At 68.2% G+C, this 110046-nt stretch carries 107 protein-coding genes, 1 other RNA gene and 2 riboswitches (2 of these 110 running past the window's edge); of the genes, 48 read left to right on the top strand and 60 right to left on the bottom strand.

What is annotated here, in order from left to right:
* The 4 genes in view from ACMGEZ_RS07175 to ACMGEZ_RS07160 are tightly spaced (at most 51 nt apart) and all read right to left on the bottom strand, a layout consistent with a single transcriptional unit that may run on beyond the window.
* Window positions 1-486: the start of a glycosyltransferase family 4 protein gene (locus tag ACMGEZ_RS07175; protein WP_436821571.1), read on the bottom strand. 621 nt of this gene lie to the left of the window's left edge; 486 of the gene's 1107 nt are visible here — the first part of the coding sequence; its start codon is at window positions 484-486; its stop codon lies beyond the left edge, outside the window.
* A gap of 51 nt (window positions 487-537) precedes the next feature.
* A complete protein-coding gene (locus ACMGEZ_RS07170; RefSeq protein ID WP_436821570.1) occupies window positions 538-1581 on the bottom strand; it encodes a cytochrome d ubiquinol oxidase subunit II in 1044 nt (347 codons plus the stop codon).
* Window position 1582: 1 nt separating this feature from the next.
* Window positions 1583-2974, bottom strand: a complete 1392-nt coding sequence (locus ACMGEZ_RS07165) for a cytochrome ubiquinol oxidase subunit I (RefSeq protein ID WP_436821569.1) — start codon at window positions 2972-2974, stop codon at window positions 1583-1585.
* 3 nt (window positions 2975-2977) lie between these two features.
* Window positions 2978-3598 (bottom strand): GbsR/MarR family transcriptional regulator, encoded by a 621-nt coding sequence (locus ACMGEZ_RS07160; RefSeq protein ID WP_436821568.1) that lies wholly within the window; start codon window positions 3596-3598, stop codon window positions 2978-2980.
* Between the two features lie 208 nt (window positions 3599-3806).
* On the opposite strand from ACMGEZ_RS07160, the gene ACMGEZ_RS07155 reads away from it, so the two are divergent.
* The 6 genes from ACMGEZ_RS07155 to ACMGEZ_RS07130 all read left to right on the top strand — a co-directional run bounded on the left by ACMGEZ_RS07155 (window position 3807) and on the right by ACMGEZ_RS07130 (window position 10049).
* Window positions 3807-5102, top strand: a complete 1296-nt coding sequence (locus ACMGEZ_RS07155) for an RNA polymerase sigma factor (protein ID WP_436821567.1) — start codon at window positions 3807-3809, stop codon at window positions 5100-5102.
* Window positions 5103-5199: 97 nt separating this feature from the next.
* Window positions 5200-5562 (top strand): YciI family protein, encoded by a 363-nt coding sequence (locus tag ACMGEZ_RS07150; protein ID WP_436821566.1) that lies wholly within the window; start codon window positions 5200-5202, stop codon window positions 5560-5562.
* Complete coding sequence (locus tag ACMGEZ_RS07145) at window positions 5559-5939, top strand: YciI family protein (protein WP_436821565.1); 381 nt, start codon at window positions 5559-5561, stop codon at window positions 5937-5939. Before ACMGEZ_RS07150 ends, ACMGEZ_RS07145 begins: the two co-directional genes overlap by 4 nt.
* A complete protein-coding gene (locus ACMGEZ_RS07140) occupies window positions 5936-7507 on the top strand; it encodes an MFS transporter (RefSeq protein WP_436821564.1) in 1572 nt (523 codons plus the stop codon). Before ACMGEZ_RS07145 ends, ACMGEZ_RS07140 begins: the two co-directional genes overlap by 4 nt.
* 185 nt (window positions 7508-7692) lie before the next feature.
* Entirely contained in the window at window positions 7693-8817 is a 1125-nt protein-coding gene (gene aroC / locus ACMGEZ_RS07135) for a chorismate synthase (protein WP_436821563.1), read from the top strand.
* Complete coding sequence (locus tag ACMGEZ_RS07130; protein WP_436821562.1) at window positions 8817-10049, top strand: MFS transporter; 1233 nt, start codon at window positions 8817-8819, stop codon at window positions 10047-10049. The genes aroC and ACMGEZ_RS07130 overlap by 1 nt, the downstream gene beginning before the upstream one ends.
* Window positions 10050-10149: 100 nt before the next feature.
* Here ACMGEZ_RS07130 and ACMGEZ_RS07125 read toward each other — a convergent pair whose 3' ends face one another.
* Together ACMGEZ_RS07125 and ACMGEZ_RS07120 are read right to left on the bottom strand one after the other, a co-directional pair.
* On the bottom strand, window positions 10150-10566 hold the full coding sequence (locus ACMGEZ_RS07125) for an Hsp20/alpha crystallin family protein (protein ID WP_436821561.1): 417 nt from the start codon (window positions 10564-10566) through the stop codon (window positions 10150-10152).
* A 15-nt stretch (window positions 10567-10581) separates the two neighbouring features.
* Window positions 10582-11034: an Hsp20/alpha crystallin family protein gene (locus ACMGEZ_RS07120; protein ID WP_436821560.1), complete on the bottom strand. Its 453-nt coding sequence runs from the start codon at window positions 11032-11034 to the stop codon at window positions 10582-10584.
* A 234-nt stretch (window positions 11035-11268) separates the two neighbouring features.
* Here ACMGEZ_RS07120 and ACMGEZ_RS07115 point away from each other — a divergent pair, with 234 nt between their 5' ends.
* Window positions 11269-11754, top strand: coding sequence for an Hsp20/alpha crystallin family protein (locus ACMGEZ_RS07115; protein WP_436821559.1), 486 nt, complete (start codon window positions 11269-11271; stop codon window positions 11752-11754).
* Between the two features lie 16 nt (window positions 11755-11770).
* On the opposite strand, the gene ACMGEZ_RS07110 is transcribed toward ACMGEZ_RS07115, so the two are convergent.
* From ACMGEZ_RS07110 to ACMGEZ_RS07075, 8 genes are all read right to left on the bottom strand, one after another.
* A complete protein-coding gene (locus ACMGEZ_RS07110; RefSeq protein WP_436821558.1) occupies window positions 11771-12697 on the bottom strand; it encodes a carbohydrate kinase family protein in 927 nt (308 codons plus the stop codon).
* Between the two features lie 35 nt (window positions 12698-12732).
* The gene (locus tag ACMGEZ_RS07105) at window positions 12733-13674 is read right to left on the bottom strand and encodes an ABC transporter substrate-binding protein (RefSeq protein ID WP_436821557.1); all 942 of its coding nucleotides are present in this window, start codon (window positions 13672-13674) and stop codon (window positions 12733-12735) included.
* Between the two features lie 63 nt (window positions 13675-13737).
* On the bottom strand, window positions 13738-14691 hold the full coding sequence (locus tag ACMGEZ_RS07100; RefSeq protein WP_436821776.1) for an ABC transporter permease subunit: 954 nt from the start codon (window positions 14689-14691) through the stop codon (window positions 13738-13740).
* Between the two features lie 87 nt (window positions 14692-14778).
* Window positions 14779-16326: a sugar ABC transporter ATP-binding protein gene (locus tag ACMGEZ_RS07095; protein WP_436821556.1), complete on the bottom strand. Its 1548-nt coding sequence runs from the start codon at window positions 16324-16326 to the stop codon at window positions 14779-14781.
* Complete coding sequence (locus ACMGEZ_RS07090; protein ID WP_436821555.1) at window positions 16319-17563, bottom strand: ROK family protein; 1245 nt, start codon at window positions 17561-17563, stop codon at window positions 16319-16321. Before ACMGEZ_RS07090 ends, ACMGEZ_RS07095 begins: the two co-directional genes overlap by 8 nt.
* Window positions 17564-17964: 401 nt before the next feature.
* Window positions 17965-18834, bottom strand: a complete 870-nt coding sequence (locus ACMGEZ_RS07085) for a class I SAM-dependent methyltransferase (RefSeq protein WP_436821554.1) — start codon at window positions 18832-18834, stop codon at window positions 17965-17967.
* A complete protein-coding gene (locus tag ACMGEZ_RS07080) occupies window positions 18831-20270 on the bottom strand; it encodes an FAD-binding oxidoreductase (RefSeq protein WP_436821553.1) in 1440 nt (479 codons plus the stop codon). The genes ACMGEZ_RS07085 and ACMGEZ_RS07080 overlap by 4 nt, the downstream gene beginning before the upstream one ends.
* Window positions 20271-20398: 128 nt before the next feature.
* Window positions 20399-21193: an IclR family transcriptional regulator domain-containing protein gene (locus ACMGEZ_RS07075; RefSeq protein ID WP_436821552.1), complete on the bottom strand. Its 795-nt coding sequence runs from the start codon at window positions 21191-21193 to the stop codon at window positions 20399-20401.
* A 162-nt stretch (window positions 21194-21355) separates the two neighbouring features.
* Here ACMGEZ_RS07075 and ACMGEZ_RS07070 point away from each other — a divergent pair, with 162 nt between their 5' ends.
* The 13 genes from ACMGEZ_RS07070 (at window position 21356) to ACMGEZ_RS07010 (ending at window position 35259) form a co-directional block, all read left to right on the top strand.
* Complete coding sequence (locus ACMGEZ_RS07070) at window positions 21356-22279, top strand: shikimate dehydrogenase family protein (protein WP_436821551.1); 924 nt, start codon at window positions 21356-21358, stop codon at window positions 22277-22279.
* 17 nt (window positions 22280-22296) lie between these two features.
* A complete protein-coding gene (locus ACMGEZ_RS07065) occupies window positions 22297-23151 on the top strand; it encodes a sugar phosphate isomerase/epimerase family protein (protein ID WP_436821550.1) in 855 nt (284 codons plus the stop codon).
* Window positions 23152-23188: 37 nt separating this feature from the next.
* A complete protein-coding gene (locus ACMGEZ_RS07060) occupies window positions 23189-23791 on the top strand; it encodes a TRAP transporter small permease (RefSeq protein WP_436821549.1) in 603 nt (200 codons plus the stop codon).
* A gap of 1 nt (window position 23792) precedes the next feature.
* The gene (locus ACMGEZ_RS07055) at window positions 23793-25073 is read left to right on the top strand and encodes a TRAP transporter large permease subunit (protein ID WP_436821548.1); all 1281 of its coding nucleotides are present in this window, start codon (window positions 23793-23795) and stop codon (window positions 25071-25073) included.
* A gap of 61 nt (window positions 25074-25134) precedes the next feature.
* A complete protein-coding gene (locus tag ACMGEZ_RS07050) occupies window positions 25135-26139 on the top strand; it encodes a TRAP transporter substrate-binding protein (RefSeq protein ID WP_436821547.1) in 1005 nt (334 codons plus the stop codon).
* 47 nt (window positions 26140-26186) lie between these two features.
* Entirely contained in the window at window positions 26187-27023 is an 837-nt protein-coding gene (locus ACMGEZ_RS07045) for a shikimate dehydrogenase family protein (protein ID WP_436821546.1), read from the top strand.
* A gap of 29 nt (window positions 27024-27052) precedes the next feature.
* Window positions 27053-28264 (top strand): 3-carboxy-cis,cis-muconate cycloisomerase, encoded by a 1212-nt coding sequence (gene pcaB / locus ACMGEZ_RS07040; RefSeq protein WP_436821545.1) that lies wholly within the window; start codon window positions 27053-27055, stop codon window positions 28262-28264.
* Window positions 28261-28695 (top strand): carboxymuconolactone decarboxylase family protein, encoded by a 435-nt coding sequence (locus ACMGEZ_RS07035; RefSeq protein ID WP_436821544.1) that lies wholly within the window; start codon window positions 28261-28263, stop codon window positions 28693-28695. The genes pcaB and ACMGEZ_RS07035 overlap by 4 nt, the downstream gene beginning before the upstream one ends.
* Window positions 28692-29456: an alpha/beta fold hydrolase gene (locus ACMGEZ_RS07030; RefSeq protein WP_436821543.1), complete on the top strand. Its 765-nt coding sequence runs from the start codon at window positions 28692-28694 to the stop codon at window positions 29454-29456. The genes ACMGEZ_RS07035 and ACMGEZ_RS07030 overlap by 4 nt, the downstream gene beginning before the upstream one ends.
* A 103-nt stretch (window positions 29457-29559) precedes the next feature.
* Window positions 29560-30036: a type III secretion system chaperone gene (locus ACMGEZ_RS07025; protein WP_436821542.1), complete on the top strand. Its 477-nt coding sequence runs from the start codon at window positions 29560-29562 to the stop codon at window positions 30034-30036.
* 391 nt (window positions 30037-30427) lie between these two features.
* On the top strand, window positions 30428-33910 hold the full coding sequence (locus tag ACMGEZ_RS07020; RefSeq protein ID WP_436821541.1) for a hypothetical protein: 3483 nt from the start codon (window positions 30428-30430) through the stop codon (window positions 33908-33910).
* 87 nt (window positions 33911-33997) lie between these two features.
* Window positions 33998-34672, top strand: a complete 675-nt coding sequence (locus tag ACMGEZ_RS07015) for a DsbA family oxidoreductase (protein WP_436821540.1) — start codon at window positions 33998-34000, stop codon at window positions 34670-34672.
* Window positions 34673-34713: 41 nt separating this feature from the next.
* Window positions 34714-35259 (top strand): DUF4124 domain-containing protein, encoded by a 546-nt coding sequence (locus tag ACMGEZ_RS07010; protein WP_436821539.1) that lies wholly within the window; start codon window positions 34714-34716, stop codon window positions 35257-35259.
* 21 nt (window positions 35260-35280) lie between these two features.
* On the opposite strand, the gene ACMGEZ_RS07005 is transcribed toward ACMGEZ_RS07010, so the two are convergent.
* Window positions 35281-36144, bottom strand: coding sequence for a LysR family transcriptional regulator (locus ACMGEZ_RS07005; protein ID WP_436821538.1), 864 nt, complete (start codon window positions 36142-36144; stop codon window positions 35281-35283).
* Between the two features lie 83 nt (window positions 36145-36227).
* Between ACMGEZ_RS07005 and ACMGEZ_RS07000 the strand changes: the two genes are divergently transcribed.
* From ACMGEZ_RS07000 to ACMGEZ_RS06980, 5 genes are all read left to right on the top strand, one after another.
* On the top strand, window positions 36228-37400 hold the full coding sequence (locus ACMGEZ_RS07000) for a YbfB/YjiJ family MFS transporter (RefSeq protein ID WP_436821537.1): 1173 nt from the start codon (window positions 36228-36230) through the stop codon (window positions 37398-37400).
* Between the two features lie 37 nt (window positions 37401-37437).
* Window positions 37438-38031, top strand: a complete 594-nt coding sequence (locus ACMGEZ_RS06995; RefSeq protein WP_436821536.1) for a carboxymuconolactone decarboxylase family protein — start codon at window positions 37438-37440, stop codon at window positions 38029-38031.
* Between the two features lie 130 nt (window positions 38032-38161).
* Window positions 38162-39889 (top strand): ABC transporter permease, encoded by a 1728-nt coding sequence (locus ACMGEZ_RS06990; RefSeq protein WP_436821535.1) that lies wholly within the window; start codon window positions 38162-38164, stop codon window positions 39887-39889.
* Between the two features lie 20 nt (window positions 39890-39909).
* Window positions 39910-41211, top strand: a complete 1302-nt coding sequence (locus ACMGEZ_RS06985; RefSeq protein WP_436821534.1) for an ABC transporter ATP-binding protein — start codon at window positions 39910-39912, stop codon at window positions 41209-41211.
* Window positions 41212-41367: 156 nt separating this feature from the next.
* Window positions 41368-42255: a DUF3014 domain-containing protein gene (locus ACMGEZ_RS06980; RefSeq protein WP_436821533.1), complete on the top strand. Its 888-nt coding sequence runs from the start codon at window positions 41368-41370 to the stop codon at window positions 42253-42255.
* Here ACMGEZ_RS06980 and ACMGEZ_RS06975 read toward each other — a convergent pair whose 3' ends face one another.
* From ACMGEZ_RS06975 to ACMGEZ_RS06890, 18 genes are all read right to left on the bottom strand, one after another.
* A complete protein-coding gene (locus ACMGEZ_RS06975; protein WP_436821532.1) occupies window positions 42256-43566 on the bottom strand; it encodes an RNA polymerase sigma factor in 1311 nt (436 codons plus the stop codon).
* A 16-nt stretch (window positions 43567-43582) separates the two neighbouring features.
* Entirely contained in the window at window positions 43583-44026 is a 444-nt protein-coding gene (locus ACMGEZ_RS06970) for an SET domain-containing protein-lysine N-methyltransferase (protein ID WP_436821531.1), read from the bottom strand.
* A gap of 13 nt (window positions 44027-44039) precedes the next feature.
* Window positions 44040-44714, bottom strand: a complete 675-nt coding sequence (locus tag ACMGEZ_RS06965; RefSeq protein WP_436821530.1) for a YciI family protein — start codon at window positions 44712-44714, stop codon at window positions 44040-44042.
* A gap of 51 nt (window positions 44715-44765) precedes the next feature.
* A complete protein-coding gene (locus tag ACMGEZ_RS06960; protein ID WP_436821529.1) occupies window positions 44766-45182 on the bottom strand; it encodes a DoxX family protein in 417 nt (138 codons plus the stop codon).
* A gap of 10 nt (window positions 45183-45192) precedes the next feature.
* Complete coding sequence (locus ACMGEZ_RS06955) at window positions 45193-45633, bottom strand: YciI family protein (RefSeq protein ID WP_436821528.1); 441 nt, start codon at window positions 45631-45633, stop codon at window positions 45193-45195.
* 30 nt (window positions 45634-45663) lie between these two features.
* A complete protein-coding gene (locus ACMGEZ_RS06950) occupies window positions 45664-46089 on the bottom strand; it encodes a YciI family protein (protein WP_436821527.1) in 426 nt (141 codons plus the stop codon).
* 150 nt (window positions 46090-46239) lie between these two features.
* On the bottom strand, window positions 46240-47118 hold the full coding sequence (locus tag ACMGEZ_RS06945; protein WP_436821526.1) for an NAD(P)H-hydrate dehydratase: 879 nt from the start codon (window positions 47116-47118) through the stop codon (window positions 46240-46242).
* Complete coding sequence (locus ACMGEZ_RS06940) at window positions 47118-47885, bottom strand: histidine phosphatase family protein (protein ID WP_436821525.1); 768 nt, start codon at window positions 47883-47885, stop codon at window positions 47118-47120. Before ACMGEZ_RS06940 ends, ACMGEZ_RS06945 begins: the two co-directional genes overlap by 1 nt.
* Window positions 47886-47965: 80 nt before the next feature.
* A complete protein-coding gene (gene gcvP / locus ACMGEZ_RS06935) occupies window positions 47966-50869 on the bottom strand; it encodes an aminomethyl-transferring glycine dehydrogenase (protein ID WP_436821524.1) in 2904 nt (967 codons plus the stop codon).
* A 49-nt stretch (window positions 50870-50918) separates the two neighbouring features.
* A complete protein-coding gene (gene gcvH / locus ACMGEZ_RS06930; protein WP_436821523.1) occupies window positions 50919-51290 on the bottom strand; it encodes a glycine cleavage system protein GcvH in 372 nt (123 codons plus the stop codon).
* 62 nt (window positions 51291-51352) lie between these two features.
* Entirely contained in the window at window positions 51353-52525 is a 1173-nt protein-coding gene (gene gcvT, locus ACMGEZ_RS06925; RefSeq protein WP_436821522.1) for a glycine cleavage system aminomethyltransferase GcvT, read from the bottom strand.
* Between the two features lie 36 nt (window positions 52526-52561).
* Window positions 52562-52660, bottom strand: a riboswitch (glycine riboswitch).
* Window positions 52661-52672: 12 nt separating this feature from the next.
* A riboswitch (glycine riboswitch) is annotated at window positions 52673-52775 on the bottom strand.
* A gap of 26 nt (window positions 52776-52801) precedes the next feature.
* Complete coding sequence (locus ACMGEZ_RS06920; protein WP_436821521.1) at window positions 52802-53689, bottom strand: hypothetical protein; 888 nt, start codon at window positions 53687-53689, stop codon at window positions 52802-52804.
* 204 nt (window positions 53690-53893) lie between these two features.
* Complete coding sequence (locus ACMGEZ_RS06915) at window positions 53894-54409, bottom strand: hypothetical protein (RefSeq protein WP_436821520.1); 516 nt, start codon at window positions 54407-54409, stop codon at window positions 53894-53896.
* Between the two features lie 95 nt (window positions 54410-54504).
* Complete coding sequence (locus ACMGEZ_RS06910; protein WP_436821519.1) at window positions 54505-55782, bottom strand: TRAP transporter large permease; 1278 nt, start codon at window positions 55780-55782, stop codon at window positions 54505-54507.
* 79 nt (window positions 55783-55861) lie between these two features.
* Window positions 55862-56356, bottom strand: coding sequence for a TRAP transporter small permease (locus ACMGEZ_RS06905; RefSeq protein ID WP_436821518.1), 495 nt, complete (start codon window positions 56354-56356; stop codon window positions 55862-55864).
* A gap of 86 nt (window positions 56357-56442) precedes the next feature.
* Window positions 56443-57414 carry a TRAP transporter substrate-binding protein gene (locus tag ACMGEZ_RS06900; RefSeq protein ID WP_436821517.1) on the bottom strand — a complete coding sequence of 324 codons (972 nt, stop codon included), beginning with the start codon at window positions 57412-57414 and terminating at the stop codon, window positions 56443-56445.
* A gap of 52 nt (window positions 57415-57466) precedes the next feature.
* Window positions 57467-58483, bottom strand: coding sequence for a D-erythronate dehydrogenase (denD, locus tag ACMGEZ_RS06895; RefSeq protein WP_436821516.1), 1017 nt, complete (start codon window positions 58481-58483; stop codon window positions 57467-57469).
* 471 nt (window positions 58484-58954) lie between these two features.
* Entirely contained in the window at window positions 58955-60649 is a 1695-nt protein-coding gene (locus tag ACMGEZ_RS06890) for an electron transfer flavoprotein-ubiquinone oxidoreductase (RefSeq protein WP_436821515.1), read from the bottom strand.
* Between the two features lie 121 nt (window positions 60650-60770).
* Between ACMGEZ_RS06890 and ACMGEZ_RS06885 the strand changes: the two genes are divergently transcribed.
* The 3 genes from ACMGEZ_RS06885 to ACMGEZ_RS06875 all read left to right on the top strand — a co-directional run bounded on the left by ACMGEZ_RS06885 (window position 60771) and on the right by ACMGEZ_RS06875 (window position 63127).
* The gene (locus ACMGEZ_RS06885) at window positions 60771-61553 is read left to right on the top strand and encodes an SDR family oxidoreductase (RefSeq protein WP_436821514.1); all 783 of its coding nucleotides are present in this window, start codon (window positions 60771-60773) and stop codon (window positions 61551-61553) included.
* A 186-nt stretch (window positions 61554-61739) separates the two neighbouring features.
* Window positions 61740-62711, top strand: a complete 972-nt coding sequence (locus ACMGEZ_RS06880) for a DMT family transporter (protein WP_436821513.1) — start codon at window positions 61740-61742, stop codon at window positions 62709-62711.
* Window positions 62708-63127, top strand: a complete 420-nt coding sequence (locus ACMGEZ_RS06875) for an acyl-CoA thioesterase (RefSeq protein ID WP_436821512.1) — start codon at window positions 62708-62710, stop codon at window positions 63125-63127. The genes ACMGEZ_RS06880 and ACMGEZ_RS06875 overlap by 4 nt, the downstream gene beginning before the upstream one ends.
* Window positions 63128-63140: 13 nt before the next feature.
* On the opposite strand, the gene ACMGEZ_RS06870 is transcribed toward ACMGEZ_RS06875, so the two are convergent.
* Complete coding sequence (locus ACMGEZ_RS06870) at window positions 63141-64508, bottom strand: sensor histidine kinase (RefSeq protein WP_436821511.1); 1368 nt, start codon at window positions 64506-64508, stop codon at window positions 63141-63143.
* Window positions 64505-65182, bottom strand: coding sequence for a response regulator (locus ACMGEZ_RS06865; protein ID WP_436821510.1), 678 nt, complete (start codon window positions 65180-65182; stop codon window positions 64505-64507). Before ACMGEZ_RS06865 ends, ACMGEZ_RS06870 begins: the two co-directional genes overlap by 4 nt.
* A gap of 249 nt (window positions 65183-65431) precedes the next feature.
* Here ACMGEZ_RS06865 and ACMGEZ_RS06860 point away from each other — a divergent pair, with 249 nt between their 5' ends.
* Both ACMGEZ_RS06860 and ACMGEZ_RS06855 read left to right on the top strand, forming a co-directional pair.
* Window positions 65432-66145: a phosphatase PAP2 family protein gene (locus ACMGEZ_RS06860; RefSeq protein ID WP_436821509.1), complete on the top strand. Its 714-nt coding sequence runs from the start codon at window positions 65432-65434 to the stop codon at window positions 66143-66145.
* A 46-nt stretch (window positions 66146-66191) separates the two neighbouring features.
* Window positions 66192-68000, top strand: a complete 1809-nt coding sequence (locus ACMGEZ_RS06855; protein ID WP_436821508.1) for a phosphoethanolamine transferase — start codon at window positions 66192-66194, stop codon at window positions 67998-68000.
* 575 nt (window positions 68001-68575) lie between these two features.
* On the opposite strand, the gene ACMGEZ_RS06850 is transcribed toward ACMGEZ_RS06855, so the two are convergent.
* Window positions 68576-69157, bottom strand: a complete 582-nt coding sequence (locus tag ACMGEZ_RS06850; protein ID WP_436821507.1) for a peroxidase-related enzyme — start codon at window positions 69155-69157, stop codon at window positions 68576-68578.
* 234 nt (window positions 69158-69391) lie between these two features.
* Here ACMGEZ_RS06850 and ACMGEZ_RS06845 point away from each other — a divergent pair, with 234 nt between their 5' ends.
* Window positions 69392-70279, top strand: coding sequence for a phosphate/phosphite/phosphonate ABC transporter substrate-binding protein (locus ACMGEZ_RS06845; RefSeq protein WP_436821506.1), 888 nt, complete (start codon window positions 69392-69394; stop codon window positions 70277-70279).
* Here ACMGEZ_RS06845 and eutC read toward each other — a convergent pair.
* Together eutC and ACMGEZ_RS06835 are read right to left on the bottom strand one after the other, a co-directional pair.
* Window positions 70276-71067, bottom strand: coding sequence for an ethanolamine ammonia-lyase subunit EutC (eutC, locus tag ACMGEZ_RS06840; protein ID WP_436821505.1), 792 nt, complete (start codon window positions 71065-71067; stop codon window positions 70276-70278). The genes ACMGEZ_RS06845 and eutC overlap by 4 nt on opposite strands.
* Window positions 71064-72455 carry an ethanolamine ammonia-lyase subunit EutB gene (locus ACMGEZ_RS06835; RefSeq protein WP_436821504.1) on the bottom strand — a complete coding sequence of 464 codons (1392 nt, stop codon included), beginning with the start codon at window positions 72453-72455 and terminating at the stop codon, window positions 71064-71066. Before ACMGEZ_RS06835 ends, eutC begins: the two co-directional genes overlap by 4 nt.
* 75 nt (window positions 72456-72530) lie before the next feature.
* On the opposite strand from ACMGEZ_RS06835, the gene ACMGEZ_RS06830 reads away from it, so the two are divergent.
* Window positions 72531-72950 carry an FKBP-type peptidyl-prolyl cis-trans isomerase gene (locus ACMGEZ_RS06830; protein WP_436821503.1) on the top strand — a complete coding sequence of 140 codons (420 nt, stop codon included), beginning with the start codon at window positions 72531-72533 and terminating at the stop codon, window positions 72948-72950.
* A 52-nt stretch (window positions 72951-73002) separates the two neighbouring features.
* Here the strand turns inward: ACMGEZ_RS06830 and ACMGEZ_RS06825 are convergent, their stop codons facing one another.
* On the bottom strand, window positions 73003-74601 hold the full coding sequence (locus ACMGEZ_RS06825) for an OpgD/OpgG family glucan biosynthesis protein (RefSeq protein WP_436821502.1): 1599 nt from the start codon (window positions 74599-74601) through the stop codon (window positions 73003-73005).
* A 172-nt stretch (window positions 74602-74773) separates the two neighbouring features.
* Between ACMGEZ_RS06825 and ada the strand changes: the two genes are divergently transcribed.
* Genes ada through alkB form a run of 3 tightly spaced genes read left to right on the top strand, consistent with a single transcriptional unit; the run spans window position 74774 to window position 77200 of the window.
* Window positions 74774-75859, top strand: coding sequence for a bifunctional DNA-binding transcriptional regulator/O6-methylguanine-DNA methyltransferase Ada (gene ada, locus ACMGEZ_RS06820; RefSeq protein WP_436821501.1), 1086 nt, complete (start codon window positions 74774-74776; stop codon window positions 75857-75859).
* Window positions 75856-76539, top strand: coding sequence for a 2OG-Fe(II) oxygenase (locus ACMGEZ_RS06815; RefSeq protein ID WP_436821500.1), 684 nt, complete (start codon window positions 75856-75858; stop codon window positions 76537-76539). The genes ada and ACMGEZ_RS06815 overlap by 4 nt, the downstream gene beginning before the upstream one ends.
* A 4-nt stretch (window positions 76540-76543) precedes the next feature.
* Window positions 76544-77200 (top strand): DNA oxidative demethylase AlkB, encoded by a 657-nt coding sequence (alkB, locus tag ACMGEZ_RS06810; RefSeq protein ID WP_436821499.1) that lies wholly within the window; start codon window positions 76544-76546, stop codon window positions 77198-77200.
* A gap of 5 nt (window positions 77201-77205) precedes the next feature.
* On the opposite strand, the gene ACMGEZ_RS06805 is transcribed toward alkB, so the two are convergent.
* Both ACMGEZ_RS06805 and ACMGEZ_RS06800 read right to left on the bottom strand, forming a co-directional pair.
* On the bottom strand, window positions 77206-77736 hold the full coding sequence (locus ACMGEZ_RS06805; protein ID WP_436821498.1) for a 4-hydroxylaminobenzoate lyase: 531 nt from the start codon (window positions 77734-77736) through the stop codon (window positions 77206-77208).
* A gap of 20 nt (window positions 77737-77756) precedes the next feature.
* Complete coding sequence (locus ACMGEZ_RS06800) at window positions 77757-78749, bottom strand: tripartite tricarboxylate transporter substrate-binding protein (RefSeq protein WP_436821497.1); 993 nt, start codon at window positions 78747-78749, stop codon at window positions 77757-77759.
* Between the two features lie 99 nt (window positions 78750-78848).
* On the opposite strand from ACMGEZ_RS06800, the gene ACMGEZ_RS06795 reads away from it, so the two are divergent.
* Together ACMGEZ_RS06795 and ACMGEZ_RS06790 are read left to right on the top strand one after the other, a co-directional pair.
* Entirely contained in the window at window positions 78849-79844 is a 996-nt protein-coding gene (locus ACMGEZ_RS06795) for a LysR family transcriptional regulator (RefSeq protein WP_436821496.1), read from the top strand.
* Between the two features lie 55 nt (window positions 79845-79899).
* The gene (locus tag ACMGEZ_RS06790) at window positions 79900-80631 is read left to right on the top strand and encodes a nitroreductase (protein WP_436821495.1); all 732 of its coding nucleotides are present in this window, start codon (window positions 79900-79902) and stop codon (window positions 80629-80631) included.
* Here ACMGEZ_RS06790 and ACMGEZ_RS06785 read toward each other — a convergent pair.
* From ACMGEZ_RS06785 to ACMGEZ_RS06765, 5 genes are all read right to left on the bottom strand, one after another.
* Window positions 80628-80987: a type II toxin-antitoxin system RelE/ParE family toxin gene (locus ACMGEZ_RS06785; RefSeq protein ID WP_436821494.1), complete on the bottom strand. Its 360-nt coding sequence runs from the start codon at window positions 80985-80987 to the stop codon at window positions 80628-80630. The genes ACMGEZ_RS06790 and ACMGEZ_RS06785 overlap by 4 nt on opposite strands.
* Complete coding sequence (locus tag ACMGEZ_RS06780; protein ID WP_436821493.1) at window positions 80987-81262, bottom strand: type II toxin-antitoxin system Phd/YefM family antitoxin; 276 nt, start codon at window positions 81260-81262, stop codon at window positions 80987-80989. Before ACMGEZ_RS06780 ends, ACMGEZ_RS06785 begins: the two co-directional genes overlap by 1 nt.
* Complete coding sequence (locus ACMGEZ_RS06775; protein WP_436821492.1) at window positions 81177-82973, bottom strand: alpha/beta fold hydrolase; 1797 nt, start codon at window positions 82971-82973, stop codon at window positions 81177-81179. Before ACMGEZ_RS06775 ends, ACMGEZ_RS06780 begins: the two co-directional genes overlap by 86 nt.
* 101 nt (window positions 82974-83074) lie before the next feature.
* Window positions 83075-83384, bottom strand: a transfer-messenger RNA (tmRNA) gene (ssrA, locus tag ACMGEZ_RS06770).
* Between the two features lie 69 nt (window positions 83385-83453).
* A complete protein-coding gene (locus ACMGEZ_RS06765) occupies window positions 83454-84053 on the bottom strand; it encodes a LuxR C-terminal-related transcriptional regulator (protein WP_436821491.1) in 600 nt (199 codons plus the stop codon).
* Window positions 84054-84127: 74 nt separating this feature from the next.
* Between ACMGEZ_RS06765 and ACMGEZ_RS06760 the strand changes: the two genes are divergently transcribed.
* From ACMGEZ_RS06760 to ACMGEZ_RS06745, 4 genes are all read left to right on the top strand, one after another.
* Complete coding sequence (locus ACMGEZ_RS06760; protein WP_436821490.1) at window positions 84128-84934, top strand: CoA transferase subunit A; 807 nt, start codon at window positions 84128-84130, stop codon at window positions 84932-84934.
* Between the two features lies 1 nt (window position 84935).
* Entirely contained in the window at window positions 84936-85574 is a 639-nt protein-coding gene (locus tag ACMGEZ_RS06755; protein ID WP_436821489.1) for a 3-oxoacid CoA-transferase subunit B, read from the top strand.
* A 336-nt stretch (window positions 85575-85910) separates the two neighbouring features.
* Window positions 85911-86480, top strand: a complete 570-nt coding sequence (locus ACMGEZ_RS06750; RefSeq protein WP_436821488.1) for a DUF4142 domain-containing protein — start codon at window positions 85911-85913, stop codon at window positions 86478-86480.
* A 36-nt stretch (window positions 86481-86516) separates the two neighbouring features.
* Window positions 86517-88304 (top strand): ABC transporter ATP-binding protein, encoded by a 1788-nt coding sequence (locus ACMGEZ_RS06745; RefSeq protein WP_436821487.1) that lies wholly within the window; start codon window positions 86517-86519, stop codon window positions 88302-88304.
* Here ACMGEZ_RS06745 and ACMGEZ_RS06740 read toward each other — a convergent pair.
* Window positions 88289-89452 (bottom strand): glycosyltransferase, encoded by a 1164-nt coding sequence (locus tag ACMGEZ_RS06740; protein WP_436821486.1) that lies wholly within the window; start codon window positions 89450-89452, stop codon window positions 88289-88291. The genes ACMGEZ_RS06745 and ACMGEZ_RS06740 overlap by 16 nt on opposite strands.
* A complete protein-coding gene (locus ACMGEZ_RS06735; RefSeq protein WP_436821485.1) occupies window positions 89449-90681 on the bottom strand; it encodes a hypothetical protein in 1233 nt (410 codons plus the stop codon). The genes ACMGEZ_RS06740 and ACMGEZ_RS06735 overlap by 4 nt, the downstream gene beginning before the upstream one ends.
* Window positions 90682-90775: 94 nt before the next feature.
* On the opposite strand from ACMGEZ_RS06735, the gene ctaD reads away from it, so the two are divergent.
* The gene (gene ctaD, locus ACMGEZ_RS06730; protein WP_436821484.1) at window positions 90776-92413 is read left to right on the top strand and encodes a cytochrome c oxidase subunit I; all 1638 of its coding nucleotides are present in this window, start codon (window positions 90776-90778) and stop codon (window positions 92411-92413) included.
* A 72-nt stretch (window positions 92414-92485) separates the two neighbouring features.
* Here ctaD and ACMGEZ_RS06725 read toward each other — a convergent pair whose 3' ends face one another.
* The 7 genes from ACMGEZ_RS06725 to ACMGEZ_RS06695 all read right to left on the bottom strand — a co-directional run bounded on the left by ACMGEZ_RS06725 (window position 92486) and on the right by ACMGEZ_RS06695 (window position 98068).
* Window positions 92486-92710, bottom strand: a complete 225-nt coding sequence (locus ACMGEZ_RS06725) for a hypothetical protein (protein ID WP_436821483.1) — start codon at window positions 92708-92710, stop codon at window positions 92486-92488.
* A gap of 7 nt (window positions 92711-92717) precedes the next feature.
* A complete protein-coding gene (locus ACMGEZ_RS06720; protein WP_436821482.1) occupies window positions 92718-93470 on the bottom strand; it encodes a ferritin-like domain-containing protein in 753 nt (250 codons plus the stop codon).
* A 55-nt stretch (window positions 93471-93525) separates the two neighbouring features.
* Window positions 93526-94734 (bottom strand): hypothetical protein, encoded by a 1209-nt coding sequence (locus ACMGEZ_RS06715; protein ID WP_436821481.1) that lies wholly within the window; start codon window positions 94732-94734, stop codon window positions 93526-93528.
* Window positions 94735-94841: 107 nt separating this feature from the next.
* The gene (gene glf / locus ACMGEZ_RS06710; RefSeq protein ID WP_436821480.1) at window positions 94842-96005 is read right to left on the bottom strand and encodes a UDP-galactopyranose mutase; all 1164 of its coding nucleotides are present in this window, start codon (window positions 96003-96005) and stop codon (window positions 94842-94844) included.
* Between the two features lie 147 nt (window positions 96006-96152).
* Window positions 96153-96395, bottom strand: coding sequence for a hypothetical protein (locus ACMGEZ_RS06705; protein WP_436821479.1), 243 nt, complete (start codon window positions 96393-96395; stop codon window positions 96153-96155).
* A 157-nt stretch (window positions 96396-96552) separates the two neighbouring features.
* Entirely contained in the window at window positions 96553-96897 is a 345-nt protein-coding gene (locus ACMGEZ_RS06700; protein WP_436821478.1) for a hypothetical protein, read from the bottom strand.
* A gap of 274 nt (window positions 96898-97171) precedes the next feature.
* Window positions 97172-98068, bottom strand: a complete 897-nt coding sequence (locus ACMGEZ_RS06695; protein ID WP_436821477.1) for a LysR family transcriptional regulator — start codon at window positions 98066-98068, stop codon at window positions 97172-97174.
* Window positions 98069-98168: 100 nt separating this feature from the next.
* Between ACMGEZ_RS06695 and ACMGEZ_RS06690 the strand changes: the two genes are divergently transcribed.
* The 6 genes from ACMGEZ_RS06690 (at window position 98169) to ACMGEZ_RS06665 (ending at window position 105810) form a co-directional block, all read left to right on the top strand.
* Entirely contained in the window at window positions 98169-99689 is a 1521-nt protein-coding gene (locus ACMGEZ_RS06690; protein WP_436821476.1) for a CoA-acylating methylmalonate-semialdehyde dehydrogenase, read from the top strand.
* Window positions 99690-99699: 10 nt separating this feature from the next.
* The gene (locus tag ACMGEZ_RS06685; RefSeq protein WP_436821475.1) at window positions 99700-100854 is read left to right on the top strand and encodes an acyl-CoA dehydrogenase family protein; all 1155 of its coding nucleotides are present in this window, start codon (window positions 99700-99702) and stop codon (window positions 100852-100854) included.
* Between the two features lie 41 nt (window positions 100855-100895).
* A complete protein-coding gene (locus ACMGEZ_RS06680) occupies window positions 100896-102011 on the top strand; it encodes an enoyl-CoA hydratase/isomerase family protein (RefSeq protein ID WP_436821474.1) in 1116 nt (371 codons plus the stop codon).
* A gap of 49 nt (window positions 102012-102060) precedes the next feature.
* Window positions 102061-102957, top strand: a complete 897-nt coding sequence (gene mmsB, locus ACMGEZ_RS06675) for a 3-hydroxyisobutyrate dehydrogenase (protein WP_436821473.1) — start codon at window positions 102061-102063, stop codon at window positions 102955-102957.
* Window positions 102958-103182: 225 nt separating this feature from the next.
* The gene (locus ACMGEZ_RS06670) at window positions 103183-105048 is read left to right on the top strand and encodes an AAA family ATPase (protein WP_436821472.1); all 1866 of its coding nucleotides are present in this window, start codon (window positions 103183-103185) and stop codon (window positions 105046-105048) included.
* A gap of 114 nt (window positions 105049-105162) precedes the next feature.
* Complete coding sequence (locus ACMGEZ_RS06665; protein ID WP_436821471.1) at window positions 105163-105810, top strand: TetR/AcrR family transcriptional regulator; 648 nt, start codon at window positions 105163-105165, stop codon at window positions 105808-105810.
* Window positions 105811-105813: 3 nt separating this feature from the next.
* Here ACMGEZ_RS06665 and ACMGEZ_RS06660 read toward each other — a convergent pair whose 3' ends face one another.
* The 5 genes in view from ACMGEZ_RS06660 to ACMGEZ_RS06640 are tightly spaced (at most 28 nt apart) and all read right to left on the bottom strand, a layout consistent with a single transcriptional unit that may run on beyond the window.
* Window positions 105814-106563 carry a hypothetical protein gene (locus ACMGEZ_RS06660; RefSeq protein ID WP_436821470.1) on the bottom strand — a complete coding sequence of 250 codons (750 nt, stop codon included), beginning with the start codon at window positions 106561-106563 and terminating at the stop codon, window positions 105814-105816.
* Between the two features lies 1 nt (window position 106564).
* Window positions 106565-106888: a chaperone modulator CbpM gene (locus tag ACMGEZ_RS06655; protein WP_436821469.1), complete on the bottom strand. Its 324-nt coding sequence runs from the start codon at window positions 106886-106888 to the stop codon at window positions 106565-106567.
* A gap of 4 nt (window positions 106889-106892) precedes the next feature.
* On the bottom strand, window positions 106893-107864 hold the full coding sequence (locus ACMGEZ_RS06650; protein WP_436821468.1) for a DnaJ C-terminal domain-containing protein: 972 nt from the start codon (window positions 107862-107864) through the stop codon (window positions 106893-106895).
* Window positions 107865-107892: 28 nt separating this feature from the next.
* Window positions 107893-108507, bottom strand: a complete 615-nt coding sequence (locus tag ACMGEZ_RS06645; RefSeq protein WP_436821467.1) for a histidine phosphatase family protein — start codon at window positions 108505-108507, stop codon at window positions 107893-107895.
* Window positions 108508-108515: 8 nt separating this feature from the next.
* Window positions 108516-110046: the 3' portion of an acylase gene (locus ACMGEZ_RS06640; RefSeq protein WP_436821466.1), read on the bottom strand. It continues 848 nt past the right edge of the window; only the last 1531 of its 2379 coding nucleotides appear in the window; the start codon falls outside the window, past its right edge — the gene reads right to left on this strand; the stop codon is at window positions 108516-108518.

The raw sequence follows: 110046 nt of genomic DNA, 5'->3' as shown, positions 1-110046 counted from the left end.
CTCGACCCGGTCCGAGAACTGGCTGAAGTACGCGGTGTCCGATTCGCTGGTTGCCAGGATCTTGCGGTAGTGCCGCAGCAGCGAGCGCATCAGCAGGCGCTCGTGCAGCCACTTGATCGATCGGTGCCGCGTCGTGTGGCGGAAGCCGCCGTGCGTGCTCAGCACGGCGGGGATGTGCCGGCATTGCAGCAGCACGTTGCCGGTGAGCATCATCAATTGCGGGTCGTGCACGTGCAGCAGGTCATAGCCGGCGGCGAGGCGGCCGAAGTCGCGCGCATAGCCGGCGAGCCGGTTGCCGGCCACGGGCACGCGGTACACCTTCAGGCCGTCGACTTCGTCCACGGAGGGCTCGGCGACCTTGGCCGAGACATGGGCCACGTCGACCTGCACGCCAGGGCCGGATGTGCGCACGGCCAGTTCGCGAACCACGGACTCGATGCCTCCGACCTGCGGAAAGTAGGTCGGCGTGATGGAAAGAACTTTCAATGTCGCTCCCGGATGCTGCTTCGGCCGATCGTAGCAGCGGGCCGCGGCGCATCAGGGGCCCGACGCGGCCGAGCCGGGCGCGGCCGTCGCGCCATAGCTCAGCGCCTGCGCGCGGCCCCAGAACACGCGGTACATGAAGATCGTGTAGACGATGATGGCCGGCAGGGTGATTGCGACGCCGATCCCGATCACCACCAGTGCTTCGGTGGAGCTCGCGGCCTCCCACACGGTCAGGCGGTCCAGCACCACGTAGGGATAGATGCTGTAGGCCAGCCCGAGGAAAGCCATCAGGAAGATCAGCACCGTGCCGGCGAACACCACCCATCCGTAGCCGCCAGCGACCACCCTGGGCTTGGAGATGACCTGGAAGATCGCGAAGAAGGCCGCGCCGCAGGCCAGCGGGATCGGCAGCAGCCCCAGCAGTTCCGGCAGGCTGAACCACTTGTCGAAGACGGTCGGGCTGACGATGGGCGTCGCGACGGAGATGCCGACCAGGGCGAGGCCCATCGGCCACAGCACGCCGCGGGCCCACCGCACTGCCTTCTGCTTCAACTCGTCGCCCGTCTTCATGATGAGCCAGCCGGCGCCCAGCATGGCGTAGGCGGTCGGCAGCGTCAGCGCAATGCCCAGGCTGAAGGCCAGCGACAGCCAGCTGTGGCTGAACCCCGTCAGATAACTGCCGAGCATCCAGCCCTGCGCCATCGCGGCCAGCAGCGAGCCGATGGAAAACGCGTTGTTCCAGGCCCGCTTGTGTTCGTCGCGCGCCTTCACGCGGAAGTCGAAGGACACGCCCCGCAGCGTGAGGCCCACCAGCATCAGCGTGACGGGCAGGTAGAGCGCACTCAGGACCACGCCGTGCGCGAGCGGAAAGCAGATCAGCAGCACGCCGATGCCGAGCACCAGCCAGGTCTCGTTCGCGTCCCAGAAGGGGCCGATGCTCGAGACCATCACGTCCTTCTCGTCATCGCTCGCGAAGGGCAGCAGGATGCCCACGCCCAGGTCGTAGCCGTCGAGCACGACGTAGATCATGAGCGCCAGGCCCATCACCGCCATGAAGACGAGGGGCAGCACGGTGGCCCAGTTCAGCGCGTTCATGTCAGCCTTTCAGCGCGGCGGAGCCGGCTCGGGTGGTCACGGGCAGCGGCTTTTCGGGCGCCGGCGTCTCGGGGTGTTCAGCCATGTACTTGAGCACCGCCACATACGAGAGGAGCAGGACCAGGTAGAGCAGCAGCCAGGCAACGAGGGTGCTTCCCACCAGGGCCGGCGGATGCGCGGCCACCACGTCGGCGGTGCGTAGCAGGCCGTAGACGATGAAGGGCTGGCGGCCGATCTCCGTCACGTACCAGCCGGCCAGCGTCGCGACCCAGCCGGAGAAGGTCATGCCTGCCAGCGTCCACAGCAGCAGGCGCGGCTCCGGCGCCTCGGCGCCGTCTCGCCTGCGGCGCAGCAGCTTCCATGCGGCCCACCAGGAAACGACGAGCATCAGCACGCCCATGCCCACCATCACGCGGAAGCTCCAGAACACCGGCGCCACGGGCGGATGGGCGTTCGGAAACTCGTTGAGGCCCTTGATCTCGGCGTCGATGTCGTGCGCGAGGATCAGGCTGGCGAGCTTGGGCACCTGCACGGCGTAGTCGGTACGGCCTTCCTTCTCGTTGGGCCAGCCGAACAGCGTGAGCGGCGCGCTCTTTTCGGTGTGCCACACGCCCTCGATCGCGGCGATCTTCGCGGGCTGGTGCTGCAGCGTGTTCAGGCCGTGCAGGTCGCCCATGAAGATCTGCAGCGGAATCGCGATTGCAGCCAGGCCGACGCTGGCGCGCAGTGCCTTGCGCGTGCCCGCGTTCGGGGTACCGCGCAGCAATTGCCAGGCACTCAGGCCGGCGATCAGGAAGGACACCGTGAGCGTCGAAGCCAACAGCTTGTGCCCAAGGCGGTAAGGGAAAGAGGGGCTGAAGATCACGTCCCACCAGCTCAGCACGTGGAAGCGGCCGTCGATGATCTCGTAGCCGCTGGGGGTCTGCATCCACGAGTTGAGCGCGAGGATCCAGAAGGCAGACAGCGTGGTGCCGCCCGCCACCATCAAGCTGGCCACGAGGTGGACTCGCTCCGACACCCGGTCACGGCCGAACAGCATGATGCCGAGGAAGGTGGCCTCCAGGAAGAAGGCGGTGAGCACCTCGTAGCCCAGCAGCGGCCCGGCGATGTTGCCGGCCTTTTCCATGTAGCCCGGCCAGTTGGTGCCGAACTGGAAGCTCATCGTGATGCCGGAAACCACCCCGAGCGCGAAGCTCAGCGCGAAGACCTTGGTCCAGAAGTAGTAGGCCGCCTCCCATTGCGCCGCCGCGGGCGTGCCCTTCGCGGCAATGGTCCGTAGCCTGAAGAACACCAGCACCCAGCCGAGCGCGATGTTGATCGTGGGAAACAGGATGTGGAAGCTGATGTTGGCAGCGAACTGGATGCGAGACAGGAGCAGGGTGTCGAATTCCATGGTTCAGTCCTTCTTGCTCGGGAGCTTCGCCACCTTCGCGGCCTTCGGGGGGGCCGGCGCCGGGCGTGCCGTCCTGCCCGTGAGGCGATCCTTGAACTCGAGCACCTTGGTCACCGTTGCGCCCATCCCCATCAGCTGCATCGCGGTTTCGGGCGCGAGCTTCTGGACATCGTCGAACCAGGTCATGAGCCGATCGATCAGCTCGTGCATCTGCCGCATGCGCGCCTGCGCATGGCGCTCGGCGTCGCTCGACGGCGTCTCGAGCAGCGCGCTGCGCAGCATCGAGAGCGTCGGCTCGATCTCGCGCCGGCGGCGCTCCTCGGCCAGCACGCGGAAGATCTCCCACACGTCCTGCGGCGCCTCGAAGTACTCGCGGCGGTCGCCGGGCAGGTGCCGCAGGCGCACCAGGCGCCACGCTTGCAGTTCTTTCAGCCCCATGCTGACGTTCGAGCGCGAGAACTCGAGCAGCTCGGCGATTTCGTCGGCGTTGAGCGCGCGCTCGGAAATGAAGATCAGCGCATAGATCTGTCCCACCGTGCGGTTGATGCCCCAGCGGCTGCCCATCTCGCCGAAGTGGGCGACGAAGCGCTGATTGAGGGCAGGGAGGTGGGTGCTGTCGGCCATGGCGTGATTCTCGCGCCAAATTGCTGTAATTTCAAGAATTACTGAAAATTCAAACAGATATCCGGTGGCTTTCGATGAGCGCCCTCATGTCCCCGGCTTCCACCAGCGTCACCTGGTCCTCGTACATGAAGCGGGCCCGCCCCTTGACCATGATCGCCGCTTGACAAGGCGCCGCCGCGCTTCGAAATTCAGCCGCATGGTTCACCTGATGACTGCGCCGCCCGCGCCCGACGCGGGCCGGCTCGCCGCGCGCGAGGCGGCGGAAGCGGTCTACCGCAGCGAGTCGCGCCGCATCTTCGCCACGCTGGTGCGGCTGCTGGGCGACTTCGACCTGGCGGAGGAGGCGCTGCATGACGCGTTCCGCGCCGCCCTCGAGCAATGGCCGGTGCAAGGCATACCGTCCAACCCGCGCGCGTGGCTGGTCTCGGCCGGGCGCTTCAAGGCCATCGACGGCATCCGCCGCCGCGCGCGTTTCGAAGGCTGGGACGAGAACGCCGGCGCAGTCGACGCCGCTGCCGACCCTGCCCCGGCCTGGGACGAACGCGACGCCGATGCCGAAGCCCTGGAGGACGACCGCCTGCGCCTGATCTTCACCTGCTGTCATCCGGCGCTGGCACCCGATGCGGAGGCGGCGCTAACGTTGCGCGAGGTCTGCGGCCTCGCGACCGAGCAGATCGCCGCTGCCTTCCTGGTGCCCGCGCCCACCATCGCGCAGCGCATCGTGCGGGCCAAGAGCAGGATCCGCGAGGCGCGCATTCCCTACCAGGTGCCGCCCGTGCGCGAGCTGCCCGAGCGGCTCGACGTGGTGCTGCGCGTGGTCTACCTGGTGTTCAACGAGGGTTATGCCGCTTCGTCGGGCGAGGCGCTCACGCGGCCCGACCTCTCGGCGGAGGCGATTCGCCTGGGCCGCCTGCTGGTCGAGCTGCTGCCCGAGCCCGAGGCGATCGGCCTGCTGGCGCTGATGCTGCTGCACGAGTCGCGCCGCGCGGCGCGCAGCTCGGCCGCGGGCGAGATGGTGCTGCTGGAGGACCAAGACCGCAGCCGCTGGGACGCCGTGCTGATCGCCGAGGGCAGCGCGCTCGTGACGCAGGCCCTGTCCTCGCGGCGCTTCGGCCCCTACACCCTGCAGGCCGCCATCGCGGCGGTGCACGCGGAGGCGGCCGACGCCGCGGCCACCGACTGGGCGCAGATCGCAGGCCTGTACGACGTGCTGCTGCGCGCCGAGCCGTCGCCGGTGGTCGCGCTCAACCGGGCCGTCGCCATCGCGATGCGCGACGGCCCGGCGGCCGGCCTCGCGCTGATCGACGACATCCTTGCGAGCGGCGAGCTAGCGGACTACCACCTGGCCCATGCGGCCCGGGCCGACCTTTGCCGGCGCCTCGGCCGCACGGCCGAGGCGCGCGAAGCCTACGAGCGCGCACTGGCGCAGGCGCGGCAGGCGCCCGAGCGCCAGTTCCTCGAACGGCGGCTGGCGGCGTTGCCTGCGGCGGGCGATGCATCTTGAAACAAGTCGGCCGCTGCAAAGCCGGCTTGCGTGTCGAAAACGGGCCCGGCCGTTCGACCAGAGGCATCCCCTCAACCTTTCTTTCCAGGAGATGCGCATGAAATACCTTTGCCTCGTCTACTTCGATCCCGCGCTGCTGACTTCGATGTCGGCGAGCGAACGGGCCCGGCTGGACAACGATTCGATGGACTACGACGAGGAGCTCGCGGCGCGCGGCCAGCTGGTCGTGGCCGAGGCGCTGCAGCCGCCGAAGACCGCCAAGGTGGTGCAGACGCGGGCAGGCAAGCTCTCGCAGACCGACGGCCCCTTCATCGAGACGAAGGAGCAGCTCGGCGGCTTCATCCTGATCGACGTGCCAGACCTCAATGCCGCGATCCAGGTCGCGGCCCGCATTCCGTTGGCCAGGCACGGCAGCATCGAGGTGCGGCCCATCGCCAAGGTCGAGAGGAGCGCGCCATGAGATACCTCTGCATGATCTTCGCGACTGACGCGCAGATGGGCACGATCCCGCCCGCCGAGATGGCCGCCTTCGTCAACGAGCACCTGGACTATGACGACCGCCTGCGCGCCGGCGGCCATCTGGTCGCGTCCGAGGGCCTGGAGGCCGCGAGCACGGCCGCCGTCGTGCGCGTGCGCAACGGCCGGCTGTCGGTCACCGACGGTCCCTTCATCGAGACCAACGAGCAGCTCGGCGGCTTCTACCTGGTCGAGGCCGCGAGCGAGGAGGAGGCCGTGCGCCTGGCCGCGGGCATTCCCTCCGCGCGCGTCGGGAGCATCGAGCTGCGGCCGGTGTTCGAGCTCGCTCGCCCGGCGCAAGAAGGGCAAGGGCAACCATGACCGCGGTGCAACCCACTGCGCACAAGGCCGGCGCGCGCGAATGGATCGGCCTTGCCGTGATCGCGCTGCCCTGCATGCTCTACGCGATGGACCTCACGGTGCTCAACCTCGCGGTGCCGCACCTGAGCGCCGCGCTGCGGCCGAGCAGCGCGCAGATGCTGTGGATCGTCGACATCTACGGCTTCATGCTGGCAGGCTCGCTCATCACCATGGGCACGCTGGGCGACCGCATCGGGCGACGCCGGCTGCTGCTGATCGGCGCCGCCTTCTTCGGGCTGGCCTCGGTGCTGGCGGCCTTCTCCACCAGCGCGCCGATGCTGATCGCCACCCGCGCGCTGCTCGGCGTGGCGGGCGCGACGCTGGCGCCTTCGACGCTCTCGCTGATCCGCAACATGTTCCTCGATGCGCAGGAGCGCACCGTGGCCATCGGCGTCTGGATCGCGAGCTTCTCGATCGGCGGCACCATCGGGCCGTTGGTCGGCGGCGCGCTGCTCGAGCATTTCTGGTGGGGCTCGGTGTTCCTGGTCGGCGTGCCGGTGATGGCGCTGCTGCTGCTGATCGGGCCATGGCTGCTGCCCGAGTACCGCGACCCCGAGGCGGGGCGGCTCGATGTCCTCAGCGCGGCGCAATCGCTGCTGGCGGTGCTGGCCGTCATCTACGGCCTCAAGCGCTTCGCGGAGCACGGTCCCGGCTGGCTGCCGCTGGCGGCGGTCGTGGTGGGCGTGGCGATCGGGTGGGCCTTCTTCCGGCGCCAGGGCCGGCTCGCGGACCCGCTGATCGACCTGGCGCTGTTCCGTGCGCCCGCCTTCAGCGCGGCGCTCACCATCAACACGCTGGCTTTCTTCATCGCGTTCGGCAGCTTTCTCTTCGTGGTGCAGTACATGCAGCTGGTGCTGGGCCTCTCGCCACTGCAGGCCGGGCTGTGGAGCGTGCCTTCGGGCATGGCCTTTGCGGTGGGCTCGACGCTGGCGCCGCGAATCGTGCGCCGCGTGCGGCCGGGTTTCGTGGTGGCCGGCGGGCTGCTCATCGCGGCCGTGGGCTTTGCCTTGCTGGCGCAGGTCGGGCGGGCAGATGGCTTGCTGCTGCTGGTGGCCGCCTACACGATCCTCTCGCTCGGCCTGTCCTTCGCCTTCACGCTGGCGGTCGACATGATGGTGGGCACGGCCCCGCCCGAGCGCGCCGGCGCGGCCTCGGCCATCCAGGAGACCAGCTCGGAGTTCGGTGGTGCCCTGGGCATCGCGATGCTGGGCAGCCTGATCGTGGCCGTCTACCGGCGTGCGATGACGGACAGCGCGCTGGAGGGCGTTCCGCCAGCCGTGGCCGAGGCGGCCCGCACCAGCCTTGGCGTCGCGGCGGATGCGGCCGCGGCGCTGCCGGGGCCGGCCGGCGCGGCCCTGCTCGAGGCCTCGCGCGCGGCGTTCGCGGAAGCCTTCGTGCTCACGGCCTCCATCAGCGCCGCGGTAGCGTTGGGCGCGGCCCTGCTCGCCGTCTTCATGCTGCGCCACGTGGGTGGTCCGCCGCAGGCCGCGCCCGCAACGCGGCCTCGCCCTTGCGCCCGCGAGGTCTGAGAAGCTGTGAATAAATCCGCCACGCCCGCTCATCCCGCCCAGGCGGCCTCACTCTGCGTTGCAAATGCTCGCCGTAGCGCGAGCTACGGCTGCACTTTGCGCCTTGATTGAAGCCGCCTGGGCGGGCTGCTCGGGCGCGCCGGATTCATCCACAGCTTCTGAGCTTGCGCGGATAATCCCCGCCCATGAGCGGCAACACCTTCGGCACCCTTTTCGCGGTCACCAACTTCGGCGAATCCCATGGCCCCGCGATCGGCTGCGTCATCGACGGCTGCCCGCCCGGCCTGGCACTCACCGAGGCCGACATCCAGGGAGACCTCGACCGCCGACGCCCCGGCACCAGCCGCCACGTGACGCAGCGCAACGAGCCCGACATCGTGCAGATCCTCTCCGGCGTCTACGAGGGCAAGACCACCGGCACGCCGATCGCACTGCTGATCCGCAACACCGACCAGCGCAGCAAGGACTACGGCCAGATCGCGCAGCAGTTCCGCCCCGGCCACGCCGACTTCACCTACTGGAAGAAATACGGCATTCGCGATCCGCGCGGCGGCGGCCGTTCCTCGGCGCGGCTGACGGCGCCGATGGTGGCGGCCGGCGCTGTCGCCCGGAAGTGGCTGTTCGAGAAGTACGGCACCGTGTTCCGCGGCTGCATGGCCCAGATCGGCGAGATCGAGATCCCCTTCGAGAGCTGGGACCATGTGCCGAACAACCCCTTCTTCGCGCCGGTGGCCGATGTCTCCCGGCTCGAGGGCTACATGGACGCGCTGCGCAAGGCGGGCGACTCCTGCGGCGCCCGCATCCGCGTGACGGCCTCCAAGGTGCCGGTGGGCCTGGGCGAGCCGCTGTTCGACAAGATGGACGCCGACATTGCCTGGGCCATGATGGGCATCAACGCCGTCAAGGGCGTCGAGATCGGCGCCGGCTTCGCCAGCGTCACGCAGCGTGGCACCACGCACGGCGACTCGATCCGGCCGGACGGCTTCGAGAGCAACAACGCCGGCGGCGTGCTCGGCGGCATCAGCACCGGACAGGACCTGGACGTGAGCATCGCGATCAAGCCCACCAGCTCGATCATCAGCCCGCGCCGGTCCGTCGACATCCACAACCAGCCGGTCGAGGTGGTCACCAAGGGCCGGCACGACCCCTGCGTGGGCATCCGTGCCACCCCCATCGCCGAGGCGATGCTGGCGCTGGTCGTGATGGAGCATGCGCTGCGCAACCGCGCCCAGTGCGGCGACGTGATCGGGGCGCCCGATCCGGGCCAGTCCAACGCTGAAGGAACGTCGCCGCAGGCGTCCTTCCTCTAGTGGCCGGGCCGGAGTCTCCTGCCGCCGGCCGCGGCCATCTGCTGGCGTTCGCCGGCCTGTCGGCAAGCTACTTCGCCCACATCGGCTTCTTCAACCCCTACTTGCCGCTCTGGCTGCAGAGCCTGGGGCTGCCGATCTTCACCATCAGCCTGCTGACATCGGTGCAGTCGATCACGCGCGTCTTCGCGCCCTATGCCTGGGGCGCGTTGAGCGATCACACGGGCCAGCGCGTGCTGCTGTTGCGCATCAGCGCGGCGGTCGCGCTCTTCGCCTCGCTGGGGCTGTGGTGGAACGGCGGCGCCTGGTGGCTGGGCCTGGTGCTGCTGGTGACCTTCATCCACACCAGCTCGATGATGTCGCTCACCGAGGCGGCCATGGCCCACCTGGTGGCGGGTGATTGGGGCCGCTACGGCCGCATCCGGCTGTGGGGCTCGGCCGGTTTCCTGGTCACCGTCTTCATCGCGGGCGAGTGGTTCGAGCGTTTCGGCATGAGCCATTTCCCGGCCTGGGCCGGCGGCACGCTGGCCATCGTCCTGATCGCGACCCTGCGCCTGCCCGATACGCGCGAGGCGCCGCTTGCCCACGCGGCGCAGAAGGAGCCGGTCGGGCCGGTGCTGCGCATCCCGGCGGTGCGCTGGTTCTTCGCCTCGCTGTTCTTCCACGTGATGGCGCATTTCGCGGTCTACGGCTTCCTGTCCCTCTACCTGGATTCGCTGGGCTACGGCAAGGCGGTGATCGGTTTGCTGTGGGCGCTGTCGGTGGGCGCCGAGGTGGCCTGGTTCTTCCTGCAGGGCCGGCTGCTCGGGCGCTTCGCGATGCCGCGCTGGCTGCTGATCTGCGGCGTGGCTGCGGTGCTTCGAATGGGGATCACGGCCGGCTGCGGGCCGTGGGTCTGGGCGCTGGCGGCGGCGCAACTGCTGCATGCGCTGTCCTTCGCCGCGCACCACACGACCTGCATCGCGATGGTGTCGCGCCATTTTCCCGGCCGGCTGCGCGGGCGCGGGCAGGCGCTCTTCACGGTGATCGGCTATGGCTTCGGCGGCGTGCTGGGCGTGCTGGCCGGCGGCGCGATCGCGCAGCACTTCGGCTATGTGGCGATGTTCGGCGTGGCGACCGCGCTGGCGGTGGTGGGCAGCGTGTGCGCGTGGCGAATGCAGCGGCTGGAAGCCGTTGCGTCACGGCCCCGGCCGGCAGAAGGCACGCCCGCGGGCGCCAAGCCGCCGTCCGCCTGAGCGGATCAGGTCTTCACGACCTGCGTGGTTCCGGGCGCTCACGCTTGCAGCGCCGGCAGGGCGCTTGGTTCCATGCCGCTGCCGGCGGACAAGTCGCAGGTCAGGCTGCGTTCACCGTGATGCGGCGCGGCTTCGCGTGCTCCGCCTTCGGGATCCTCAGCTTCAGCACGCCATTGGAAAGCTCAGCCGAGACCTTCTCGGCATCGAGCTCCTTGCTGAGCGTGAAGCTGCGGCGGAAACGGCCAACGCCGACCTCGGTATGGCTCGACTGCAGTCCCTCGGGCAGGGACAGACCCAGCTCAGCCTCGATGCTGAGCGTGCCGCTGTCCACGTGCAGAGTGAGCGTCTCCTTGGTCACACCGGGAAGATCGGCGTACAGCGTGAGGCTGTCCACATCCTCGATGACATCCACGGGCGGCATCAAGGCCTGCGCCTCGCGGCGCGCGACCTCCTGCTGCTGCTGCTTTTCGGCGACGGCGGTGGAAGTGGCGCCGTCCTGTTTACGAACGTCGTTCATCTTCAACTCCTTTCTTCAGCTGACCGTGATGCGGCGCGGTTGCGCAGAAGCATGACGCGGGATCGTGATCTGCACGATGCCGTCGCGGTACTGGGCCTTGACGCCATCGGGGTCCACCTCGTCGGGCAGCGTGAGAACGCGCGTGAACTGGCCCGCGAAACGCTCGTTGATATGGACGACCGGTTGCTTGCCGTTCGTGCCTTCCCCTTCCTCCGGCAGCGGCGATTTGCGCTCACCCGAGATGGTCAGCACGCCGCGATCGACATTGATCTCGAGCGTGGCTGGATCCAGACCCGGGGCAAAGGCGTAGACCTCCACTGCCTGCGGCGTGCCGCCGACGTTGAGCGCGGGGAAGCCGCTGCGGCCGAAGCCGCGGATGGTCGGAGAAAGATCGAATGCCTGCTGCATTTCGCGCTGCAGGCGATCCAGCTCGGCGAACAGGTCGCGCGGGAACAGCGATCCGTACATGCGAAACCTCCTTTCAAGCTCGATTCGACAACCTGCGTCGGGAGTGGTTTTCCCGGCGCTTCCGGGGCCTTAGTTGGGAGTGCCTCGAAAAAAGTTCAAGAGGCTCAAGAGGCGTTCGAGAGGTGTTCACGGGGGGGAGAAGTGCGCGTCTCCACCCTGGAATTCGGCCCTTGAAAGCGGCAGACCCAACCACATGTCGGCATCGAAATGGCATTGTCGGAAAGGAGGCAACACATGGAAGTCCTGAAGGATCTGGGAAGCGCTTTCCAGAGGGGTTGGCAGGATCTTGCGGAAGGCTGGCGCGACATCGTGCAACGTGGAAGCTCGGCGCTGACGCGCTTCTTTCCACGCAAGGACGCGCAGCCGACGCAGGCGCTGTCGTTCCCGCGGTGGGGCATGCTCGCCGGCGAAGTCGTGGACCGCGGCAACTCCGTGGTGGTGCAGGTGGAGCTGCCGGGCGTCGAGCGCGACGACTGCCAGGTGACCGTGCAGGACGGCTATCTGCGCATTCGCGGCGAGAGGCGGTCGGAGCGTGAACACCTGGGCGCGAGCTACTACCTGATGGAGCGTGCCTATGGCAGCTTCGAGCGCGCCGTCCGCCTGCCGCCGGAGGTGGACGAGGGCTCTGCCGACGCGCGGCTGCGTGACGGCGTGCTGAGGGTCGAGTTCAAGAAGAAGAAGGGCGCCGCCTTGCAGCGGCGCCGCATCGAAGTCCGCTAGGGCGCTTGCACGCGCTTCAGCGCAGCTCGTTTCGCCTCGGCAGGTCCGCGCCGCGGCGCGAGCAGGTGAGGGCAGCGGCCCGGGTTGCAAAGCCGAGCGCGTTCTGCAGCGCCGCGACATCGAGCCGCGCCAGTGCCTGCGGGCCCAGTGCGTCCTGCTCGTCGAGCCAGGCCAGCAGCGCTGCCTGAAACGTGTCGCCCGCGCCCACGGTGTCGACCACCACGACGGGCGGCGAGGGCGCATCGGCCCGCGCTTCCCGCGTCCAGGCACTGGCGCCGTGGGGGCCGCGCGTGACGATCACCAGCGCCGCGCCCAGTTCCAGCCAGCGCGCGGCGACCTGGTCGGGACTTTCTTCCGGATAGAGCAGGGCGAGGTCCTCGTCGCTGGTCTTCATCAGGTGCGCGAGCGGCGCCATGAAGCCGACCACGTCGCGCCAGTGCGCAAGATCGGGCTCGACGTTGAGGCGCACGTTCAGGTCGTAGGCGATCAGCCGCCGTTCACGCTCGCGCGCCGCCAAGGCCCGCAAGGCGCTGCCCACCGGCTCCACGGCAAGGGCATAGGAGCCGAAGTGCAGCACACGCGTGGCTGCCGGCAGCGGGGGCAGCGTCTCGTGCGTGATCTGCCGGTCGGCCGCGTCCTTGCCGTGGAAGGCATAGCGCGGCACGCCGTGCGCATCCACGCTGACCACGCTGAGCGTGCTGGGCGCGTCGCCGCGCAGCACCAGCGAGGTGTCGACGCCTTCGGCACGCAAGGACGCCAGCAGGCGCTCGCCCGAGGCGTCGGTGGACAGCCCGGTGAGAAAGGCCACCGGGCGCTCGAGCCGGGCGAGCCCCTGCGCCACGTTGAGCGGCGAGCCCCCGACGCGGGCGTCGAGCGTCAATCCGGTGGAGGTCCATTCGCCCATGTAGACATCCATCAAGGCCTCGCCGCAGACCACGAACATGCCGTCTCCCTGTCTTTGCCGTGAATCGGGTTCGATCAGCGGGGCGACTGCCAGCCCTTGTAGTCCTTGACGTTGGCGCGCGTGATCAGCGTCGAGGGCAGCAGCGTCATCGGTTCGGCCGGCTTCTTGCCGTTCATGATGTCGTGGCCGATCTCCACCGCCTTCTGCGCGATCATGTACGGATCCTGGCTGGCCGAGGCCTGTACCTGCGTGTCGCTCTTCAGCGCGGTCTCGATGTCGGGGGCGCCGTCGACCGAGGCGATCACGATGTTCTTGCGGTTGAGCTGCCTGGCGGCCAGGTCGGCCCCGATGGCCTGCGGGTCGTTGATGGCGAACACCGCGTCGACCTTCGGGAAGCGCGTCAGGTGGTTCTGCATCACGTTGAGACCGCCTTCGCGCGAGCCCTTGGCGTCCTGGTCGTCCGAGAGCACCTTGATGTCCGGGTTCTTCTTGAGCACCGTCTTGCAGCCGTTGACCCGGTCGATCACCGCCGACACCTGCGGCCCGTTCTGGATGATCACGTTGCCCTTGCCGCCCAGCTTCTCGGCGATGTATTGGCAGGCGATCTCGCCGGCCTGCACATTGTTGGTCTGCACGGTCGCGTCGGCGCCGTTGGCTGCCACGTCCACGCCCACCACCACGATGCCGGCCTTCTTGGCCTTCTGCAGCGCGGGCTCGATGGCCTTGGCGTCGACCGCATTGACCAGGATCATGTCGACGCCCGAGGCGATGAAGCCATCGATCTGCGAGAACTGCTTGTTGAGGTCGTAGTCGGCCGACAGCGCGTTGACCTTGGCGCCCGGGCTGTACTGCTTGACCTTGGCCTCGGCACCCTTGGCGAGCGCGACAAAGAAGGGATTGCCCATCGAGCCCAGCGTGATGCCGACGCTCTTGATCTGCTTTTGCTGCTGCGCCTGCACGGCAGGGGCGGCGAGTGCCGTGGCGATCACGGCGAGGGCGAACAGGGATTTGCGCATGGAAGAGTCTCCGTTGGTAGTGGTGGTAGTGGTGGTAGTGGTGATGGGTAAGGCGGAAGGGGTTCAGGTCCTTGCGGAATCCTTGCGGCGGTAGCGATCCAGTGCGACCGCGCCGATGATCACCAGGCCCTTGACGATGTACTGCCAGATGTCCGAGACACCCATCAGGATCAGCCCGTTGGTGAGCACCGCGATGATCAGCGCGCCGATCAGCGTGCCGAGGATGGAGCCGGTGCCGCCCACGAAGCTGGTGCCGCCCAGGATGACCGCGGCGATGGCGTCCAGCTCGTAGGAGGCGCCGAGCTGCAGCCCGTTGGCCGCGTACAGCCGCGCCGATGCCATGACACCGCCCAGCCCGGACAGCAGCCCGGAGGCGCAGTAGACGAAGAGCAGCACCGCCCAGACCTTGATTCCCGCCAGGCGCGCGGCCTCCGGGTTGCCGCCGACCGAATAGATGTTCAGCCCGAGCACCGTGCGGCGCAGGATGAACCACGACAGCGCCACGACGGCGAACGCGATGATCACCAGCCAGGGAATGCCCAGCACCTCGCCGTTGCCGATGAATGCGAAAGGCAGCTGCGGGTTGAACACGGTGGTGTCGTTGCCGAGCAGCCGGGCGACGCCCCGCACCGCAGTCAGCGAGCCCAGCGTCACGATGAAGGGCGGGAGCTTCAGGAAGGCGATCAGCACGCCGTTGATCAGGCCGAACAGCAGCCCGCAGCCCAGCCCGGCCGCAATCCCCAGCATGCCCAACCCGGGGATGTTGGACACCAGCATCGCCGCCACCGCCGAGACGGCGAGGATCGAGCCGACCGACAGGTCGATGCCGGCCGTGAGGATCACGAAGGTCATGCCGGCCGCCAGCACGATGTTGATCGAGGCCTGCTGCGTCATGATCGACAGGTTCTGCAGGCTGAAGAAATTCTCGCTCGCGACGCTGAAGCCGACGCACAGCAGCACCAGCACGGGCAGCATGCCGAGGGCGCGCATGATCTCCTTGCCGCTGGCGCCGCGCATTGCGCCTGGCAGGGCAGGGTTGTGGGGCGTTGCCGGGATGGTGGCGGTTTGCTTGGTCATGGGGTGTCTCCTGGATGCGCCGCTGCCTCAGTGCAGCGCCGGTGCGTGGATGGCGGCTGCGCCGGTGGCGAGCGCGACGATGTTTTCCTGCGTGATGGCGGGGCCGCTCGCGCCGCCCACTTCGCCGACCAGGTGGCCTTCGCGCATCACGATGACGCGGTCGCAGATGCCCACCACCTCGGCCAGCTCGCTCGAGATCACCAGCACCGCGACGCCGCGCCGCGCGAGCTCGTCGATCAGCCGGTAGATCTCGCTCTTGGCGCCGATGTCGACGCCGCGCGTCGGCTCGTCGAGGATCAGCACCTTGGGTGCCAGCTCGAGCAGGCGGGCCAGCAGCACCTTCTGCTGGTTGCCGCCCGACAGCGATCCGACATTGACCCGCGGCGATGCCACGCGGATCGACAGCTGCGAGATTGCATCGCGCGCGCGTTGCGCCGCGCGCTTGCCGTCCATCACGCCGCCCGGCCTCGCATCGCGCGGACACACCATCACATTGATGTTGTCGCGCACCGAGAGGTCGAGGAACAGGCCCTGTCCCTTGCGGTCCTCGGTCAGGTAGAGGATGCCCGCGTGGATGGCGTCGGCCGGCCGGGCGATGTCGAGCACCGCGCCGCTGCCGTTCAGCGACACCTCGCCGCCGGTGCGCGGATCGGCGCCGAAGATGAGCCGTGCCAGCTCGGTACGGCCCGCTCCGACCAGGCCGGCGAGGCCCAGCACCTCGCCCGCATGCAGCTCGAAGCTGCAGCCGTGCACGCGCCGGCGGTCGCGAAGGTCGCGCACGGTGAGCGCCTTCTCGCCGCCGTGGCGGCCGTGGTGCTCCTTGCGGTAGAAGCCCGAGAGGTCGCGGCCCACCATCATCTTGACCAGCCGCTCGCGCGAGAGCTCGGCGCGGCCGAGCGTGCCCACGTAGCTGCCGTCGCGCAGCACCGTGACCTCGTCGGCCAGCTCGTCGATCTCGTCCATGCGGTGGCTGATGTAGAGGATCGCCAGGCCCTCGTCGCGCAGGCGCCGGATCAGCGCGAACAGCCGGTCGGTCTCGTGGGTGGACAGCGGCGTGGTCGGCTCGTCCATGACCAGGATGCGGCAGTCGAAATGCACTGCGCGCGCGATCTCCACCAGCTGGCGCTGCGCGATCGACAGCTCCGCCACGCGCACCGAGGGACCGAAGTCGGCGCCCAGGCGTTGCAGCGTCGCCTCGCAGGCCGCGTGCATGGCCGGCCGGTCGACCAGGCCTGCGCGGCGCAGCGGCCGGCCCATGTAGATGTTCTCGGCGGCGGTGAGGTTGGCAGCGAGGGTGAGCTCCTGGTAGATCACGGAGACGCCCAGGTGCTTGGCTGCCAGCGGCCCGTCGATGTGCACCGGCTTGCCGTCGATCAGGATCTCGGCGCCCGGGTCGGGCATGTAGGCGCCCGAAAGCACCTTCATCAGCGTCGATTTGCCGGCGCCGTTTTCGCCCATCAGCGCATGCACGCGGCCGGCGCTGGCGCGCAGCTGCACGTCCTGCAGCGCCTTGACGCCGGGAAAGGTCTTGGAGATCTTGCGCAGCTCGAGCAGCGCAGGCGTGGCGTCATGCATTCGCAGGCTCCTGGTGGCGGGGGTGGGAATGGCCGCGCAGCACGTCGGCGCGCGGCGAGAAGTTGAAGAACATCGGCAGGCTGGCCGCGCCGATGGCGCCCGCATCGGCGCGGAAGCTGCCGCGCAGGATGCGCGGGGTCTGGCGCGCCTCCGGCGCGATGGCGCGCAGCCCCGCATCGAGGCCGTGCATCAGCCGGTCGATCAGGCCGCTGTCGATGTCGCAGTCGATCACCACCACCGGCAGGTCCAGCACCGCCAGCGATGCGCGCGTGGAGGGCACCAGCGCATCGATGCAGTCCTCCAGCCATTCGTCTACCTCGGCTTTGCCGGCGGCGACACAGGCCTCGAGCCCGGCGTGGTCGTGCACCGCAGTGCCGTGGTGGCGCAGGTGGCGCGTGAGCGAATTCAGCGAGGCGCGCGACAGCAGGATGTCCCAGGGGCGCCGCGGAGCCGGGGCGGATGCCAGGCGGCTGGGCGGTACCGGCATCAGGCCCAGGTCGGCCGCGTTGCCGCTGGCGCCGCGCAGGCTTTCGCCGCCGAGCACCGCGCCTGCGCCCAGGGCCGCGCCGATGAAGATGTAGAGGAAGTCGTTCTCTTCGCGCCCGATGCCGAAGAACAGCTCTGCGATGGCAGCGGCGTTGCCGTCGTTCTCCTTGAAGACCGGCTGGTCGAGCGCCTGCGCGAGCATCTCGCCGAAGTCCACCTCGTCCCAGATGCGAAAGTCGGCCTCCAGGTCGAGTTCGCGCAGCCAGGCGCCGAGGTTGTAGGGCTGGGCCAGGCCGATGCCCATGAGCCGGCCGCGCTGCGCGCGATCGAGCGTGTCGATCATCCGCTGCGCATCCTCGCTCACCAGCGCGAGCGCCTTGTCGGGGTGGGGCAGCAGCAGATCGTGCGCCGCGCGCGCCAGGATTCGGCCGCCGAGGTCGATCATCACCGTCTCGATGCTCGTGCGGTCCAGCCGCACGCCGATGCCGTAGGCGCCTGCGGGATTGACCCGGTACAGGCCCGCCGGCTGGCCGCGCTGGCCTTCCTGGCGGCGGCCTGCGGGCTCGATGAGACGCGATTCCTCCAGCGACTGCACGATGCTGCCCACGGCCGTGTTGGTGAGTTGGGCCCAGCGCGCAAGATCGGCCTTGGACGCCTCGCCGGCACGGCGCAGCCGCTGCAGGAGGCTGCGCTCGTTGTAGAGCCGCAGGTTGACCGAGTTCGTGCCCCGACCGGGCCCAGCTGTGGTCACGGATGAGTCTCCTTGCCCGCCATGGCGAACATTAATTAATTCAAGTTGAATAAATAGTAGAAGCACTCGCAGGCGCGGCCATCCCGGGTTAACCCCAGAAAATGCAAGAAAGTATGTGTTCAAGCCCGCTGCGGATCTCTTTAGAGATCGGGCAGGCATCACCGTATCGATCAGCGCTCCAGCCGGCGGACTAAGGACAACCCCGGTTTCGCGCGAAAGTCGCACGAGCCTGATCGATGATCGATCGGACTCGCAGTTGGTCTCGTTGTTGGCAGGCCCACCGCACACCTACAGTCGCCGGCCATTCAACGGAGACCTCCATGAGCAAATCCCAGGCGCACGAGCTGCGTCTGAGGAAACCGGGGATCTCGGGTCCGGACGTCCTTGGCCCAGGCAGGACGTCAGGCCCGCATCTTTTCGCAAAGAACAAGGTCTTCGCCGGCCAGCAGCGAGTGAAGCGTGCCGGCTTCGGCCGCAAGTTCCTGCGCCGGTGCGACCTCGATCGGTGCGAGCGCGAAGCGCTGCAGGAAGTCGCCCATTCGCTGCGGGTCGATGGACCAGGTGAAGGGTTCGCGGCGCCACGCCAGCCAGCGCTCCACCCAGGCGCTGCGCGGGAGAAAACCCGCACTGCCGTCGGGCCACTTCGACATGAAGCTGAACACCATGCGGGCGGGCGCGCGCAGCGTCGCGATGGCCTGGAACAGCCGGTCGATGGCTTGGGGTGCGAGATACATCAGCACGCCCTCGGCAATGACCAAGGTCGGCCGGCCGTCGTCGAAGAGTTCGGTCGGCAGCGGATCGGCCGAGAGATCGACGGCGACCAAGCGCATGTTGGGCGCAAGCTCGCCGCCCAGCGCGCTGTGCTTGGCGCGCTGCGTGGCGGGATGGTCGATCTCCATCCACTCGATGTGCGGGAATTCCGATGCCAGGCGCAGGGCCAGCGTGTCGAAGCCGGCACCGATGACCGCGACGCGTTGGAAGCCGTCGCTGATGGACTGGCGGCATCGGCGCTCGATCCAGCGCTTGCGGTGCCAGTAGTGGGCCATGATGCCGGGCAAGACCCCGCGCTCGAGGATGCGCCAAAGCACGCGCGTGGGCGCGAAGGACGCGCTCTTCGCAAGCATCCGATCGGCAAGGCTGCCGGACAGGAAGCGCTCGCACAACGCCCGCGCGCCCGGCGCAACCAGCGTGGCCGTCCGCGGGTCGCTCGCGAGCAGGATCGTGCTGGCCGCGATCAGCTTGGCCGTGCTGCTGGCTTGGTCGGACCTCACGCCGGTGCACCTTCGCATGCGAGCGCGTCGGGGAAGGCGCGCGCGAACGCATCGCGATAGTGCGTGTACCAGGTGCTGACGAACAGCTCGTCCGGGTCGTGCTCGAGCTTCTTCGCAAGCCACGCGCCGAACTGCGGATAGCACCGACGCACCTGCGCGGCGGATGCGTGGCGGTGGTAGGTGAGGAAGAAGCTGCCTCCGAGTTCGATGGACGCGTCGATCAGTGCGCGAAAGGTGTTCGCCGTGCGGTCGAGTCCTGCCGCGTCGTGCGGCGTTCTCAGGTTGAAGACGATGCAGGCGAAGTCGTCTTTCGCCCACGGCAGGTACGAGGTGGTGTCGCGCAGGATGGACCGGATGGTGCCGTAGATCACTTCGGTTCCGAACACGCGAAGCACGTCGCGCGCTCGCTGCATGAACGCCAGCAAACGATCGCGCGGCACGTAGTGCTCGCCGATGACCAGCGTCTCTTTCGAGGCGCCTCCACCGGCCTGGCTGCTTGCGAGAAAGTCGGCATAGCTCGGGATGTAGGTGCTGAGCTGCATGGTGTCCGACCCATAGAGCTTGCCGTGGGTGTCGAGGTAGTGCCTGGCGTATTGGGCAAAGGCCGCCTTCTTGTCGTGGTGCGCGAGCTCGAGCAGCTGCAGCCAGGTATCGGGTGCGAGGTCGGCGGCCGCATTCTCGCGAACGCCGGCGGCCTCCGCCGGCTTGTAGCAGGCGAGGACGCCGCGGCGCAGGAAGTGGTCGTCCTGCGCGTCGATGGCGAACTGGAAATCACCGTACACGCAGCCCTCGTCGGCGCGGCGAAAGACGGCGTTCACCGCGTCGTCCAGGTCGAGCACGTCGACCACGCGCCTGACAAGCAGACGCGGGCACAGGCGCAAGGTTGCCGCATAGACGATGCCGAAGAGGCCGTAGCCGCCGATCGCCAGCGAGAACAGTTCGGGGTTGTGGCTGCGGCTGCAGAACACCACGTCGCCGCGCGCATCGACCAGCGTGAGATCCTCGATGTCATGGCCCAGGGGCTGCATTGCGAGGCCGCGTCCATGCGCATTCGCCGCAATGGAGCCGCCCAGTGTGACGTCGTCGACGCCGGTCTGCTTTTGCCGGATGCCCCAGCGCGCCTGGCTGCCGGCGTCCATGGCGTGTGTCGCCTCGATGATGCGTGGCCACATCGCGCCGGCTTCGATCTGCAGCAGGCCGAGCAAGGGGTCGGTCTTCAGCACCTTGTCCAGGCCCCGCATGTCGATGTGGACGGAGTCGGCGGCAAACTGCTGGCCCCCCATGGCGTGCCGGCCACCGGCGACCGAAATGCGCCGCCCGGCGACGGCTGCACGCCTGACCGTGGCCTGCAATTCGAACAGTGTCCGGGGTTGGCACACCTGCGCCACCGTGGTGGCGTTCAACCGGGAATGGACGTCATCGAGAACTTGCTTCATTGCTGCCGCGCGCAGGCGGTGGGTGGTGGAGAGGTGCGCATCATGGCCAGCTCATCCGCGCCGGCTTCGATCGTCGTCGTGAAGGTCGCCGAATACGCGCTGCCGCGTACCGGATGCCGATACTCCGCTCAGATCAGGTTGCGCATCGCCTGCGCCGTTTCGCGCAGCACCGGAAGCACGCGGGCGACCGCGTCCTCGCTGCTTTCGTGGCCCATCGGCATCGTGATGTTGAGCGCGCCCACCAGCTCGCCGTGCCGGTCGCGCAGCGGCACCGCGATGCCGCGCGAGTTGAGGTCCAGCTGCTGTTCCGAGAGCGCCCAGCCTTGTGCACGGATGCGTGCCAGTTCCAGCTTCATGCGCTCCTTGCTCGAGATGGTGTGCGAGGTGAAGACGGTGAGCTCGTGCGTGGCCAGCCACAGGCTGCGCTCCTCGTCGCTGCGCATCGCCAGCATCAGCATGCCCGACGCGGTGACCTGCGCGGGCACCCGTGCGCCGAGCACATACCCGGTGCTCATGCTGCGGTTGGGGCCGTTGCGCGCGATGTAGACCACCTCGTCGCCGTCCATCACGCTGAGGTAGGCGATCTCGTGCGTGCCGGCCGCCACGCGCTGCAGGAAGGGCTGCACGATGCGCGGCAGCCGCGCCGATTCGAGGTAGGACTGGCCCAGGCGCAGCACCCGCGGCGTCAGCCAGAAAAGCTTGCCGTCTCCGGCCACGTAGCCCATGTGCTGCAACGTGAGCAGGTAGCGCCGCGCGGCCGTGCGCGTCATGCCGGTGCGCTGGCCGGCCTCGCTCGCAGTCATCCGCGGATGGGCGTCGTCGAAGGCCTCGATGATCGAAACGCCGCGCTCCAGGCCCGCGATCCAGTCGCGCTTGTCGAGTCCGGCAGGGGGAGGGGAGGCGTCGATGGCGTCGGTGGTCATTGAGGACAAACCCTGGAACCGTTCGATAAACGATCGCACGCGGGCGATGATCGCGCTATTCTGCGGCCTTCCTCTTGGGTCGCGCAAGCCGGGCGCCCTACATTAGCGGCGCTCCCCGGCAATTTGCGCGATATGCGAACAACACCGAGCGAGACCAAAGCCATGTTCCCCTTCATCGCAGGCAGCACCGACCTCTACCTGATCCCCGGCGATCCGGTGACCAACGTGCGCCTGCCGCGCATGTTCAACGCGGTCTTCGAGCGCTTCGGCATCGACGCGGTGATGGCGCCGGTGCATGTGGCGACGCGCGACTTCGCCGTCTTCGTGAAGGCCGCCTTCCTTGCGAAGAACGTGCGCGGCATGGTGATCGCACCGCCGCACAAGCCGCTGGCTGTGGACCTGCTCGACGGTGCGGGCCTTTTCGGCCGGGTGGCCGGCTCGGTCAACGTGGTCAAGCGCATCGCCAACGGCGAGCTCGAAGGCGACCTGTTCGACGGCGAAGGCCTGCTGGGTGCGCTGGACCGCTGCAACATCCCGTTCCGCGGCAAGCGCGTGCTCATCTTGGGCGCCGGCGTCAGCGCAGCGGCCATCGGCGTGGCGCTGGCGGAGGGCGGCACGGTCGATGGCGCCGAGTACATCGCCTTCCACGACATCTCGGCCGGCAAGGCGGCCGGCGTGGCCGCCAAGCTCGATGCCTTCTTCGACGCCACGACGGTCGCGGTCGACAGCAGCGACCCGGCCGGCTACGACCTCGTCATCAACGCCACGCCCCTGGGTCTGAAGGAGGGCGACGCCCTGCCGGTCGACGTGGCGCGCATGGACGCGCACGCGGCCCTGTTCGACATCCTGCTGCGCAACCAGCCGACCCCGCTGGTGCGCGCGGCCCGTGCGCGCGGTCTCAACGCCCAGCCCGGCTTCGAGATGCTGATCCAGCAGATGCCTTATTACCTCGACTTCTTCGGCCACGCGGCCGCGGCGCAGGGCGTGCGCGAGGACGCGCGCTTCCTGCGCGAGCTGATCTACCCCCAGGCGATGGCGGCAGAGATCGACTCGCCCCTGCGCTATCACTCCGACAGCGTGGCCTGAGCACCGCTGCCTGCACCATGGCCATCTCTATCGACCGCTTCGGCTTCAACACCGTCACGATGGGCGGCGACCTGGGCCACAAGCTGGAATGCATGAAGGCCGCGGGCTTCGCGGGTGTCGAGCTGTGGGCGCGCGACCTGATCGCCCATCCTGCCGGCGTCGAGAAGGCGGCCGAGCTGGTGAAGGCCAGCGGCCTCAAGGTCACCGACTTTCAGCCGCTTCGCGATTTCGAATGCGCGCCCGACGCCATGCGTCCGCACCGGCTCGAGATGGCGCGCGAGCAGCTGCGCCAGATGGCGCTGGTCGGCACCGACCTGCTGCTGGTGTGTTCCACCACCTCGCCGCTGGCGATCGACGACCCCGAGCGCGCGGCCGAGGACCTGCGCACGCTGGCCACGCTCGCCACGCCGCTGGGCATCCGCATCTGCTACGAGGCGCTGTCGTGGGGCCGGCATGTGAACCGCTGGCACCAGGCCTGGGACATCGTGCGGCGCTGCAACCGCCAGAACGTGGGCCTGAACCTCGACAGCTTCCACATGTCGGTGCACGGCGACGACACTCCCGAGACGCTGGCGCAGCTGGCCGAGGTGCCGGTGGAGAAGATCTTCCTGGTGCAGCTGGCCGACTACTTCTTCGAGTACAGCGACCGGCAGGCCGACATCATCGAACTGGCGCGCCACCAGCGCCTGTTCCCGGGCGAAGGCCTGCACGACGTGCGCGACCTGGTGCAACTGCTCGAGCAGAAGGGCTACCGCGGCCACTACACCTTCGAGGTGTTCAACGACGACTACGTGAACTCCGACCCGATGGTGGTCGGGCGGCGCGGCATGAAGAGCGCGCGCTGGATCAGCGAATCCGTCATCGGCGCGTAGCAGGCAAGACAAGCAACAAGTGACAAGGAGACAGGCAATGACAAGAATCTTCAATGGGTACTGCCGCGGGCTGGAGGCGCTGATGGCGCTGATGCTCGCCATCATGGTCGTGATGGTGTTCGGCAACGTCGTGCTGCGCTACGGCTTCAACTCGGGCATCACCGTGTCGGAGGAAGTGTCGCGCTGGCTCTTCGTCTGGATGACCTTCCTCGGCGCCATCGTCGCGGTGCGTGAGCACGGCCACCTCGGCACCGACATGCTGGTCGCCAAGCTGCCGACCTGGGGCAAGAAGCTGTGCCTGGTCGTGGGGCACCTGCTGATGCTGTTCGCCTCCTGGCTGCTGCTCACCGGCAGCTGGCAGCAGACGCTGATCAACTGGGACGTGAGCGCGCCCACGACGGGCGCCTCGGTCGCCATCTTCTACGTCGTCGGCGTGGTGTTCGGGGTGTCGGCGATCGTGTTCCTGCTGTACGACCTGTGGCGCGCGCTCAGCGGCAAGCTCAGCGACGCCGAGCTCGTGATGGTGCACGAGTCGGAAGAGCAGGCCGACATCGACAGGATCAACGCCGAGCTGGCGCGCCGCGATGCCGAAGAAGCCGCGCAGCGCCGCACCGGCAAGCCCACGAACGGCGGACGCTGACATGACGATCGCCATCTTCCTCGGTGCCCTGCTGGGTGCCATGGCCATCGGCGTGCCGATCGCCTATTCGCTGCTGCTGTGCGGCGTCGCGCTGATGTGGCACCTGGACCTGTTCGATGCGCAGATCCTCGCGCAGAACGTGATCAACGGCGCCGACAGCTTCCCGCTGCTGGCCGTGCCCTTCTTCATGCTGGCCGGCGAGGCCATGAACCAGGGCGGCCTGTCGCGGCGCATCGTGAACCTGGCGCTGGCGGTGGTGGGCCACGTGCGCGGCGGGCTCGGCTACGTGGCGATCGTGGCGGCCTGCATCCTGTCGGCGCTTTCGGGCTCCGCGGTGGCCGATGCGGCGGCACTCTCGGCGTTGCTCATCCCGATGATGGTGGCGGCGGGGCACGACAAGGCGCGCTCCGGCGGCCTGATCGCGGCCTCCGGCGTGATCGGCCCGATCATCCCGCCCTCGATCGGCTTCGTGATCTTCGGCGTGGCGGCCAACGTGTCGATCTCCAAGCTCTTCCTCGCCGGCATCTTCCCGGGCCTCCTGATCGGCGCGTCGCTCTGGTTCACCTGGTGGTGGCTGGTGCGCAAGGAAACGATCCAGCCGCCGCCGCGCAAGTCCAGGGGCGAGGTGCTCAAGGCGCTGCGCGACTCCTTTTGGGCGCTGCTGCTGCCTTTCATCATCCTGGTCGGGCTGCGCTTCGGCATCTTCACGCCGACCGAGGCGGCCGTTGTCGCGGCGGTGTACGCGATCTTCGTTGCCACCGTGATCTACCGCGAGCTCAAGCCCTCGCAGTTCTACGCCATGTTCGTGTCTGCCGCGAAGACCAGCGCGATCGTGATGTTCCTGGTCGCCGCCGCGATGGTCTCGGCCTGGCTCATCACCGTGGCCGACCTGCCCAGCAAGCTGGTCGCGCTGCTGCAGCCGCTGATCGCCAGCCCGATGCTGCTGATGTTCGTCATCATGCTGCTGGTGATCGCGGTAGGAACCGCGATGGACATGACGCCCACCATCCTGATCCTCACGCCCGTGCTGATGCCGGTCATCAAGGCCGCGGGCATCGACCCGGTCTATTTCGGCGTGCTGTTCATCATCAACAACTCGATCGGCCTCATCACGCCGCCCGTGGGCACGGTGCTCAACGTGGTGGCCGGGGTCGGGCGCATGAAGATGGACGAAGTCACCCGCGGCGTGCTGCCTTTCGCCATTGCCGAGTTCGCCATGATGTTCCTCATGGTGCTGTTCCCCCAGCTCGTCATCTGGCCGGCGCGCCTGCTGGCCGGCTGAGCTTCGCCTTTTTGCCATCCCGATCCAACACCATCCCCATTCAACCCAAGGAGACTCCGCCATGAAGAACATCTTTCGAACCACCTTGATCGCCGTGGCCGCCGCCGTCGCCATGGGCGGCGCGGCCGCCCAGGTGAAGGAGCGCACGCTCAAGTTCGCCTTCCAGAACCAGACCGGCCATCCCCAGGCCCAAGGCGCGCAGAAGTTCGCCGATCTCGTGGCGGAGAAGTCGGGCAAGAAGATCTCGGTCAAGCTGTTCCCCGGCGGCACGCTGGGCGGCGACCTGCAGACCGTGTCGGCGCTGCAGGGCGGCACGGTCGAGATCACGGTGCTCAATGCCGGCATCCTGAGCGCGCAGGTGAAGGAGTTCGCGGCCTACGATCTGCCGTTCCTGTTCAACAGCGCCCAGGAGGCCGATGCCGTGACCGACGGCCCCTTCGGCAAGAAGCTGCTCGCCAAGCTCGACGAGAAGAACCTGCACGGCCTGGGCTACTGGGACCTGGGCTTTCGCAACCTGACCAACAGCAAGCGCCCGATCGCCAAGGCCGAGGACATCGCCGGGCTCAAGATCCGCGTGATCCAGTCCCCGATTTACATCGACCTGTTCAACACCCTGGGCGCCAATGCGACGCCGATGCCCTTCCCCGAGTTGTATTCGGCGCTCGACCAGAAGGCGGTCGACGGCCAGGAGAACCCCAACACGGTCATCGCCTCCTCGAAGTTCGCCGAGGTGCAGAAGCACATCACGCAGACGCGCCACATCTACAACCCGCAGGCGCTGATCATCGGCAAGAAGGCCTGGGACGGGATGAGCGCCGAGGAGAAGAAGATCATCGAGGACGCCGCCGCCGAAGCCACGAAGTTCCAGCGCGAGGTATCGCGCGCCGCGGCCGATACGGCGCTCGACACGCTCAAGAAGGGCGGCATGACGGTGACCGAGTTGCCGCCGGCCGAGTTGGCCAAGCTGCGCGACAAGGTCAAGCCCGTGATCGACAAGTACTCGGCTTCGGTGGGCGAGGCGACCGTGAAGGAACTGATGGCCGAAGTGGCCAAGGTCCGCAAGTAGGCCGCGAGGCGTCTCGGCGCCGCAAGAAGAGCGCCGCAGGAAACACGATGACCATCTCCGGCAAGACCACCCTCATCGCGCACCTCGGCTTTCCGACCGAGAGCTTCAAGGCGCCGATGATCTACAACCCCTGGTTCGAGGCGAGCGGCATCGATGCGCTCGTCGTGCCCATGGGCGTGAAGGCAGAGGACTACGAGGCCTTCTTCCCCTTGCTGTTCCGCATGAGCAACATCCGCGGCGCGCTGGTGACCATGCCGCACAAGGTCACGACCATGGCGCTGGTCGATGCGCTCACGCCGGCGGCGAAAATCGCAGGCGCCTGCAACGCGGTGCGCAAGGACGCGGATGGCCGGCTGGTCGGCGACCAGTTCGACGGTGCCGGCTTCGTGCGCGGCGTGCAGCGCAAGGGCTGCAGGCTGGAAGGCGCGCGTGTGCTGGTCTCGGGCAGCGGCGGCGTGGGCTCGGCCATTGCGGCCTCGCTGGCGGCTGCCGGCGTGGCCGAGCTCTCGCTCTTCGACACGCGGGCCGAGTCGGCCGTGGCGCTCGGCGAGCGGCTGAAGGCGCATTACCCCGCGCTGCGCGTGGCCACCGGCTCCAGGGACCCGGCCGGGCACGACCTGGTGGTCAATGCCACCCCGCTGGGCATGAAGGCGGACGATCCGCTACCCTTCGACGTCGACCGCATCGCGCCTTCGACCTTCGTCGGCGAGGTCGTGATGAAATCCGAGTACACCCCGCTCCTGCGTGCCGCCCGCGACAAGGGCTGCGCGGTGCAGGTCGGCACCGACATGCTGTTCGAAATGATCCCGGCCTATCTCGAGTTCTTCGGCTACGGCACCGCCACGCCCGATGAGCTGCGGGCGACGGCGCGCGTGGCCTATTGAAATGAAGCGCACACCCAGGCTTGCCCACCATGAGCATTTTTGAGGGCTTCCTCTCCACTTCCGAAACCCTGGCCGCCTTCAGCGACCACGCCTTCGTCGCGGCCATGCTGCGCTTCGAGGCCGCCCTGGCGCATGCACAGGCGGCCGAGGGCCTGATTCCCGATTCGGCCGCGCGCTCCATCGTCGGCAGCTGCAAGGTGGAGCTCTTCGACGTTGCCAAGATCGTGCGCGAGAGCGGGCGCGCCGGCAGCGTGGCGATTCCGCTGGTCAAGAGCCTCAAGGAGTCGGTCGGCCTCTTCAATGCCGAGGCCGTGCCCTTCGTGCATTTCGGCAGCACCAGCCAGGACGTGATCGACAGCGCGATGGCCCTGGTCACGCGCGAGGCCGTGGCGCTGGTCGAAGCCGACCTGCGCAAGGCCGCCCAGGCCCTGCTGACGCACGCGAAGCAGCACGCCGCCACGCCGATCCTCGCGCGCACCCTGATGCAGCCGGCCTCGGTGACCAGCTTCGGCCTCAAGTGCGCGGGCTGGGCCGCTCCGCTGGTGCGCAGCCGGGCGCGGCTGGCCGAGGCGGCGCGACGGGCGCTGAATGTCCAGCTCGGCGGCGCCGTGGGAACGCTCGCGCAGATGAAAGGGCAGGGGCCGGCGGTGCGCAGCCGCATGGCGCAGGAACTGGGCCTGGGCGATCCCGGCCACGCCTGGCACACGCAGCGCGACGAATGGGTGGCGCTCGGCTGCGAGCTGGGCCTGATGGTCGGCAGCCTCGGCAAGATCGCCAAGGACATCGCCCTCATGGGCCAGTACGAGGTCGGTGAAGTGGCCGAGCCCAGCGAACCCGGCCGGGGCGGTTCCTCCGCCATGCCGCACAAGCGCAATCCCGTGGCCTCGATGGTGGCGTTGGCGGCCGCGCAGCGAGCACCGCAGCGCGTGGCCGCGCTGCTGGCCTCCATGCCGCAGGAGCACGAGCGCGCATTGGGCGCCTGGCAGGCCGAGCTGGGCGAGTGGCCGCAACTGCTGATGTGCGCCCACGGCAGCGTGCGCGCGCTCGCCGGCGCCTTGCCCGGCCTGCAGATCGATGCGCAGCGCATGCGTGGCAACATCGAGCGGCTGCGCGCCGAGCTGCCGAGCGAGGCCGCGGACGAATGGTTCGACCCGGCCCTGGCCGGCGCGGCCTCCACCATCGCGCTGGCGCAGGTCCAGGCCCTGCAGGACCAGCTCAACGAACGGAACACGCAACGATGACCGCATCCTCCCCGCCTTCCGGCGACTACGAAGCCGGCCTCCTGAACCGCCGCCGCATCCTCGGCGATGCGTGGGTCGACAAGTCCCTGGCCAACCGCAACGCCTTCAACAGCGAGTTCCAGGAACTGATCACGCGCCACGCGTGGAACGACATCTGGGGCCGCCCGGCCCTGGGCGACAAGACGCGCCGCTTCATGGTGCTGTCGATGATGCTGGGCATCCATGCCTACGACGAGTTCGCGATGCACATGCGCGCGGCGCTCGACGGTCCGCCCGAGTCGCGGTTGACGCCCGAGGAGATCAAGGAGGTGATCATGATGGCCGCCATCTACTGCGGCGTGCCGGTGGCCAACCATGCCTTCGGCATCGCCACTGCGATCCTTCGGGAGAAGGGGCTGCTCGAAGAAGGCAGGAAGGAAGACAACGCATGACTCGGTTGAACGTGCTGCGCGAGGGCGAGGGGCCCATCGTCGTGTTGAGCCACGCCCTCGGCTGCGACCTGCACATGTGGGACGGCGTGGCCGAGGTGCTGGCGCGGGCCCACACGGTGCTGCGCTACGACCATCGCAACCACGGCGGCTCGGAGGTGGTGCCGGGTCCGCTCACGATGCAGGCGCTGGCCGACGACGCGGCCGCGCTGATCGGGCGCGAGGCCGGTGGAGAGCCGGTGCATTTCGTCGGCTTGTCGATGGGCGGCATGACGGCCCAGGCGCTGGCGCCCACGCACCCGCAGCTGCTGCGCAGCGTGGTGATCGCGAATTCATCGGCGTACTACCCCGACCGCACACCCTGGCGCACGCGCGTCGAGACGGTGCAGGCACAGGGCGTCGCGGCCATCGCGCCGGGCGCCGTGTCGCGCTGGCTCACGCCCGCCTATGCAGCCACGCCCGAGGGCGCGGAAGCTGCGCGCCGGCTGCACGCCACCCTGGTCGCCACCGACGCGGCCGGCTATATCGCCAGCTGCGAGGCGGTGGCTGCCATCGACTTCCGCGAGACCAACCGCAACATCCGCACGCCTTCGCTGGTGATTGCAGGCGATCGGGACGAGGCCACGCCCCCGTCGATGTCCGAGGCCATCGCGGGGGCGATCCCCGGCGCGAAGCTGGCCCGCATCGATGCCGCGCACCTCAGCGCGGTCGAGCGGCCGGTGGCGTTTGCCCAACTGCTCATCGACTTCTGGCGCAGCCTCTGACAGGCTGACGGCACCCATGGAACGCTAGAGCTTCTCGCGTTACTCAGGCAGCAGTACCCCAGCGCGAAGGGGTGCAAACCGTTTCACTGCCGGAGTCACGCTTGTGAGTTTTCATTTCGATCCCCAGTACATCAGCCAGCGCCTCGGCGAGGTCGGGCCAGAGACCGAGAACCTCTCGGTCATCGTCCAGGATGACGACGCCACCTGGACGCTCGCCTTCGAGAACGAAGTCACCGTCCTCGTACTCGTCGAATGGGCCGACGAGCCCGCGCGCCTGGTCCTGAGCGCCGACATCGGCACACCGCCGGAGGGCCGCGCGGCCCAGGTTCACAGGGCCGCGCTCTCCTACAACACGCTGTGGCGCGACACCGGTGGCGCACGCATCGGCATGGGTGGCGAGGAGGGGGATCTGCTCCTTGTGCGCGAGCTGGACCCGGAGAGCGTGCAGGGCGGCGAACTCGCGCGCGTCCTCGAACAATTTGCCGCGGTCGCGCAATGGTGGGAAGGCTACGTCACCAGCGAAGAGATCGCCATTCCAGCGTCAGCCCCTGCCATGGCGCAGATGGCAGCTCGAATCTAAGGAGAAGAACGATGGGCAGCAAGGTTGGCAACAACAATTCGGGGCAGAGCGTTGAAAGCTTGGCGCATGCTTTTCAGGGGGTTCTGGATTCCCCTCAACTAAAGGGAAGTTATCTCGTCGGAAAAAAACTAAAGACAAGTGCGAAATCGACGGAGTCGCGCGTAGCGATGTCACGTACCTGTCCCAGAAAAATAAAAAACCTGGTCCAGCGCACGCGGCGTATCGCCTCAGTGGGCGCAGAAGGGCTCAATACGAGGAGGCCAGCCGCTACCTGCTTGACCTGGTTAGGCAGGCTCGGGATAGACGGTACGGTCTCAATCTCGATCAAATATCGGCGGCACAAAGTATTAGGCTTGCGCTGCTGCAAAGCAGATCGAAGGGTTACATAAAAATGGATGTAATCCGGGGTAATCTCGAAATAGTTCTCAAGGGCTTAGAAGCAAATGCTCTAAAATCCGCGGAAGCGGTGATGAAGGACCTCGGCGGTGTTGATGGCTCCATATCGCATTTCCTGGATGATGTCGAAGCGAAAGGGTCACGCCCTAACAGCCAAGTGGCTCGCAGGAATATCGGTTCGCAAGGGGGCAAGAACGTCGAACTGTTGAGAAAAATCAAAATTATCAACAAACAGGCAAGTAATCTTGATCGCGAATTGCCAGATCTCAGCCAGTTGAAACTGAAACGGCGGTCTTTCACTGCTCCTGCGAGTTCCACGGCTGAAGAGGTGACCCGCAAGGATCTTCTGGACAAGCTCTCTACTTGGCCGGGCCCTGATCTTCGGCGGAAACTGGGGTCTTTGTTTGACTATGCCATGCCGGAAGACGGCAGCGAAGATTTCAAGCGGGCGAGCAAAGAGGTGCTCTTGGCATTGGCCGAACAGGAATCCATCCTCAATTTGATCAGCAATGAACTTCTCGATACGATTGAAAGCGAAAAGGATCGAAGAAAATTGCAGTCGCTGCGCAATTCGGCTGAAGAACTTCTCTCTGCGTTTCGTGTGCCTGATTCGCCGTTCACAAGGCTGAGAAATCTGGCTTTGGCGGGATATCACTGGCCCGCGGACACGGCTTCGGTTGCTCGCAATCTGAATCAGTTTCTTGCCAAGATTCCAACCGGTCTTCCCCCGCAGCTGCCTGTCAATGTGCAGCCGGGCGCTGGCAATGGACCGCCTGCAGGTGCCAATGTGCAGCTGCCCCTCGGCAAGGGACAGCCTGTTCCCGCCAGTGTGCAGGTGCCTGCAGCTGTCAACGCGCAGCAATCGGTCATTGCAGGGCCTTCGACAGTCCGCGCGCTACCGTCCACTCCGGTCAAAGCGCCGCCGGTTTCCGGCAACGGGCAGGCAGTTCCAGGCGGTATGCCGGCTGCCGGCAGCAGCGCGTCGCCGCTTAGTGGCGCGGTGTCACCCGGCAATCCGGGACATGCAATGAACTTGTCGCCAGTTCCCGGAAGCGTGCAGCAGCCTTCGAACCTGGCACAACCCGCCACCAGCGGGGTACAGCCAGGTCTTGCCAACCTCCCGCCGATCCCTAACGGCCCGCCGCCGCCTTTGCCGGTTGGTACGCAGCCAGATCTGCCCAATCTCCCGCCGGTCCTTAACGTCCCGCCGCCGCCTTTGCACTTAAACGTTAGTGCAGCAGGTAGCGCAGTTGTACCTGCCGAACTGCCGCCTCCAAACAACCTGGGGCAAGCTTCACAGCCTGCAAATCTAGTGCCTGCCGGTGGGCAGCCCCAGCCAAATGCCAGCAACGTGATGCCGCCCAGTGGCCTGCCGGCCGCTGATCCGAGTGCGTCGCTTCAGGCCAATATTCCAGCGATGCCCGACGGCCTCTCGCTAGCGTCGCCGGGTGGCCAGCTGCCGGCGGCAGTTCCGCCTCCGGGCGGATGGCCCGAGAATGTGTCGCCGCCCCCTGACGACACGCCGCCGCCGCCAAGCAACGTTGGGCAGGCGTCACCGCCTGCGAACAATGTTGTGGCCGCTGGCGCGCAGCCCCAGTCGTCGTCCAGCAACGTGACGCTGGCGAGTGGTCTGCAGCCGAACGCTCCGAGTTTGACGCATGCGACGCCCGCAATTTCCGGCGCTTTCGTGAAGAAGCGCGTGGGCGAATATTCGGGCAAGTCTCCACTCATTGCGTCCAACACACTGCCGAAGGCGAAGGTTGTCGATGGAGATTTGAGCGTGCCGCCTCCCGACTACATGCCGGCACCTCCCGAGGCCAGTGAGCCCGCGAACCCCCCGCAGGAGGCATCTGGCCAGTTGAACTCCTTGGAAAAATCCGCGGCGGCGATGCTTTCGGCTGCTCTCGACATGACGCCACCTCCCGAGGAGCCGCCGCCGCCGCTTCCTAGCAATTTGTCACCGCCGGTGCTTAACGGAGTGATGGTTCCGCTCAAGGATGTCCCGCTTGGCGGCGTCGGCAAAGCTGAGGCGGGGGAGGCGTCTCAATCGGACGCGCGGGTGAGAGCCGCAGTGGCTAGGACTCTCGGCGTTCCCGACGTGCCGCAAGCCCCTGGTGACATCGCCCGGTTTCCAACCACCGCGGCGAAGCTGCTCGCAGACTTGGCATCGAGTGATCACCTGACGGCCAGCAAGAATGACGACGGGACGGGACACAGAGTCGTCACCAAGAAAGGCAAGGTTCTTTTCCTCAAGGCCAGTTCCACGCAAGAGGAGGTGGGATTGCGCTCGCTAGTGAACGGGCTCCTTGGTCGAAGGGACGCCCAAACCAAAAAGGCGCTCGCAGCATTGCTGGATGATGCCGAGCTTCGCGGCCTGACCTCGAACGAGGATGGGAACCCTGGTCATGCAGGCCCCATGATCAAGCATGCGCTCGAACTCGGAAAGAATGGAGTCAAGTTCGATAATTTCGTCCGAAAAAACGTGGAAACGATCTTGGCTGAGGATGTAAAAAGGCAGTTGGATGTCGCAGAGCGTCAGGATCGCATCTCAAGACTTTTCCTTCAATCCAAAGAGCCTCAAATAAAGAGTCCCGAAGCAGCTATAGACGAATTTTGTGCATCCAACGGATCGGATTTTGAGAAGGACAACAAAGCGCTTTTCTTAAAAGAGCTGGGCGGTAGAGTCGGTGTTAGCAAACCGTCTGCGCACACAATCGACGAGTCTTCTTTGTCTTCCGTGGATCAGTGGAATTACGAGCTAATAAAATCAGTGGATTATTTCACGGGCTTGACACAACAGGTAAAAAAGATGACGACTGCGCGCGAACACTTGAAGGAGGGCGATGATTTTTACATTTTGCCCCCTTCCTTTGCTGGCGAAACCCGATCCTTTTTAGAAAATAATATGCCTGGTGACGTTGGGATATTTACGCAGAACGTGCTGGTCGAGAGTACTGTTGTTTTTGCGCAAGGACTTATCTCGCAATCCATAATGTTGATGAATGTTGTTTATAAGAATGATTTAGTGGAATTCAAGGGCGGGATGGCGGAAATTAAGTGGATCTGTGAGAAAGCGTTCCGGCAGCTCGAAGCATTGTCGCGGTTATTTACAAATCAACAGTATCTGGCGCAAGTTCCGATTGAAGCGCTCGACTTATTGACCCGGTATGGCAAGGCCATGCAAGAAATAGCCTTGGGAGTGCTGGACCCCAAGGGACCCTACATCGCTTTCTACCGAATGGCGGAGGCCGCTGGAATTTCGCCAGAGACTGCCATGGACTATTTCCGTAAAGCTTTGCGCCTGACCGAAGACGAAGAGCCGTCCGACGGCGTGCAGGCTGGCGAGAGCAAGCCGCCGTCCAAGCCACTACCGCCGATACCAACCGGTGTGCCGTTGGATCAGAAGCTCGGGCCACCGCCGCTGCCGACTTCCGTCGCAAGTGGCTCGCAGCTATCGAATGCGGCCCAGACTCCGTAGTTCTTAGGGTCATGATGGTCGCGGCTCCTGCATCGGCCGCGACCACCCTCATGATGGCGGCTTTTCGCAAACCACCATTCCCACCCCATGCCCTCCCATCTCCGCATCGACTTCGTCTCCGACATCGCCTGCCCCTGGTGCGCCGTCGGCCTCGGCGCTCTCGAAGCCGCGCTGAAACGCGTGGCCCCAGAGATCACGGCCGAGCTCCACTTCCAGCCGTTCGAACTCAACCCCCACATGCCGCCCGAAGGCCAGGACGCCTACGAGCACCTGCACGAGAAATACGGCAGCACGCGCGAGCAGCAGGCCCAGATCCGCGAGACGATCCGCGCCCGCGGCGCCGCGGTGGGCTTCGAGTTCCGCAAGGAAGGGCGCTCGCGGGTCTACAACACCTTCGATGCGCACCGCCTGCTGCACTGGGCCGCACTCGAGGATGCGGGCAAGCAGGTCGCGCTCAAGAAGGCGCTGCTCAAGGCCTGCCACACCGACGGCGAAAACCCCTCCGATCCGGAGGTGCTGGTGCGCCTGGCCGGCGAGGCGGGGCTTGATCCGCAGCGCGCACGCGCCATCCTCGGCAGCGACGAATTCGCCGCGGAAACGCGCGAGCGCGAGCGCCTCTACACCGATGCCGGGATCCACTCGGTGCCGGCCATCATCATCGACAACAAGCACCTGATCTCGGGCGGCCAGCCGGTCGAAGTGTTCGAACGCGCCCTGCGCCAGATCGCCGGCGCCGCGCCTGCCACCACGGCCCTGGCCTGAAACGGCCGCGCTTCGGTGCCCTGGCGCACAATGCATGCGCCATGCACCGCTTTCTCATCCTCTGGATCCTGGGCATGCTTGCGCCGCTGTGCGGTGCCGAGGTGATTCGTTGCGCGGACGCCGCCGGCAACGTGAGCTACACCGACGGCGCCTGCCCAGCGGGCGCCAAGCCGGTGGGCCGCGTCGCCGTCCCTGAACCGATGTCCCGGGACCGCGCCGAGCGCAGCGCCGATGCCCGGCCGGCCAGCCCGCCGCCGCGGGCGCCGGCCGAACCCGCCGCAACCGCGCCGCAGGTGCCGGCGGGGCCGGCCATCATCGATCCTCGCGCCGGCGCCGATCGGCCCGCAGACCCGCGCCGCAGCGATCGCGGCGACGACTACTCGGTGATCGATGACGGCTACGCCTACCCGGGTGCCTATCGCCAGCCACGGCCGCGCGACATGCGGCCGCGCCTGCGCAATTGCGACGCGGCAGGCTGCCAGGACACCCAAGGCAATCACTACAACCGCGCCGGCCAGCTCGACCGCTACCAGAGCCTCGACGGCAAGACCTGCCGGCCGGTGGGCACGACGACGATCTGCCGCTGAGCCCCTCGGCCCGGCATTCGTTCAGCCTTTGCCCAGCATCTCGATCAGTCGCGCGAGCGCCACCGAGGGCGTGCCGCGCCACACCAGGTGCGTGCGGTTCGCGCGCAGGCGCTCGGGCAGCGCATGCTGGCGCACGTCCGCCGTGGCGCGCAGCGCCTTGAGCACCGACAGCGGCACGATCGCGAAGCCCGTGCCCGCCGCCACGCAGGCGATCATGGCCTGGTAGGACGAGAACTCCAGAGAACGCGAGGGCAGCACGCCGCCCTTGCCCAGCCACTGCTCCAGCACCCGACGGTACGAGCAGCCCTGCGCGAAGGCGATCAGCGTGGCGCCCGCCAGGTCGGCGGGGCGCGTGACCGAGGCCACGCTGCGCCCGGTGATCAGCACCAGCTCTTCCTCGAACACCGCCATGGTCTCGAAGCCGCTCGCGGAAAAGGGTTGCGACACGAAGGCGGCCTCCACGTCGAAGGCCTCCAGGCGCTTCAGCAGCGCATCGGTCGTGCCGCTGACCAGTTCGACCACCACGCCCGGATAGAGCTTGTGGAAGCGCGAGAGCACCGGCGGCAACCGGCTGCCGGCGGTGCTCTCGAGCGAGCCCAGCCTGAAGGTGCCGACCGGCACTTCGCTGCGCAACTCGCCCTCGGCTTCCTCGGCCAGGCGCAGCAGCCGGTCGGCATAGGGCAGCAGCTTGCGCCCGGCCGGCGCCAGCGCCAGCGAGCGGCCCTGGCGCAGGAAGAGCTTCTGGCCCAGCCGTTCCTCCAGCTGCCGGATGCGGGTGGTGACGTTCGACTGCACGCGGTTGAGCTTGCCCGCGGCGCGGATCACGCCGCCTTCGCTCACGACGGTGCGGAAGATCTCCAGGGAGTCGAGGTCGATTGTTCTCATGGCTTCATCGTTCTCGAAAGAAGAATGGTTGTTCTCGATAATTCATTTGTGGAACATCCGGATTCTGCGTCCAATGGAGTGCCATGTCGAATCCCTCCATCACCATGCCGCGGCCTTCCTTCGCGGCGATCTGCCTGGCCGGCCTGATCGCGCTGGCGATTGCGATGGGCATCGGCCGCTTCGCCTTCACGCCCATGCTGCCGCTCATGATCCGGGCCGGCAGCGCAGACGTGGCGGCGGGCGGCTGGCTGGCGGCCGCCAACTACGCGGGCTATCTGCTGGGCGCGCTCACGACGGCGCGCCTTCCGCTCACGCCCCAGCGCGTCGCGCTGCTGGCCCTCGCGCTGATCGTGGCCTCCACCGCTGCCATGGGGTGGACGGGCTCGCTACCGGGCTGGCTGTTCCTGCGCTTCGCGGCCGGCGTGGCCAGCGCCTGGGCGCTGGTGAGCACCAGTGTCTGGTGCCTGGGCTGGCTGTCGCGTTTCGAGCGGCCCGCGGGGCCGGGCCTGCTCTATGCGGGCGTGGGTACGGGCATCGCGCTGGCCGGTCTTTACTGCTGGCGCGCCGGCGCGGCGGATGTCGGGCCCGACGCGCTGTGGCTGCAGCTCGGTGTGCTCGCGCTCGCGGGCCTGGCCGCGGTGGCGCTGCTGATGCCGCGCGGCATGCCCTCGGCGGCCGCGGCGGCGCCCGCCACGGCCGGGCCGGCCACGGCGGGCGGCGTGTCCTGGGGCCTGGTGATCTGCTATGGCCTGCTCGGCTTCGGCTACATCCTGCCTGCCACCTTCCTGCCGGTACTGGCGCGAGCGGTGGTCGACGACCCGGCCGTCTTCGGCGCCGCCTGGCCGGTGTTCGGCGCCGCGGCCGCGGTCTCCACGCTCGTCGCGAGCCTGGCGCTGTCGAAGCTGTCGCGGCGCCACGTGCTGGCCGGCAGCCATGCGCTGATGGCCTTGGGCTGCCTGCTGCCGGTGCTGCACCTGTCGGCGCTCACCGTGCTGCTGGCGGCGCTGCTGGTGGGCGGCACCTTCATGGTCGCGACCATGGCCGGCATGCAGGAGGCGAGGGCGCGCAGCCTCGGCAACCCCACGCGCGCGCTGGGCCGCATGACCGCGGCCTTCGCGATCGGCCAGATGGTGGGGCCGGTGCTGTCGTCCCTGCTCAGCGGCAGCGCGCAGGGCTTCGGCGGTCTCTTCATCGCCCTGGCAATCGGCGCGTTGGCCCTGGCCGGCAGCGCCTGGTGGCTGGCGCGTGCCGCATGATCCGCACACCATCTCTCTTCGCTGAAAGGAAGCAACGATGTTCGAACAAGGCCACACCCATCCCTGGGCCGAGCGCCTGCCGATGCCGCCTGCCGACACCCTGTCCGAGGCCCAGCGCAAGGCCGCCCAGACGCTGATCGACGGCCCGCGCAAGGGCGTCTTCGGCCCATTCATCCCCCTGCTGCAGAGCCCGGTGCTGATGGAGCGCATCGGCAACCTGGGCGAGTACCTGCGTTTCGACAGCCAGCTCGATGCGCGCGTGCGCGAGCTGGTGACCTGCGTGGTCGCCCGCGAGGTCGGCAACCAGTTCGAGTGGCTGCTGCACGCGCAGGCAGCCGTCAAGGCCGGCGTGAGCGCCGAGGCCATCGAGGCGCTGCGCCTGGGCCGCCGCGCCGCGCCCTTGGCCGACGACGAGCAGCTCGCCCTCGACTTCGCGCTCGAGCTGCTGCGCCACCATGGGGTGAGCGAGCCCACCTATGCCGCGGCCGAGGCGCGCTTCGGCAAGCAGAACGTCGTCGACCTCAGCGCGCTGGTGGGCTACTTTGCGATGGTGTGCTGGGTGATGAACGTGGCGCACACGCCGGGGAAGGGTGGAGAGGGGCAGGCGGGGCTGGAGGCGTTTCCGTTGTAGGTGTTGCGCTCGAGAGCCGAGACAGCGTGGGCCGTTCGGCGCCTGGTCAGGTTCGCCAAAGGCAGCGTAGGCAGGATGGCGCCGCGCCGCGGACGGGGTCTGCGAGTCCGACCCTGCCTCTCCGCTGCCCATGCTCGACAAACGCTTCTTCCCCCGCCAGGCCGTCGCCGCAGGCGGTAACCGCTGGGACTGGGCCTTGCTGCCGCTGGTGCTGGCCCTGCTGTTCGCGCTGGCCTGGGGAGGCTCGCAGATGGTCCGCCCTTATCAGCTGGGCGAGGCGATGCCGATCAGCCTCGACCCCTGGGTGTTGCCTTACTACCTGCTGCGCACCACGCTGCGCATGTTCCTGGCGCTCGCGGCCTCGCTGGTCTTCAGCTGCATCTTCGCCACCCTGGCAGCCAAGTACCGAGCGGCTGAACGGGTGCTGGTGCCGGTGCTCGACATCCTGCAGTCCATTCCCATCCTCGGCTTCCTGTCGATCACCGTGACCGGCTTCATTGCGCTGTTCCCCGGCAGCCTGCTCGGCGTGGAGTGCGCGGCGATCTTCGCGATCTTCACCTCGCAGGCCTGGAACATGGCCTTCAGCCTCTACCAGTCGCTGCGCACCGTGCCGGCCGAGCTGCGCGAGGCGGCGGCCGTGTTCCAGCTCTCGGGCTGGCAGCGCTTCTGGCGGCTGGAGCTGCCCTTCGCGATGCCCGGCCTGCTGTGGAACATGATGATGTCGATGTCCGGCGGCTGGTTCTTCGTGGTGGCCTCGGAGGCCATCTCGGTGTCCAACCAGAGCATCAAGCTGCCGGGCGTGGGCTCCTACATCGCGGTGGCCATAGAGACACGCGACCTGGGCGCCATCGGCTGGGCCATCGGGGGAATGCTGATGGGCATCGTGCTCTACGACCAGCTGTTCTTCCGGCCGCTGATCGCCTGGGCCGACAAGTTCCGCTTCGAGGAGAGCGGCGGCGAAGACGCGCCGCGTTCCTGGCTCCTGACCTGGCTGCGCCGCACCGACCGGCTGAAGCGCATCGGCCTCGGCGTCGCCCGCCTGCTCGAGCGCTCGCTGCTGCTGTTGCGGCTCGACCATGACGGCACCTCGATCAAGGCCCGCCCACGGCCGCCGCACCGCACCGCGGAGCGTGTGTGGGACGCCCTGCTCGCGGCCGCCGTGATGCTGGCGCTGGCCTGGCTGGTGCGCTTCATCCACAACGAGGTGGCGTGGGGCGAGGTGGGGCACGTGTTCGTGCTCGGGCTCTACACACTGGCGCGGGTGCTGGTGCTGATCGCCCTGGCGGCGCTGGTGTGGGTGCCCTTCGGCATCTGGGTCGGCATGAATCCGCGCTGGGCCGGGCGGCTGCAGGGTGTGGCGCAGTTCCTGGCGGCGTTCCCGGCCAACCTGATGTTCCCGGTGGCGGTGCTGTTCATCGCGCGCTGGCACCTCGATCCGAACATCTGGCTGGCCCCGCTGATGGTGCTGGGCACCCAGTGGTACCTGCTCTTCAACGTGATCGCCGGCGCCTCGGGCGTGCCGACCGAGCTGCGCCATGCGGCGTGCAACCTCGGCCTCTCCGGCTGGCTGCGCTGGCGGCGCTACCTGCTGCCGGCCGTGTTCCCGAGCCTCGTCACCGGCGCCATCACGGCCAGCGGCGGGTCATGGAATGCGAGCATCGTGGCCGAGTACGTCAGCTGGGGCGACACCACGCTGCAGGCCGCCGGCCTGGGAAGCTACATCGCGCACATGACGGCCATCGGCGACTTTCCGCGCATCGCGCTGGGCATCGGCGTGATGTGCGTGTTCGTCATGGCGCTGAATCGTTTCGTCTGGCGACGGCTCTACGAGCTGGCCGAGAACCGCATGGACTTTTGAACCGGAGCGAAGGAGAAGCCATGGCCGAAACCATCGTCGAACTGCAGGGCGTGGGCAAGTCCTTCCGCTCTTGCGAGGGCGCAACCCGCTCGGTGCTGGAGGGCGTGGACTTCCGCCTGAGCGAGGGCGAGATCGTCGCGCTGCTGGGCCAGTCGGGCTCGGGCAAGTCGACGCTGCTGCGCATCCTCGCCGGCCTGATCGGTGCGGACGCGGGCGCCGTGCGCTACCGCGGCCAGCCGCTGCACGCGCCGGCGCGCGGTGTCGCGATGGTGTTCCAGTCCTTTGCGCTCTTCCCCTGGCTGACGGTGCAGCAGAACGTGGAGCTGGGCCTGGAGGCGCGCGGCATCGCGCCTGCCGAGCGGGCACGCCGCGCCTCGGCCGCGATCGAGTTGATCGGGCTCGCCGGCTTCGAGGGCGCGCTGCCGCGCGAGCTCTCCGGCGGCATGCGCCAGCGGGTCGGCATTGCGCGCGCACTGGTGGTCGAGCCCGAGGTGCTGCTGATGGACGAGGCCTTCTCTGCGCTGGACGTTCTCACCGGCGAGCGCCTGCGCGACGACATCCTGCAGCTGTGGGACGGCGGCGCCATGCCGACAAAGGCCATGCTCGTGGTCTCCCACAACATCGAGGAGGCCGTGCTGATGGCCGACCGCGTGCTGATCTTCGCCAGCGACCCGGGCCGCGTGCATGCCGAGCTGCCGATTTCGCTGCCGCGGCCGCGTGACGGCGACAGCCTGGAGGTACGCGCGCTGATCGACGAGGTCTACGCGCTGATGACCGGCGGCGCCGGCCTCGCCCGCGTCGAGAAACTGCACCTGCACCTGAGCGACCGCCTGCCCGACGCCGACGTCGGCCGCATGGAGGCGCTGCTCGAGATGCTGGTCGATGGCGAGCGTCAGGGCCGGGCCGACCTGCCGCAGCTGGCGGAGGAGGCCGAGCTCGCCGACGACGCGCTGCTGCCGCTGGCCCAGGCGCTGGCGCTGCTCGGCTTCGCACAGCTGGCCGACGCCGACCTGCACCTCACGCCGCTGGGTCGGCGCTACGTGGAGGGCGCACACCCCCTGCGCCAGGAACTCTTCGGCCAGCAGCTGCTCGCCCATGTGCCGCTGGCCGCGCACATCCGCCACAGCCTGGAGCAGGCGCCCTCGGGTGAGCTGCCGGAGGAGCCCTTCCTGCAGCTGCTGAGCGACAGCCTGGACGGCGCGGTTGCCGAGCGCGTGCTGCGCACCGCGATCCAATGGGGACGCTACGGCGAGGTGTACGAGTACGACTTCCATACCGGCCTGATCCACCTGCCGGCCGGCGATGACGACGCACAAGCGTGACCCGCCTGATCGGCCGGGCGGGTCGATGGAACCCCCGCGGGCGCACGTGATCCGAGCTGGCTGAGCGCCGGCCGTCACAGGCCGTTACCACCGCTGCAGCTCCCACCGCGCCGGATGGCGTCCAATGGCGGAGCTCATGAAAAGGAGAGATGCCCAATGCCCACACGTGAGTTCGACGACCTGAGGCCGGCGCGCGAGTCCTCGCTGTGGATCCTCGTGGTGCTGGTGGTGCTGGCGCTGGGCGCCGGCGCCGTCTGGTGGCGCTGGTCGCACCAGCAGGCCGCCCTTGTCGAAGCGACCCCGGCCGCCACGGCGCCGGAGCCCGATGCACCCGCGCCGGCACCCGCCGCGGCAGCGCCGGTGGAGCCGCAGAACCCGGTCGACACCACCGCAGACGCAACCCTGCCCAAGCTCAACGACGCCGACGCCCACGTGCAATCCGCGCTGGCTGAGCTGCTCGGCGCCAAGGCCGTGGCCAGCTACCTGCAGACCGACGGCTTCGTGCACCGCTTCGTCGCCACGGTCGACAACCTGCCGCGCGACCAGGCCGCGGCGCGCATGTGGCCCGTGCAGCGCACGCCCAAGCGCTTCATGGTCACAGGCAGCGGGGAGGCGCAGACCATCAGCCTCGACAACGGCGCGCGCTACACGCCCTTGGTGCTGTTCGCCGAATCGGTCAACGCGCAGCGCGCGGCGGCGCTCTACCAGAAGCTCTACCCGCTGTTCCAGCAGGCGTACGAGGAGCTCGGCTACCCCAACCGCCATTTCAACGACCGCCTGGTCGCTGTGATCGATCACCTGCTGCAGGCGCCCGAGCCGGCCACCTCGCCGCAGGTGAAGCTGGTCGAGATCAAGGGCGACGTGCCGTCGGAGCGGCCCTGGGTGCACTACGAGTTCGTCGATCCCGGGCTCGAGTCGTTGTCGGCCGGGCAGAAGATGATGATCCGCACCGGCGTGGTGAACGAGCGCCGGCTCAAGGCCAGGCTGCGCGAATTCCGCGCGCAGATCGCCGGCGGCGCGCTCGCGAAGAAGAAGGCCGAATAGTCATTGAGGCGCCTGCTGCGCATCGGGCGGCAGCGGGCTCCCCGAGCAGGCCAGCGCGCGCATCAGCAGCAGCTTGCGTTCGCGCGCATTGCGCGTGAGCGAGGCGGCGTGCTGGAACTCCGCGCAGGCCTCGGCCTTGCGGCCCAGCTTGGCCAACAGGTCGCCGCGCACGCTGGGCAGCAGGTGGTAGCCCTTCAACTGCGGCTCGTCGCGCAGCGCATCGACCAGTTCCAGGCCGGCGGCCGGCCCGAAGGCCATCGACAGCGCCACCGCGCGGTTGAGCTCGACGATGGGCGAGGGCGCGAGCTGCGCCAGCGCCTCGTACAGCGCCGCGATGCGCGTCCAGTCGGTCTGCTCGGGCGTGCGCGCACGCGCATGGCAGGCGGCGATGGCAGCCTGCAGCGCATAGGGGCCGAGCGCACCGCCCAGTGCCTCGGCGCGCGCCAGGGCGGCAAAGCCGCGGCGGATCAGCAACTGGTCCCAGCGCGCGCGGTTCTGCTCCAGCAGCAGCACGGGCTCGCCCTGCGCATCGACGCGCGCGGCCGAGCGCGAGGCCTGGATTTCCATCAGGGCGACCAGGCCGTGCACCTCGGGCTCGTCGGGCACCAGGCCGGCCAGGATGCGGCCCAGGCGCAGCGCTTCGTCGCACAGCGCGGGGCGCATCCAGTCGTCGCCGGCCGTGGCCGAGTAGCCCTCGTTGAAGATCAGGTAGATCACCTCCAGCACCGAAGCCAACCGAGCGCCCAGCTCGTGTGCGCGCGGCGCCTCGAAGGGCACGCGCGCCGCCGCCAGCGTGCGCTTGGCGCGCACGATGCGCTGGGCGATGGTGGGCTCCGGCACCAGGAAGGAGCGCGCGATCTCGTCGGTGGCAAGGCCGCCCAGCAGGCGCAGCGTGAGCGCCACCCGCGCCTCGGGCGAGAGCACCGGGTGGCAGGCAGTGAAGACCAGGCGCAGCAGGTCGTCGCCCACGTCGTCGTCGAGCGCGGCATCGACCGCATCGGCAAAATCGGCGGCCGCCATCGCGTGCTGCGCATCGATTTCGCGGCCGATCTCGTCCTCCTTGCTCGCATGCAGCTTGCGCCGGCGCAGCAGATCCAGGGCGCGGTGCTTGGCGGCCTGCATGAGCCAGGCGGCGGGGTTGTCGGGCACGCCCTCGCGGGGCCATTGCTCCAACGCGGCGACCAGCGCGTCCTGCGCCAGTTCCTCGGCGACGCCGACATCGCGCACCATCCGCGCGAGCGCGCCGATGATCTTGGCCGACTCGATGCGCCAGACGGCGTTGATGGTGCGGTGGATGTCCGCGTCGCTCATACAGTCACAGTCGCCTTCAGGAATTCCTGCGAAGCGCCTCGGCTTCGTCACTGTCGAGGTAGGCGGCCGGGACGGGCTGGGCGAAGTAGTCCATGGTCAGCTCCTCGCCCGCGGCGATCGCGCGGCTGGTGCGCATCTGGCGCCCATCTTCGTCGATGCTCACGTTGGGACTGCCGCTGTGGTTGATGTAGCCGTAGCTGCTGCGCAGCGGGCGCACCAGCAGCAAGGTAGGGCTGAGGGCGTTCCATTCCAGCGCGTCGATGACGGCCGGGTGGCGCGTCACGTCGACGACCTGGCCGTCCAGGACGCACAACAGCTCGCCGGCGGCGAAGTCGCGCACGGCGAAGATGCCGCGGCCCTGGATGGAGCTCGTGCGCAGCTCGACGCCGTCGATGGTCTGGATGAAGGGGACGCCGCCCAGCAGGCGGTCGGCGAAAAGGTCGATGTCGCGTGTGGCCATGTCGAGTGCCGCCTCAGCCTGCCACGGGATGGATCTCGACCTCGGGTCGTGCCTGTGCGAAAGGGTAGCGCCGGACCCAGTCGATGGCTTCGTCCATGGAGTCGGCCTGGATCAGCCAGAAGCCGGCGACCAGTTCCTTGGTCTCGGCAAAGGGCCCGTCCATCACGCTGGTCTTGCCGCCGCCCACGCGCACGCGCGTGCCTCGCGCGGTGGAGCGCAGGCCATCGGCCGCGAGCAGAAGACCATCGCGCACGCCTTCGTCGTTGCGCCGGGCCATGGCCGCGAGCTTCGCGGGATCGCTGGGCGCCTCGGCCTCGGTGTCGGCATCGGACTTGACCAGGATCAGGAAGCGCGGTCGGGTCGCGGCAGCAGAGGGATCGACACCGGCCAATCCGCCCGCGCAGCCGGTCTCGCGGATCTCGAACCCGGCCTGCGCATGGCCGGCCGCATCGCGCAGCCACTCGGCTGCTGCCAGCCTGGACTCGGCCTCGACGATGCTGAGGCCGGCAATCCGCCTCGGGCCGGCGCAGGGTTCGGCTGCGGGCCCGGCGTCGGTGAAGTGGATGCGCGTGCCGGTGGCATCGGCTTTCAAAGGCGCGTGTTCGTGCAGCGTGATGCCGCGCGAAAGAGGGGGAACCAGGCCGGCCTCGCTGGAGGTTCCGGCCTGGTGCAGGATCACGAATCTCATCCGATGCAGTCCTCGGCTGGCTGAAGGGACTGCAAGGATATAGCGTCGCGATCAGCGCCGAAGCGGCAACAGCTGGCGCAGCTTCTCGTCGCGCAGGAAGAGCCCGCCCCAGGCCATGAGCCCGATGTAGGCGCCGAAGAGCAGATGGCTGAACAGCGGGCTGCCGACCCGCAGATGGGTTGCGATCGCGCCGCCCAGCAGGCCAGTCAGCAGGATTGCACCCAACAGCGCGGTACGCGGCCACGCATAGAGCAGGGCGATGGCGAGTGTCAGCACGCCCAGGCCAAAGCCCAGGCCGGGCTGGTAGCCCAGCTGCACCAGGGTCTCGCCGACTACGGGCAGCTCGACCACCTTGATCAGGCCGTCGAAGAGCAGGAACAGCACGACGAGCCCGCTGAGCACTCGGCCGGCCCATCGGGCTGGACCGGCAGTCGGCGCGGGAGCGGGGTAAGGGGCGGTGGCTTGCATCACGTGCTCCTCAGCGTTGGCCCGTGCTGCGCTTTTCGGCCGCGTCGCGCAGCCACTCTTCGTGCTTGCGCATCTCCGGCGTGAACTCGGCGCCGAAGTCCTCGGCCTCGTAGACCTGCCGGATCTCGATCTCGACATTGCCGCCGCCGTCGATCGTCGGCCAGCGCTTGACCCACTCGATGGCTTCCGCCCTGGATTTCACCTGGATGATGCTGAAGCCGGCGACCAGCTCCTTGGCCTCGGTGAAGGGGCCGTCGATCACCGTCGGCCTGCCGTTGCTGAACTTGACGCGCGCCCCCTTGACGCTGGGCTGCAGGCCCATGCCGTCGAGCATCACGCCCGCCTTGATCATCTCCTCGTTGTACCTGAGCATGTCGGTGACCAGCTGCTCGGTCGGCATCACGCCGGCTTCGGTGTCCTTGTCGGCTTTGCGAATAACCACGAATTTCATTGTCGAATCTCCGTCAGAAAGGATGGGCGCTCAGGACTTGCGATTCTTTTCCGCTTCGGCCATGAGCCGCTTTTCCTGCTCGCGCAGCTCGGGCGTGAACTCGGCGCCGAAATCCTCCATCTCGAAGACCTGGCGCAGCTCGACCTCTTCGCCGTCGGTAAAAGGCGCGCGCTTGAGCCATTCGATGGCCTCGTCCCTGGAGCGCACCTGCCAGAGCCAGTAGCCGGCGATCAGCTCCTTGGTCTCGCTGAAGGGACCGTCGATCACGGTGCGGTTCTTGCCGTCGAAGCGCACGCGCGCCCCCTTGGAACTGGGCTGCAGGCCTTCGCCGGCCAGCATCACGCCGGCTTTCACGAGCTCCTCGTTGTAGTTGCCCATGTCGGTGAGCATCTTCTCGGTCGGCATCACGCCGGCTTCCGAATCCTTGTTGGCTTTCACAATGACCATGAATCGCATGTCGTATCTCCTGAAGGTTGGGTGGGCGAGCTTCCGGAATGAGGCTCTACATGGACGTCGAAGGAGGGCGGTGCCGATCGACACCGGAGTTGTAAGGATTTGCAACGGCATCCGGCAAAGGCGACGGCGCGGCAGGCGCCAATGCGCGCGTCAGCCGGCGAGACGCCGAACGATGCCCGGCACTTCCCCCGCCAGCTCGCGTGCCAGATAGCCCAGCGGCCCCACGCGCCGGCCCAGGTTCTTGCCCGCGCGGGCATGCACCACCACGCCCCAGGCGGCCGCCTGCTCGGGCGGCAGCCCGCGTGCCGCGAAACCGCCCATCAGACCGGCCAGCACATCGCCGGAACCCGATGTGGCGAGTCCGAGCGAACCGCCGTCGAAGCGCCAGGCGCGGCGTTGCGGCGTCGCGATCGTGGTGCTCGCGCCCTTGAGCACGACGCAGGCGTTCCAGCGAACGGCGGCCTCGCAAGCGACCGCCAGCGCTTCCTGGGCGATGGCCTCCTTGGGCAGACCCGACAAGTGCGCCATCTCGCCCGCGTGCGGGGTCAGCACTACCGGCTGGTCGAAGGCGCATTCGGTCGCCACCGACATCGCTATCGAATCCAGCAGCACGGTGCACTCCCGGAAAAGCGGCAGCAGCCGCCGCACGAAAGCCATGCTGCCGCGCTCGTCGCTCAGGCCAGGTCCGACCACCACGGCCCCCACCCGCCCAGCAAGCGGAGCCAGCGCCTCGCAGCCGCGGGAGGCGATGCCGCCACCCCGCGTCTCGGGCAGGGCGATGACGCGCGATTCCGGCACCAGGAGCGCCAGGCCCGGCGCCACGGAGGCAGGGCTGGCGATGGTGAGCTTGCCCGCGCCGGCCCGCAGCGCGGCGGTGCTGGCGAGCAGCGCCGCGCCGGGCAGCTCTGCGCTGCCCGCGATCACCAGCACCCGGCCACGCGCCTCCTTGTCGGCATCCGGGCCGGGATCGGGCAGCGGCCAGTGCGCCAGCGATGCTTCGGTCAGGGCTGCGGCACGAGGCACGGCCATCAGGGCTTGGGAGCGGCGGGCTGGTCGGGCGCGCGGGTCACCGGCGCGGCGGCTTCGCGCAGCGGCGCGAGGAAGTTCAAGAGGTCGAGCTGCAGCACCTCGTCTTCGTCGCCGCGGCGCTCCGCGCGGTAGGAGGTGATGGCGCAATTGGGCACGTCGCCCTGCCGGTCGATCTCGAGGATCTGCTTCTCGTCCAGGTGTTCGATCAGGTAGCGCAGGCAGTTGACGATGACCTGGTGCGCCACCACCAGCACGCGCTGGCCTGCGTACTCGCGCGTCACCATCTCGAGCAGGCTGCGCAGGCGCAGGATCACGTCGCACCAGCTCTCGCCGCCGGGCGGGCGGAAGTAGAACTTGCCCACGTGCAGGCGCTGCGCATCGAGCTCGGGATGCTTCTGGCGGATGCCCAGCTTGGTCAGCCGGTCGAGGATGCCGAATTCCTTCTCCCGCAGGCGCTCGTCCATGCGCAGCTTCATCCTGTCGCCGGACAGGCCGCCATGCTGGGCGACGAGTTCCGCGGTGGCGCGGGCGCGCACATAGGGGGAGCAGAGGATCACCTCGGGCTTCTCGTCGGCGGGCAGTCGGGCGAACCAGTTGCCGAGCGCAATCGACTGCTCGATGCCCAGTTCGGAGAGCGGCACGTCGATGTCGCGCCATGCCAGCTCGATCAGCGGGAGGCCGCCCGCTTCAGCCGCGTCGCGCGCGACATTGCCGGCGCTTTGACCGTGGCGCACGATCCAGAGGGTTTGGGGCCAGTTCGAGTGCATGGGCGAGGGCCATCGTAGAAAGCCCTCGCCGCGCGCCTCGTAGGCAAAGGCCTATTTCGGCCGAGGCCCGCCCGGCGTCATCACACGTAGTCGGCGACCGGCACGCAGCTGCAGAACAGGTTGCGGTCGCCGTAGACGTTGTCGACGCGGCCCACCGGCGGCCAGTACTTGGCGTCCTTCACCGAGGCGATCGGGAAGGCGCCGAGCTCGCGCGAGTAGGGTCGGGTCCATTCGCTGCCCAGCAGGCTGTCGGCCGTGTGCGGCGCGTTCTTCAGCGGGTTGTCCTCGCGCGCCCAGATGCCTTCCTCGATGCGCCGGATCTCGCCGCGGATCGCGATCATCGCGTCGATGAAGCGATCGAGCTCTGCGAGCGGCTCGCTCTCGGTCGGCTCGACCATCAGCGTGCCGGGCACCGGGAAGCTCAGCGTGGGCGCGTGAAAGCCGTAGTCGATGAGGCGCTTGGCCACGTCCTCGGCGGTCACGCCGCTGCTGTCCTTGAGCGGGCGCAGGTCCAGGATGCATTCGTGCGCCACGTGGCCGTTCGGGCTGGCGTAGAGGGTGGGGTAGTGTTCCTTGAGGCGAGCGCTGATGTAGTTGGCGCTGAGGATCGCGGTCTCGGTCGCGGCCTGCAGGCCTTCCGCACCCATCATGCGGCAGTACATCCAGCTGATCGGCAGCACCGCCGCGTTGCCCAGCGGCGCGGCGGACACGGCGCCGACGCCGTTCGAGGGAAGGCCGCCGCTCACGTGGCCGGGCAGGAAGGGCACCAGGTCCTCGACCACGCACACCGGCCCCACGCCGGGCCCGCCACCGCCGTGCGGGATGCAGAAGGTCTTGTGCAGGTTGAGATGGCTCACGTCGCCGCCGAACTCGCCGGGCGCCGCCACGCCGACCAGCGCATTCATGTTGGCGCCGTCCACGTACACGCGGCCGCCGTGGGCATGCACGATCTCGCAGAGCTCCTTGACGCGGGTCTCGAACACGCCGTGGGTGCTGGGATAGGTGATCATCACCGCGGCCAGGTCGTCGCGGTGCTGCTCGCAGGCGCGCGCCAGGTCGTCCATGTCCACGTTGCCCTGTGCGTCGCAGGCGGTCACCACGACCTTCATGCCCACCATCTGCGCGCTCGCGGGATTGGTGCCGTGGGCGGAAGAGGGGATCAGGCAGACGTTGCGGTGGCCGTGGCCCTGGGCCTCGTGGTAGGCCTTGATCGCCAACAGGCCGGCGTATTCGCCCTGCGAGCCGGCATTGGGCTGCAGGCTGATGCCCGCATAGCCGGTGGCCTCGCACAGCCAGGCGCGCAGCTGCGCGTCGAGCTCGGCATAGCCGCGCAGCTGCTCGGCCGGCGCGAAGGGATGGATGTTCGCGAACTCGGGCCAGGTGATGGGGATCATCTCGCTGGTCGCGTTGAGCTTCATGGTGCAGCTGCCCAGCGGGATCATGCTGCGGTCCAGCGCCAGGTCCTTGTCGGAGAGGCTGCGGATGTAGCGCAGCATCGCGGTCTCGCTCTTGTGGGTGTTGAACACCGGGTGCGCGAGGAAGGCGCTGCTGCGGCGCAGGTCTTGCGGGATGCGCGCGCCGACCGTGGCCGAGAGCTCCTCGAAGCGCGGCATCGGCGTGCCGGTGGGCACGAACAGGGCCCACAGCGTCTCGATGTCGGCACGCGTGCTGGTCTCGTCCAGCGAGATGCCCAGGTGCTGCTGCAGCCCCTGGCGCAGGTTGACGGAGGCGGCCTGGGCCTTGTCCAGGATCTTCGGCGTGTCGTCGCCGGTCAGGACGGTGAGCGTGTCGAAAGCGGTGGCGTTGGCGAGTTCGCGGCCCATCTGCTCGAGGCCTTGCGCCAGGATCGCAGTGAGGGCGGCCACGCGCTGGGCGATGCGCGTCAGCCCGTCGGGCCCGTGGTAGACCGCGTACATGCTCGCGACCACGGCCGGCAGCACCTGCGCGGTGCAGATGTTGGAGGTGGCCTTTTCGCGGCGGATGTGCTGCTCGCGCGTCTGCAGCGCCAGCCGGTAGGCGGGCCGGCCGTGCGTGTCGACGCTGACGCCGACCAGCCGGCCGGGCAGGGAGCGCTTGAACTCGTCGCGGCAGGCCAGGTAGGCCGCATGCGGGCCGCCGTTGCACAAGGGCATGCCGAAGCGCTGCGTCGTGCCGCAGACGATGTCGGCGTCCCATTCGCCGGGCGGCGCCAGCAGCGTGAGCGCCAGCAGGTCGGCCGCCACGCAGAACGCGGCGTCGCACGCGTGGGCATGGCCGGCCAGCGGGCGCAGGTCGTGCACGTGGCCGGTGGTGGAGGGGTATTGCGCCAGCGCGCCGAAGAAGTCGCCGCTCGCCATCAGGTGCGGCAGGGTCTCGGAAACCGTGCTGACCCTGACCTCGATGCCCAGCGGCGCGGCGCGCGTCCGGATGACCTCGATGGTCTGCGGATGGCAATCGCCCGAGACGAGGAACACGTTGCTCTTGCTCTTGACGCTGCGGCGCGCCAGCGTCATCGCCTCCGCCGCGGCGGTGGCCTCGTCGAGCATCGACGCGTTGGCAATGGCCATGCCGGTCAGGTCGCAGACCATGGTCTGGAAGTTGAGCAGCGCCTCCATGCGCCCCTGCGAGATCTCGGCCTGGTAGGGCGTGTACGCCGTGTACCAGGCCGGGTTCTCCAGCACGTTGCGCAGGATCACGCCCGGCGTGTGGGTGCCGTAGTAGCCCTGGCCGATGAAGTTCCTCGCCACCTTGTTCTTCGCCGCGATGCCGCGCAGCTCGGCCAGCGCGCCGGCTTCGGTGACCGGCGCGGGCAGGCGCATCGGATGGCTGCGGCGGATGGCCGGCGGCACGATGCCGTCGATCAGCTCGGCGCGCGTCTTCGAGCCGACCGCGGCGAGCATGCGCGCCTCGTCCTCGGCCTCGATGCCGATGTGGCGGGCGATGAATTCGCCCGCGTTCTCGAGATCCGCAAGGGTGGGCAGGGAAGGCAGGGGTGACTTCGGCATGGAATGGTGAACAAGGATGACAGGATCGGAAAACCTTGGGTGTGTGCTTTCAGGCTTCGTCGGCGAACTTGTCGTAGGCGGTCTTGTCGAGCAGTGCGTCGAGCTGCGCGGGCTCGGTGAGCTTCATCTTGAAGAACCAGCCTTCGCCTTCGGGCGCGCTGTTGGCCAGCGAGGGATCGGCGCGCAGCGCCTCGTTGACCTCGGTGATCTCGCCGGCGACGGGCATGAACACGTCGGCAGCGGCCTTGACCGACTCGACCACGCCGGCGACCTCGCCCTGGGCATAGCCCTGGCCGACCTGCGGCAGGTCGACGAAGACCACGTCGCCCAGCGCGTCCTGCGCATGCAGCGTGATGCCGACGGTGGCGGTGTCGCCCTCGGCTTTCACCCACTCGTGGTCCTTGGTGTACTTGATGCTCATGGAATGGCTCCTGGGGAAGGGAAAGAAAGGAAGGGCAAAGATAAGGAAGACGCGAAGAAGCGCTAGCCGCGGTAGTAGCGCGCCGGCACGAAGGGAAGGGTACTGACCTCCATCGGCACCGGCTTGCCGCGCACGATGGCCTGCAGGCGGGTGCCGGGCGCGGCGTAGGCGAGGGCGACATAGCCCATCGCGACGGGCCGGTCGACCGTGGGGCCCAGCAGGCCGCTGGTCACCTGGCCGATGGGCAGGCCCTCGAAGGACTCGAGCAGCGTGCCGTCGCGCACCGGTACGCGCTCCAGCGCCACCAGGCCGACGCGCTTGCGCTTGAGCGTCTCGTGGTCGACATGGCCGGCGCTGCCGGTGTCGGCGGTGAGCTGCGCCAGCACGCGGGCCGCGCCCGGAAAGCCGCCCTCGCGCGCGCCCCCGCTGCGCCGCACCTTCTGGATCGCCCAGTTCAGCGAGGCCTCGACCGGGGTAGTGGTGGTGTCGATGTCGTTGCCGTAGAGGCACAGCCCGGCTTCCAGCCGCAGCGAATTGCGTGCCCCCAGGCCGATGGGCTGCACCTCCGGCTGCGCCAGCAGCAGCCGGGCCAGTGCCTCCGCATCGCGGGCAGCGACGGAGATTTCGAACCCGTCCTCGCCGGTGTAGCCGCTGCGGGTGGCGAAGGCCGCAATGCCACCGATCTGCACCGCGCCGCCGGTCATGAAGACGAAGCGCTCGATACCGGGCGACAGGCGGGCCAGCACAGCCGCGGCCCAAGGCCCCTGCAGCGCGAGCAGGGCCTGATCGGGCAGAGGCTGCACCTGGCAGCGCTGGCCGATCTTCGCCTGGATGTGCGCGATGTCGTCGGCCTTGCAGGCGCCGTTGACGATCACGGAAATCGAATCGTGGCCCTCGTTGAAGAACATCAGGTCGTCGAGGATGCCGCCCTCGTCGTTCAGCAGCAGGCCGTAGCGTTGCTTGCCGGGCGCCAGGCCGATCACGTCGACCGGCATCAGGGTTTCGAAGGCGGCAGCGGCCTCCGCCCCGACCAGGCGCAGCTGGCCCATGTGCGAGATGTCGAACAGGCCGGCGGCCGTGCGCGTGTGCTTGTGCTCGGCCATCAGGCCGGCGGGATATTGCACCGGCATCGAATAGCCGGCGAAGGGCACCATGCGGGCGCCGAGCTCGAGGTGCAGGTCGTACAGCGGGGTCTTTTGCAGATCGTCGGAAGCGGAGGCCAAGGCACTCTCCATCAGGGGCAGTCCGGATCCATGGCAGTCAAGCCATGGGCCACCCCTGCTGTCCGCTTTACCTGAGAGATTCGCCCCACGATCGGGGTTTGCTCCTTCGGTGGGCGGCATGCGCCGCCTCTCTCCAGCAAGGAAACGCCCGGATAGTCGGGCGCCTCGTCAGTCCTTTTGCCTGAGCGTTCGGGCCTTTCGTTCGATGGGCCCTGCGCCTTCGGCGGCCCCGCGCTGCGGGGCTCTCTCCTGACTCGGAAGAGTGTAAGGGAAACAAGGCTTGGCGAGCTACGACCGCTCCAGCCGCAGCCGGCGCAACAGGAATTTCTCCCACAGCTTGTCGGAGAGGAACTGCAGGGAGCGCCGGATGTGCTCGCGCGCGTTGCGGGCGTCGTAGGGCGAGCGGATGTCGGCGCCGAGCTGGCGCGCGCGCAGGCTCAGCATGTGCTCCGACAGGCAGCAGCGCGCCTTCATGCGCAGGTCCTCGAAGTTGTCCGGGCCGAGCGGGCTGGCCTTGTGCCATTCGTGGTCCCACTTGAAGCGGCGCTTCTTTTGCACGCCCTGGCCGTCGTCGCTGATGAGCCAGGCGGACACGAAATCGACATAGGCCTCGCCCACATGGTCGCGGAACACGCCCCGCCCTGGCTCGAAGCGCTCGTTGACCAGCGAATCCAGCAGCGCGTTGCCGGGCGATAGCGTGCCCAGCCGATGGCGCAGCGTGTCGTTCATCGCGAAGCAGTAGGTCGACACCCATTCGAGCAGCGGCCCCATGGGGGTCATGGTCGAGCGCGGGAAGTCGTTGATCTCGCCGAACAACCACGGGCCCGGGTGCAGCGCGAGCTTGCGGATCTCGCCGCCGAAGCGCTCCAGCCGGCGCTCGCTCCAGGCGTGGTTGAGGGCAACCGTGTCGTTCGAGAAGAGCCACACATCGGGCTGCTCGCCGCGAGCGAGCAGGGTCTCGATGCCGCTGTCCCAGCCGGAGAACTCCCGGTTGCTGTTGTCGCCGGGGACCACCAGGCCCTGCTCGGAGGCCGTGCCGGCTGCGCTTTCGGCAGGCCTGGCGCGCGCGTTGTCGACGATCACGCTCGAGAAGCGGTCGCCGTCCTGGGCCAGGCGGGTTCGGAGCTTTTCCAGCACCTGGAGCGAACGGTCGCGGTGCTGGTCGCCAAATTCCAAGTGAACGAAACCGTAGCTTGTCATTACCTGCAGGGGGAGAGAAGAAAAATGGTCGCAGCCGCGCAAAAATGTTACCGCTTCAATGCGGCGAACGGCGGCGGTGGCCGCGAGTAGCGGCTGCACCGCCTCAGAGCCTATTCAAAAAGCGGGGGTTTCGCCTGTCAGCGAAGACGCCGTGTCGCCATCCGCGCTGTAACCCCTTGTTCAGTGCACGGCCTGCTCGGCCGGCAGCAGGCGCAGGATGCGCTCGCGGATCGAGGCCGCGCGCTCGACACCGGCCAGCTTCTCGATCTCCCCCAGCATCGCCTCGGCCACCGACAGCATCGATTCCCGGTCGCGCGCCTCGCGCAGCGTCTCGCGGAATCGCCCGGCTACCGCCGGATCGCGGCGCACGAACATGCGCTCGCACAGGTCGAACAGGAACATGCGCGTGGTGGCCAGCGAACGCTTGCCGTCGAAGGTGTCGGCCGAAACCGCCGGCGGCCGGGTGCTCGCGGGTGGCTGTTCTGCCGGCGACGGAGCGGTCGCCAGCAGGTAGCCTTCGCGCACGAGATGAAGCGCCACGCGGCCGGCCTCGTCGCGGCCGCCGAAGAGCTCGCCGAAATCGGTGACCGAGCGCTGGCCGTCGGCCATGAGCAGCAGGGCGCGCTCGCGCTGGCCCAGGGTACGGCGGCCAGGCAGGAGCTCCTGGCGCGCTTTCTCGGTCTTGATGAGGAACATGGCGGATGCTGTGGCGTTCGGGATCGAACGCCGCAGGATCGGCCTGGCGCGTGACAGCGCGGTGAAACGCGAGGGCTCAGGCAGCCAGGCGTGAACTACTTCGCATAAACGAGATCGCGCAGTCCCAGCGAAATGCCCGGCACGTAGGTGATGACCATCAGGCAAGCCAGGATCACCAGCACGAAGGGCACCAGGTGCGTGACGATGCGGTCCAGCGAGATGCGCGCCACCGTGCAGGCCGCGAACAGGTTGACGCCGAACGGCGGCGTGATCATGCCCAGCGCCAGGTTGACCACCATCACCAGCCCGAAGTGCACCGGGTCGATGCCGAAGTGCATGGCGACGGGCGCGAGGATCGGCGCCAGCACGATGATGGCCGCGCTGGTCTCGATGAACATTCCGATGATGAAGAGCGCCGCGTTGACGCCGAGCAGGAACATGGCCGGCGACTGCAGCACGGCCTGCAGCCAGTGGCCGATGGCCTCCGGCACGCCGGCACGCGTGATCAGGAAGGCGAACAGCCCTGCGTTCGCGATGATGAACATGATCACCGACGACGAGATCACCGATTTGCGCAGCACCGCATAGAGTTGCGGCAGCTTGATCTCGCGGTAGATCAGCATGCCGACCACGAGCGCGTAGAGCACGGCCACGGCCGAGGCCTCGGTGGGCGTGAAGATGCCGCCGTAGATGCCGCCGAGGATGATCACCGGCATCAGCAGCGCCCAGCCCGCTCGCCAGGTGGCCACGCCCACGCCCAGGCGGCCATCGCCGTCGTTCTTGCCCCAGCCCTTGAACTTGCAGTAGACGTAGACGAAGGCCATCAGCGCGAGGCTGATCAGGATGCCCGGGCCGAAGCCGGCGATGAACAGCTCGCCGATCGAGACCTCGGCGCTCACGCCGTAGAGGATCATCGGGATCGAGGGCGGGATGATCACGCCCAGCTCCGCGCTCGTGGCCTGCAGCGCTGCCGCATAGCTGGTCGGGTAGCCGTGCTTGATCAGCGCCGGGATCAGGATGGCGCCGATGGCGAACGTGGTGGCCACCGAGGAGCCCGACACCGCGGCGAAGATCATGCAGGTCAGCACGCAGGTCATGGGCAGGCCGCCCTGCACGCCGCCCACCAGGCTCTTGGCGAACTCCACCAGGCGGCGCGAGATGCCGCCGGTCTCCATCAGGTTGCCGGCGAGGATGAAGAAGGGGATGGCGGCGAGCGGAAACTTGTTGATCGCATTGAACATCTCCTTGACGGAGATCAGCATGTTCGCGTTCGAGGCCTGGATGCCGACGATGGACGCCAGGCCGATCGAGACGGCGACGGAGATGGTGAGCGCGAAGCACACCACCATCGTGGTGACCATCACAGGAGTCATAGGGCCCCCACGCTTGTCACTTCGTGTACTGCGCTGCCCCCCAAGGGGGCGTTCGCGCCTTCGGGCGGCCGGGCGGCGCTCATTGCGCTGTCTCCAGTTCCTGCCGTTGCGGATCGAGCAGGTTGCCGACGATGCCGATCACACTGAACAAGCCGCCCACGGGCATCGCCACATAAGCCCAGAACATCGAGATCGATTCGAGTCCCGCCATCGACTGCACGCCACCGCGCTTGGCATAGTCCCAGCCCCACCAGACGATGACGGCGATCAGCGTCAGCGCCGCAAGGCACACCAGCCAGTCGAGCACGCGCCGCATCTTCGGCGGGCTCCAGCGGTACAGCACGTCGACACTGACCATCGCGCCCTGGCGGAAGGCGGTGGGAATGCCCAGGAAGACCATCCAGATCAGGCTCACCCGGATCAGGATCTCCGACCATTCGGCCGGCTGCTCGAGCACGAAGCGGGTGACGATCTGGAACACGCCGAGCGCCGAGGCGATCACCAGCATGAGGCAGGCGACGGCCATGGACAGCGAACTGGTCCATTGGTCGAGCCGAAGGAAGGCGGATTTCATGAGCGATGCATGCGAGAGGTCAAAAAAAGAGCGCCCGCGAGCCGGTGCTGCGCGGGCGCGCGCCGCGAGTCATCGCGGCCGGAAGCTCACTGGAAATTGCGGATCTTGTCGATGTTGGCCTTGCCGAACTGCTTCTCGAACTCGGCGTTGACCGGCGCCAGCGTGCTGACGAACTTCGCCTTGTCCACGTTCTCGACCACGGTCATGCCCTGGGCACGCAGTTCCTTCACGCCATTGGCGTCGTCCTGGTCGACCCGGTCGCGGTTCGCCTTCACCGCCACCTTGGCGGCCTCGAGGAAGGCGGTCTTGTCGGCCGCGCTGAGCTTGTCGAAGGACGCCTTGTTCATCAGGAAGATGCACGGCGAGTAGACATGGCCGGTCAGCGAAAGGTGCTTCTGCACCTGCGAGAACTTGGCCGCCATGATCACCGACAGCGGGTTCTCCTGGCCATCGACCGTGCCCTGCTGCAGCGCCGTGAACACTTCGGGGAACGCCATCGGCGTGGTGATGATGCCCAGGCCCTTGTACGCCGCGATGTGCACCGGGTTCTCCATGGTGCGCATCTTCAGGCCCTTGAGGTCTTCCGGCGCCTTGACGTCGCGCTTGCTGTTGGTCATGTGGCGGAAGCCGTTCTCGGCCCAGGCCAGGGCCTTGAAGCCCTTGGCGTCGAACTTGGTCAGCAGTTCCTGGCCGATCGGGCCGTCGAGCACCGCGCGCGCGTGGGCCTTGTCACGGAACAGGAAGGGCACGTCCAGGATCTTGGTCTCGGGCACGAAGTTGGGCACGGGGCCGGTGGAGGAGAAGGCCAGCTCCTGGGTGCCGAGCTGCACCGCCTCGATCGATTCGCGTTCGCCGCCCAGCGAGCCGTTGTAGAAGGTCTCGATCTTGTAGCGGCCATTCGTGCGCGCCGCCACTTCCTTTGCGAAGGTGTCGATGGCCACGCCCTGGTGCGAGTTCTGCGCCGTCGAGATGCTGATTTTCATGGCGGTCTGCGCGAAGGCCGCACAGGCCATACCGAGGCCGAGGACGAGGCCGGCGGCCAGTCGGTTCAACTTCATGGGGAGTCTCCTGTCGATGTGACGTTTGATGTGATGTTTCGCAAACGTATGACTATGCATTAGTCGGCAACTTCACAGCGTCGGGATTTTCACGGACGTAGTCGCGGATCACATCCTCGAAGCTGGCATCGGGCAAAAGGCCCAGGCCGCGCGCGCGCCGCGCCTCGATGCGGCCCGGCCAGGTCTTCACGATGCGCTGGATCGCCGGATCCGGCGCGCGGTCGAGCAGGGCGGTCGCGGCCGGCCCGGCCACGCGCTCTAGCGCCGCAACCATGTCGCCCACGGTGAGGCCCAGCGAGGGCAGGTTGAGCGCCGTGCGCGGGCCCCATTGCGCATCGCTCGCCTCGGCGGCGCGGACGATGCCTTCGATGGTGCGGGCCGGCGACGCCAGCGCCACCGGCGTCTCGTCGGGCACGGGGCAGGCGGCGCGGACGCCGGCGAGCGGCTCCCGGATCATGCCGCTGAAGAAGCCCGAGGCCGCGCCGTTGGGGCGGCCCGGGCGCACGCTCACCGTCATCAGCCGCACGCTGCGGCCCCGGATGAAGCCCTTGCGCGTGTAGTCGGCCACCAACTGCTCGCCGATGAACTTCTGGATGCCGTAGCTGGTCTGCGGCGTCGGCAGGGTGTTGTCGTCGATGACTTCGGGCAGCGGCTGCTCGGGCGAGTTGCCGAAGACCGCGAGCGAACTCGAGAACACCAGCACCGGCGCGGTGCCGGCGGCGCGCAGGCGCTCGAGCAGGGCGTTGGTGGCGCCGAAGTTGCTTCGCATGCCGAGGTCGAAGTCGGCCTCGCACTCGCCGCTGACGGCCGCGGCCAGGTGGAAGACGGCGTCGGCATCGGCCCAGTAGGCGGCGCCGGCATCGGCCAGCTGTGCGTTGAGATCGCCGACGACGGCTGCGATGCGCGGGTCTGTCGCGAGATCGGCCGGGGGCGCGGCGCGGTCGACGAGGGTGATGCGCTCGATGGTCCTGGGCGCGGCGCCGGCCAGTGCGAGGCTGCCTTGCGCGAGCAGCGTTCGGGCCAGGCGGGCGCCGAGAAAACCGGCGCCGCCGGTGATGACGATATGCATGGTGTCTCCTTGGGATGTTCAGTCTATCTCCGCCTTGCTCCCTCTTACGAAGGGGAAGGCGCAGTTCGAGGTTCGACGTTCGGGTTCGGGTTCGGGTTCAACGTTCGGGTTCGACGTGCGGGGCGGGCCGAGGGCGGCGGGTGGCCGACTCCGTTCATGTCCCCCGGCGGCCTGCGGCCGCCTCCTCCTTTACTTCACTGCGTCGGCCACCCGCCACCCTCGGCCTGGACGCGGCGGAGGTGTCCAACCGCGCAATATCCGCGACGCTTCGCGGCCCGCTGGCTTGTTTGGCTCCTTCGGCCCTCGAACACCGGCAACGTTCGCAGGATCAGGCCGGTGGGGCGCGCTGCGTAGCGAAGTAAAGGGGGAGGCGGCCGCAGGCCGCCGGAGGACATGAGCGGAGCAGCGCGCCCCGCCGGCCTGATCCCGCCCACGACCTGGGCAGCTCCGAAACCGCCAAAAACGCGAGGGCTACATCCCCACGTAGTTCGGCCCGCCGCCGCCTTCGGGCGTGACCCACACGATGTTCTGCGTGGGGTCCTTGATGTCGCAGGTCTTGCAGTGCACGCAGTTCTGCGCATTGATCTGCAGGCGCGGCTTGCCGTTCTCGCCTTCGACGAACTCGTAGACGCCGGCGGGGCAGTAGCGGGCCTCCGGGCCGGCGTACTCGGGCAGGTTGATCTCGGTGGGCACCGCGGCGTTCTTCAGCGTCAGGTGCGGCGGCTGGTTCTCTTCGTGGTTGGTGTTGCTGATGAACACCGAGGAGAGCCGGTCGAAGGTGAGCTGGCCGTCCGGCTTCGGATAGACGATCTTCCTGCAGTGCGCGGCCTTCTTCAGGCGCTCGTGGTCGGCCTGGTGGCGGTGCACGGTCCAGGGGATGTGGCCGCGCAGCACGTACTGCTCGATGCCGGTCATCAGCGTGCCCACGGTCAGGCCGCGCTTGAACCACTGCTTGAAGTTGCGCGCCTTGTTCAGCTCCCGGTACAGCCAGCTTTTCTCGAACGAGGCGGGATAGGCCGTGAGCTCGTCGTGCTGGCGGCCGGCCATCACCGCATCGTAGGCGGCCTCGGCCGCGAGCATGCCGGTCTTGATGGCCGCGTGGCTGCCCTTGATGCGGCTGGCGTTCAGGTAGCCGGCGTCGTCGCCGACCAGCGCGCCGCCCGGGAACACCGTCTTGGGCAGCGAGAGCAGGCCCCCCGCGGTAATGGCACGGGCGCCGTAGCTCAGGCGCTTGGGCGCCTTCAGGCCCTTGTCCTGGCCCTCGAAGTACCAGCGGATGTTCGGATGCGTCTTGAAGCGCTGGAACTCTTCGAAGGGGCTCAGGTGCGGGTTCTGGTAGTCGAGGCCGACCACGAAGCCGACGATCAGCTGGTTGTTCTCGGCGTGGTACAGGAAGGAGCCGCCGTAGGTGTCGGGTGGCAGCGGCCAGCCCGCAGTGTGCACGGCCAAGCCGGGTTCATGGCGGGCCGGATCGATCTCCCACAGCTCCTTGATGCCGATGCCGTAGCTCTGCGGGTCCTTGCCGGCGTCGAGCTTGTACTTGGAGATCAGCTGGCGCCCCAGGTGGCCGCGCGCGCCCTCCGCGAAGATCGTGTACTTGGCATGCAGCTCCATGCCGAGCTGGAAGTTCTCGGTCGGCTCGCCGTCCTTGCCGATCCCCATGTTGCCGGTGGCCACGCCGCGCACCTTGCCGTCGTCGGTGTAGAGCACCTCGGCCGCAGGGAAGCCCGGGAAGATCTCGACGCCGAGCGCCTCGGCCTGCTGGGCGAGCCAGCGCACCACGTTGCCCAGGCTGACGATGTAGTTGCCCTCGTTGTGGAAGTTCTGGGGCAAGAGGAAGTTGGGCGTGCGGTAGGCGCTGGTCTCGCTGAGCATCAGGAAGGTGTCCTGCGTCACCGGCTGGTTGAGCGGGGCGCCTTGTTCCTCCCAGTCGGGCAGCAGCTCGTAGAGGGCCCGCGGGTCCATGATCGCGCCCGACAGGATGTGGGCGCCGGGCTCGGAGCCTTTCTCGAGCACCACCACCGAAACGTCCTTGCCGTGCGAGGCCGCCAGCTGCTTGAGATGGATGGCGGTCGCCAGGCCGCCCGGGCCGGCGCCCACCACGACCACGTCGTATTCCATGGCTTCACGGGGGCCGAACTGGGCAAGGATTTCGTCGTGCGTCATGTGGGGTCTGGTCGATAATGGTTTTCGAAGGGGCGAGGCGCCGCAGAAGGCCGGGCCATTTTATGCGGCGCCCACCGTGCCTCCGCACGTCGCCCCGGCGACTCCCAACAGGACCTCCCTCATGGCTTACAGCATCGATCTTTCGGGCCGCGTGGCCTTCGTCACCGGCGCGTCCAGCGGTCTCGGCGCGCAGTTCGCCAAGGCCCTGGCCCGAGCCGGCGCCGCGGTGGTGCTGGCCAGCCGCCATACCGACCGCCTCAAGGAGCTGCGCGCACGCATCGAAGGCGAGGGCGGCGACGCCCACGTGGTGGAGCTCGACGCGACCGACATGGACAGCATCAAGGCCGCCGTGGCCCGGGCCGAGACCGAGGTCGGGCCCATCGACATCCTGGTCAACAACTCGGGCGTGAGCACCACCCAGCGGCTGGAAGAGGTGAAGCCGCAGGACTACGACTTCATCTTCGACGCCAACGTGAAGGGTGCCTTCTTCATCGCGCAGGAGGTGGGCAAGCGCATGCTGGCGCGGGCCCGCGGCGCGGCGCCCGGCACCTACATCGGCGGGCGCATCGTCAACATCGCCTCCGTGGGCGCGCTGAAGGTGATCCCCAAGATCGGCGTCTACTGCATGAGCAAGGCGGCCGTGGTGCAGATGACCAAGGCGATGGCGCTCGAATGGGGGCGTTTCGGCATCAACGTCAACGCGCTGTGTCCCGGCTACATCACGACCGACAACAACGAGGACCACTGGGCCTCCGAGGACGGCCAGAAGCTGGTCAACGGCCTGCCGCGCAAGCGCCTGGGCAAGCCCGAGGACCTGGACCGGCTGATCGTGCTGCTGGCCAGCGGCCAGAGCCACTTCGTCAATGGCGCCGTGATCGCGGCCGACGACGGATACGCGCTCTGAAGCCGGGACGCCGTCCCCGGCATCGCAGGCTTCGCGGCGAATGCGCCCGGAGACCCGGCGGAAGCGAGAAAAGAATTGAGCGATTGACGCCAGGGTGCTCCCTGCTGATACTCCCGCCCTAAATTGCCGGGATCGGATCTGACCCGGAAAACCAAGAACACGGGCCAATCGCTCTAGGGAGGAAGCATGTCAAGAGGCAATTTCGTGGGCCGCTCACAAGCGGGCGGCGCCGCTGCATTCAGCAAACTGGTTTCTGGTCCCCTCGTCGGCATCGTCGCCGGCCTGGCGGCAGGGGCGCTGTGGGGACTCGTGTTCGTGGCGCCGCGCATGGTGGGTCACTTCGGCATGGTGGACATCACGGCGGCGCGCTTCATCGTGTTCGGCGCGGTGGCCGGGCTGGCCGTCTGGTGGCGGCCGACCGGGCAGCGCTGGCCCGATGCGCGACAGGCTTCCACCGTGCTGGCGCTGAGCGGCCTGGGCTTCACCGGCTATTACCTGCTGCTGGCCTTCTCGATCGTGCATGCGGGTACGGAGGTGCCCAGCCTCATCATCGGCACCATTCCGGTCTGGATGATGCTGCTGGGCCGGCCCGCGGGACTGCGCATGCAGGCCCTGTTGCCCGGGCTGGCACTTACCGCCGCCGGCATCGCGCTGATGGTGGGGGCCGCCTGGCCCGAGGGCGGCATCGCAGACACCGGGCGCGCGCATTTCGGCTGGGGCCTGTTGCTGGCCGTGCTGGCGATGGCGAGCTGGACCGCCTTCGGCCTGCTCAATGCCGCCTGGCTGCGGCGCCATCCGGAGGTGCACGCGGCGGACTGGACCAACTGGCTCGGCATCGCCACCGGCCTGGGCGCCTTCCTGTTGTGGCTGGCCGCGGGCTCCGACGTGGCGACCTTGCGCGCGCAGCCCGACGGCGCCTTGTTCGTGCTGCTCGCGCTGGCCGGCGGCCTGGGCTCTTCATGGCTGGCGACCGTGCTCTGGAGCATCGCCAGCCAGCGGCTCTCGGCCAGCCTGTGCGGCCAGTTGATCGTGAGCGAGACGCTGTTCGCCTTGCTTTATTCTTTTCTGTGGGACGGCCGCTGGCCGCATCCGAGCGAACTCGCCGCGGCGCTGCTGTTCGTCCTCGGCATCCTGGCATCCATCAAGGCGCACCGATGAGAATCGAAATCCCCGAAGTCAAGAAGCTGGTCTACGAAATGACGATCCCGATCCGCTGGGGCGACATGGACGCGATGGGCCACCTCAACAACGCCACCTACTTCCGCTACCTGGAAACGGCGCGCATCGACTGGTTCCACTCGCTGGGTGCCGAACCCTCGCCCGAGGGGCAGGGGGTGGTGATCGTCAATGCCTTCTGCAACTTCTACAAGCAGCTCGAGTACCCGGGCGACGTGCTCGTCAAGATGTACGTGAGCGACCCCGGCCGCACCACCTTCGAGAGCTGGGCCACCATGGCCCGCGCCGATGCGCCGGACGTCATTTGCGCGGCGGGCGGCGCGACCACCATCTGGGTGGATTTTCCGAAGCAGAAGGCGCTGCCGCTGCCGGAATGGCTGCGGGCGATCGTGAGCTGAGCGCTCTCGAAGATCAGCCCGCCTCCAGCACGATCCGCGCCTCGAGCCCCGTCGCCGCCCCCGGCGGCGGCGAATACAGCTCGAGCCGCGCCCCGTGCTTCTCGACGATGGTGTTGACGATCGAGAGCCCCAGCCCGTAGCCCGCGCGGTCGGAGCTGTGGCGCACATGGCGCTGCTGCAGCGTGCGCAGTTGCGCGCTGCCGACGCCCGGGCCGAAGTCGCGCACGGCCAGCGTGGAGGGTGCCATCACCTCGACCACGACGCGGCCGCGGCCGTAGCGCAAGGCGTTCTCGACCAGGTTGCGCAGCGCGATCGCCAATGCATCCACGTCACCCACCACCCGGGGCGCCTCGGTGTCGGGCACCTTCAGCGACAGGCGCTCGTTGACGCGCGCATCGTTCCAGAACTCCTGCGCAACCGTGCCCGCGAGCTGGACCAGGTTGACCTGCCCGCGGGCGAAAGAGGCACCCGATTCAGCGCGCGAGAGCTGCAGCAGCTTCTCGGCGCGATGGCCCAGCACCTCCAGCGCCTCGAGCGCGGCTTCCACGTCGTGGCGCCGCAGGTCGTGCTCCAGCGCGGTCTGCAGCCGCAGCCGGGCGGCCGTGAGCGGCGAGCGCAGCTCGTGCGCCGCGTTCGCCGCGAGCGCGCGCTCGACGTCGAGCGCGTGGGACAGCCGCTCCAGCAGTCGGTTGACGTCCTCGCCCACCGAGCGCAGCTCGCGCGGCAAGCCCGCGAGCGGGACCGGCCGGAGGTCCGCGCCGTTGCGCAGCGCGATCTCGCCGGCCAGCACCTGCAGGCCGCGCAGCTCGCTGCGCGCCACGTTGCGCAGCACCAGCGCCAGCAGAGGCAGCACCGCGACCAGCGGAATGATCAGCCCGAGCAGGGTGCGGTTGAGCGCGGTGCGGCGCTCGTCCAGCGGGTCGGCGACCTGGAGGTAGAGCCCGAGCGTCGGATGCCGCGCGGTGTAGATGCGCCAGGCTTCGCCGTCGGCGAAGCCCTGCGCGAGCGGCACGTCGAAGGCATTGGACGGCGCCTCGGAGGAACGCAGCAGCACGCGCTCGTGCACGTCCACCATCTGGTAGAGCACCGCATCGGTGGGATACAGCTGCGGCGGCGCGATCAGCGGCAGGGCGGCGCCGGGGCGCTCGGCGCGCAGCTTGTCGAATTCCTGCACCGCGGTGTCGAAGGTGCGATGCGCGACCTCGGCCAGCTCGTTGTCGAAGTTGTGGTTGATCTCGCGGTCGACGTACCAGGCCGCCCCCAGCACGCACAGCAGCCAGACCCCGCCGACCCACACGATGAGCGTGCGCGTCAGCCGCCCGGCGAGCGAATCGCGCGAACCGAGCTCGGCTTCTGCCTGTTGCAGAAAGCCGAGCTTCATTCGTCGTCTTCCTCGGGCGAGAACGACAGCCGGTAGCCCAGGCCGCGCAGCGTCTGGATGTGGCTGCGCCCCAGCTTGCGGCGCAGGCGGCTGATGAAGACCTCCAGCGTGTTGCTGTCGGCCTCGTCGCCGAAGCCGTACAGCGCGTCTGCCAGGTTCTCGCGCGTGTGGATGCGCTCGGGCCGGGTCGCCATCACGCGCAGCAGCGCCCATTCCTTTTGCGTCAGCGTGACCGGGATCCCGTCCTTGCGGACCAGGTCGCGCGCGAGATCGATCTCGAGCGTGCCGAAGCGCAGCACCGGCGTGCTGGCGCTGCTGCGGCGGCGCTCGACGGCGCGCAGGCGCGCCAGCAGCTCGGCCGGGTCATAGGGCTTGGTGAGGTAGTCGTCCGCGCCCGCGTCGAGGCCGCGAATGCGGTCGGTGACCTGGTCGCGCGCGGTGAGCACGATCACGATCGGACGATCGCGCAGCGCGCGCACGTCCGGCAGCAGCGACAGGCCTTCGCCGTCGGCCAGGTGCAGGTCGAGCAGCACGGCCGCGTACTGCACCGCCGCCAGTGCCGCGCGCGCCTGCGCCAGGCCGGGCGTCACGTCGACCACGAAAGCCTTGGCCTCGAGGTAGCTGCAGACCGCGCTGGCCAGCGCGGCATCGTCCTCGACCAGCAATATGCGCACGTCGCCTTCCTTTCCAAAGAACCGGAGTCTAGGGCCTGTTAACGCTATGCAAGGGGCAACCCGGAGGGAAGGTCGCCACAGCCCGCCCCTCGGCGTTGCGCTCCTTGCGTGTGCGCATGCACACGCGGCGTCACGCGCCTTGATGGGCGGGCTGTGGCGACCTTCGCGACCACTTGCATAGCGTTAACAGGCCCTAGGCCAGGGCCCCTTCAGGCAACGTTCAGCAGGCGGACGTAGGCTCGCGTCCCCATGCTCCGTTCCATGCTCGCCAGGCCGCCTCTCGCCTGGACACTCCTGACCTTGTTCCTGCTCCTGGCCTGGGATGCCACGGGCCTCGACCTCGCGCTGGCCCGCCTTGCGGGCACGCCGACGGGCTTTCCGTGGCGCGGCAACGGGTTCCTGGTGCACGTGATGCACGAGGGCGCCAGGGCGCTGAGCTGGCTGCTGCTGATCGCGCTGCTCGCCGCCATCCGCTGGCCGGTGGGCGTGCTGCGCCACCTGCGGATGCGCGAGCGGGCCCAGCTCGCGTTCACCGTGCTCGCCGGCGTGCTGGTGGTGTCGCTGGTCAAGCAGGCGAGTGCGACCAGCTGTCCCTGGGACCTGAAGGCCTTCGGCGGCGTTGCCGACTACGTGTCGCACTGGGCCTGGGGCCTGCGCGACGGCGGGCCGGGTGGCTGCTTCCCGGCCGGCCACGCCTCCGCGGGCTTCGCCTACGTGGCCGGATGGTTCGTGCTGCGGGGCGTCTCGCCGTCGGCGGCGCGGGCGTGGCTCGGCTGTGCGCTGGCCGCCGGGCTGCTGCTGGGCCTGGCGCAGCAGCAGCGCGGGGCCCACTACATGAGCCACACGCTGTGGACCGCCTGGCTCTGCTGGACCACCGGCTTCGCAGTGGATGCGGTGCTGCGCCTGAGGTACACCAGACGCGATGCGCCAGCGGGCGCCATGCCCAAGCTGAACGAAAGCTGAGCCGGGCATTCAGTGAGTTTTCAGTCCGGCTTTCCAGACTCGCCGGATGCGCTTCTCGACTGCCCAGCTTCCCGTCCTCTCTCCCGATAACTCCCTTGCCGCGCCCGCGGCGCAGGCCTCCACCGTGGAGGCCGGCGCGTCCCCATGGCGGCGCGTCGACGCCTGGCTGGCCCAGCCCCGCTCGGCCCGCAGCGTGGTCGTCTGGCTGAGCGTTTATCTCGCGCTGGCCGCCAACTGGCCGCTGTGGGAAGAGCTGGCGCGCATCGGCGGCGCGCCCAGCATCTACCTGCCTCAGGTCGCGTTGATGGCGCTGCTCACCATCTGCGGCACCGTGGCCCTGCTGGCGCTGAGCGCGTGGTCGCGCTGGATGAAGCCGCTGTGGTTCGCCGTGGTGGTGGTCGCCGCCGTGGCGCAGCACTTCATGCTGAGCTACCACGCGGTGCTGGACCCGAGCATGCTGGCCAATGCCATGCAGACCGACGTCCACGAAGCACGCGACCTCATGGGCTGGGGCTTGCTGTTCCATGTCGTGCTGGTGTCGGCCTTGCCGGCCTGGGCGTTGCGGCGCGTACGCGTGGCGCCGATGGGCCTGCTGTCGCAGGCATGGCGCAACGCGCTGCTGCTCGTCGCAGCCGTGGCGCTGGCGGCGGCCGGCGCGCTGGCGATGAACCGGCAGCTCGCGCCGCTGATGCGCAACAACGTCCACCTGCGCTACATGATCAATCCGCTGGCCAGCATCTATTCGGCGTCATCGGTGGCGCTCAAGCCGCTGTTCAAGCACAGCCGCAAGCTGATCCCGATCTCCGGCGGCACCGCGCTGGGCGCCAGCTACGCGGCGCAGGCCCGGCCGCCGCTCTTCGTGCTGGTGGTCGGCGAGACTGCGCGGGCCGATCACTTCGGGCTCAACGGCTATGCCCGCGACACCACGCCGGCGCTGGCTGCGCGCAAGGTGCTGTCCTGGCGCGACGTCCATTCCTGCGGCACCAACACGCTGGCTTCCGTGCCCTGCATGTTCTCGCCCCTGGGCAAGGCGGGCTTCGAGGCGCGCAAGGACGACTACGAGAACCTGATGGATGTGCTGCAGGCCTCCGGCCTCGCGGTGTTCTGGCTCGGCAACCAGCCCGGCGGCTGCAAGGGCGTGTGCGACCGCATTCCGCATGCCTTCGCCTACGACCAGCTTGCACCGGAGGTGAAGAGTGCGCTGTGCGATGGCGATGAATGCCTCGACGACGCCATGCTCCGGGGGCTCGACGAGCGCCTGGCCGCACTGCCGGCCGAGCGCCGCGCCAAGGGCGTCGTGCTGGTGATGCACCAGATGGGCAGCCATGGTCCGGCCTACTACAAGCGCTCCTCGCCGGATGCCAAGCGTTTCCTGCCCGAGTGCAAGACCAACGCGCTGGCCGAGTGCAGCCACGCGGAGCTGGTGAACGGCTTCGACAACACGATCGCGTACACCGATCGCTTTCTCGGCAAGACCATCGATTGGCTGCAGGCGCAGTCGGGGCACTACGACACGGCCTTGCTCTACCTGAGCGACCACGGGGAGTCGCTGGGCGAGTACGGGCTGTTCCTGCATGGCGTGCCGTACAGCTTTGCGCCCGAGGTGCAGAAGCACATTCCGATGGTGATGTGGTTCGGGCCGCACATGCGCGAGCGTGCGGGGCTGTCGAGCTCCTGCATGGAGGCGGGGCTGGATGCGGCGCTTACGCATGACAACCTTTATCACACGGTGCTGGGGGTGATGGATGTGCGGACGTCGACGTACAAGGCGGGGTTGGATGCGTTGGCTTCGTGCCGCGGTATGGCTCCCTCTTCCTCACCCTCTCCCTCTCCCTCTGGGAGGGGGATGGGGTGAGGGCACTTTGGCTGTCGAGTCGTACGGTGCTGTTGTGTTGAGTGCGGAGCCGGGAATTCGCCCCGGCGGGCGAGTTACTTTCTTTGTCTCGCCAAAAAAGGTAACAACAGGGGCATGCGTATGCGTGCGAACGTGAGCACGAGCACGAGCACGTACGTGTGCGCGAGTGTCTGCGCGAGCGAGGACCTGGAGCTCACGCCAACCTGCACACCACACAAGGACGCGCCATGGCGCGTTGGAGTTCAAATCCCCTCTGCGCGTGCCGAGGAGCGCAGCTTTTCGCGGATAAAGGGCCGCGCGTGTTTGAGCCGAAGGCGAGTTTGCGCGGACCCCGCGAAAAGCGAGCACCGCAGGTTGCCCGCAGCGAAGCGGAGGGTCACGCGCAGTGGGGTCGCCTTTCTTTGGTTACTTTCTTTGGCGAGACAAAGAAAGTGACTCGCCCGCCGGGGCGAAATCCCGGCTCCGCACTCAACACAACAGCAACGTACGAAATCAAACGAAACGAGTGCCCCCACCCCAACCCTCCCCCGGAGGGGGAGGGAGCAATACAGACACAGGAGGCAAAAAGAAAAGCCCTACTTCTTGGCCTTCGCCACCCGCCCCATCAAATAGAACTCCGCATTCGGCTGCATCCCACTGAAACTCGCCATCCGATTCGAAAGCCCGAAGAAGGCGGTGATGGCAGCGATATCCCAGATGTCCTCGTCGCTGAACCCGTGCGCATGCAGCGGCGCAAAGTCGCCGTCGTCGATCTCGTGCGAACGCTCGCACACCTTCATTGCAAACTCGAGCATCGCGAACTGACGCGGCGTGATCTCGGCCTTGCGCCAATTGACCGCCACCTGGTCGGCCACCAGCGGCTTCTTCTCGTAGATGCGCAAGAGCGCGCCGTGCGCGACCACGCAGTACAGACAGCGGTTGGCGGCGCTGGTGGCGGTCACGATCATCTCGCGCTCGCCCTGGGTGAGCGAGCCTTCCTCTTTCAGCATCAACGCATCGTGGTAGGCGAAGAAGGCGCGCCATTCGGCCGGACGGCGTGCGAGGGCGAGGAACACGTTGGGGACGAAGCCGGCCTTCTCCTGCACCTCGAGCACCCGGGCGCGGATGTCTTCGGGCAGGTCCTTGAGTTCGGCGAGCGGGTAGCGCGCGGCGGTCATGGGCGTCTCCTTTGGCTTGCTGCAGAACGGCCATCATAGGGAGGGCCGTCCGGCCGATGCGCCCGACGTGACTTAAGTCACCCCGCTTGCCGCGACATCATCGCGCTCGAGCCATGGAAGCACATCTTCTGGCTACAGTCCCGCCGGGACATCGGGAAGCAGCGTGTGAAAGCGCAGCCCGCAAGCAGAGGGGCAACCCTCGCGCACGGGCGATCACAACACAAAGGGACAGGCATGATGAAGCACCACGGACGCAACAAGGCCTCTGCGGCCATGGGCCACAACGAATCCGCGCGGCGCGCACGCGCGTTCGCCATCGCCGGGCGATGGCTGGCGCCGATGATCCTGCTCGCAGGCGGCGGATCGGCCCAGGCGCTGGTGATCGGCGTGACCGAGGGCGTGAGCTACCGGGCCAGCGACAGCGAGATCGAAGCCCGGTTCGCACCGATAGCGGAAGTGCTGAGCAAGACGCTCAAGCAGCCGGTGACCATCAAGGTGCTGAGCTCGTATGGCAGCGCGCGCGAGGCCCTGAGGCAGCAGCAGGTCGAACTGGCCTTCGTGCACCCGGCGCACGTGGCTTTCGAGGCGACCAAGGCCGGCGGCTACAAGAGCCTCGCCTGGACGGCGGGGTACACCGAATACAAGGTCTCGTTCCTGTGCAAGGACATGCCACCCATCTCCAACTGGAAGGAGATCGCCGGCAAGACCCTCGTCGTCCCCGATCCGGATTCGATCACGTCGGTGATCACGCGCGCGATGCTGCGTGAGCAAGGCTTGCAGGAGGGCGCGGTCAAGCTCTCCAACACCCGCTACCAGGACGCAGTGCCGTTCTACGTGCAGAACGGCTTTACCGCCTATGGGGCCACCGCTTCCGCGGGTGTGATCAAGGCCTGGAAGACGTCCGGCGGCAAGACCTGCGCCGAGTCGCGCGCGGTGCCCATCAAGCAGTGGCTGACGTCGAGCAAGCTCGATGCCACCACGGCCGCGACGGTGCGCGAGGCTTTGCTGCAGCTCGGGCAGTCGGAAGGCGGCAAGCGCGCGCTCGCGGCTTCGAGCTACTCCGGCTTCATTGCGCCGTCTGCGGAAATCGAGAAGACCTTGACGGCGTGGCTCGGAATCTAAGTCCCTGTCGGACCGAGCGCCGGGGGTGAATCCTCCAGCGCAACAACGGCCGATGCGCTTTCATCCTTGAGCGCCACGCCCGTCACCCCGCGGCGCAGCGCTTCGCGCACGAACCAGGCCAGCTTGAAGGCCGCCGCTTCCCAAGGCAGCCCCTCCGGGCGCACGTTCGAGATGCAATTGCGCTCGGCGTCGTGCCGCCCCCGGCGCGGTGCGTGGGTGATGTAGATGCCGAGGCTGTCGGGCGAGCTGAGGCCGGGGCGCTCGCCGATCAGCATCGCGACCAGCCGGGCGCCGAAGGCTTCGCCGATCTCGTCCGCGAGCGCCACGCGCGCCTGCGTGGCGATCACGAGCGGCGCGAGCCGCAGCGAGGCGGGCAGTTGCGGGCGCAAGGCCGACAGCAGCGGCAGCGCATGGCGCGCCACGGCCAGGGAAGACAGGCCGTCGCCGATCGCGATGGCGAGATCGATCGGCGGGGTTGCCCGGGCGCGCAGGGCCGCTGCATCGTCCGGGTCGAGCTGCCTGCCCAGGTCGGGCCGCCGCAGGTACGTCGCGCGGTCCGGCGCGCGGCTGCGGGCCCGCAGCACCTCCCAGCCCTCGGCGCGCAATGCGGCCTCGAGCGCATCGGCATCCAGCGCCGCATGGATCGCATCGCGTGCCATCGCGTGCGCCCAGCCGAATCGCAGCACTTCGTCGGTCGGCATGCCGGCGCCGGCGCGGCCGAGCGCGAGGCGCGCGGGCGTGGCGTTGCGCCAGTCGGCCCAGGGGCTGTACGTGACCGGGTCGCTCATTTCAACGCCTCCAGCGAACGCATGTCCGCGAGCAGCCGGTTGGAGGAGGGCGCTTGCAGCCGGCCCGCGGGGTCGGTGATCTGCATCCGCTGCAGCCAGGCCTCGAACTCGGGAGCGCGCTTCAGCCCCATCGACTCGCGCAGGAAGAGCGCGTCGTGGAAGGAGGTGCTCTGGTAGTTGAGCATGACGTCGTCCGCACCCGGCACGCCCATGATGAAGTTGATGCCCGCGGTGCCCAGCAGCACCAGCAACGTGTCCATGTCGTCCTGGTCGGCCTCGGCGTGGTTGGTGTAGCAGACGTCGCACCCTAGCGGCAGGCCCAGGAGCTTGCCGCAGAAATGGTCTTCCAGGCCGGCGCGGATGATCTGCTTGCCGTCGTAGAGGTATTCCGGCCCGATGAAGCCGACCACGGTGTTGATCAGCAGCGGCTGGTAACGGCGCGCCAGCGCATAGGCACGCGCCTCGCAGGTCTGCTGGTCGACGCCGAAGTTGGCGTCGGCAGAAAGCGCGCTGCCCTGGCCCGTCTCGAAGTACATGAGGTTGCGGCCCACCGTGCCGCGCGCGAGCGATTGCGCGGCCGCGTGCGCTTCATCCAGCAGCTCGGGCGTGACGCCGAAGGAGCGGTTGGTCTTCTCGGTGCCGCCGATGGACTGGAAGACCAGGTCCACCGGCGCGCCGGATTCGACGAGCTTGATCGCATGGGTCACGTGGGTCAGCACGCAGCTCTGCGTCGGCACCTCGAAGCGCTGGATCACCTCGTCGAGCATGCGCAGCAGCTCGCCCAGGTGCTGCAGGCTGTCGGTCACGGGGTTGACGCCTATCACCGCATCGCCTGCGCCCATGAGCAGGCCGTCGAGCATGGAGGCGGCGATGCCGCGGAGATCATCGGTCGGGTGGTTGGGTTGCAGCCGTACCGCGAGGTGGCCGGGCAGGCCGATGGTGTCGCGAAAGCGCGTGACCACGCAGCACTTGCGCGCCACCGCGATCAGGTCCTGGTTGCGCATGAGCTTGGAGACTGCGGCCACCATCTCCGGCGTCAGGCCGGGGGCGAGCGCCGTCAGCGCCTGCGTGTTCGCCTGTTCCGAAAGAAGCCAGTTGCGGAAGTCGCCGACCGTCAGGTGCGCCACCGGCGCGAAGGCCGCGGCATCGTGCCCATCGATGATGAGGCGGGTGATGTTGTCCTCTTCATAGGGGATCAGCGCCTCGTTCAGAAACTGCGCGAGGGGCGTCTCGGCCAGCACGTGGCGTGCTGCCATGCGCTGCTGCGCAGTGGCTGCGCCGATGCCCGCCAGGTAGTCGCCGGACCGTGCCGGGCTGGCGAAGGCCATGACCTGCCGGAGGTCGTCGAATGCGAAGGCTTGCGAATGAAGGGTCGTCCGGTAGCGCATCTGGCATCTGCCGCGGGAGGAGTTCAGGCCAGGGTAAATAATGGACCGTTTTCAACCATTCCGGGAGACCGTCACGTGCATTCCTTTTTTCGCCTGACCACTGCAGCCCTCGTGTCCTTGTGCGCATTGCCCATCGCGCTGGCGCAGACCGCGCCCGTCACCACGCCCAGCGGGCTGGTCTACCAGTCGCTGAAGGAGGGCAGCGGCGCCTCGCCCGCGGCCACCGACGTGGTCAAGGTGCACTACCGCGGCACCTTTCCGGACAGCGGCAAGGAGTTCGACAGTTCCTACAAGCGCAACGAGCCGACGGAGTTCCCGCTCAACGGCGTGATCCCGTGCTGGACCGAAGGCGTGCAGAAGATGAAGCCGGGCGGCAAGGCCAAGCTGACCTGCCCGCCCGCCATTGCGTACGGGACGCGTGGGGCCGGCGGGGTGATTCCGCCGAATGCCACGCTCAACTTCGAGATCGAGTTGATCTCGGTGACGAAGCGCTGAGCAGGCGGCTGTAGCCGGAGCGCAGCCTTTCGCGGACCTGGCGCCCGCCTCCTCAGCCCGGCTGGTACTGGTACAGCCAGGTCTCCGTCAGCGTCTGATCGCCGTTCTTCAGATAGAGCCGCATGTCCACCGGCTCCGTGCCTTCGGCCGTGAAGTCGAACTGCGCGCGCCAGTGGCCCGGCACGCCGTTAGGCACCGCCTCGGCAAAGATGTAGGAGAACTTGCCCCGGGAGGCCGTGAGCACCAGCTCGGGCTTGACGCCGAAGGGAATGGCTTCGAGCGGCTTGCCGATGAACTCCACCATGAACTTGCGCACGCCGGCTGGACGCTGCGTGCCCGGCTCGCCGCCGCGGCCCAGGCGGGTGGCGATGCAGCGTGCCAGCGGCGAAGGAAAGGGCTCCTGGTCGGTCCAGTGCAGCCGGTACTTGAGCTGGTAGCTTCCGCCCGCCTTGGCCGGCGCCTTGGGCACCCAGCAGGCCAGGATGTTGTCGTGGATCTCGTCGTCCGTCGGGATCTCGATCAGCTGCACCGATCCCTCGCCCCAGTCGCCCTGCGGCTCGACCCAGAGGCTGGGCCGCTTCTCGTAGAGCACGCCGTCCTGGTAGTGGTCGAAGTTGCGGTCGCGCTGCAGCAGGCCGAAGCCGCGCGGGCGCGTGTCGCTGAAGGCCGAGGCGCGAGTCTGAGTGGGGTTGTTGAGCGGGCGCCAGATGCGCTCGCCGGCACCGTTCCAGATCGCGAGGCCGTCGGAATCGTGCACCTCGGGCCGCCAGTCGATGGCGGTCGGCTTGACGGTCTCGCCATACCAGAACATCGAGGTCAGCGGCACCAGCCCGAGGCGGCCGACGTCGCGGCGCAAGTAGAGGCGCGCTTCGATGTCCATCAGCACCGCCTTGGTCCGCTGCATGACGAACTTGTAGGCGCCGGTGATGCTGGGGCCTTCGAGCAGGGCATACACCGTCATGGTGTTGGCCTCGGGAGTGGCCGGTGGCTCGAAGTAGAAGCGGGTGAAGTTGGGAAACTCCTCCGGCCGGTCGGGCATGGCGGCGTCGAGCGCGATGCCGCGCGCCGACAGCCCGTACTGGTAGAGCTCGCCGATGGCGCGAAAGTAGGAGGCGCCGAGGAAGGCGACCCAGTCGTTGGTCTGCCAGGCCAGCTTCTTCTGGTCGCCCAGGCGGCTTTCCTGAAGCCGGAACCCTGCGAAGCCGGCGCCCTCGCGCAGCTGCCGCGCGGGGCTGTCCGCCGGCATCGTGAAATAGGCGCTGTCGTAGAGGATCTCGCGCGCGAAGCCGTCCCCGCTGGCGGCCTCGGTCACGTACATGTGGACCGGCGCCTGGAAGTAGCGGCCCAGGTGGAAGAAGGTGACGGGGAATTGGCCGGGGCCGTCGCGGAAGACCGCGAGATCGGGGTTGTACTTGATCTTGCCGTGCGCGTCGTAGTCGATGCGCTGCAGCACATCGGCGGGCAGCGAGGTGTCCGCCACGTAGGGCTTGCCCGCGATCGCCTTGGCTTCGGTAACAAGACGTTCGAAAGAGAAAGGGCGGGGTTGGCTGAGCTTGATTCCCTCGGCCGCGAGGGCATCGACGGGGAATCCAAGGGCGGCGAGCGCCATTGAGGCGCCACTGGCGGTGAGGAGTGAACGGCGATCGATCATCGGCCAGGATGGTAACGAGGCTTGGGCCCGCACCCCGTAGGCGGATGGCGCAAGCCCCGGACCACGCCTGCGGCCTTGTCCTACGATCACATCGAATTCGAAAGCAAGACCCGGAGTGCGCATGACGGTGCCGATCTCCAGAATCGGTTCATCGATCCACAAAGGACTTGCAATGAACATGATGACCAACCCCAACGAGATCCGTGCCCTCCAGACCGCGAGCGACCCCCGCTGGGCGGCGGTGGTGGCGCGCGATGCCGCGGCCGACGGACAGTTCTTCTATTCGGTACGCAGCACCGGCGTGTACTGCCGGCCGTCCTGCGGTGCGCGCCAGCCGCGCCCCGAGAACGTGGCCTTCCACGCCACGGCGGCCGATGCAGAGCGCGCGGGCTTCCGGCCCTGCAGGCGCTGCAAGCCGGACCAGCCGGCCCGGGCCGCGCAGCAGGCGGCCCAGGTGGCCGAGCTGTGCCGCTTCATCGAGAACGCCGACGAGGCACCGAGGCTCAGCGACTTGGCGGAGCGCGCGGGGCTCAGCAGCTTTCACCTGCACCGCATCTTCAAGGAAGTCACGGGGCTCACGCCAAAGGCCTATGCCGCGGCACACCGCGACCGGCGCGTGCGCGAAGCACTGGGGCGTAGCGGGAGCGTGACTGACGCGATCTACGATGCCGGGTACAACTCCAACGGCCGCTTCTACGAGCGCTCGAACGAGGTGCTGGGCATGACGCCCACACGCTTTCGCGCGGGCGGCGCCGACACCGACATCCGCTTCGCCATCGGCCAATGCGCGCTCGGCGCCATCCTCGTGGCGCAGAGCGAACGCGGCGTCTGTGCCATCGCGCTGGGCGACGACCCCGACGTGCTGGCGCGCGAGCTGCAGGACCGCTTCCCGCAGGCCCGGCTGATCGGCGGCGACCCGGCGTTCGAACAACTGGTCGCGCGGGTGGTGGGCTTCGTCGAGGCCCCGGGGGTGGGCTTGGACCTGCCGCTGGACGTGCGCGGCACGGCCTTCCAGCAGCGCGTGTGGCAGGCGCTGCGCGACATCCCGCCGGGCCGCACGGCGAGCTATGCCGAGATCGCCGAGCGCATCGGCAGCCCGAACTCGGTGCGCGCCGTGGCGCAGGCCTGCGGCGCCAACGCGCTGGCGGTGGCGATCCCCTGCCATCGCGTGGTGCGCAGCGACGGCGCGCTCTCGGGCTACCGCTGGGGCGTCGAGCGCAAGAGCGCGTTGCTGAAGCGGGAGGCCGAGGCGGCATGATCGACTGGGACCGCGTGGCGCTGGACCTCGATGCCGAGGGCAGCGCGCTGATCGAAGGCCTGCTGTCGCGCGACGAGTGCGAGGCGCTGGCGGCCTTGTATCCGCTCGATCCTCTGTTCCGCAGCCGCGTGCTGATGGAGCGCCACGGCTTCGGGCGCGGCGAATACAAGTACTTCGACTATCCGCTGCCCGAGCAGCTGGCGCACCTGCGGCAGGAGATCTACCCGCAGCTCGCGCCGATCGCCAACCGTTGGAACCAGGCCATGGGCATCGATGTGCGCTATCCGCCGCAACACGCGGAGTTCATCGCCCGCTGCCATGCGGCGGGGCAGTCGCGGCCCACGCCGCTGCTGCTGCAATACCGCGAGGGCGACTACAACTGCCTGCACCAGGATCTCTACGGCGAGCACGTGTTCCCGCTGCAGGTGGTGATCCTGCTGTCGGAGCCGGGTCGCGATTTCACCGGCGGCGAGTTCGTGATGACCGAGCAGCGCCCGCGCATGCAGTCGCGCCCCATGGTGCTGCCGCTGCGCCAGGGCGATGCGGCGGTGATCGCGGTGCATCATCGGCCGGTGCAGGGCACGCGCGGCGTCTATCGCGTCAACCTGCGGCATGGCGTGAGCCGGGTGCGCTCGGGGCATCGGCATACGGCGGGCATCATCTTTCACGATGCGGCCTGACACCATGACGCCCGATCTCTTCGACGATCTCGACGCGCCCGCGCTGCCGGCGACGCACCCCCTCGCGCCCGGCGCGGTGCTGCTGCGCGGCTTCGCGCGAGCGCAAGAAGCGCAGCTGTTGGCCGGGGTCGAAGAGGTGCTGGCGCGGGCACCGCTGCGGCACCTGGTCACGCCGGGCGGCTTTCGCATGTCGGTGGCAATGAGCAACTGCGGGCGGCTGGGCTGGGTCTCCGACCTCAGCGGGTACCGCTATGACGCGAACGATCCCGACAGCGGCCGGCCCTGGCCCGCGATGCCCGCCGCCTTCCTCGAGCTGGCCGCGGCCGCCGCGCGCGCGGGCGGCTTCGAAGGCTTCGCGCCCGACGCCTGCCTGATCAATCGCTACGAGCCAGGCACCCGGCTGTCGCTGCATCAGGATCGTGACGAAGGCAACTACGACTGGCCGATCGTCTCCGTCTCGCTGGGCCTGCCGGCCGTGTTCCTGTTCGGCGGACCGAAGCGCTCGGACAAGGCGCAGCGCGTGCCGCTCGCGCATGGGGACGTGGTGGTGTGGGGCGGGCCCTCGCGCCTGCACTACCACGGCGTGCTGCCGGTGAAGGAGGGCACGCATCCCCTGACGGGTGGCTGCCGCATCAACCTGACCTTTCGCAAGGCCGGCTGAAGCGCTCAGGCCGGTGGCTGGATGTCGTACGAAATCCGCCCGGCCGGCAAGTAGAACAGCGCGATCACGGCGCCCCCCTTGGCCTCGGGATAGTGGTGGCTTCCCGGCGGCGGCGCGGTCCATCCGCCGTAGCACCAGCCGTTGGGACCGGCGAGCGCCGCGCCATCGTTCAGCGGCACCACCATGTTGAACTCGCCGTAGGGATGGGCGTGGTAGTCGCCGCGGAAACTGCCCTGGGGGTTGCCCTGGTCGTTGCCGGTGCTGTCCATGTAGACGGCGGTGATGCTGAAGCCCAGCGTCTGCGGCGTGGCCTCGCTGATGCGGCTGCGGCGGTAGCGTTCGCCGCGGATCTCGACGTTGGCGGCCCAGCCGTCGCGCACGCCGGCCTTCACCAGCGCCGCGAGCCGTTCGTAGAGCGGGCTGCCGGGGCCGTGGGTGGCGTTCAGCCATCGTTCCACCTCGGTGCCCGCAGTCATGTTCTTGATCTGCTCGAGGAAAGGGAGGCTGGTCGCGATGAGTTCTTCCTGGTCGGTCATGGTGTGCTCTCGTTTCGTTGTCACTCGTCGGCCTTGAAGCCGGACGCCGCCACGATCGGCTTCCACCGCTCGCGCTCGGCAGCGATGGTCTGCACATACTCGGCCGGGCCCACGTAGGCCGCCTCGAGGCCGATCTGTTCCAGGCCGCCGACCAGCTCCTTGTCGCCGGCGGCAGTACGCGTCGCGGCTGCGAGTGCGGAGACCACCGCGTCCGGCGTACCGGCCGGCGCGAACAGGCCGTAGCTTTCCACGCCCACGACCTGTCCGAAGCCCTGCTCGGCGAAGCTGGGAACATCCTTGAGAAAGCGGGAGCGCCGTTCGCTGCTCACGGCCAACAGCCGCAGCTTGCCGCTGCCCAGGTATTGCAGGAAGTCGCCGACGAAGCCGAAGTAGGCGGGCACCTGCCCGCCCAGCAGGTCCTGCAGTGCCGGGGCGGAGCCACGGTAGGGCACGTGGGCCAGCGGGACTCCCGCCGCCTGGGAGAAGCGGAAACCGAGGAACTGCGCCAGCGACCCGGCGGCCGGCGATGCATAGCTGCGGCCCGCCTCGTTCGCCTTCAGCCAGCGAACATAGTCGGCCAGCGTGCGCACTTCGGTGGGAACGGCCGTGCTGATCGCCAGCACGCAGGTCGAAGAGGCCAGCGCAGCGATCGGGCGCAGGTCGCGCACCGGGTCGTACGACAGCCGCGTGTAGACATGCGGGTAGATCGTCATCGCCGAGGTCTGGGTGCACAGCACGACGCTGCCGTCGGCGCGCTCGCGCTTCATCTGGGCCGTGGCAATGCGGCCCGCGGCGCCGGGCCGGTTGTCCACCAGGTAGGCGCGACTCTGTGCGCGCCAGGCCTCGGCCAGGCGCCGCGCGGTCTGGTCCATGGTGCCGCCGGCCGGATAGCCGACCACGATGCGGCCCGGCGCGCCGTCGGGCTGCGCACGGGCCGGGGTTGCGAGTAGAGAGGGGACCGGCACGAGGCAGGCCACATACTTGGCGAATCGCCGCCGGGAGAGTTCGGTCATCGCGGGCTCCATCAGGTTCGGGACAGGCCTGGACATTGCCAGCGCTGTGCCGCTGCCGGAAGCGATGAATCTGCAACCGCCACATGCACGAGGTGCAACATGAGCACGAGAGCGCAGGTCGCGCTGAATGCGAGACGCATCGACCTGAACCTGCTGCGGGTCTTCGATGCCGTCTTCGAAGACCGCAACCTGCTGCGCGCGGGCAAGCGGCTGCACCTGAGCCAATCGGCGATCAGCCATGCGCTCGGCCGGCTGCGCGAGGCGCTGCAGGACGAGCTCTTCGTGCGGACCCCGAAGGGCATGGAGCCGACCGCGCGCGCACTCGCCATGGCGCCCGCCTTGCGCGAGGCCTTGCGCAGCATTCACGACACGCTCGGCGTGCAGCCCTTCGACCCCGCGAGCACCGCGCGCAGCTTCGTGGTCGCGGCCAACGACTACGTGACCTCGGTGCTGCTCACGCGGCTGGCTGCCTGCATGAGCGAGGTGGCGCCGGCCATCGACCTGGTGGTGCGTCCTTCGACGCGGCTGGACCTGGCGGAGCAGGTCGACGTCGGGCGCATCGACATCGCGCTGGGCGTCTTCGCCGAGGTCCCGAGCCGCTTCCAGAGTGCGCGCCTGTGGTTGCAGGAGGACGTGCTCGTCTTCCGTCGCGGGCATCCGCTCGCGCGGCGCAAGCCGCGCATCGCCGACCTCGCGGACTTCCCGCTGCTGACGGTGTCGCTGGGCGGCCAGGAGGAGGGCGCCGTCAGCGGCTTCATCGCCGAGCGCGGGCTGGCGCGTCAGTCGGAGATGTTCGACCGCGCGGCGCTGGAGGACGCGCTGGCTTCGGCCGGCCTGCGTCCGCGCTACCGCATCACGGTGCCGCACTCGCTCGCCGTGCCCGACCTGCTCGCCGGCAGCGACATGGTGTCGATCGTTCCGGCGCCGCTGGCGCAGGGCTTCGTCGCCCGGCGCGAGCTGCTGGCGAAGGCACTGCCCTACACGTCCCAGCACGCAACGATGCGGGCGGTCTGGCATCGGCGACACGAGCACGATCCGGCGCACGTCTGGCTGAGGGAACAGCTCGCCCGGCTCGCCATGTCGTTTCATGCATGAGCATCTTGCGCAATGTTCAGTGGATGCCGACGCGGCGCTCGTGCACCATGACGGCATGACGAAAGCAGATCCCGTTCCCGCCTTGGCAGAGCGCGGCGCCGTCGCCGGCATCGTGGACGCCGTGATCCGGTCGCGAAGAGCCGTGCGCGCCTTCAGCCCGGCGCCCGTGCCGCGCGCCGTGGTCGCGGAGATCCTGGACGTGGCGCGCTGTGCGCCGAGCAACTCCAACACCCAGCCGTGGAGGGTGCATGTGCTGGAGGGCGAGCCCAAGCGGCGATTGGGCGAAGCGCTGATGCAGGCGCACGAGCGCAACGAGCTGCCGCCTTCGGCGCATTTCCCGGCGGACCTGCCGGCCGAGTGCGTGTCGCGGCAATCCGACTTTGGCGCGCGGTACTACGCCGCGCTGGGGATCGACCGGGCGGACCTGGCGGCGCGCTACCGGCAGTCCGGACGCAACCTCTGCTTCTTCGATGCGCCGGTGGGGCTGCTCTTCACCATCGACAGCCGGCTCACCCGGCACAGCTGGGCCGACTACGGCATGTTCCTTCAGACGATCATGATTGCCGCGAGGGCCAGGGGGCTCGATACCTGCCCGCAGGTCTCGTTCGTGCGTTACGAGCCCGTCATCTCGCAATTTCTCGGGCTGCCGCCGACGCAGGCGCTGGTCTGCGGCATGTCGCTGGGCTACGCGGAAGCCGAGGCGGAGGTGAACGATCTCCGGATGCCCAGGGAAGCGGTCGAGGATTTCACTGTCTTCTGGGGGTTCGGCAGCCCGGGCGGCGCCTAAGGCCGCGAGGAGGGCTCCCAGCCGAGCAGCCTGCGCGCGAGCAAGGACTGCATGTCCCTTCGGCCATCGGCGATCACGTAGATGATCACCTGGCTGCCTGTGACGCGGTAGATCACCCGGTAGGGCTTGAATGAAGTTTGGCGGTACTCCCTCATGCCCAGTGCGATCAGTTCCTTCGGATAGCTGCCACGTTCCGGAAAGCGCGAGAGGCTTTCGACAACTTTCAACAACCGGTCCAACACGCCATTGGCCCTGGCAACGCCATCGTGGCCGGCGATGTAGTCGTGAATCGCCTCCAGGTCCTGCTCGGCGCCTTCCGTGAGAAGGACTTCGAACGTCGGTGGAGCATCTGCCATCAGTCGGCTGCTCGCCTGGCACGCAGACGGGCGACGACGGCGGACACCGGCTTCACCTTGCCGGCCGCCACTTCCTGATTGCCCAGCGCGAGGATCTTCAGCAGCGCCAGCGTTTGTTGGGTGTCCTCGAACGAGGCGACATCCTGCAGGACTGCCTTGGCTTCGCCGTTCTGGGTGATGATCAGCGGCTCACGCTCTTTGGCGAGGTGCATCAGCACGTCGGCGGCGTTGGCCTTGAGGTAGCTGATCGGCTTGACCTGAGATGAATAGCGCATGTCGCTCCCTTTCCATTGAGAAGGTCCGAATATAGTCTTTATACGGCCCTGGGGAATGCTTGTCGGACCGGCCCGTCCGAGGCCTCGAAGAAGCTTCCCAGCGATCAGCCGTAGTCGCGACCAGGCTCCTGAGGTCGCTCCATGGCTTCGCGCCCGGCACGGTGGACGCGCCCGTCACCACCGCCTTCGCGAACGTGACCATGCGTTGCTGCAGGTAGCGCTGGTCGTCCGGGTCCCAGGTCTCGATGGAATGCGGACCACGCGCCACCACGATTTCCTTCAGGCCGCGGATGCGGTCGTAGGCAGCGACGGTGCCCTCCAGGCTCTCGGCACGATCCCATAGCCCTTTGGCAAAGAAGGCAGCCGGCCAGCGCGGCATCCCCGCGAGCGTGGCCGAGCTGGGATAGAAGACGATGTGATGCTCGGCCGCCATGCCGCCGAGGAACAGGTTGCGATCGGCCAGGTCGGGTGCCGCCGGCACGTAGCCCGGGCCGCTCGCGAAGGAGGCGAGCAGGATCGCGCCCTTGATGTTCGTGTAGCCCTTCGGCGGCCCGCAGGTGACGACTGGCATGTCGTAGCTGCAGGACTCGACGAAGTTCTTGGTCATCGCCCAGGCCATGGACATCGAGCCGCGCGAGTAGCCGCCGAGCAGGATCGGGATCTGCCCCGCCTTCATGCCGGCCAAGAGCTGGCCGCCCGCCGCATCGCCTTCGAGCAACTGCCCCGACGGCGTGAGCAGGCGCAGGCCCTGGCCGCTTTCCAGCTGCTCGAGCACGCGGAACACATCCTCGCCCTGCTCGAGCGTGTTGGTATCGCTGAACCCGCCGGAGATGCCTTCGCCGCGCCTGTCGTAGGCCAGCACGTCGAAGCCGGCGGCGTTCAGCGCCTGCAGGTTCTCGCGCCACCAGCGCTGGCCCATGGTCTCGGTGGTGGCGTTGGGGAAGGGGACGGGGATGGTCCGGCCGGTGGCGGCGTCGATGCGGTAGGCCTTCTCGTCCGGGTGCTGGATAGCGGTCATCTGCCCGCCGCCGCCGTTGGCCATGATCACCAGCGCGCGCAGGCGGCCGCCTTTGCCGTCGTCCACGCCCGCGCCTTCGATGTACCAGCCGCGCAGCTTGATCGTGTCCCGCATCTTCAGCTCGATGCGCTCGAAGGTATCTCGCGGCGCGCTGAACTCGACCGTGTAGGTGCGCGGCTCCGCCTGTGCAATCGATTCGCGGTAGGGCGCCTTTGCGAAGAAGGCGGGGCGCCGGATCTCGCGCAGATCCACCGGTCCGTCGGGGTCGATCCGGCCGGAAGGATCGACCACGCCGGTGGAGCGCCGCGCACGCTCCTTGTTGGGCGGCAGCCAGCGCTGCATCTGGGCATCGATGCGTCGGAAGCAGGAGGCATCGTCCTTGCAGGAGCGCCAGCGCGCCTTGAGCTTGGCGTCGGTGAATTCATCGACGTAGAAGTCGCGGCCCGCGTAGTCCCGCGGCGGGCGGTGCGCGCTCGGCAGCAACGGGACGCAGACGGTGTCGCCATGTGCGGTGGGCAGCCGGTAGCCGGGCAGCATTGCGTTGCGGTCGGCGCCCACGTACGCCTGGCAATCGGCGCGTGGCGGCTCGGCGCGGGACGACGCGACCTCGCTGAAGGGGAGGGCGCAACCGGCAACGGCGAGCAGTGCCACCGCCGCGCTTCTTCGAAGCTGCTCAGCCGAAGAGCGGCGCATGGATCGGCGGGGTGCGACCTTGGGCACGGCGGCATGATGCGCCGCGACACTGTCGTTGTCGATGTACTTGCGCGCTGACAAAGTCCCGGCCTTTCTGTTGCCGAGCCTGCATTGCTGCAGGGGCCGGGAACCCTTTCGGGCTACTCCGAAGCGGGCTTTTAGGCCTGCTTCAGGTAAAAGCTTTCATTAGCAGTTACTTGATTTGCTCTGCTTACGGCAGTCGCCTCTCGGATCGTCGCCCTCCACCGCCATGCGCCGTCGAAACCAGTCAGCCCCACGAGACTGCGGACGCACGCGCATCCGCACTCTGGTGGAGCTGGGGGGAATCGAACCCCCGTCCGGCACACTTGAGCTTCGAGCTTCAGGGAACTCCGGCGGATTGCGCCATCGGACCCACACGATCATTTTTTCAACTGCAGGCGACGAACAAGCCTCGTTGACCAAAGCTGTGTGGCACGACGCTGAAAAAGGTTCCAGGCGCTAGCCCGCCATCAGCTTCTGCACCAGTTCCGCGGTGGTCGCCGCGGCGTACTTGCGCATCAGCCGCGCGCGATGGATCTCGACCGTGCGATGGCTGATGTCCAGCGCCCGCCCGATCTCCTTCGAGGTCAGGCCCTTCATCAACTGCGCGGCCACCTCGCGCTCGCGCGGCGTGAGCTCGGCCTTGGCGGCGCGGCGCGAGCCCAGGTCCTCGAAGGTCCAGATGCCGGCCTCATGCGGCGCTTCGCGATTGAGGGCCTGGCCGCTCACGTGGCACCAGAAGGTCTCGCCGGCGAAGGCGCCGTGCAGGCCGCCGACGCGCCGCATCATGCGGTTGTCGGCGTAGCGCCCGCTGGCGTTGAGGATCGGCTCCATGCGCTTGCCGATGCGCTCGAATTCGGCGACGCTCGGGTAGAGCACACGGAAGGACTGCCCGACCAGCACGTCGCGCGTGGCGCCGAACATTTCGCACAGGCGCGCGTTGCAATCGACGATGATCCGGTGGCGCGACAGCACCATGCCCACCGGCGCCTCCTCGAAGGCGAGCCGGTAGTCGATGGGAGGGAGGGCGAGGGCGGTGGCGGTGTCCGGTGTGTCCATTACGAAATACTACGTATGCGCGTACGTAGTATCGTCCGGCTTGTCCATCAACCACCATTTCCGAACGAGGAATCATGGCGAACAAGATCTATCCCTCCGCCGATGCGGCGCTCAAGGGCGTCGTCGCCGATGGCCAGACGCTCGCGGTCGGCGGCTTCGGCCTGTGCGGCATCCCTGAAGCCCTGATCGACGCGCTGCACGATTCCGGCGTGAAGAACCTGACCTGCATCTCCAACAACGCCGGCGTCGACGGCTTCGGCCTCGGCAAGTTGCTGGAGACGCGCCAGATCAAGAAGATGATCGCGAGCTACGTGGGCGAGAACAAGGAGTTCGAGCGCCAGTACCTGGCCAAGGAGCTCGAGCTCGAGTTCACGCCCCAGGGCACGCTGGCCGAGAAGCTGCGCGCCGGCGGTGCGGGCATCCCGGCCTTCTTCACCAAGACCGGCGTCGGCACGATGGTGGCAGAGGGCAAGGAACTGCGCGAGTTCGACGGCGAGACCTACGTCATGGAGCGTTCGCTGGTGCCCGACGTGGCGCTGGTCAAGGCGCACGTGGCCGACAAGTCCGGCAACCTGCGCTTCCGCCTGACGGCGCGCAACTTCAATCCGGCCGCGGCAATGGCCGGCAAGATCTGCATCGTTGAGGTCGAGAAGATCGTCGAGCTCGGCGAACTGGCGCCGGACGACATCCACCTGCCCGGCATCTACGTGCATCGCATCGTGCTCAATGCCCGTCCCGAGAAGCGGATCGAGAAACGCACCGTGAGCGCGGCCGTCGATGTGGCCGCCGCCAAGGTCGAGGCCCAGGCCGCCATCGCCCAGGCAGCCGCCGGCAGCGAGGTGCCGGCGCCCGTCAAGAACAGCAGCAACAAAGGAGCCTGAGATGCCCTGGACCCAAGACCAGATGGCGGCGCGCGCCGCCCAGGAGCTGGAAGACGGCTTCTACGTGAACCTCGGCATCGGCATCCCCACGCTGGTGGCCAACTTCGTCGGCGACAAGGAAGTCTGGCTGCAGAGCGAGAACGGCATGCTCGGCATCGGCCCTTTCCCGACCGAGGATCAGGTCGACGCCGACCTGATCAACGCCGGCAAGCAGACCGTGACCACGCTGCCCGGCTCGGCGATCTTCGGCAGCCACGACAGCTTCGCGATGATCCGCGGCGGCAAGATCAACCTCTCGATCCTCGGCGCCATGCAGGTCAGCGCCAGGGGCGACCTGGCCAACTGGATGATCCCCGGCAAGATGGTCAAGGGCATGGGCGGCGCCATGGACCTGGTGGCCGGCGTGAAGCGCGTGATCGTGCTGATGGAGCATGTGGCGCGCAAGAAGGATGGCACCGAGGACCTCAAGATCCTCGAGGAGTGCACCCTCCCGCTGACCGGCGTGGGCGTGGTGGACCGCATCATCACCGACCTGGCCGTGATGGACGTCACGCCCGAGGGCCTGAAGGTGATCGAGCTGGCCGACGGCGTCACCTTCGAGGCGCTGCAGGCCAAGACTGGCGTCAAGCTTCTGCACTAGTCCACTGAATCATTGAAATGGGCGGTGAGGGCCGCCCGAGACGGGATGCGATGCAAGGCGCAAAGCGCAGCGATACCCGTAGGTATCGCGAGCATTTGCAACGCCGCAGCGCGCCCGTATCGGGTGGACAGCACCGACCGATTTCAGTGATTCAGTGGACTAGGCAGCAGCAGGCCGACTTGCCCGCTCCGGGGGAGGGCAGGAGCCCCCTGATGCGCTCTTTCCGAGCTCATCCATATGCCCATCGAAAGATGGCGGCAGGCATCGCCGATGGCCTACAACATCGGCTGCACCCTCTCTGCACATTGCTCGCTCCACATCACTCTGGAGCAAGACATGATGCATTCAACGAGGCGAACATTGGCCATCGCTGCCGTCGCAGCGGCCGGCCTGATGATCCAGGTCAACACGGCTGCTCAGCAGCAGCCTGCCGGCGCCGGCAGTGCGGCAGGTGCCAAGGCAGCGGCGTCGAAGCTCAGCAGGGGCGATGCAGGCATGTTGCGCGACATTGCGCAGGCCAATATGGCGGAGATCGAGACCGCGCGCGTCGCGCTCGAAAAGTCGCAGAACGCGGACGTGAAGAAGTTCGCCCAGATGATGGTGGACGATCACACCAAGGGCCTGGCGGACGTGAAGGCGCTGGCCAGCGCCAAGGGTGTCGACCTGCCGGACGGCGTGGACGTGAAGCACAAGGCCAACATGGTCGAGTTCAAGGCGCTCAGGGGCGACACCTTCGACAGCCAGTACATGAAGCACGCCGGCGTGGGCGACCATGAGGCCACGCTCAAGCTGCTCAAGAAGACCCAGGCAGAAGCTGCCGACGCGGACCTGAAGGCCCTGGCGACCAAGATGATGCCGGTGGTGCAAGAGCACCTGAAGCACGCGCAAGGCATGGCGAAGAAGTAGCGCAGGGCTTCTACGGTCGCAGTGCCGAAGCGGCTCGTGCCTTCTCGCGCAGACCAGGCCGGCTGCATGGACCTCGACGGAGGGCTGCCGACCAGCCCCGCCGGCTTCATGCTGCGCGCGGCCCGGCGCCGCAGGTCGCACTTCGCCGCGCTGTGGACCATCATCCTGATCGCCGCCTCGTGCGGCATCGCGGCGCAGTACGCGATGAAGCTCATCGTGGACACCATGACGCAGGGTCGCCACGACGCCGCCATCTGGCACGCGCTCGCATTGTTCATCGGCCTCATCGCGGCCGAGAGCGTGTTCTGGCGCCTGAGCGGCTGGCTCGGCTGCCTGACGGTGGTGGCCGTGGGCGTGGACGTCCGCCTGGACCTCTTCGACTACCTGAGCGGGCATTCCCCCCAGTACGTGGCGCGCCACAGCTCGGGCGCGCTCGGGGGGCGCATCACCGCGACTGCGGGGGCTGCAGGTGCGCTGGTGGCGACGCTCACCTGGAAGATCGCGCCGCCGTGCGTGGACTTCATCGGAGCGGCCGTGGTGCTGCTGACCGTGCAGCCCTGGATGGCGGCGGTGCTGAGCCTGTTCGTCGTGCTGGTCGCGGCGATCATCGTGGTCTTCGGCCGCCGCGGCCGCGGAATCCACCAGGCCTACGCGGCCGCAGCGTCACGGGTCAACGGCGAGCTGGTCGACGTGGTGAGCCAGCTCTGGACGCTGCAGGCCTTCTCGGCCCGGCGCCGCGAGTACGAGCGCGTGTCGGCGCTGATCGCAGACGAGGCGCAGGCACAGCGCCGCAGCTGGCTCTACCTGGAAAAAGCGCGGGTGCTGCACGACCTTTGCCTGTGGGTGATGGCCGGCACGATGATGGTGTGGTCGCTGCGGGGCTGGCAGACAGGGGCGAACACGGCGGGCGACGTGGTAGTGGTGAGTGCGCTGAGCTTTCGCATCCTCCACGGCTCGCGCGAGCTGGCACTCGCGCTCATCGAGGCGACGCAGCAACTGGGCGTGATCCGCGAGATGCTGCAGGTGGTGGCCGTGCCGCGGGTGCCCGACGAGCGCCCGGGCGCCCCGCCGTTCAAGCCGGGCCCAGGGGGCATCCGGCTGCGCAACGTGAGCTTCTCGTATCCCGACGGGACGCAGGTCTTCCGCCGCCTGGACCTCGATATTGCGCCGGGGCAGCGGGTGGGCATCGTCGGTCCTTCGGGCTCGGGCAAGACCACGCTACTGGGGCTGCTCCAGCGCCTGCAGGATGTGCAGAGCGGCGAAGTGCTCATCGACGGGCAGAACGTGGCCCAGGTGACGCTCGACAGCCTGCGCAGCGCGATCGCGGTGGTGCCGCAGGAGATCTCGCTGCTGCATCGGACGATCCGCGAGAACCTGGTCTACGCGCGCCCCGATGCGCCGGAGGACCGACTGCTGCAGGCGGCACGGGCCGCCTATTGCGAGGAATTCATCCGCGAGCTCCCGCACGGCTACGACACCGTCGTGGGAGAGCGTGGCGCAAGGCTATCGGGTGGCCAGCGGCAGCGCGTGGGCATCGCGCGCGCCATGCTGAAGAACGCCCCCATCCTGCTGCTCGACGAGGCCACCTCTGCACTCGACAGCGCCTCGGAGCGCAAGATCCAGCTTGCACTCGACCGGTTGATCCGGGGGCGCACGGTCATCGCCGTGGCGCACCGGCTGTCGACGGTCGCAACTTTCGACCGGGTGCTGGTGCTGGTCGACGGAGAGATCGTCGAGGACGGCACGCCGGACCGCCTGCGGCATGCCGGCGGGCTGTACCAGCGGCTGTGGGCCGCGCAGGCGCAGGGTCAGGAGACTGCCTGAACGCCCAGTGGCGGCGTGGCGATCGGCTCGGCGCCGCGCTTGCTCGCCAGCACGCGCTCCAGCTCGCCGCGCATGGCTGCGACGGTGCTGTCCCAGGAGGTGGCGGCGACCATCGCCGCGCGAGCGGCTTGTTGCGCCTCGCGCTCGGCAGGACTGGCGTTCAGCGCCTGTTCGCAAGCGGCGACAAAGGCAGGCAGGCTGTCGGCAATCGCGACCACGCCCTGGTATTGGCGCACGACGTCCTTCACCGGCGTGCTGACCACAGGACGGTCGGCAGCGAGGTATTCCAGCGTTTTCGTGGGACTGATGTAGCGCGTTGACGCGTTGAGCGCGAAGGGCAGCAGGCAGACGTCCCACTGCGCGACCAGGTCCGGCAGTTCCTCGTAGCTTCGCTGGCCGAGCCAGTGAAGGTTGGGGTGCCGGGGCAGCGTGGCCGGATCGATCTTGACCACCGGCCCGACCATCACGATCGACCAGTCCGGATGCGCCTCGGCCAGGCCGCCGACGAGCGCCACGTCGAGCCGCTCGTCGATCACGCCGAAGAAGCCGAGTGTTGGCGCGGCAGACCGCGACCGCTCGGCCGCCGGCTCCGGTTCGACCTGCCTGCGCGCGCGCGAGAAATGCGCCGCGTCGACGCTGCTGGGGAAGCAGTGGACGTCCGGATGCCGGCTCTTCTTGGCCTCGTACAGGCTGGCGCCGCCGGTGAAGACCAGGTCCGCCAGCTCGAACAGCCCGGCCTCGCGCTGCAGCAGCTGCGGCGGAGCATGCAGGAAGGCGGAGAGTTCGTCCATGCAGTCGTACACGACGCCCACGGGCGCCAGCCCGGCCGCCACCGGCAGGGCCATGGGCGTGTAGAACCAGAGCCAGTACTCCCAGAGGTTCCGGCGCGCCAGGTGCGCGGCCACCATCTGCCCGAGTGCGGGCAGGTGATCGTCGTGGAAGCCGCATGCCTCGCCGGGCAGGTGGGGCCGCAACACCTCGACGCCGGGCGCCGCGTCGATGCGTTCCAGGTTCGGCGAGGCCGCGCCCGGGACCGGCTCCTCGACGAACAGGATCTCGAAGTGCCGGGCGAGCCTGGACAGCAGATGCTGCGGCCGCTGGTAGACGAAATCCCAGCGCAGGTGCGAGAAGACGACGATGGCGCTCATGTGAGTTCTCCAGAGGAATGATGCGGTTGCGGGCTCGGTCTTGTTTCCGCGCCGCGCCCGTGTGGCGCCGCGGGAAGCAGCGACTGCCAGTGCCGCAGCCGGCGTGCGAGGGACAGGTGCAGTTGCCGGTGGGTCGGGCGCTGCCTCGGGTCGGGGATGTCCCAGAGCCCGCTGCGGTGCCAGTAGTGCAGGTCTTCCCAGTCGTGACGGTCGAGGATGGGGTACAGGCACACGCCTTCGACGCGCGTGCCTCGTTGCTCGCAGCGTTGCAGCGCGCTGCCGATGTCGTCCAGCCATGACGCGCGGCCCTCGCCCATATGGCCGGTCTCCGCGATGAAGATCGGCCTGCCGTAGCGCTGCGAGAGTTCCTCGAGCATGTCGGCGGCATCGCGCCGCCGCGGGTCGCCGAGGTGCCAGTGCAGCCGCTCCTCGGTGTGATGCTCCCACTGGTTGTCGTGGTAGTAGTTGACGCCGATCACGTCCAGGTACCGCGGCGCGCCGCCGAGCCCGGGCTCCATCGCGCCGCACAGCATGTCCCAGGCCTGGTATTGCGCGCTCGCGCGGGCCTGCGCCTGCGCATGCAACTCAGGCGGGGCGCCGGCCGGCGCGATGATGTGGATCATCGGGTCCGTGTGGACGATGCGCGCGTCCGGGAGCACCGACCAGATCGCGTCGCAGCCGCGCAGCGCGGCCTGCACCAGGCGGCACTTGAGCTCGTAGCCGAAGGCGCCCGAGCTGGCGCGGTACGGGTGGATCCAGTCGGTGGCACTCGCGGCCCAGCTCAGGTAGGAGATCTCGTTGATCGGCTGCAGCAGTGCGCGGCCCTGCGTGTACGGCGCAATGCAGCGTGCCACTTGCTCGCAGAAGTCCGCAAACCTTGCGGCAAAGTCGGGCGCGAAGAAGTCCACGCCGTCCGGCAGGCCGTAGTGGTGGAGGGTCCAGAGCACCTGCATGTCCATGCGGGCCGCAAGCTCCGCGTGCGCGGCCAGCCGCCCAAGGCCGGGAAGCTCCGGCGCGCTGACGCGCCAGCCCACGCTCTCGCGTACGGTGCGGATGCCGAATTCGCGCAACAGGCTGTAGTCCTCTGCGATCAGCTCCCAGTGCGCGCTCGCCTGGTTCGGAGAAAGAGCCTCGCCTTGGCTGTTGACGTGGTCCGCCCCTTCGAAGCCGGCCATCCAGAAGCTGCGGAAGAGGGGAGGGTCGGCCTGGGCGCGGTCGGGAAGATGCATGCAGGCGGAACGGCAAGGCGCATGCCCGGCCGAGTGCGGTGCTGGGCATACGGCTTGCCGATCGCGAAGGATCCCAACTACCCTGGTGTCGCGCATGTCCGTCCCCTCGCTGCCGGTCCATGAGCCCCATGCCCCCGGGCACGCGATTCACGATGAGCACCATGCCTTGCCGACCGGGTGGCGGCGCTGGCTGCTGGCCACGAACCACAAGGACATCGGCACCTTGTACCTGCTCTTCAGCCTGGCCATGCTGATGACGGGCGGCCTGCTGGCGATGCTGATCCGCGCCGAGCTCTTCCAGCCCGGCCTGCAGATCTTCAACCCGGAGGCCTACAACCAGTTCGTCACCATCCACGGCCTGGTCATGGTGTTCGGCGCGATCATGCCGGCCTTCGTGGGCTTCGCGAACTGGATGATTCCGCTGCAGGTCGGCGCATCGGACATGGCCTTCGCGCGCATGAACAACTTCAGCTTCTGGCTGCTGCCGCCCGCCGCCCTGATGCTGATCGCGCCGTTTTTCCTGGACATCGGGTCGGCCGCGCCGGGCTGGACGCTCTATCCGCCGCTGAGCCTGCAGATGGGCCCCGCCATGGACTTCGCGATCTTCGCGGTTCACATCATGGGTGCCAGCTCGATCATGGGCGCCATCAACATCATCGTGACCGTGCTGAACATGCGCGCCCCCGGCATGCGGCTGATGAAGATGCCGATGTTCTGCTGGACCTGGCTGATCACCGCCTACCTGCTGATCGCCGTGATGCCGGTGCTGGCCGGTGCGGTGACCATGCTGCTGACCGACCGTCATTTCGGGACGGGCTTCTTTACCGCGAGCCGTGGCGGCGATCCGGTGCTCTTCCAGCACATCTTCTGGTTCTTCGGCCACCCCGAGGTCTACATCATGATCCTGCCGGCCTTCGGCATCATCAGCCAGGTCGTGCCTGCCTTCTCACGCAAGCGCCTGTTCGGCTACGCGTCGATGGTGTATGCCACGGCGTCCATCGCCATCCTTTCCTTCATCGTCTGGGCGCACCACATGTTCACCGTCGGCATGCCGGTGACCGGCCAGCTCTTCTTCATGTACGCGACCATGCTGGTGGCGGTGCCGACGGCGGTGAAGGTGTTCAACTGGGTCGCGACCATGTGGCAGGGCTCGATGACCTTCGAGACGCCGATGCTGTTCGCGATCGGCTTCATCTTCGTCTTCTCGATGGGTGGCTTCACCGGGCTCATCCTGGCCGTCTCGCCGATCGACATCCAGCTGCACGACACGCACTACGTGGTGGCGCATTTCCACTACGTGCTGGTGGCAGGATCGCTGTTCGCGATGTTCTCCGGGTACTACTACTGGGTGCCCAAGTGGACGGGCGTGATGTACAGCGAGACACGCGGGCAGATCCACTTCTGGGCGACGTTGATCAGCTTCAACATCGGCTTCTTCCCGCTGCACTTCCTCGGCCTGGCAGGCATGCCCCGGCGCTATGCCGACTATCCGATGCAGTTCGCCGACTTCAACGCCGTGGCGAGCCTGGGGGCCTTTGGGTTCGGGCTCGCGCAAGCGTACTTCGTGCTCTTCATCGTGCTGCCTGCACTGCTCAAGCGCGGTGCCCCGGCACCCGCGAAGCCCTGGGAGGGCGCAGAGGGGCTCGAGTGGGAGGTGCCGTCGCCGGCGCCGTTCCACACCTTCGAGCAGCCGCCGCGGCTGGACAGCACGGCCACGCGCGTGCTCGGCTGATCGGCCGGAGCCCGAGATGGCCGGCAGTCCCGAAGCCCGGCGGCACTGCCCGGGCCCGGCCTCGCCGGCAACTCATCGCCGTCGCTCTATCAGCTCCAGCAACGCCTGCCCCTGCGGCGTGAGATGCCGTGCACAGGCGAACTGCGACTTGCAGGGCTTGGGTGGATAGAAGCTGGCCTCGACATAGCCGTGCTCCTGCAGGCGCTTCAGTTTGCGCAGCTCGGGCATGCGCCCGACGAACGAAGGCAGCCGCGTGGCGGAGAGCCGGGCGAGATACGTCAGGGTTGCGGATTTCATCGCCGTGTCATGGCGCACCGGTGCCCGCGGCTTCGGCCGCCATCGCCGATCCGGTCAGACTGGCGTCGCGAAGGACCATCTGCCGCACCATGTCACGCAGCACGTCCAGATGCTCAGCCTCCTGCGTTGCCGCCATCGTGCAGCGCCGGGCAATCTCGTCATGCCCGGCGGCACCCGCGAGTTCGATGAGCAGTTCCCATCCGGCGTTGTCCAGCAGCTCTGCGCTCAGCATGACGTTGAGCGACTGGACCAGCGATGTCCTGGGATCGTTCATGGCCTGGATCAGGCCCATGCCCTGCACGCCGACGAGATCGGCGCACGGCGTCTGCGCCGTTGGATCGGCGCCCAGGGTTTCCAGGGCGCTTACCAGGATCTGGGCGTGCTGCGCTTCCTCGTCACGGAAACGGCCGAGCGACTCGTGGTCGGTCGCCGAGAGCGCCACGGTGTCGGTGGCCGCTCTGCACTTGGCGAGAAGGGTGTCGTAGAGGCGGACGCCTGCGCGCTCGAAGGCGAGCCGCTCGCCCAGCTTGTCGACCAGCACCTGCGGCCTCGCGCCGCCGATCATGTCGGCGCCCGACTTCATCATGCCCTTGAACGTGCCGGGCACGGGTACCGAGCCGAGGCCCTCGGTGGCATCCGCGTATTCCGTGCGCACGCGGAGGTCCTCGCGGTCCGCATCGGCCTGGGGGCCGAACTGCTCCAGGCCTTCCAGCATCGCGCTGCTGTCCATGGGCGACATCTGGACGCCCGTCTTGTTCATGCCGAGGTGTGTCTTGGTTTCCATCTCGAAAACTCCGGTAGGTAGGGTGTGGGGTTCAGGCCGAGGCAGCAGCAGGAGACGCTCCGTCGCTGTCGTCCTGTTGGGAAGGCCAGGCGCGCAGCTCCGTGCCCGGCCGCCAGCGATAGCCTGCCGCGACGATGGTGGAGGGCGAGCCGGCGGCATTGATCTGCCGCCGGTAGTCGAGCGTGCGTTCGGGCTCCTGGTCGGCGCCGACGAAGCGCGGGCCATCGGCCCGCAGGTCCACTTCGCCAGCCAGCGTCTGGCGTACGAACTCGCGTTGCGAGGCGATCGGGATGGGGTCGGGCAGCGTGGACGGCAGGATCTCCGCGACGTCGCGTTTCTCCAGGCGCTGGAAATGATCGATCGCCACGTGCAGCTGCCCCAGCTCGTAGTCCAGGAAGCGCTCCCACAGCGCCTTGATCCGCGGGTTGCACTCCTGCGCCATGCAGCCGTGATAGTTGTAGACCTCCGTCGCCTCGTGCAGCACCCATTTCTCCAGCCAGCTCTCGGTGGGATCGATGATCGATTCGTACTGCGTGGTGTGCTGCTCCTCGATCGAGGCGATCTCGGCATACAGGAGCCGCGCCACCGGGTCGGAGAACAGCGGCCCGACGTTCATGTAGTAGTTGTGGGTCTGCTGCTCCGCCGCCAGGATCGTCAGCGCGTGCAGCTTCGACAGCGGCACGGCCGTTGTCCGGTCGTAGGGCGTGCGCAGGTCGTCCAGCGGATGCCGGTGCTCGTCCACCGTCGGGCGGCCCGGCAGGATGTCCGTGTAGCTCTGCAGGATGTTGTTGGCATCCTTGCCCTCCAGGCGGTCGAGCAGGGCCGAGTAGCGGTGCATATGATCGAAATCCTCGAGCAGCCCGAAGCGGTAGACCTGGGCCAGGTAGCCGTCGGGCTCGCGCATCGCCACGCCGGCCGTGATGTCGATGGCCACCTGCTCGTAGGCGATGGTGGTTTCCAGCGGGGAATGGTCGGCGCCGATCAGCCAGTTGACGGTCGTGGCCTGGTGCTGTTCGACCCTGCGCAGCTCGGCCAATACAGGCTGGAGCGGCCCGTTCATGCGCGCGCAGGCATGCGAGAAGCGCAGGGCTTCCATTTCCAATCCATTCATGAGGATGATCCGCACGCGCGTGTAGGCATCGTCGTCGAGCTTGCTGATCGGCTTCTGGACCATGTCGCGCCAGGTGAAGCGTTGGCGTTCCAGCGCGACGCCGCGGTTGTCCATGATGTTCAGGGGCATGGGTTTCTCCGGTGAGGGTGATGGGGCCGACGAAGGAATGCCGGCCTTCCTGGCGCGGCAATGCACGTGCCCAGGAGCGGTACGGTTGCAGAGCGTTGCGCCGCCGCTCAGCCGCCGGCCAGCGCTGCGGGTGCGGTCGAGCGGGCCAGCTGCTCGAAGAGGCTCAGGCTCTGGCCCACGACCTGGTCCATGTTGTAGTACTTGTAGGTTCCGAGCCGGCCCGTGAACGTGACCCCGCGCGTGCTTTCGGCCAGCGCCTCGTAGCGGCGGTAGAGCAAGGCGTTCTCGGGCGCGGGGATCGGGTAGTAGGCGTCGCCATCGTCGCTCGGGTACTCGCGCGTGATGCTCGTGCGAGCATGCTCCTGGCCGGTGAGGTGCTTGTACTCGGTGATGCGGGTGAAGGGCACCTGCAGCGAGGGGAAGTTCACCACGGCCACCTTTTGATGCCACGGCCGGTCGAGGGTCACGTGCTCGAAGCGCAGCGAGCGGTAGGGCAGCTTGCCGTAGCAATGACCGAAGTATTCGTCGATCGGCCCGGAATAGATGAGATGCCGGTGCTGGATGCGGTCCTTCAGCTGCGAGAAATCGGCGCACGGCAGGAAGTCGATTTGCTCGTGCGCGATCATGCGTTCGAACATGCGCGTGTAGCCGTGCAGCGGCATGCACTGGTAGCGGTCCTGGAAGTACCGGTCGTCGTCGTCGGTCCGCGTGGGGACCCGGGAGGTCACCGAGCGGTCGAGCAGGGACGCGTCGCGCCCCCACTGCTTGCGGGTGTAGCCCTCGAAGAACTTGCGGTAAAGCTCTTCGCCCACCTGGCTGATCACGACGTCGCGCGAACTCTTGATCTCGATCCCGGGCGATGCGCGCTCGGCAAGGAAGCGCTGCGCACCGGCGGTGTCGAGCCGGAGGCCGAAGAGGCCGTTGATCGTCGTGAGATTGATCGGGATGGGCAGCAGCTGGCCGTCGACGTGCGCGAGCACCCGGTGCTCGTAGGGGCGCCACTGCGTGAACTGCGAAAGGTAGTCCAGGATCTTGCGCGAGTTGGTGTGAAAGATGTGCGGCCCGTAGCGGTGCACCATCACGCCGTGCTCGTCCAGGTGATCGTAGGCGTTGCCGCCGATGTGGGGCCGCCTATCGATGATCAGGACACGCAGGCCGAGCTGGCTGGCCAGCCGCTCGGCGAGGACGGAACCCGCGAATCCACCGCCGACGATCAGGAAGTCGTAGGCACGCACGGTGGCGCGGGCAAGGGAAATCGGTTTGGAGGTCATGGCTGGTCTGTTGGTGAGTGACTCAGCCATAAGCGGCAATCGGCGTGCCCGGCGCCGGAAGATCGCACCGACTGCGCGGGCACGGCGGGCGTGGCTAACCGGCCTTCGATGCGGCCGGGCAGCCACCCGGCTCGCTGGCCCCGGGGGTCAACGTGAGAGGGTTGCCACGATCATCGACAGACCAAAGCTGGAGAAGGTCATGGAGAGGGCGACAAGCAGGATCTGGGTCTTGCGCGAGAGCTTGTGCCAGATCTCGACAGAGCGCGCGGCGGTTTGGTGTAACACGGATTGCAGGAAGGCAAGGATGCGGGCCCTCGCGGGCCGCAGGTGATGCAAGGGCTGAAGGCCGGAATGCAGGTTATCCAGCGAAGTTGCAGCGGCTGAGCTCATGACAGTCTCCGATCAGTGGGGCGCCGGAGAGCGATTCATCTCTTCCCTGCGCATGGATCGAAGTATTTGGATTTCAGGTTTTCGGCACATCGCCCGGAGGAGCCAGTTCGGCCTGGACGGAGGGCCAAGGCGAAGGACCATGACCAGGGGCCGAGGCTCAAGGCGGCAGTGATACCGCAGCGGCCGGCGTGAAACCTGTTACCAGCTGCATGGGCTCGGCCCCGATGTTGACCACCTGGCTGTCGATCCCCGCGGGCAGCACCAGGCTGCAGGGGGCGTGAAAGCGTTGGGCCGCACCGTCGACCACGAGCTTGCCGTGGCCGGTGAGCACCAGCGCGACGCGGGCACATTCGATCGGCTGGAGGTCGATGCGTGCGTCGATCTCGAGGACTTCCATCCAGAGCTCGAAGGGCGCAAAGCCCAGGCGCTGATGCGCCGCGGCAAAGCGCCGCCGCCCTTCTGCGTGGAGGCGAGGCAGAGTGGAGTGGTCGATGACATGCATGGTTTTGGACTTGTTGCTGGCGCGTGCCCCGTCATCCCGGGGCGCGTCCGGATACTCTTTGGGGTGCGGTGCCAGTGTTCCCCGTCCAGTCGCGGGTGCCTAGGCCAATCGAGAGCCAACGGCGAGCCAATGGGCCGGTTCCGGAGGGCCTTTCCTTGGCTCTATAGTCGGCCCTCGCGCCGGAGGAACGATGCAGCATGAGACTTCTGCTCAAGCCAAGATCCAGCTCGGCGCCCACGGATTGCGGGCTCGGCGGCAGGCCGGCCGCGAAGGACTACGCCTGCAGCGGCAGCAGCACCGTCCGCTGCGCCTCCACCGTCTCGCGCAGAAAGCCCCAGACCGCCTGCATCCGCGCCAGGTGCTTGCTCTCGGCGGGCATCGACATCCAGAAGGTGCGCGTGAAGTTCGCCTCGCCGGGCAGCACGGTCCGCAGCCGCGGATCTCGCTCGGCGAGGAAGGCGGGCAGCACCGCGATCCCCGTGCCGGCTGCCGCTGCCTGGTGCTGCGCCAGGATGCTGGTGCTGCGCAGCGCGAAGGCATCGGGGCGGTACAGCTCGTCGAGGTACTGCAGCTCCTTGCTGAAGAGCAGGTCGTCCACGTAGCTGATGAACGTGTGGCCGCGCAGGTCCTCGCGCGATGCGATGCGCGGATGGGCATCCAGGTAGTCGGCAGAGGCGTAGAGGCGCAGCACGTAGTCGGTCAGCTTGCTCACCATGACGGGGCCGCGCGCCGGGCGCTCCAGCGAGATCACGATGTCCGCCTCGCGACGCGACAGGTGCACCAGCCGCGGCATCGCCAGCAGATCGATCACCAGCCTGGGATGTTGCCGCGCGAATCGCGCAAGCTCCGGCGCGAGCACCACGGTGCCGAAGCCCTCGGTGGCCCCGATGCGTACCAGGCCGGACAAGCCCTCCTGCGCCGCAGGCGTCGCGCTCTCGATCGCGAGAAAGGCTCCTTCCATCGCCTCGACCTGCGGCTGCAGCCGCCGCCCGGCCTCGGTAAGCCGATGGCCGGCGGCCTCGCGAGCGAAGAGGGCGGTGCCGATCTCCTTTTCCAGCGCCTGGATGCGCCGCGCCACTGTCGTGTGATCGACCGCCAGCCGGCGCGCCGCGCTCACCAGCGTGCCGGTGCGTGCCAGCTCCAGGAAGAAGCGCAGGTTGTCCCAGTCCATGGGTTGCGATTATGCAGATCGGTGGTGCGTATTTGTCTATTGCTATGGCAAAAGTGCAAAGCTAGCATCGGTCGTTGAAGCCCAACCCAGGAGACAACCCATGGATGCCACCACCACGCCCGCGACCCAGGTCGCCACCGTCAAGCTGCTCATCGGCGGCAAGTTCGTCGAGTCGAAGACCAGCGAATGGCGCGACATCGTCAACCCCGCCACGCAGGAGGTGCTGGCGCGCGTGCCCTTCGCCACGCAGGCCGAGGTCGACGCCGCCGTGGCCTCGGCCCAGGACGCCTTCAAGACCTGGCGCAAGACCGCGATCGGCGCCCGCGCGCGCATCTTCCTCAAGTACCAGCAGCTGATCCGCGAGCACATGGGCGAGCTGGCTGCCATCCTCACGGCCGAGCAGGGCAAGACCCTGCCCGATGCCGAGGGCGACGTGTTCCGCGGCCTGGAGGTGGTCGAGCATGCCGCGGGCATCGGCAACCTGCAGTTGGGCGAGATGGCCAACAACGTCGCAGGCGGGGTCGACACCTACACGCTGCTGCAGCCGCTGGGCGTGTGCGCGGGCATCACGCCCTTCAACTTCCCGGCCATGATCCCGCTGTGGATGTTCCCGATGGCCATCGTCACCGGCAACACCTTCGTGCTCAAGCCCTCGGAGCAGGACCCGATGGTGACTATGCGCCTCGCCGAGCTGGCGCTGGAAGCCGGCATCCCGCCGGGCGTGCTCAACGTCGTGCATGGCGGAGAGGCGGTGGTCAACGCCATCTGCGACCACAAGGACATCAAGGCGATCTCCTTCGTCGGCTCCACCAAGGTCGGCACCCACGTCTACCACCGTGCCACGCTCGCCGGCAAGCGCGTGCAATGCATGATGGGCGCGAAGAACCACGCGATCGTCATGCCCGATGCGCACAAGGACCAGTCGCTCAACGCGCTCATCGGCGCGAGCTTCGGTGCGGCGGGGCAGCGCTGCATGGCGGTGTCGGTCGCGGTGCTGGTGGGGGATGCGCGCAAGTGGATTCCCGAGCTGGTCGAGAAGGCAAAGACGCTCAAGATCGGCGCCGGCACGGAGAAGGGCGTGGACGTCGGCCCGCTGGTTTCGTGCGCGGCCTACGAGCGCGTCACAGGCCTGATCGAGCGCGGCGTCGCCGAGGGTGCAACGCTCGAACTCGACGGCCGCAAGCCCACGGTGCCCGGCTACGAGAAAGGCAATTTCGTCGGCCCGACCATCTTCTCCGGCGTGAAGCCGGGTATGACGATCTACGACCAGGAGATCTTCGGCCCGGTGCTGTGCGTGGCGGGCGCCGAGAGCATCGACGAGGCGATCGAAATGATCAACGCCAACCCGAACGGCAACGGCACCGCGATCTTCACGCAGTCGGGTGCAGCGGCGCGGCGCTTCCAGGAAGACATCGACGTCGGGCAGGTAGGCATCAACGTGCCGATCCCGGTGCCGGTGCCGATGTTCTCCTTCACCGGCTCGCGCGCGTCGAAGCTCGGCGACCTCGGGCCCTACGGCAAGCAGGTGGTGCTGTTCTACACGCAGACCAAGACGGTCACGGCGCGCTGGTTCGACGATGCCACGGCGCACGGCCTCAACACGACCATCAGCCTGAAGTAACCTCAGGCGCATGGACTTCGAACTTTCCGAGGAGCAGCGCGCCTTCGCCCACACGGCGCGCGAGTTCGCTCTCGCGGAATTCGCGCCGCATGCCGCGCAGTGGGATGCGGAAGCCATCTTCCCGAAAGAGGCCATCGCCAAGGCCGGCGAGCTGGGCTTCTGCGGCCTGTACGCGCCGGAGCGCATCGAAGGCCTGGCGCTGCCGCGCCTCGATGCCACGCTGGTGTTCGAGGAAATGGCCGCAGTCGATCCGTCGACCACCGCCTTCATCACCATCCACAACATGGCCACATGGATGCTCGGCACCTGGGGCACGCCGGCCGTGTGCGAGCGCTGGGGCGCCGACCTGACCAGCGGCCGCAAGCTGGCCTCCTACTGCCTGACCGAGCCCGGCGCCGGCTCGGATGCCGGTGCGCTCAAGACGCGCGCCGAGCTGCGGGACGGCGAATACGTGATCAACGGCGGCAAGGCCTTCATCTCGGGCGCGGGCGCCACCGACGTACTGGTGCTGATGGCCCGCACCGGCGGCGGCGGCGCGGGCGGTATCTCGGCACTGGCGGTGCCGGCCGATGCGCCCGGCATCAGCTACGGCAAGAAGGAACACAAGATGGGCTGGAACAGCCAGCCCACCCGCACCATCAGCTTCGACAACGTGCGCGTCCCGGCGGAAAACCTCCTGGGCGGCGAGGGCGAGGGCTTCCGCATCGCGATGAAGGGCCTGGACGGCGGCCGAATCAACATCGCGACCTGCTCGGTCGGCGCGGCGCAGGGTGCGCTCGATGCCGCGCGGCGCTACCTGCACGAGCGCCAGCAGTTCGGCAAGCCGCTGGCCAGCTTCCAGGCCCTGCAGTTCAAGCTGGCCGACATGGCGACCGAGCTGGTGGCCGCGCGCCAGATGGTGCGGCTGGCGGCGAGCAAGCTCGACGCGGGCCACGTCGATGCCAGCACCTATTGCGCCATGGCCAAGCGCTTCGCCACCGATGCCGGCTTCAATGTCTGCAACGAGGCGCTGCAACTGCACGGCGGCTATGGCTACCTGAGCGAATTCCCGCTGGAGCGCCTGGTGCGCGATGCGCGCGTGCACCAGATCCTCGAAGGCACCAACGAAATCATGCGCGTGATCGTCTCGCGCAAGCTGCTGGAAGGGGATAGCGATATCCGCTGAACCCGGCATCCGAAATCGGACATCCGCCCTTTGCAAAACCCATGACAGACCCAGTCGTTCTCTTCGATGAAATCAAGAGCGCCGCCGGCAAGCGCTTCGGCGTCGCCACCCTCAACGCACCGGCCTCCCTCAACTCGCTGTCGGTCGCGATGGTGCGCCTGCTCACGCCGAAGCTGCGTGAATGGGCGCAAGACCCGTCCGTAGCCGGCGTGCTGCTGCAGGCGGCGGGCGACAAAGCCTTCTGCGCCGGCGGCGACCTGCGGCAGCTCTACCAGACGCTGCTGGAGTGCGGCCCGGCACGCAACACGTATGCGGAGGACTTCTTCCGCGAGGAATACGTGCTCGACCACCTGATCCACACCTTCCCCAAGCCCCTGCTGTGCTGGGGCCATGGCATCGTGATGGGCGGCGGGGTGGGCCTGATGGCCGGCGCCTCGCACCGGGTGGTCACACCGCAGAGCCGCGTCGCCATGCCCGAGATCAACATCGGCCTGTACCCCGACGTGGGCGGCAGCTGGTTCCTGCGGCGCATGCCGGGGCGGGTGGGCCTGTTCCTGGCCTTGACTGCGGCGCCGCTCAATGCGGCCGATGCAATCTTCTGCGGCCTGGCGGACCTCGTCGTGCCGCAGGAGCGCAAGGCGTCATTGATGGAAGCCATCGCGGCGGCGAGCTGGCGCGTCGAGCCGGCGGCCGACCGGGCCACGCTCTCGCGCCTGCTCGCGCAGGCAGGCGAGGGCGCGGAACGGCAGCCGTCGAAAGTGCGCGAGCATTTCGACACCATCAATGAACTGATGGCGGGTGACGACCTGCTGGACATCGCGAAGCGCCTGCGCGCGCTGAAGTCCGAAGATCCGTGGCTGCAGAACGCGGCCCAGACTTTCACGAAGGGCTCGCCCAGCTCGGCCGCCGTGTCCTTCGCGCTGTGGCAGCGGGTGACCCGCATGTCGCTGGCCGAGGTGTTCCGCCTCGAGTATTGGGCTTCGCTGGGCTTCTGTGCGCACAAGGACTTCGCCGAGGGAATCCGTGCGCTCCTGATCGAGAAGGACCGCAACCCGAAGTGGAATCCGGCCACGCTCGAGGAAATCACGCCGGAATTCGTCGAGGACCATTTGAAGCCGCGCGGCGAGATGCCAGCGGAGCTCGCAGCCCTCAGCTAGAACAGGCCCGCCCTCTGCGTCCGGTACCCGCATTCACAGGAGACAACAAATGAAGATCGCATTCATCGGCCTGGGCAACATGGGTGCCCCGATGGCCCACAACCTGCACAAGGCCGGCCACGAGCTGAGCGCCTTCGACCTCTCGGCCGAGGCCTGCAGGAAGCTCGGCGCGGAGGGCGTGTCCATCGCGCCGTCCGCGGCCGACACGCTGGCCGGCGCCGAAGTGGTGATCAGCATGCTGCCCGCGAGCCAGCACGTGGAGTCGCTCTATTTCGGCAGCGAGGGCCAGCCGGGGCTGCTGGAGCGGATCGCGCCCGGCACGCTGGTGATCGACAGCAGCACCATCGCCGCAGCCACCTCGCGCAAGCTGGCGCAGGCCGGGGCGAAGCGGGGCGTCGCGGTGCTCGATGCGCCGGTCTCGGGCGGCACCGGCGGCGCGATCGCAGGGACGTTGACCTTCATGGTGGGCGGCGCGGCGGCCGACCTCGAGCGCGCGCGTCCGGTGCTGGAGAAGATGGGCGCCAACATCTTCCATGCCGGCGAGGCCGGGGCGGGCCAGACGGCGAAGATCTGCAACAACATGCTGCTCGGCATCCTGATGATCGGCACGTCGGAAGCCATCGCGCTGGGCGTCGCCAACGGGCTGGACCCAAAGGTGCTCTCGGAGATCATGCGCCGCAGCTCGGGCGGCAACTGGGCACTCGAAAAATACAACCCGTTGCCGGGCGTGATGGAGAACGCGCCGGCGTCCAAGGGCTACGCGGGCGGCTTCGGCACCGACCTGATGCTCAAGGACCTCGGGCTGGCGCAGGAAAACGCAACCGCCGTGCGTGCGGCCACGCCCCTGGGCGGGCTCGCGCGCAACCTGTACGCGGCCCACAGCCTGGCGGGGCACGGGGCGCTGGATTTCTCCAGCGTGATCAAGCTGGTGCAGAAGGCCGGCTGAGTTCCCAGCGGTCGCGGCGCCGCACGGCGGTGCCTGCAGCGGCCAGGCTGGTCGCCGTCCGAGGACAGAGGCGCAGGGCGAGCCGCAGCCGAGATGCGCCAGCGCAACGCGCATGGGCGCCAACAATTGCACGCACGCCGGCTGTTACCTGCGCGCCTCGTCCTTCACGCGGCTTCGCGCGCGTGCGATTGCCTACGATCCGGCGTCACGACCGCGTCCTTCCCCATGAAGCATTTCCACCGACTCCTCCGCTCCAAGCCCGGCCTGAGCCTCGCACTCCTCCTTGCCTTTGCCGCCCTCGCCGGCGCGGCCGTGTTCTTTCTTCTTCCGGCTGTGCCGGCCGTCCACCAGTTGAACGGGCCCGCCCAGGAGATGCGCAGTACCCCGGAGGCCTGGACGGCCATCGAGAAGGACGGTTCCGACCTGTTGCGTGACCTGCGCGCCGGCCGTATCAGCGCGGTGGGCCTGGCGCCGAATGCGCTCCTCGTCTCCACCACCGGCGGCGAACGCTACTTCGTCGTCGACGGCCGTGGCTCCTTTGCCGCGCTGGCCATCTCGCAGGCCCAGCAAGCCGACGCCCACCCGTTCCAGTTGGTCGTGCTGCCGGACAGCAGCGTCGGTGCGCCTGCCGCGGACAGCCGTGCGCTCACGACGGCACGCGACCTGGCCGCCATCTTCCTGCCGCTCTTGCTGGTCGCGCTCGTGGTCTACACCATGCGCGACTCGATCGGCGGCGCCGCGAAGCTGGTCGAGAAGCCCGCGGACGTGGGCTTCGACGATGTGATCGGCGCCGGCGAGGCCAAGCATGCGCTGCAGGACATCGTCGACTACCTGAAGGACCCGGCCCGCTATCGCGACATCGGGGCACGCTCGCCGTGCGGCGTCCTCATGCTCGGCGGTCCCGGCGTCGGCAAGACCCTGCTGGCGAAGGCGCTGGCGGGCGAGTGCGGCGCAAACTTCATCGCCACCAACGGCAGCGAGTTCACGTCGAAGTTCTATGGCGTGGGCGTGCAGAAGGTCAAGAAGCTCTTCGAAACCGCGCGCAAGAACGCGCCGTGCATCCTGTTCATCGACGAGCTCGACGGCATTTCCAAGCGCACCTCGTCGGGCGCCGGGCCCGCCGAATCGGAAAGCAACCGCATCATCAACCAGCTGCTGGTCGAGATGGACGGCTTCGAGGCCAACGAGGGCGTGATCGTGGTCGGCGCCACCAACCTGGAGGAGCATCTCGACGAGGCGCTGCTGCGCGAAGGCCGCTTCGACCGCCGCGTCCAGGTCAAGCTGCCGGACGTGCGCGACCGCTGCGCGATCTTCAGGCTGTACACCGGCAAGCTGCGCACCGAAGGCGCGATCGACCACGAGCAGCTCGCCCGCCTGACCACCGGCCTGTCGCCGGCCACCATCGCGCACATCGTCAATCATTCGGCGCTGGTGGCTGCGCGCGCGGGCAGCCGGGCCGTCGCGATGGGCCACCTGATGGAAGCCATCGAGACCACGCGCATCGGCGAGCTCAACGGCGCACAGCGCGCGCTCGGCGAGCGCGAGCGCCGCTACATCGCCGTGCACGAGGCGGGGCATGCGCTGGTCTCGGCGGTGCTGGGCTACGGCAAGGTCGAAAAGGTCACCATCCTGCCGCGCGGCGGCGCGCTGGGGGTCACGCTCGTAACGCAGGAGGAGGACCAGACGCTGGTGCTCAAGAGCGACATGGAGAAGCACATCCAGATGCTGCTCGGCGGGCGCAACGCCGAGCTGGCCATCTTCGACGAGGCGTCGAGCGGGGCCAGCCAGGATCTTCAGCAGGCCTCCAGGCTGGCGCTCGACATGGTGGGGCGCTACGGCTTCGGCCAGGACGGCACGCTCTTCAGCATCGGCGCGCTCCCGGCGCAGCATGCCTCCCGCCAGATTGCGGCGGCCGTGCGCCAGGCCAACCAGCTGCTGGAGGCGTTGAACCTCCAGTGCCAGCATGTCCTGCGCGCTCACCGCCGGGCCCTGGACGCGTTGACCGAGGAACTGCTCGCGCACGAGACGGTGACCGGCGAGCGCGTGCTGGAGCTCGTCGGCGCGCGCGCGTCGGTGGCGCTCGTGGCCTGAGGCCTTGGGCAACCGTCAAAAAACCTCGGGAGAGACATCGCCTGTCAGCCTGGGGCAAAGGAGTGCGTGCTATTCTTTTTGGGATCTGGACAACTGTCCCAACAATCCTCGGCCATGGCTCCACAACGGGAAAAGCAGGCGGATCGTGTGCCGCGCACGCGCGTGGACAAGTTCGCCGAGCGGCGCGCCGAGCTCGGCGAGGCCGCGTTGCAGACGCTGGCCACCCTGGGCTATGCCCGCACCAGCCTGCGCGAGATCGCGCAGAACTCGGAGTTCTCGCATGGCGTGCTGCATTACTACTTCAGCGACAAGGTCGACCTGATCGTCTGCAGCGTGCGCCAATACAAGGCGCGCTGCGTCACCCGCTACGACCGCGTGACGGCAGATGCGGCCAGCTACGAAGAGATGATGGAAGGCTTCCTGCGGGCGCTGGGCGATACGCTTCGCAATGAAGCCCACATGCATCGGCTGTGGTACGACCTGCGGGCGCAGGCGCTGTTCATGGAGGCCTTCCGCGCCGACGTGGCTGCCATCGACCACAGCCTGGAGAACATGGTCGTGCGCGTCATGCGGCGCTTCTCGGAGCTGGCGGAGGCGCCGCTGGCGCTGTCTCCCTCGGTGCTCTACGCCTTGTTCGACGGGCTGTTCCAGCATTACCTGCTGCGCCACCTGTCGGGCGACGTGCACGCGGTCGAGTCGTTGCGTGCGGATGCGCGCAGCGCGATCGATGCGCTGTTCGGCGTGGCCGTGCAGGCCGACTAGACCCTAGTAGCCCAGCTGCAGCGGATTGCGTCGCGCCACGTCGCGCCGCGTCTGCTCGCGCACGGCGTTGCAATGCGGGTGCCTGGTGTACTGGGCCTTGGCGCACTGCGCTGCCTCGCAGCGCGCCGCTGCGATGAAGTTGAGGTGCGCGCAACCGGGTCGCGGGTCGGCTGCGCTCGGGCGTGCGACGACCTTGCGGGACTCCTCCGTGCGCACCGTGCTCGCATCGGTGCCGCTGCCGCGGCGTGGTGGCGGCACCTGCACCAGCTCGCCGTGCGTGGGGCCGGGAGCGACGAGGCTCTCGGCAGGGCCGAGCGTCTCCGCGGGGCGCACCGGTTCGGGAGGCAGCAGCCTCTCGTGGTCGGCGGGGGCCACGGGGGGCAGGGGGGCTCTCGCAACGTTCACCCGTGCCGCCGGCGCCGCCTCCGGGGCGGCCGCGACCGCAGCGGGCGGCGCGGATGGAGGATTCGGCACCTTGCGCGTCACATAGGCATACCAGCTGACGAAGGCCGTGGTGATCACCACCGACAGCACGGCGAAGCGGATCCAGAAGGCGCGCGTCTCGATCGGCAGCATGCCTGGTGTCGGCGCGCCCGGCGGTGGCGGCGCGTGCGGGGTGGTCCGCAGCGCCTTCATGCTCTGGAGCGCGGAAGGGCCGGTGGCGGCGAAGGAGGGCAGTTTCGCCGCACAGCCCTTGCAGAACTTGGCGCTCTCGCGGTTCCCGGTCCCGCACTGGTCGCAGACCACGGGCATTTCAGATCTCCCGGCCGAGGCCGCGCGCCCTCAGCAGGGCCTTGAGCCTCCGCACTTCATGCTCGAGATCGAGGATCAGCGCCGCCGCATCGAGGCCGACGCCGAAGTCGCGCTCCAGCCGGCGCGCATCGAGCGCGCATTGCAGGTCGGCGCTGTGGAAGCACCAGTCGTCCGGGCGTTCGGCCGGGCCGCGCACCTCGACGATGCCGACCTCGACCAGTTGAACGACCCAGGCGATCTCGGCGCCGCAGGCATGCGCAAGTTCGCCGGCGCGCAGCGGATGGGCGTTGTCCAGGGGAATGGTGTCGAAGGATGGACTGGCCATGGCGTCAGACTCCCAGATGGCGGCGCGGATCGAAAGGGGCCGCCTGTGCCAACTGCTCGTAGGCCTTGCGCGCGATTTCGGTCTGCGCCGGGGGCAGCGCGATCTCCAGCAGCAGGTACAGGTCGCCCGGCGGTTGGCCCGGCAGGCCGCGCCCCTTGAGCCGCAGCTTGAGCCCGTTGCGTGCGCCGGGCGGTACCGTGACCTCGACGATGCCACCGCCGGGCGTGGGCACCTTCACCTGCGAACCCAGTGCAGCCTCGGTCGGCGTGACCGGCAGCGTCATGTAGAGGTCGCGTTCCTCGATGCGGTAGAGCTTGTGCGGCGCCAGACGCACCTCGAGATACAGGTCGCCGGCCGGCTCCCCGCCATGGCCGGGCATGCCCTGTCCGGCAAGACGGATGTACTGGCCCGGATGCACGCCGGGCGGAATCTTCACGCTGAGCGTGCGGGTCTTCCAATGCGGCCGGCCCTGGTCGTCGAGTTCCTGCGAGCGCAGGGTGATCTCGCGCTCGGCGCCCTTCAAGGCGTCTTCCAGCGCGATCTCGATGGCCGCATGGTGGTCTTCGCCGCGCGCCCGGTATTGGCGGCGCTGGGCGCTGCGGCGCTCGGCCGCGCCGAAGAGCGATGAGAAGAACTCGCTGAAGTCGGCATGGTCCGCCGGTCCGTGGCCCGGACCGCGGTGAAACTCGAAGCCCTCGTCCCAGCCCGGCGGCGGCTGGAAGCCCTCGCCCGGGCCCGCGCCTGCGTAGCGGCCTTGCGCGACCTGTTCGGCCAGCGCGTCGTAGGCGGCGCGCTTCTCCTTGTCGCGCAGCACGTCGTAGGCCTCGTTGATCTCACGCATGCGCCGGTCGGCGTCAGCCTCCTTGCTGACGTCCGGGTGGTACTTGCGCGCGAGCTTGCGGTAGGCCTTGCGGATTTCCTCGTCCGTCGCGTTGCGCTCGACGCCGAGCGCCAGGTAGTAGTCCTTGAAGTCCATGTCGATGATGGGCGGCTTCGGGAGCCGTTCAGGCCAACGCGGCCCCACCATCCGAATGGTGCAGGAGCGGCCTCACCGTCCATGTAGGACCGCTTCGCTCGAAGCGCAAGGGCTGCGCGTTGCCGAGCACGCCGCGGTCCGGCGCGATGCCGAGCGCCGCCACCAGCACGTGGAGCGAGCCGCCATGGGCCACGATCAGCACCGGCGCCGGGTGCGCCAGCGCCGCCTCCAGCGCGGCGCGCTTGCGCGCGACGAACTGGGGCAGGGTTTCGCCTCCCTCGGGTTCGCAGGCCCAGTCCAGTTCGGCGGAGGAGGTTCCGATGAGGGCGCCGAAGTTGCGCTCCCGCAGGCCCTCGAAGTGCAGAGGGGCCATGCCCAGGCCGGCAGCGACCGCGTGGGCGGTGTCGAAGGCGCGCCGCGCATCGCTGCAGACCACGGTGCGGATCGGCTCGCCGGCCAGCCGCTCGGCAGCGCGCGCCGCCTGCTGCAGGCCGAGCGTGCTCAGCGGCGCGTCGACTGCCTGGAAGATCCGCTGGGCGTTGCCCTCGGTCTGGCCGTGGCGCAGGAAATAGAAGTGGTCGCAAGCCGGCGTCAGCGGCTGGGCCGCGGCGAGTTCGATCAATCGGGCAAGGCCGTCGTGCATGCAGGTCCTCAGTAGGCGAGTCGAAGGGGCGCGCCCACGCGCTGCGCCTCGATGTCGGCGCGGTGGAAGGGCAGAGGATGCCACTGCTTGGCGGCGAACAGCGGCAGCTGGTCGTAGGCGCGCGGCGAGCCTGGGTCGCTGCTCTGTCCATAGGTCAGGATGCCGTGGGCGACCGGACCGCGTTCGTCGAAGCCGACCACCTGCAGGTAGCTGCTGCCGTAGTTGATGGCGTAGCCCCTGGGCTCGATCAGCGACTGGCCCTGGCTCTCCACCTTGTTGAGCACGCCTTCGAATTCGTCGCCGCCGGGGATCGGAATCTTCTCGCCCCGAACCATGCGGGCCTGCACCTCGGCCAACGGCACGTCGGCGGCGAAGCCGGCCGTGCGCACGACGCCGACAGCCTCGCCCAGCGCCTTGAAGACTGCGTCACGCGCTGCGGGCGTGGCCATGTCCAGGCCGGCCGGCGTGGCCACGGGACGCGTCGGGTCGAAGGGCACGCGCCAGACATTGGGCACGCTCCTCGCCTTTCGCCAGAACTCCCGGAACAGCGGCGCGCCCTTCGATGGGCTGTTGCTGGTGCGATCCCATGCGGCGAGCACGCGGCAGCCCAGGGCCTGGTCGGTGGTGAGCGCCGAGGCATTGGCGCTGCAAGCGGTGGCCAGATCGTCCATCACCAGCATGCCGGCGAGATTGCGATTGCGGAAGATCACGCTTCTCAGCTCCGCTGAGCCCATGCGGCTGCCCGGCAGGCCGTCGGTGCCCGCCAGCCGGGCCTCGATCTCCTGGATGCCGCTGCGCGTCCGAAGGCGCTGTGGCGTGCCGACGAAGCCGACCAGCGGCGAGATGCCCGCGGGCGGGGCGATGTGCGGATTGCTGAGCCAGAAGCTGTCGTTGCTGTTCTGCACCCAGTCCGGCGTCACCACCACCGGCATGCGCGCGGGCGGGGTCACGCCCGGCATCGCAGCGGCCGTGTCGCGGGTCCATGCGCATGCGGAGCGCGAACCATCGAGCACCGGCAAGCCGGCTGCGTTGAGCAGGGCGGCGGCGCGGGGGGAGGGCGCGCACGCGTTCAGCATCTCGGCCGAGACATCGGGCACCACCGAAAGGTCGGCGTACATCGCATTGCCTTCGCGATCCGCCGCGATGGTGTTGATCCACGGCATGCCCTGGTTGCCCATGGCCGCGCGCAGCTCGCCCACGTTGCGCGCCAGCGCCATCTGCATCCAGCTCCGGGCCGAGCGCACGTTCAGCGTGTTGGCATCGCGGATCGCATAGGCCGTGGTGGCGCTCCAGCCCAGACCGGCGCGCGGCAGCACGAGCACCGGGCCCCATTCGGTGTAGTAGAAGGTTTTCGATGAAGGCGTGCCGCCCGCGGCGGGAAGGCTGATGTTCCTGGTCGTCATCCGGCGGCGCTGGCCGTCGACGAGGTACACGGTCGGGTCGGCCGGGTCGAGCTTGAGTTCGTACAGCGTGTAGCGCTTGCCGGTGGAAACCGTGTGCGTCCATGCCACGTCCTTGTTGAAGCCGATGACCACCACG

Origin of the sequence: Variovorax stachyos, from assembly GCF_051400855.1 — a bacterium.
In the GTDB taxonomy this organism is placed as follows: Bacteria; Pseudomonadota; Gammaproteobacteria; order Burkholderiales; family Burkholderiaceae_C; genus Variovorax.
This window is presented reverse-complemented; position numbering and strand designations above follow the sequence as displayed.

What these genes read in the sequence shown, in the direction of transcription:
- ACMGEZ_RS07150 (WP_436821566.1), top strand. Translation starts at nt 5,200, where the DNA reads ATGAAATACCTTTGCCTCGTCTACTTCGATCCCGCGCTGCTGACTTCG.
- ACMGEZ_RS06815 (WP_436821500.1), top strand. Translation starts at nt 75,856, where the DNA reads ATGATCGACTGGGACCGCGTGGCGCTGGACCTCGATGCCGAGGGCAGC.
- pcaB (WP_436821545.1), top strand. Translation starts at nt 27,053, where the DNA reads ATGAGCATTTTTGAGGGCTTCCTCTCCACTTCCGAAACCCTGGCCGCC.
- ACMGEZ_RS07140 (WP_436821564.1), top strand. Translation starts at nt 5,936, where the DNA reads ATGACCGCGGTGCAACCCACTGCGCACAAGGCCGGCGCGCGCGAATGG.
- ACMGEZ_RS06700 (WP_436821478.1), bottom strand. Translation starts at nt 96,897, where the DNA reads ATGCATGTCATCGACCACTCCACTCTGCCTCGCCTCCACGCAGAAGGG.
- alkB (WP_436821499.1), top strand. Translation starts at nt 76,544, where the DNA reads ATGACGCCCGATCTCTTCGACGATCTCGACGCGCCCGCGCTGCCGGCG.
- glf (WP_436821480.1), bottom strand. Translation starts at nt 96,005, where the DNA reads ATGACCTCCAAACCGATTTCCCTTGCCCGCGCCACCGTGCGTGCCTAC.
- ACMGEZ_RS06940 (WP_436821525.1), bottom strand. Translation starts at nt 47,885, where the DNA reads ATGCACTCGAACTGGCCCCAAACCCTCTGGATCGTGCGCCACGGTCAA.
- denD (WP_436821516.1), bottom strand. Translation starts at nt 58,483, where the DNA reads ATGCATATCGTCATCACCGGCGGCGCCGGTTTTCTCGGCGCCCGCCTG.
- ACMGEZ_RS06750 (WP_436821488.1), top strand. Translation starts at nt 85,911, where the DNA reads ATGATGCATTCAACGAGGCGAACATTGGCCATCGCTGCCGTCGCAGCG.
- ACMGEZ_RS06890 (WP_436821515.1), bottom strand. Translation starts at nt 60,649, where the DNA reads ATGACGCACGACGAAATCCTTGCCCAGTTCGGCCCCCGTGAAGCCATG.
- gcvH (WP_436821523.1), bottom strand. Translation starts at nt 51,290, where the DNA reads ATGAGCATCAAGTACACCAAGGACCACGAGTGGGTGAAAGCCGAGGGC.
- ACMGEZ_RS06950 (WP_436821527.1), bottom strand. Translation starts at nt 46,089, where the DNA reads ATGCGATTCATGGTCATTGTGAAAGCCAACAAGGATTCGGAAGCCGGC.
- eutC (WP_436821505.1), bottom strand. Translation starts at nt 71,067, where the DNA reads ATGAGCGACCCGGTCACGTACAGCCCCTGGGCCGACTGGCGCAACGCC.
- ACMGEZ_RS07035 (WP_436821544.1), top strand. Translation starts at nt 28,261, where the DNA reads ATGACCGCATCCTCCCCGCCTTCCGGCGACTACGAAGCCGGCCTCCTG.
- ACMGEZ_RS06980 (WP_436821533.1), top strand. Translation starts at nt 41,368, where the DNA reads ATGCCCACACGTGAGTTCGACGACCTGAGGCCGGCGCGCGAGTCCTCG.
- ACMGEZ_RS07060 (WP_436821549.1), top strand. Translation starts at nt 23,189, where the DNA reads ATGACAAGAATCTTCAATGGGTACTGCCGCGGGCTGGAGGCGCTGATG.
- ACMGEZ_RS07110 (WP_436821558.1), bottom strand. Translation starts at nt 12,697, where the DNA reads ATGTTCGTGGTCTGCGGCGAGGCCTTGATGGATGTCTACATGGGCGAA.
- ACMGEZ_RS06800 (WP_436821497.1), bottom strand. Translation starts at nt 78,749, where the DNA reads ATGACCGAACTCTCCCGGCGGCGATTCGCCAAGTATGTGGCCTGCCTC.
- ACMGEZ_RS07125 (WP_436821561.1), bottom strand. Translation starts at nt 10,566, where the DNA reads ATGAACGACGTTCGTAAACAGGACGGCGCCACTTCCACCGCCGTCGCC.
- ACMGEZ_RS06970 (WP_436821531.1), bottom strand. Translation starts at nt 44,026, where the DNA reads ATGGCCACACGCGACATCGACCTTTTCGCCGACCGCCTGCTGGGCGGC.
- ACMGEZ_RS06910 (WP_436821519.1), bottom strand. Translation starts at nt 55,782, where the DNA reads ATGACTCCTGTGATGGTCACCACGATGGTGGTGTGCTTCGCGCTCACC.
- ACMGEZ_RS06900 (WP_436821517.1), bottom strand. Translation starts at nt 57,414, where the DNA reads ATGAAGTTGAACCGACTGGCCGCCGGCCTCGTCCTCGGCCTCGGTATG.
- ACMGEZ_RS06825 (WP_436821502.1), bottom strand. Translation starts at nt 74,601, where the DNA reads ATGATCGATCGCCGTTCACTCCTCACCGCCAGTGGCGCCTCAATGGCG.
- ACMGEZ_RS07005 (WP_436821538.1), bottom strand. Translation starts at nt 36,144, where the DNA reads ATGAGAACAATCGACCTCGACTCCCTGGAGATCTTCCGCACCGTCGTG.
- ACMGEZ_RS06860 (WP_436821509.1), top strand. Translation starts at nt 65,432, where the DNA reads ATGCTCCGTTCCATGCTCGCCAGGCCGCCTCTCGCCTGGACACTCCTG.
- ACMGEZ_RS06995 (WP_436821536.1), top strand. Translation starts at nt 37,438, where the DNA reads ATGTTCGAACAAGGCCACACCCATCCCTGGGCCGAGCGCCTGCCGATG.
- ACMGEZ_RS06740 (WP_436821486.1), bottom strand. Translation starts at nt 89,452, where the DNA reads ATGAGCGCCATCGTCGTCTTCTCGCACCTGCGCTGGGATTTCGTCTAC.
- ACMGEZ_RS07000 (WP_436821537.1), top strand. Translation starts at nt 36,228, where the DNA reads ATGTCGAATCCCTCCATCACCATGCCGCGGCCTTCCTTCGCGGCGATC.
- ACMGEZ_RS07020 (WP_436821541.1), top strand. Translation starts at nt 30,428, where the DNA reads ATGGATGTAATCCGGGGTAATCTCGAAATAGTTCTCAAGGGCTTAGAA.
- ACMGEZ_RS06945 (WP_436821526.1), bottom strand. Translation starts at nt 47,118, where the DNA reads ATGGCCGTGCCTCGTGCCGCAGCCCTGACCGAAGCATCGCTGGCGCAC.
- ACMGEZ_RS06790 (WP_436821495.1), top strand. Translation starts at nt 79,900, where the DNA reads ATGACGAAAGCAGATCCCGTTCCCGCCTTGGCAGAGCGCGGCGCCGTC.
- ACMGEZ_RS06990 (WP_436821535.1), top strand. Translation starts at nt 38,162, where the DNA reads ATGCTCGACAAACGCTTCTTCCCCCGCCAGGCCGTCGCCGCAGGCGGT.
- ACMGEZ_RS07010 (WP_436821539.1), top strand. Translation starts at nt 34,714, where the DNA reads ATGCACCGCTTTCTCATCCTCTGGATCCTGGGCATGCTTGCGCCGCTG.
- ACMGEZ_RS06755 (WP_436821489.1), top strand. Translation starts at nt 84,936, where the DNA reads ATGCCCTGGACCCAAGACCAGATGGCGGCGCGCGCCGCCCAGGAGCTG.
- ACMGEZ_RS07075 (WP_436821552.1), bottom strand. Translation starts at nt 21,193, where the DNA reads ATGACCACCGACGCCATCGACGCCTCCCCTCCCCCTGCCGGACTCGAC.
- ACMGEZ_RS07105 (WP_436821557.1), bottom strand. Translation starts at nt 13,674, where the DNA reads ATGCGCAAATCCCTGTTCGCCCTCGCCGTGATCGCCACGGCACTCGCC.
- ACMGEZ_RS07145 (WP_436821565.1), top strand. Translation starts at nt 5,559, where the DNA reads ATGAGATACCTCTGCATGATCTTCGCGACTGACGCGCAGATGGGCACG.
- ACMGEZ_RS07055 (WP_436821548.1), top strand. Translation starts at nt 23,793, where the DNA reads ATGACGATCGCCATCTTCCTCGGTGCCCTGCTGGGTGCCATGGCCATC.
- ACMGEZ_RS06685 (WP_436821475.1), top strand. Translation starts at nt 99,700, where the DNA reads ATGGACTTCGAACTTTCCGAGGAGCAGCGCGCCTTCGCCCACACGGCG.
- ACMGEZ_RS06695 (WP_436821477.1), bottom strand. Translation starts at nt 98,068, where the DNA reads ATGGACTGGGACAACCTGCGCTTCTTCCTGGAGCTGGCACGCACCGGC.
- ACMGEZ_RS06905 (WP_436821518.1), bottom strand. Translation starts at nt 56,356, where the DNA reads ATGAAATCCGCCTTCCTTCGGCTCGACCAATGGACCAGTTCGCTGTCC.
- ACMGEZ_RS06870 (WP_436821511.1), bottom strand. Translation starts at nt 64,508, where the DNA reads ATGAAGCTCGGCTTTCTGCAACAGGCAGAAGCCGAGCTCGGTTCGCGC.
- ACMGEZ_RS06835 (WP_436821504.1), bottom strand. Translation starts at nt 72,455, where the DNA reads ATGCGCTACCGGACGACCCTTCATTCGCAAGCCTTCGCATTCGACGAC.
- ACMGEZ_RS07050 (WP_436821547.1), top strand. Translation starts at nt 25,135, where the DNA reads ATGAAGAACATCTTTCGAACCACCTTGATCGCCGTGGCCGCCGCCGTC.
- ACMGEZ_RS06650 (WP_436821468.1), bottom strand. Translation starts at nt 107,864, where the DNA reads ATGGACTTCAAGGACTACTACCTGGCGCTCGGCGTCGAGCGCAACGCG.
- ACMGEZ_RS07170 (WP_436821570.1), bottom strand. Translation starts at nt 1,581, where the DNA reads ATGAACGCGCTGAACTGGGCCACCGTGCTGCCCCTCGTCTTCATGGCG.
- ACMGEZ_RS06665 (WP_436821471.1), top strand. Translation starts at nt 105,163, where the DNA reads ATGGCTCCACAACGGGAAAAGCAGGCGGATCGTGTGCCGCGCACGCGC.
- ACMGEZ_RS06875 (WP_436821512.1), top strand. Translation starts at nt 62,708, where the DNA reads ATGAGAATCGAAATCCCCGAAGTCAAGAAGCTGGTCTACGAAATGACG.
- gcvT (WP_436821522.1), bottom strand. Translation starts at nt 52,525, where the DNA reads ATGGAGAGTGCCTTGGCCTCCGCTTCCGACGATCTGCAAAAGACCCCG.
- ACMGEZ_RS07015 (WP_436821540.1), top strand. Translation starts at nt 33,998, where the DNA reads ATGCCCTCCCATCTCCGCATCGACTTCGTCTCCGACATCGCCTGCCCC.
- aroC (WP_436821563.1), top strand. Translation starts at nt 7,693, where the DNA reads ATGAGCGGCAACACCTTCGGCACCCTTTTCGCGGTCACCAACTTCGGC.
- ACMGEZ_RS07095 (WP_436821556.1), bottom strand. Translation starts at nt 16,326, where the DNA reads ATGCATGACGCCACGCCTGCGCTGCTCGAGCTGCGCAAGATCTCCAAG.
- ada (WP_436821501.1), top strand. Translation starts at nt 74,774, where the DNA reads ATGAACATGATGACCAACCCCAACGAGATCCGTGCCCTCCAGACCGCG.
- ACMGEZ_RS06655 (WP_436821469.1), bottom strand. Translation starts at nt 106,888, where the DNA reads ATGGCCAGTCCATCCTTCGACACCATTCCCCTGGACAACGCCCATCCG.
- ACMGEZ_RS07115 (WP_436821559.1), top strand. Translation starts at nt 11,269, where the DNA reads ATGGAAGTCCTGAAGGATCTGGGAAGCGCTTTCCAGAGGGGTTGGCAG.
- ACMGEZ_RS06805 (WP_436821498.1), bottom strand. Translation starts at nt 77,736, where the DNA reads ATGACCGACCAGGAAGAACTCATCGCGACCAGCCTCCCTTTCCTCGAG.
- gcvP (WP_436821524.1), bottom strand. Translation starts at nt 50,869, where the DNA reads ATGCCGAAGTCACCCCTGCCTTCCCTGCCCACCCTTGCGGATCTCGAG.
- ctaD (WP_436821484.1), top strand. Translation starts at nt 90,776, where the DNA reads ATGTCCGTCCCCTCGCTGCCGGTCCATGAGCCCCATGCCCCCGGGCAC.
- ACMGEZ_RS06720 (WP_436821482.1), bottom strand. Translation starts at nt 93,470, where the DNA reads ATGAACAAGACGGGCGTCCAGATGTCGCCCATGGACAGCAGCGCGATG.
- ACMGEZ_RS06775 (WP_436821492.1), bottom strand. Translation starts at nt 82,973, where the DNA reads ATGCGCCGCTCTTCGGCTGAGCAGCTTCGAAGAAGCGCGGCGGTGGCA.
- ACMGEZ_RS06845 (WP_436821506.1), top strand. Translation starts at nt 69,392, where the DNA reads ATGATGAAGCACCACGGACGCAACAAGGCCTCTGCGGCCATGGGCCAC.
- ACMGEZ_RS06645 (WP_436821467.1), bottom strand. Translation starts at nt 108,507, where the DNA reads ATGCACGACGGCCTTGCCCGATTGATCGAACTCGCCGCGGCCCAGCCG.
- ACMGEZ_RS06855 (WP_436821508.1), top strand. Translation starts at nt 66,192, where the DNA reads ATGCGCTTCTCGACTGCCCAGCTTCCCGTCCTCTCTCCCGATAACTCC.
- ACMGEZ_RS06735 (WP_436821485.1), bottom strand. Translation starts at nt 90,681, where the DNA reads ATGCATCTTCCCGACCGCGCCCAGGCCGACCCTCCCCTCTTCCGCAGC.
- ACMGEZ_RS07065 (WP_436821550.1), top strand. Translation starts at nt 22,297, where the DNA reads ATGGCCATCTCTATCGACCGCTTCGGCTTCAACACCGTCACGATGGGC.
- ACMGEZ_RS06715 (WP_436821481.1), bottom strand. Translation starts at nt 94,734, where the DNA reads ATGCCCCTGAACATCATGGACAACCGCGGCGTCGCGCTGGAACGCCAA.
- ACMGEZ_RS06885 (WP_436821514.1), top strand. Translation starts at nt 60,771, where the DNA reads ATGGCTTACAGCATCGATCTTTCGGGCCGCGTGGCCTTCGTCACCGGC.
- ACMGEZ_RS06670 (WP_436821472.1), top strand. Translation starts at nt 103,183, where the DNA reads ATGAAGCATTTCCACCGACTCCTCCGCTCCAAGCCCGGCCTGAGCCTC.
- ACMGEZ_RS07100 (WP_436821776.1), bottom strand. Translation starts at nt 14,691, where the DNA reads ATGCGCGGCGCCAGCGGCAAGGAGATCATGCGCGCCCTCGGCATGCTG.
- ACMGEZ_RS06760 (WP_436821490.1), top strand. Translation starts at nt 84,128, where the DNA reads ATGGCGAACAAGATCTATCCCTCCGCCGATGCGGCGCTCAAGGGCGTC.
- ACMGEZ_RS07155 (WP_436821567.1), top strand. Translation starts at nt 3,807, where the DNA reads ATGACTGCGCCGCCCGCGCCCGACGCGGGCCGGCTCGCCGCGCGCGAG.
- ACMGEZ_RS06955 (WP_436821528.1), bottom strand. Translation starts at nt 45,633, where the DNA reads ATGAAATTCGTGGTTATTCGCAAAGCCGACAAGGACACCGAAGCCGGC.
- ACMGEZ_RS06960 (WP_436821529.1), bottom strand. Translation starts at nt 45,182, where the DNA reads ATGCAAGCCACCGCCCCTTACCCCGCTCCCGCGCCGACTGCCGGTCCA.
- ACMGEZ_RS07165 (WP_436821569.1), bottom strand. Translation starts at nt 2,974, where the DNA reads ATGGAATTCGACACCCTGCTCCTGTCTCGCATCCAGTTCGCTGCCAAC.
- ACMGEZ_RS06680 (WP_436821474.1), top strand. Translation starts at nt 100,896, where the DNA reads ATGACAGACCCAGTCGTTCTCTTCGATGAAATCAAGAGCGCCGCCGGC.
- ACMGEZ_RS07080 (WP_436821553.1), bottom strand. Translation starts at nt 20,270, where the DNA reads ATGAAGCAAGTTCTCGATGACGTCCATTCCCGGTTGAACGCCACCACG.
- mmsB (WP_436821473.1), top strand. Translation starts at nt 102,061, where the DNA reads ATGAAGATCGCATTCATCGGCCTGGGCAACATGGGTGCCCCGATGGCC.
- ACMGEZ_RS06965 (WP_436821530.1), bottom strand. Translation starts at nt 44,714, where the DNA reads ATGAGATTCGTGATCCTGCACCAGGCCGGAACCTCCAGCGAGGCCGGC.
- ACMGEZ_RS06915 (WP_436821520.1), bottom strand. Translation starts at nt 54,409, where the DNA reads ATGTTCCTCATCAAGACCGAGAAAGCGCGCCAGGAGCTCCTGCCTGGC.
- ACMGEZ_RS06795 (WP_436821496.1), top strand. Translation starts at nt 78,849, where the DNA reads ATGAGCACGAGAGCGCAGGTCGCGCTGAATGCGAGACGCATCGACCTG.
- ACMGEZ_RS07070 (WP_436821551.1), top strand. Translation starts at nt 21,356, where the DNA reads ATGTTCCCCTTCATCGCAGGCAGCACCGACCTCTACCTGATCCCCGGC.
- ACMGEZ_RS07160 (WP_436821568.1), bottom strand. Translation starts at nt 3,598, where the DNA reads ATGGCCGACAGCACCCACCTCCCTGCCCTCAATCAGCGCTTCGTCGCC.
- ACMGEZ_RS06780 (WP_436821493.1), bottom strand. Translation starts at nt 81,262, where the DNA reads ATGCGCTATTCATCTCAGGTCAAGCCGATCAGCTACCTCAAGGCCAAC.
- ACMGEZ_RS06785 (WP_436821494.1), bottom strand. Translation starts at nt 80,987, where the DNA reads ATGGCAGATGCTCCACCGACGTTCGAAGTCCTTCTCACGGAAGGCGCC.
- ACMGEZ_RS07030 (WP_436821543.1), top strand. Translation starts at nt 28,692, where the DNA reads ATGACTCGGTTGAACGTGCTGCGCGAGGGCGAGGGGCCCATCGTCGTG.
- ACMGEZ_RS06705 (WP_436821479.1), bottom strand. Translation starts at nt 96,395, where the DNA reads ATGAGCTCAGCCGCTGCAACTTCGCTGGATAACCTGCATTCCGGCCTT.
- ACMGEZ_RS06850 (WP_436821507.1), bottom strand. Translation starts at nt 69,157, where the DNA reads ATGACCGCCGCGCGCTACCCGCTCGCCGAACTCAAGGACCTGCCCGAA.
- ACMGEZ_RS06975 (WP_436821532.1), bottom strand. Translation starts at nt 43,566, where the DNA reads ATGAGCGACGCGGACATCCACCGCACCATCAACGCCGTCTGGCGCATC.
- ACMGEZ_RS07120 (WP_436821560.1), bottom strand. Translation starts at nt 11,034, where the DNA reads ATGTACGGATCGCTGTTCCCGCGCGACCTGTTCGCCGAGCTGGATCGC.
- ACMGEZ_RS06985 (WP_436821534.1), top strand. Translation starts at nt 39,910, where the DNA reads ATGGCCGAAACCATCGTCGAACTGCAGGGCGTGGGCAAGTCCTTCCGC.
- ACMGEZ_RS06725 (WP_436821483.1), bottom strand. Translation starts at nt 92,710, where the DNA reads ATGAAATCCGCAACCCTGACGTATCTCGCCCGGCTCTCCGCCACGCGG.
- ACMGEZ_RS06880 (WP_436821513.1), top strand. Translation starts at nt 61,740, where the DNA reads ATGTCAAGAGGCAATTTCGTGGGCCGCTCACAAGCGGGCGGCGCCGCT.
- ACMGEZ_RS06690 (WP_436821476.1), top strand. Translation starts at nt 98,169, where the DNA reads ATGGATGCCACCACCACGCCCGCGACCCAGGTCGCCACCGTCAAGCTG.
- ACMGEZ_RS06660 (WP_436821470.1), bottom strand. Translation starts at nt 106,563, where the DNA reads ATGCCCGTGGTCTGCGACCAGTGCGGGACCGGGAACCGCGAGAGCGCC.
- ACMGEZ_RS07045 (WP_436821546.1), top strand. Translation starts at nt 26,187, where the DNA reads ATGACCATCTCCGGCAAGACCACCCTCATCGCGCACCTCGGCTTTCCG.
- ACMGEZ_RS06765 (WP_436821491.1), bottom strand. Translation starts at nt 84,053, where the DNA reads ATGGACACACCGGACACCGCCACCGCCCTCGCCCTCCCTCCCATCGAC.